This is a genomic window from Candidimonas sp. SYP-B2681, assembly GCF_003971065.1.
Taxonomy (GTDB): Bacteria; Pseudomonadota; Gammaproteobacteria; order Burkholderiales; family Burkholderiaceae_B; genus Pollutimonas.
The window spans coordinates 402,008-483,633 of the sequence record NZ_RYDV01000003.1 but is presented as its reverse complement, the minus strand read 5'-3'; the positions used below and the strand labels follow the sequence as shown (position 1 = coordinate 483,633).

At 55.8% G+C, this 81,626-nt stretch carries 72 protein-coding genes, 1 tRNA gene and 1 other RNA gene (1 of these 74 cut by a window edge); 46 read left to right on the top strand and 28 right to left on the bottom strand.

The genetic code is table 11. The features are described from left to right. Positions 1-311: 311 nt before the first annotated feature. A complete protein-coding gene (locus tag EKL30_RS09505; RefSeq protein ID WP_126706963.1) occupies positions 312-677 on the top strand; it encodes a hypothetical protein in 366 nt (121 codons plus the stop codon). 71 nt (positions 678-748) lie between these two features. On the opposite strand, the gene EKL30_RS09500 is transcribed toward EKL30_RS09505, so the two are convergent. Then, positions 749-1,021: an SWIB/MDM2 domain-containing protein gene (locus EKL30_RS09500; RefSeq protein ID WP_073110102.1), complete on the bottom strand. Its 273-nt coding sequence runs from the start codon at positions 1,019-1,021 to the stop codon at positions 749-751. A 206-nt stretch (positions 1,022-1,227) separates the two neighbouring features. On the opposite strand from EKL30_RS09500, the gene EKL30_RS09495 reads away from it, so the two are divergent. Together EKL30_RS09495 and pyrC are read left to right on the top strand one after the other, a co-directional pair. Next, entirely contained in the window at positions 1,228-2,427 is a 1,200-nt protein-coding gene (locus EKL30_RS09495) for a M20 aminoacylase family protein (protein ID WP_126706962.1), read from the top strand. A gap of 33 nt (positions 2,428-2,460) precedes the next feature. After that, positions 2,461-3,528: a dihydroorotase gene (gene pyrC, locus EKL30_RS09490; RefSeq protein ID WP_126706961.1), complete on the top strand. Its 1,068-nt coding sequence runs from the start codon at positions 2,461-2,463 to the stop codon at positions 3,526-3,528. A gap of 82 nt (positions 3,529-3,610) precedes the next feature. Here the strand turns inward: pyrC and EKL30_RS09485 are convergent, their stop codons facing one another. Beyond that, positions 3,611-5,416 carry an ATP-binding cassette domain-containing protein gene (locus EKL30_RS09485; protein ID WP_126706960.1) on the bottom strand — a complete coding sequence of 602 codons (1,806 nt, stop codon included), beginning with the start codon at positions 5,414-5,416 and terminating at the stop codon, positions 3,611-3,613. A 64-nt stretch (positions 5,417-5,480) separates the two neighbouring features. On the opposite strand from EKL30_RS09485, the gene rnpB reads away from it, so the two are divergent. The 16 genes from rnpB to lpxC all read left to right on the top strand — a co-directional run bounded on the left by rnpB (position 5,481) and on the right by lpxC (position 24,322). Next, positions 5,481-5,892, top strand: an RNA gene (gene rnpB, locus EKL30_RS09480) — RNase P RNA component class A. 238 nt (positions 5,893-6,130) lie between these two features. Then, positions 6,131-6,559, top strand: a complete 429-nt coding sequence (mraZ, locus tag EKL30_RS09475; RefSeq protein WP_126706997.1) for a division/cell wall cluster transcriptional repressor MraZ — start codon at positions 6,131-6,133, stop codon at positions 6,557-6,559. 8 nt (positions 6,560-6,567) lie between these two features. Then, on the top strand, positions 6,568-7,635 hold the full coding sequence (rsmH, locus tag EKL30_RS09470; RefSeq protein ID WP_126706959.1) for a 16S rRNA (cytosine(1402)-N(4))-methyltransferase RsmH: 1,068 nt from the start codon (positions 6,568-6,570) through the stop codon (positions 7,633-7,635). Next, on the top strand, positions 7,635-7,940 hold the full coding sequence (gene ftsL / locus EKL30_RS09465) for a cell division protein FtsL (RefSeq protein WP_126706958.1): 306 nt from the start codon (positions 7,635-7,637) through the stop codon (positions 7,938-7,940). The genes rsmH and ftsL overlap by 1 nt, the downstream gene beginning before the upstream one ends. After that, complete coding sequence (locus EKL30_RS09460; protein WP_126706957.1) at positions 7,937-9,673, top strand: penicillin-binding protein 2; 1,737 nt, start codon at positions 7,937-7,939, stop codon at positions 9,671-9,673. The genes ftsL and EKL30_RS09460 overlap by 4 nt, the downstream gene beginning before the upstream one ends. Further along, positions 9,670-12,465, top strand: coding sequence for a bifunctional UDP-N-acetylmuramoyl-L-alanyl-D-glutamate--2,6-diaminopimelate ligase MurE/UDP-N-acetylmuramoyl-tripeptide--D-alanyl-D-alanine ligase MurF (gene murF, locus EKL30_RS09455; RefSeq protein ID WP_126706956.1), 2,796 nt, complete (start codon positions 9,670-9,672; stop codon positions 12,463-12,465). Before EKL30_RS09460 ends, murF begins: the two co-directional genes overlap by 4 nt. Beyond that, positions 12,455-13,627, top strand: a complete 1,173-nt coding sequence (mraY, locus tag EKL30_RS09450) for a phospho-N-acetylmuramoyl-pentapeptide-transferase (protein WP_126706955.1) — start codon at positions 12,455-12,457, stop codon at positions 13,625-13,627. The genes murF and mraY overlap by 11 nt, the downstream gene beginning before the upstream one ends. Further along, a complete protein-coding gene (murD, locus tag EKL30_RS09445; protein ID WP_126706954.1) occupies positions 13,624-15,156 on the top strand; it encodes a UDP-N-acetylmuramoyl-L-alanine--D-glutamate ligase in 1,533 nt (510 codons plus the stop codon). Before mraY ends, murD begins: the two co-directional genes overlap by 4 nt. Beyond that, complete coding sequence (ftsW, locus tag EKL30_RS09440) at positions 15,153-16,346, top strand: putative lipid II flippase FtsW (protein WP_126706953.1); 1,194 nt, start codon at positions 15,153-15,155, stop codon at positions 16,344-16,346. The genes murD and ftsW overlap by 4 nt, the downstream gene beginning before the upstream one ends. Then, positions 16,343-17,422, top strand: a complete 1,080-nt coding sequence (murG, locus tag EKL30_RS09435) for an undecaprenyldiphospho-muramoylpentapeptide beta-N-acetylglucosaminyltransferase (RefSeq protein WP_126706952.1) — start codon at positions 16,343-16,345, stop codon at positions 17,420-17,422. Before ftsW ends, murG begins: the two co-directional genes overlap by 4 nt. Next, positions 17,419-18,825, top strand: coding sequence for a UDP-N-acetylmuramate--L-alanine ligase (gene murC / locus EKL30_RS09430; protein WP_126706951.1), 1,407 nt, complete (start codon positions 17,419-17,421; stop codon positions 18,823-18,825). The genes murG and murC overlap by 4 nt, the downstream gene beginning before the upstream one ends. Continuing rightward, positions 18,822-19,769, top strand: a complete 948-nt coding sequence (locus EKL30_RS09425) for a D-alanine--D-alanine ligase (RefSeq protein ID WP_126706950.1) — start codon at positions 18,822-18,824, stop codon at positions 19,767-19,769. The genes murC and EKL30_RS09425 overlap by 4 nt, the downstream gene beginning before the upstream one ends. A gap of 13 nt (positions 19,770-19,782) precedes the next feature. Next, positions 19,783-20,574 carry a cell division protein FtsQ/DivIB gene (locus tag EKL30_RS09420; RefSeq protein WP_126706949.1) on the top strand — a complete coding sequence of 264 codons (792 nt, stop codon included), beginning with the start codon at positions 19,783-19,785 and terminating at the stop codon, positions 20,572-20,574. A 6-nt stretch (positions 20,575-20,580) separates the two neighbouring features. After that, on the top strand, positions 20,581-21,807 hold the full coding sequence (gene ftsA / locus EKL30_RS09415) for a cell division protein FtsA (RefSeq protein ID WP_126706948.1): 1,227 nt from the start codon (positions 20,581-20,583) through the stop codon (positions 21,805-21,807). Between the two features lie 169 nt (positions 21,808-21,976). Continuing rightward, the gene (gene ftsZ / locus EKL30_RS09410) at positions 21,977-23,146 is read left to right on the top strand and encodes a cell division protein FtsZ (protein WP_126706947.1); all 1,170 of its coding nucleotides are present in this window, start codon (positions 21,977-21,979) and stop codon (positions 23,144-23,146) included. A 252-nt stretch (positions 23,147-23,398) separates the two neighbouring features. Continuing rightward, positions 23,399-24,322 (top strand): UDP-3-O-acyl-N-acetylglucosamine deacetylase, encoded by a 924-nt coding sequence (lpxC, locus tag EKL30_RS09405; protein WP_126706946.1) that lies wholly within the window; start codon positions 23,399-23,401, stop codon positions 24,320-24,322. Between the two features lie 29 nt (positions 24,323-24,351). On the opposite strand, the gene EKL30_RS09400 is transcribed toward lpxC, so the two are convergent. After that, entirely contained in the window at positions 24,352-24,834 is a 483-nt protein-coding gene (locus tag EKL30_RS09400; protein WP_126706945.1) for a DciA family protein, read from the bottom strand. Between the two features lie 40 nt (positions 24,835-24,874). On the opposite strand from EKL30_RS09400, the gene EKL30_RS09395 reads away from it, so the two are divergent. Both EKL30_RS09395 and secA read left to right on the top strand, forming a co-directional pair. Then, entirely contained in the window at positions 24,875-25,837 is a 963-nt protein-coding gene (locus EKL30_RS09395) for a M23 family metallopeptidase (protein ID WP_126706944.1), read from the top strand. A 99-nt stretch (positions 25,838-25,936) separates the two neighbouring features. Beyond that, on the top strand, positions 25,937-28,681 hold the full coding sequence (gene secA, locus EKL30_RS09390; RefSeq protein WP_126706943.1) for a preprotein translocase subunit SecA: 2,745 nt from the start codon (positions 25,937-25,939) through the stop codon (positions 28,679-28,681). A gap of 56 nt (positions 28,682-28,737) precedes the next feature. Here the strand turns inward: secA and mgtE are convergent, their stop codons facing one another. From mgtE to EKL30_RS09370, 4 genes are all read right to left on the bottom strand, one after another. Next, positions 28,738-30,219, bottom strand: a complete 1,482-nt coding sequence (gene mgtE, locus EKL30_RS09385) for a magnesium transporter (protein WP_126706942.1) — start codon at positions 30,217-30,219, stop codon at positions 28,738-28,740. Positions 30,220-30,233: 14 nt separating this feature from the next. Then, the gene (locus EKL30_RS09380) at positions 30,234-30,578 is read right to left on the bottom strand and encodes an acyl-CoA thioesterase (protein ID WP_233582986.1); all 345 of its coding nucleotides are present in this window, start codon (positions 30,576-30,578) and stop codon (positions 30,234-30,236) included. A 241-nt stretch (positions 30,579-30,819) separates the two neighbouring features. After that, positions 30,820-32,022 (bottom strand): M20 aminoacylase family protein, encoded by a 1,203-nt coding sequence (locus tag EKL30_RS09375; protein WP_126706940.1) that lies wholly within the window; start codon positions 32,020-32,022, stop codon positions 30,820-30,822. A gap of 190 nt (positions 32,023-32,212) precedes the next feature. Beyond that, a complete protein-coding gene (locus EKL30_RS09370) occupies positions 32,213-33,061 on the bottom strand; it encodes an inositol monophosphatase family protein (protein WP_126706939.1) in 849 nt (282 codons plus the stop codon). Positions 33,062-33,148: 87 nt separating this feature from the next. Here EKL30_RS09370 and mnmC point away from each other — a divergent pair, with 87 nt between their 5' ends. The 5 genes from mnmC (at position 33,149) to EKL30_RS09345 (ending at position 39,312) form a co-directional block, all read left to right on the top strand. Continuing rightward, positions 33,149-35,017 carry an FAD-dependent 5-carboxymethylaminomethyl-2-thiouridine(34) oxidoreductase MnmC gene (gene mnmC, locus EKL30_RS09365; protein ID WP_126706938.1) on the top strand — a complete coding sequence of 623 codons (1,869 nt, stop codon included), beginning with the start codon at positions 33,149-33,151 and terminating at the stop codon, positions 35,015-35,017. A gap of 116 nt (positions 35,018-35,133) precedes the next feature. Further along, the gene (locus tag EKL30_RS09360; protein WP_126706937.1) at positions 35,134-37,353 is read left to right on the top strand and encodes a glycoside hydrolase family 31 protein; all 2,220 of its coding nucleotides are present in this window, start codon (positions 35,134-35,136) and stop codon (positions 37,351-37,353) included. A 219-nt stretch (positions 37,354-37,572) separates the two neighbouring features. Then, positions 37,573-38,280, top strand: coding sequence for an RNA polymerase sigma factor (locus tag EKL30_RS09355; RefSeq protein WP_126706936.1), 708 nt, complete (start codon positions 37,573-37,575; stop codon positions 38,278-38,280). Between the two features lie 34 nt (positions 38,281-38,314). Beyond that, the gene (locus tag EKL30_RS09350; protein WP_126706935.1) at positions 38,315-38,902 is read left to right on the top strand and encodes a ferritin-like domain-containing protein; all 588 of its coding nucleotides are present in this window, start codon (positions 38,315-38,317) and stop codon (positions 38,900-38,902) included. Between the two features lie 83 nt (positions 38,903-38,985). Then, positions 38,986-39,312: a cytochrome c family protein gene (locus EKL30_RS09345; RefSeq protein WP_233582984.1), complete on the top strand. Its 327-nt coding sequence runs from the start codon at positions 38,986-38,988 to the stop codon at positions 39,310-39,312. Positions 39,313-39,336: 24 nt separating this feature from the next. Here EKL30_RS09345 and EKL30_RS09340 read toward each other — a convergent pair whose 3' ends face one another. After that, the gene (locus EKL30_RS09340) at positions 39,337-40,125 is read right to left on the bottom strand and encodes a metallophosphoesterase (RefSeq protein WP_370246247.1); all 789 of its coding nucleotides are present in this window, start codon (positions 40,123-40,125) and stop codon (positions 39,337-39,339) included. 76 nt (positions 40,126-40,201) lie between these two features. Between EKL30_RS09340 and EKL30_RS09335 the strand changes: the two genes are divergently transcribed. The 7 genes from EKL30_RS09335 (at position 40,202) to glnQ (ending at position 45,627) form a co-directional block, all read left to right on the top strand. After that, positions 40,202-40,277 (top strand) — tRNA-Lys (locus tag EKL30_RS09335). Positions 40,278-40,492: 215 nt separating this feature from the next. Further along, positions 40,493-41,503, top strand: coding sequence for a methionine ABC transporter ATP-binding protein (locus EKL30_RS09330; RefSeq protein WP_126706933.1), 1,011 nt, complete (start codon positions 40,493-40,495; stop codon positions 41,501-41,503). Continuing rightward, entirely contained in the window at positions 41,500-42,159 is a 660-nt protein-coding gene (locus tag EKL30_RS09325) for a methionine ABC transporter permease (RefSeq protein ID WP_126706932.1), read from the top strand. Before EKL30_RS09330 ends, EKL30_RS09325 begins: the two co-directional genes overlap by 4 nt. A 71-nt stretch (positions 42,160-42,230) precedes the next feature. Next, positions 42,231-42,971, top strand: coding sequence for a MetQ/NlpA family ABC transporter substrate-binding protein (locus EKL30_RS09320; protein ID WP_370246251.1), 741 nt, complete (start codon positions 42,231-42,233; stop codon positions 42,969-42,971). 227 nt (positions 42,972-43,198) lie between these two features. Further along, positions 43,199-43,957 (top strand): glutamine ABC transporter substrate-binding protein GlnH, encoded by a 759-nt coding sequence (gene glnH / locus EKL30_RS09315; RefSeq protein WP_126706995.1) that lies wholly within the window; start codon positions 43,199-43,201, stop codon positions 43,955-43,957. A gap of 105 nt (positions 43,958-44,062) precedes the next feature. Continuing rightward, a complete protein-coding gene (locus EKL30_RS09310) occupies positions 44,063-44,902 on the top strand; it encodes an ABC transporter permease subunit (protein ID WP_233582962.1) in 840 nt (279 codons plus the stop codon). Beyond that, complete coding sequence (gene glnQ / locus EKL30_RS09305) at positions 44,899-45,627, top strand: glutamine ABC transporter ATP-binding protein GlnQ (protein WP_126706930.1); 729 nt, start codon at positions 44,899-44,901, stop codon at positions 45,625-45,627. The genes EKL30_RS09310 and glnQ overlap by 4 nt, the downstream gene beginning before the upstream one ends. 9 nt (positions 45,628-45,636) lie before the next feature. On the opposite strand, the gene EKL30_RS09300 is transcribed toward glnQ, so the two are convergent. The 3 genes from EKL30_RS09300 to EKL30_RS09290 all read right to left on the bottom strand — a co-directional run bounded on the left by EKL30_RS09300 (position 45,637) and on the right by EKL30_RS09290 (position 48,201). Further along, positions 45,637-46,338 (bottom strand): DUF6776 family protein, encoded by a 702-nt coding sequence (locus EKL30_RS09300; RefSeq protein WP_126706929.1) that lies wholly within the window; start codon positions 46,336-46,338, stop codon positions 45,637-45,639. 142 nt (positions 46,339-46,480) lie between these two features. Beyond that, entirely contained in the window at positions 46,481-47,170 is a 690-nt protein-coding gene (murU, locus tag EKL30_RS09295; RefSeq protein ID WP_126706928.1) for an N-acetylmuramate alpha-1-phosphate uridylyltransferase MurU, read from the bottom strand. Further along, positions 47,170-48,201 carry an aminoglycoside phosphotransferase family protein gene (locus tag EKL30_RS09290; RefSeq protein ID WP_126706927.1) on the bottom strand — a complete coding sequence of 344 codons (1,032 nt, stop codon included), beginning with the start codon at positions 48,199-48,201 and terminating at the stop codon, positions 47,170-47,172. Before EKL30_RS09290 ends, murU begins: the two co-directional genes overlap by 1 nt. Before the next feature lie 157 nt (positions 48,202-48,358). Between EKL30_RS09290 and EKL30_RS09285 the strand changes: the two genes are divergently transcribed. From EKL30_RS09285 to rsmA, 3 genes are read left to right on the top strand one after another with little or no spacing between them, the layout of a single operon-like run. Next, positions 48,359-50,755 carry an LPS-assembly protein LptD gene (locus tag EKL30_RS09285; RefSeq protein WP_126706926.1) on the top strand — a complete coding sequence of 799 codons (2,397 nt, stop codon included), beginning with the start codon at positions 48,359-48,361 and terminating at the stop codon, positions 50,753-50,755. Next, entirely contained in the window at positions 50,752-52,263 is a 1,512-nt protein-coding gene (locus EKL30_RS09280) for a peptidylprolyl isomerase (protein ID WP_199748526.1), read from the top strand. Before EKL30_RS09285 ends, EKL30_RS09280 begins: the two co-directional genes overlap by 4 nt. A gap of 6 nt (positions 52,264-52,269) precedes the next feature. Continuing rightward, on the top strand, positions 52,270-53,055 hold the full coding sequence (gene rsmA / locus EKL30_RS09275) for a 16S rRNA (adenine(1518)-N(6)/adenine(1519)-N(6))-dimethyltransferase RsmA (RefSeq protein WP_126706924.1): 786 nt from the start codon (positions 52,270-52,272) through the stop codon (positions 53,053-53,055). A gap of 112 nt (positions 53,056-53,167) precedes the next feature. Here the strand turns inward: rsmA and EKL30_RS09270 are convergent, their stop codons facing one another. After that, on the bottom strand, positions 53,168-54,397 hold the full coding sequence (locus tag EKL30_RS09270) for a nucleoside recognition domain-containing protein (protein ID WP_126706923.1): 1,230 nt from the start codon (positions 54,395-54,397) through the stop codon (positions 53,168-53,170). Between the two features lie 249 nt (positions 54,398-54,646). Here EKL30_RS09270 and EKL30_RS09265 point away from each other — a divergent pair, with 249 nt between their 5' ends. Then, positions 54,647-55,045 carry a VOC family protein gene (locus EKL30_RS09265; RefSeq protein WP_126706922.1) on the top strand — a complete coding sequence of 133 codons (399 nt, stop codon included), beginning with the start codon at positions 54,647-54,649 and terminating at the stop codon, positions 55,043-55,045. 32 nt (positions 55,046-55,077) lie between these two features. Here the strand turns inward: EKL30_RS09265 and EKL30_RS09260 are convergent, their stop codons facing one another. From EKL30_RS09260 to EKL30_RS09245, 4 genes are all read right to left on the bottom strand, one after another. Further along, positions 55,078-57,225, bottom strand: coding sequence for a 3'-5' exonuclease (locus EKL30_RS09260; RefSeq protein ID WP_126706921.1), 2,148 nt, complete (start codon positions 57,223-57,225; stop codon positions 55,078-55,080). A gap of 85 nt (positions 57,226-57,310) precedes the next feature. Beyond that, entirely contained in the window at positions 57,311-57,700 is a 390-nt protein-coding gene (locus EKL30_RS09255; protein WP_126706920.1) for a DUF2784 domain-containing protein, read from the bottom strand. A gap of 31 nt (positions 57,701-57,731) precedes the next feature. Then, a complete protein-coding gene (locus tag EKL30_RS09250) occupies positions 57,732-59,354 on the bottom strand; it encodes an ATP-dependent DNA ligase (RefSeq protein ID WP_126706919.1) in 1,623 nt (540 codons plus the stop codon). A 7-nt stretch (positions 59,355-59,361) separates the two neighbouring features. Next, complete coding sequence (locus tag EKL30_RS09245) at positions 59,362-60,351, bottom strand: ligase-associated DNA damage response exonuclease (RefSeq protein WP_126706918.1); 990 nt, start codon at positions 60,349-60,351, stop codon at positions 59,362-59,364. Positions 60,352-60,462: 111 nt separating this feature from the next. On the opposite strand from EKL30_RS09245, the gene EKL30_RS09240 reads away from it, so the two are divergent. Together EKL30_RS09240 and EKL30_RS09235 are read left to right on the top strand one after the other, a co-directional pair. After that, positions 60,463-60,912, top strand: coding sequence for a DUF1810 domain-containing protein (locus EKL30_RS09240; protein ID WP_126706917.1), 450 nt, complete (start codon positions 60,463-60,465; stop codon positions 60,910-60,912). Beyond that, entirely contained in the window at positions 60,909-61,409 is a 501-nt protein-coding gene (locus EKL30_RS09235) for a HugZ family protein (RefSeq protein ID WP_126706916.1), read from the top strand. Before EKL30_RS09240 ends, EKL30_RS09235 begins: the two co-directional genes overlap by 4 nt. Here EKL30_RS09235 and EKL30_RS09230 read toward each other — a convergent pair. After that, positions 61,406-61,834, bottom strand: a complete 429-nt coding sequence (locus EKL30_RS09230; protein ID WP_233582960.1) for a hypothetical protein — start codon at positions 61,832-61,834, stop codon at positions 61,406-61,408. The two genes, EKL30_RS09235 and EKL30_RS09230, sit on opposite strands and share 4 nt — an antisense overlap. Positions 61,835-62,004: 170 nt before the next feature. Here EKL30_RS09230 and EKL30_RS09225 point away from each other — a divergent pair, with 170 nt between their 5' ends. Next, positions 62,005-64,227, top strand: a complete 2,223-nt coding sequence (locus tag EKL30_RS09225; RefSeq protein WP_126706915.1) for an acyl-CoA dehydrogenase — start codon at positions 62,005-62,007, stop codon at positions 64,225-64,227. On the opposite strand, the gene gloA is transcribed toward EKL30_RS09225, so the two are convergent. The 6 genes from gloA to glyQ are packed head-to-tail and all read right to left on the bottom strand — an operon-like array spanning position 64,224 to position 69,846. After that, the gene (gene gloA / locus EKL30_RS09220) at positions 64,224-64,619 is read right to left on the bottom strand and encodes a lactoylglutathione lyase (protein WP_126706914.1); all 396 of its coding nucleotides are present in this window, start codon (positions 64,617-64,619) and stop codon (positions 64,224-64,226) included. The two genes, EKL30_RS09225 and gloA, sit on opposite strands and share 4 nt — an antisense overlap. A 43-nt stretch (positions 64,620-64,662) precedes the next feature. Further along, positions 64,663-65,532 carry a M48 family metallopeptidase gene (locus EKL30_RS09215; protein WP_126706913.1) on the bottom strand — a complete coding sequence of 290 codons (870 nt, stop codon included), beginning with the start codon at positions 65,530-65,532 and terminating at the stop codon, positions 64,663-64,665. Beyond that, a complete protein-coding gene (locus tag EKL30_RS09210; protein WP_126706912.1) occupies positions 65,519-66,247 on the bottom strand; it encodes a 1-acyl-sn-glycerol-3-phosphate acyltransferase in 729 nt (242 codons plus the stop codon). Before EKL30_RS09210 ends, EKL30_RS09215 begins: the two co-directional genes overlap by 14 nt. Before the next feature lie 4 nt (positions 66,248-66,251). Beyond that, positions 66,252-66,791, bottom strand: a complete 540-nt coding sequence (gene gmhB, locus EKL30_RS09205) for a D-glycero-beta-D-manno-heptose 1,7-bisphosphate 7-phosphatase (protein WP_126706911.1) — start codon at positions 66,789-66,791, stop codon at positions 66,252-66,254. Next, positions 66,788-68,938 carry a glycine--tRNA ligase subunit beta gene (gene glyS / locus EKL30_RS09200; protein WP_126706910.1) on the bottom strand — a complete coding sequence of 717 codons (2,151 nt, stop codon included), beginning with the start codon at positions 68,936-68,938 and terminating at the stop codon, positions 66,788-66,790. The genes gmhB and glyS overlap by 4 nt, the downstream gene beginning before the upstream one ends. Beyond that, positions 68,938-69,846 carry a glycine--tRNA ligase subunit alpha gene (glyQ, locus tag EKL30_RS09195; RefSeq protein ID WP_126706909.1) on the bottom strand — a complete coding sequence of 303 codons (909 nt, stop codon included), beginning with the start codon at positions 69,844-69,846 and terminating at the stop codon, positions 68,938-68,940. The genes glyS and glyQ overlap by 1 nt, the downstream gene beginning before the upstream one ends. Before the next feature lie 172 nt (positions 69,847-70,018). Between glyQ and EKL30_RS09190 the strand changes: the two genes are divergently transcribed. The 3 genes from EKL30_RS09190 (at position 70,019) to EKL30_RS09180 (ending at position 73,994) form a co-directional block, all read left to right on the top strand. Further along, entirely contained in the window at positions 70,019-70,786 is a 768-nt protein-coding gene (locus EKL30_RS09190; protein WP_126706908.1) for a crotonase/enoyl-CoA hydratase family protein, read from the top strand. Between the two features lie 69 nt (positions 70,787-70,855). Continuing rightward, on the top strand, positions 70,856-72,379 hold the full coding sequence (locus EKL30_RS09185) for a fumarate hydratase (RefSeq protein WP_126706907.1): 1,524 nt from the start codon (positions 70,856-70,858) through the stop codon (positions 72,377-72,379). A gap of 643 nt (positions 72,380-73,022) precedes the next feature. Next, on the top strand, positions 73,023-73,994 hold the full coding sequence (locus EKL30_RS09180) for a tripartite tricarboxylate transporter substrate binding protein (protein ID WP_158618409.1): 972 nt from the start codon (positions 73,023-73,025) through the stop codon (positions 73,992-73,994). 99 nt (positions 73,995-74,093) lie between these two features. Here the strand turns inward: EKL30_RS09180 and EKL30_RS09175 are convergent, their stop codons facing one another. Both EKL30_RS09175 and araD read right to left on the bottom strand, forming a co-directional pair. Further along, a complete protein-coding gene (locus tag EKL30_RS09175; protein ID WP_126706992.1) occupies positions 74,094-74,804 on the bottom strand; it encodes a ribonuclease activity regulator RraA in 711 nt (236 codons plus the stop codon). Between the two features lie 18 nt (positions 74,805-74,822). After that, a complete protein-coding gene (araD, locus tag EKL30_RS09170; RefSeq protein ID WP_126706905.1) occupies positions 74,823-76,556 on the bottom strand; it encodes an L-arabinonate dehydratase in 1,734 nt (577 codons plus the stop codon). A gap of 222 nt (positions 76,557-76,778) precedes the next feature. Here araD and EKL30_RS09165 point away from each other — a divergent pair, with 222 nt between their 5' ends. Genes EKL30_RS09165 through EKL30_RS09155 form a run of 3 tightly spaced genes read left to right on the top strand, consistent with a single transcriptional unit; the run spans position 76,779 to position 79,647 of the window. Beyond that, positions 76,779-77,609: a MaoC family dehydratase N-terminal domain-containing protein gene (locus EKL30_RS09165; protein WP_126706991.1), complete on the top strand. Its 831-nt coding sequence runs from the start codon at positions 76,779-76,781 to the stop codon at positions 77,607-77,609. Further along, positions 77,606-78,829, top strand: coding sequence for a CaiB/BaiF CoA-transferase family protein (locus tag EKL30_RS09160; RefSeq protein ID WP_126706904.1), 1,224 nt, complete (start codon positions 77,606-77,608; stop codon positions 78,827-78,829). The genes EKL30_RS09165 and EKL30_RS09160 overlap by 4 nt, the downstream gene beginning before the upstream one ends. Beyond that, entirely contained in the window at positions 78,829-79,647 is an 819-nt protein-coding gene (locus EKL30_RS09155; RefSeq protein ID WP_126706903.1) for a CoA ester lyase, read from the top strand. The genes EKL30_RS09160 and EKL30_RS09155 overlap by 1 nt, the downstream gene beginning before the upstream one ends. A 36-nt stretch (positions 79,648-79,683) precedes the next feature. Here the strand turns inward: EKL30_RS09155 and folK are convergent, their stop codons facing one another. The 3 genes in view from folK to EKL30_RS09140 are tightly spaced (at most 59 nt apart) and all read right to left on the bottom strand, a layout consistent with a single transcriptional unit that may run on beyond the window. Further along, the gene (gene folK, locus EKL30_RS09150) at positions 79,684-80,160 is read right to left on the bottom strand and encodes a 2-amino-4-hydroxy-6-hydroxymethyldihydropteridine diphosphokinase (protein WP_126706902.1); all 477 of its coding nucleotides are present in this window, start codon (positions 80,158-80,160) and stop codon (positions 79,684-79,686) included. Between the two features lie 59 nt (positions 80,161-80,219). Further along, positions 80,220-81,575 (bottom strand): polynucleotide adenylyltransferase PcnB, encoded by a 1,356-nt coding sequence (gene pcnB, locus EKL30_RS09145; protein WP_126706901.1) that lies wholly within the window; start codon positions 81,573-81,575, stop codon positions 80,220-80,222. 9 nt (positions 81,576-81,584) lie between these two features. Next, positions 81,585-81,626 carry the end of an HAD family phosphatase gene (locus tag EKL30_RS09140; protein ID WP_126706900.1) on the bottom strand. The gene runs 660 nt beyond the window's last position, so 42 of the gene's 702 nt are visible here — the last part of the coding sequence; its start codon lies beyond the right edge, outside the window — the gene reads right to left on this strand; its stop codon occupies positions 81,585-81,587.

The following is an 81,626-nucleotide window of genomic DNA, read 5'->3' as shown; positions in this document are numbered from 1 at the left end:
TTGCGCCGATGATAGTGGACGTACGTCTGTGAAAGTAGGTCATCGTCAGGCTCTTATTGTAAGAAAACCCCTCACTGGGCAACCAGTGGGGGGTTTTTGTTTGGGCGAACGCGACGCGCCCGGATGCCGGCCTACGCGCAGGGGCATCAAGACCCGTGCTGCGCCGTAGCTCTATACCCTCTCAGCCTCGCTGTCTGACCGTATCCGTCCGGCTTGCCAGGCATTGCGCGCCAATAAATCAAGTCGGGTAAAATAGCGCTGCGGTAACAATACCGTCCGCTTTCCCTTACATTGTTTTTCCGGAGGTTTGTATGACCCAGGCGTATCCACCAGAAGATGGCAACGGCTTATCAATGCGCACCCTCACCCACGTGATCTATGGGCTGTTCTCATTGGGTTTGCTAAGTGCCGGCTTCTTCGGGATTGCAACCATTGCTGCGATCGTCCTGGCATATCTGAAGCGCGCTGATGCGACGGGCACTGTTTACGCCAGGCATTTCGATTGGGTGATCAAGACCTTCTGGTGGGGCTTGCTGTGGTTCCTGCTCAGCGGTCTGGCGACCTTTATATTCATAGGCTGGATCACCGGGGTGATCGCTTTAATATGGGTTGTGTATCGCGTTATAAAGGGCTGGCTTGCCCTTGCTTCAAGTCAGCCGCCGTTCGCCGAATATTAGGTCTTGATTTGCCCAAAAAAAAACGCTGTCTGGTTATCGCCAGTCAGCGTTTTTTTATGTGTTCGAGCACCTTATTTGAGGTGTCCGCTTACGAGCTTGGTAAGTTCGAACATTGACACCTGTTCTTTACCGAACAGGGGGCGCAATTTGTCGTCGGCATTAATGTTGCGACGGTTAGCTGGATCTTGCAGATCATGCTTTTTGATGTAGTCCCAGATTTTCTTGGTGACTTCAGTGCGGGGGACTGCCTCGGGTCCGATAATGGCAGCTAAGGTAGCACTAGGTGTAAGTGGCTTCATGAACGCCGCATTGGGTTTACGGGCGGGTTTCTCGGTTGTTGCCATAGAATAGGGCTCCTAACTGATAGTTGAAAAAACGTTTCCTCAGCAGCATAACGTGAGAGTCGCCTAAAGACCAAGTAATTTATGTGTCAGTTGCTCTCTGAGGCGCGCTTTTATTGGGCTCTGTCGGTTGCTGTTGCGGTATGGTAATGTTTTGAATTGCATTGGGTTATTTACCATGCGCTTGTATTGCCAGGAGTATTGACTCGATGTACGCAAAAAGTGTGTTCGAATCCATTAGCCTATTTCACGATGAACTGACGGCAATTCGTCGAGATCTTCATGCTCATCCGGAACTGGGTTTTCAGGAAATCCGTACTTCGACGCTGGTCGCCAATGCGCTTACCGCTCTAGGATACACCGTTCACCGCGGAATCGGCAGGACAGGTGTGGTTGGAGTCCTTGACGGCAAGCGCAACGACACGGGGCGCAGCATAGGCTTGCGTGCCGACATGGACGCCCTGCCTATACTGGAACACGGTAACCCGCCTTACGTTTCCACTAACCCTGGGGTGATGCATGCCTGTGGCCACGATGGTCACACAGCTGTACTACTGGGTGCGGCCCGGTATCTGGCCGAGACACGCAACTTCAATGGCAGGGCCGTGCTGATTTTCCAGCCTGCCGAAGAAGGGCTGGGCGGCGCCAAGGCCATGCTGGACGACGGTCTATTCGAACGCTTTCCGTGCGATGCGATTTACGCACTACATAACTGGCCCGGTTTACCCGCTGGCGTCATCGGGGTGAATCCGGGCCCCATGATGGCAGCGGCCGACCATTTCGAAATCCATATCGAAGGGCGTGGCGGTCATGGTGCTCATGCGTACCAGACTAACGACCCTGTCGTTATCGCCGCGCAGCTCATCATGGCGCTGCAAACGATAGTCTCGCGTAACGTGCCCGCTCCGGACTCCGCCGTTGTCACGGTCGCTGCTGTGAACGCCGGAAATCTGCAGGCAATGAACGTGATTCCGAAAGATGCCCATATGGTTGGCACTGTCCGTACCTTCAGTCCTGTAGTTCAAGAACAGATTATTCAACGTATGCAAGAAGTCGTTGATGGCATTGCCGCTGCCTTTATGGCAAAAATCCACATGAAATATCATCGCCTCTTCCCGGCCACGGTCAACACCGCCGAGCATGCCGCATTCGTGGCCGACGTAGCAACCGAGCTGTTCGGCCCCGACCGGGTCGTGCCCAACTTGATCCCCTCTATGGGTTCGGAGGATTTTTCGTTTATGTTGCAGCGCCGTCCTGGAGCGTATTTCCGCCTGGGGCAGGGAGGGGCGGAAAACGGTTGTGTTTTGCACAACGCAGAGTTCGATTTCAACGATGCGGTGATTCCGGCAGGTAGTGCCATGTTTTGTCGCCTGGTCGAGCGCAGCATGCCGTTGGTATCCGGGTCATAATAAGGGTTTCGTCCGATCCTAATTTATAAAAGCATGCAAAGCCCAACCGATACGCTCACGATCACAAGGCCAGACGACTGGCACCTTCATCTGCGCGATGGCGCTGTACTCGATTCGGTCGTCGCCGACACCGCCCGGCAATTCGCCCGCGCCATCATCATGCCCAACTTGAAGGCGCCCGTTATTACCACTGAATTGGCCATGGCGTATCGGCAGCGCATCTTTCAGGCCCTTGACCAAGCTGGCATTGCGCAGGGCGCCTTCATCCCGCTAATGACCCTTTATCTCACCGATAACACCAGCGCTGCCGAAGTCGTCAAAGCCAGCCAGTCGGGCGCCGTACACGGCATCAAGCTATATCCCGCAGGAGCGACGACCAATTCCGACGCGGGCGTTACCGACCTGTTAGGGCGGTGCTCAGCTGCCCTAGAGGCTATGCAAAAATCCGGAATGCCTTTGCTTGTGCACGGCGAGGTCACTGATCCGGCGATAGACCTCTTCGACCGCGAGGCAGTGTTTATCGACCGCGTGATGATTCCCTTGCGGCGAGCCTTCCCTGAACTAAAAGTCGTGTTCGAACATCTCACGACCAGCGACGGCGTCGATTATGTGCGTGAGGCAGAAGGCCCCGTCGCGGCAACGATTACTGCCCATCATTTGCTGTATAACCGCAATGCCTTATTCCAGGGCGGGATCCGTCCTCATTGGTATTGTTTGCCGGTGCTGAAGCGCGAAAAGCATCGCCTTGCATTGATCGAGGCAGCCACTAGTGGCGTAGGGCGTTTCTTTTTGGGAACCGACAGCGCGCCGCATCCAAAGGGACTGAAAGAAAACGCCTGTGGTTGTGCCGGATGCTACACCGCCCTGCATGCCATGGAGCTCTACGCCACGGCGTTTGATACGGTTGGGCGCCTGGATAAGCTCGAGGCGTTTGCCAGCCTTAACGGCCCGGCTTTTTACGGACTCGCCGTCAATCAGGGCACGCTCACTTTGCGCCGCGGAAACTACCAAATTCCAGCGGAACTGCCGATGGCGGAGAGCAGTGTGGTTCCGCTCGCCGCGGGAGAAACGCTGGGCTGGACCATCGCAGCCCAATCCTGAAAGCAGAAGGGGCTCGTTACCTGCCGCTGGCATGGTAACGAGCCCCTTCTGCAGCAACCATGAACCATGGCCACCGCGAACGTCAGGCGCCGCCGTTGTTCTTTTCTTCCAGCACTTCCCAACGAGCAAATAAGGTATTTAATTGTTGTTCAATACCGTGCAACTGCTCGTTGATGACATCAACCTCTTCAGGCGATTCGCGATACAGGCTGCCGTCGGCAAGCCGGGAAGTAAGTTCAGTTTGCTTTGCCTCAAGCTGCGCAATGGTGTCGGGGATTTCCTCAAGTTCGCGTGCTTCCCATGAGGTCACGCGCGCTGCCTTGACGGGCTTGGCGCGTTCAGCGGCGGCCACCTCTTTTTTTCGCGCCTTTTCGATGGCAGGATCCGGTGGTTGGGGACGCTGCTCTAGCCACTCATCGTAGCCGCCGACATATTCTTGCCAGTGTCCATTTTCTTCGGCCGCGTAGGTCTGCGTCACCACGTTATCAAGAAAGGCCCTGTCGTGACTGACCAAGAGCACTGTGCCCGGGTAATCTTGAAGCAGGTCTTCGAGCAATTCCAGGGTTTCTATGTCGAGGTCGTTGGTAGGCTCGTCGAGAACCAGAATATTGGTGGGGCGGGCAAACATCCGTGCGAGAACCAAGCGTGCGCGCTCACCGCCTGACAGGCTTTGTACCGGTGAATGAGCGCGAGCGGGAGGAAAAAGGAAATCTTCCAGATAGCTCATGACATGCTTACGCTGATCGCCGATCTCAATCCATTCGCTTCCTGGGTTGATGGTGTCCGCCAGGGTCGCATTTTCGTCGAGCTGTGCACGCATCTGATCGAAATAGCCGACCGTCAGGTTGGTTCCAAGACGCACCGTACCGCTTGTGGGTGCGAGCTCGCCCAGAATGATCTTCAGCAAGGTGGTTTTTCCAGCGCCGTTGGGACCAATGAGGCCGATGCGATCTTTGCGCATTATCGTGGTCGAGAAATCGCTTATCAGGACACGGTCGCCGTAGCTGTGGCTCACGTTCTCGAGTTCGACAACGAGCTTGCCGGATCGCTGCCCTTCGGCGACGGCCAGGCTGACGTTACCGACGCGCTCGCGTCGTGATACCCGTTCGCGTCTAAGTTGTTCAAGCCTGCGTACCCGGCCTTCGTTACGGGTTCGTCGTGCTTCGACCCCCTTGCGTATCCAGGCTTCTTCCTGAGCCAATACCTTGTCGAACTTGGCGTTCTGCTGTTTCTCGGCCTCTAGCCATTCGGCCTTGCGTTGCTGCCAGGTCGAAAAGTTGCCCGGAAAACTGAAAAGCTTGCCACGATCCAGTTCCACGATGCGAGTCGCCACGGCGTCGAGAAACCGCCGGTCATGGCTGATGAGGATGCAGCTGCACCGAGCGTTGATCAGCAGATTTTCAAGCCAGGCAATGCCGACAAAATCCAGATGGTTGGTCGGTTCATCGAGTAAGAGTAAATCGGGTTCGTCGGCCAGCGCCCGAGCTAGCGCGACCCGCTTACGAGTGCCTCCCGAAAGTCCGGCGATAAGCGCGTCTGCGGAAAGCCCTAGCTGCTCGATGAGAGCATTGACTCGCGACGGCCGCTGCCAGTCTTCGCTTTCGGTGATGTCGCCGCAAAGCGTATCGAATACGGTAAGCGACTCATCAAGGTCGGGCTCTTGCTCGACGGTTGAGATTTTAAGTCCACCCAGCCGCATAATTTCACCGTCATCTGGCGTAGTGCGGCCATCGAGCAGCTTGAGAAGAGAGGATTTTCCGGCTCCGTTTCGGCCTATCAGGCCAATACGCTCGCCGGGCTGGACTGCAAAGTCAGCATGATCCAGCAGGGGGTGGTGTCCGTAGGCAAGCTGGACGCCGCTTAGGGTAATGAGAGTGTTGGCAGCCATAAAAACAAAAAAACCAGTAATCGAGGGTAAAGATGCTATTGTCGCAGGTTACACTGCAGTTTGTGAGGCAGGTTGGGCAATCGCGGTGCTTATGGCATCGAGGAAGGTCCGGACTCCATAGAGCAGGGTAGCGGCTAACGGCCGCCCAGCTAGCAGTGTGCGAAAGCCCGCTGTCTGGGCTGAGGAATAGGACCACAGAGACGAGTCTGCGGCGCGGGCACATTATGTGTGCACTGACACGGCCATCTCCGTGTTGCGTATTGGGGCAACCCGATACGGCGCAGCAGGGTGAAACGCGGCAACCTCTACCCGGAGCAACATCAAATAGGCATACGTCTGGCCTAGTGCCACAAGGGCGGCTCGCTCGAGTATGCGGGTAGATGGCTAGAGCGCGGCAGCAATGCCGGGCCCAGAGGAATGATTGCCCACCAGGTTCGCCTGGTGTACAGAATCCGGCCTATAGACCTGCCTCACTCTTTTATGTCAGCAAATGCAATCTCTCTGCAATAGTTTCTGCGTGTCTCATGATAAAGGACTTGCAGTTACATCTCCAATTTCTTGATTCCAATACATATTTTTCCCGCGTCAACGTCATTGTTGGTCCTAAGTGCTTGTTGTAATTGAAAAAATTGCAACCCGGCACTTGACCAGTTCCATTCCATACCGTAGAGTGGGGAAAAGTAGGTTTTTGTGCAAAAAAGTGGGGTAAAAACTTTGTTCCAGGGTAGCAGCGCACTGACGTTAGACGCCAAAGGTCGGATAGCCATTCCGACTAGGCATCGTGACGCGCTTGTTACCCAAGTAGAAGGCCGTCTTACCCTCACGCGTCACCCTGATGGCTGTTTGCTGGTGTACCCCCGCACGGTGTGGGAAGAAAAACGCGAGCAAATAGCTAACTTCCCCATGTCGGCTCGTCCCTTGCAGCGCTTGCTTCTTGGTAACGCGCAGGATGTCGATATGGACGGTTCGGGGCGGATTCTGGTCGCGCCAGAATTGCGCAGTGCCGCTGGTCTGACCCGCGAAGTCATGCTTTTGGGAATGGGTAGCCATTTCGAACTGTGGGATTCCGCTGCTTGGGCGCGTCGCGAGGCCGAAGATCTTGCCAAGGGTATGCCCGCGGTCCTGGAACAATTTTCTTTTTGAATCCGCCTATGGAGTTTTTGCACCGATCCGTGCTGTTGGAGCCCACGGTTAACGCCCTCGTTGACCCTGATTTTGGCGCCAAAAGAAAACGTGAGCCCGCCAAGGATATGCCGCAGGCAGTGGCCGAAGGGATCTTCGTAGATGGCACCTTTGGTCGTGGTGGTCACAGTCGCTTTCTGTTGTCCCGTTTATCTCCGAAGGCCAGGCTGGTGGTGTTCGACAAGGACCCCGAAGCTATCGACGTAGCACATGCCTTGCAGCGTGAAGACGATCGGGTCCTCGTCGTTCATGGCGGTTTTGGTTCGATGCCCGAACAGCTTGAACGCCTCGGAATCGATAAGGTTAATGGAGTCATGCTTGATCTGGGGTTTTCATCCCCTCAGATCGATGATGCCAGCAGGGGCTTTTCCTTTATGCGGGAAGGTCCTCTGGACATGCGGATGGATACAAGCAGCGGGATTACCGCTGCTCAATGGCTGGCGCAAGTCAGCGTGGAAGAGTTAAAGGAGGTCATAGCAAAATATGGCGAAGAACGGTTTGCTTTCCCGATTGCAAAGGCGATTATTGCTCGCCGCGAATCCAGGCCGCTGCGCACAACGCTCGACCTCGCCGAGCTCGTCGCCAGTGTCGTCCGTACGCGCGAAAAGGGTCAACACCCGGCCACTCGTACCTTTCAAGCTATACGGATTTACCTCAATCAAGAACTCGAGGAGCTCGCGCTCGCCCTCGCGGCAGTTCTGAAGGTACTAGCGCCCGGAGGACGTTTGGCTGTGATCAGTTTCCATTCTCTTGAAGACCGTATGGTCAAGCAGTGCATCGCAGCAGCCGCGCGGCCGGCTGAGGCACACGCTCGCCTGCCCATTTTCGAGAAAGATATGCCACAGCCCATCCTGCGTTCGCTTGGCCGCGTATTGCCTACCCCTGAACAGGCCACTGAAAATGTGCGGGCCCGATCGGCAGTGCTGCGTGTCGCTGAGCGTACGGCAACACCTTTGCCTCCCGATCAGGGCGCCTCTTTCGTGACGGCCATGAGTTTGGTCGCCGGGCGTACGGCGACCAAACGGGGCCGAAAATAATGGGTCGGCTCTGTGCCCTTTTTGCGGTTCTTCTAATGGTTTCGGCCATTTCTCTTGTGACGGCCCGGTTCCAGTCACGCCAATTGTTTGTGCTAACGGACAGTCTTCACGATAAGGCGCGTGAACTGGATACCGACTGGCGCCGCTTACAGCTAGAGCGCGCCGAACTGGCGCGTAATGCGCGCATCGACGGCGTGGCACGTGAAGAATTGAAAATGGTCACGACTTCTCCTGATCGGACTATTTACATCAAGGGCATTGCCTCCAAGCCGGCCCCGGTCAGCCGTGCCGAGGGCCGTCCATGAAACGCGTCCGCTTCTATGACAGCCCAGTACTGAATGTCCAGATGCCTTTGTGGAGATCGCGTCTGGTATTGATTCTTTTAATGGCCGGCTTCGCTGCTTTGGCGATCAAGGCCTTGTATCTGCAAGGCCTGTCTACCGAGTTCCTTCAACAACAGGGCGAACGCCGCTACGAACGTACTTTGGTGCTGCCTGCCACGCGTGGCAAGATATTCGACAGTAGCGGTTCTGTGGTGCTCGCATCGAGCGTGCCGGTTCGCGCTATTTGGGCAATTCCTGAAGATACGCGTGCCGCCACCGAAGCACAATTGGCCAGTCTGGCCAAACTACTCGATGTCTCGGTAAAAGATATCAAGAGCCGCCTGGTCGACAACGAAAAAAGTTTTGTCTACATCAAGCGGCAAGTGTCCGTCGAAATTGCCGACCAGATTCGCGCACTTAAGATTCCAGGCTTCCATCAACAGATGGAAATGCGGCGCTTCTACCCAGAAGGCAATATCGCCGCACACGTCGTCGGATTTACCAATATCGAGGATCACGGCATCGACGGTGTAGAGCTCGCTTTCAATTCCGAGCTTTCCGGCAAGCCCGGGTCACGCCGTGTCATTAAAGACCGTTTGGGCCGAGTGGTGGAAGACGTACAGGCGATCGTGCCGCCGGTCAATGGTCAGGACCTGAGTCTGTCCATTGACTCCGGCATGCAATTCGACACTTATACCGCCCTCAAGAAAGCGATGGACGAGAATAAGGCGAAAGCTGCAGCCGGCATTGTTCTGGATGTACAAACTGGCGAGATTCTGGCGCTGGTTAATTTACCGACTTACAATCCAAATGACCGCGATGATCGCAAAGGGCCTGTGTTGCGCAACCGTGCGCTTACCGACACATTCGAGCCCGGCTCGATCATGAAACCCTTCACGGTGGCGCTTGCATTAGACATTGATCGCGTTTCGACCTCTACGCTTTTTGAAACAGGTAACGGACAGTATCGTTATCAGGGATCCACGATCTCGGACGTAAGCCGGAATGGCACGCTGAATGTGGCCGGAATTCTGCGTCGCTCCAGCAATATTGGCATGACGATGATTTCCGAACGACTCACTTCGCAGGAAATGTGGACCAAATTTACAGAGCTTGGATTTGGCCGCGCGCCGCAGGCGAATTTCCCCGGTGTGGCATCGGGACGTCTGCGGCCTTGGGAACGCTGGCGTCCGATTGAAAGGGCGACCATGGCTTACGGATATGGTTTGTCAGTTTCGCTGCTGCAGATGGCGCACGCCTACACCGCATTGGCGCGGAACGGCGACATGGTGTCCCTGACGTTACTCAAGCGCACGGGCAAGCCCACCAGTGTGCAGGTCTATACGCCTAAGGTCGCCACGCAGGTCCGCGCCATGCTCGAAGCTGCGGCAGGCCCCGACGGAGCGAAGTTGGCGCAGGTGCAAGGGTATCGGGTGGCAGGAAAAAGCGGCACTGCCCGCAAGATTGTTGATGGTAAATATAGTATGTCGCAATATCGAAGTTCATTTGTAGGTTTTGCCCCCGTCTCTAACCCGCGGATTGTCGTGGCCGTTATGCTGGATGAGCCGCAAGCAGGAGCCTATTACGGTGGGCGTGTTGCTGCACCGATTTTTGCGAATGTGGTGGCGAGCAGCTTGCGCCGATTGGGCGTGCAGCCAGATGCTCCGATCGAGTCCCTGGTAGCGACGGGCCCTAAAGGGAGCGTGTTGCCATGATTGCTCAAGAAATCATTTCATGGCTGAACCAGCACGTGATCCGTACGGCGCATTTATGCTTGGATTCGCGCCAGCTTCATGCTGGCGATGTATTTTTTGCCTGTCCCGGCCTGGCAAGCGATGGACGTTTGTTCATTCAGCACGCCCTGGATCAAGGTGCGGCAGCGGTGGTCTATCAATCAGGCGACGACATAACAGTCTTGCCGGATACGCCGACACCCGTTCTGGCAGTCCCCGATCTGAACGAACTATTGGGCCTCATTGCGCATCTCTGGTACGGCGAACCGTCTCTGGCATTGTCGGTCGTGGCGGTTACAGGCACTAACGGCAAGACGACTTGTGTGCAATGGATTGCATCTGCGCTGAATTCCGAAGGCATACCCTGCGGTACTGTCGGTACTCTGGGTGTCTGTCTGCCCGATGGCACGAATCTTGGTGGCGCATTGACCACCCCCGATGTTCTAACGATGCACCGCAGCCTGGCCGCTATGCGGGATGCGGGCGCGGCGGTGGTCGCCGTGGAAGCCTCTTCAATTGGCATTGAGCAAGGTCGACTTCTCCATGTGCACATCGAGGTCGCTGCGTTTACCAATCTGACGCACGATCATCTCGATTATCACGGTACCCTGCACAACTACAAGCTTGCCAAGTTTGCCTTATTTGAAACCCCGGGTTTAGGCGCGGCAGTCATCAACCTGGATGATCCTGCGGGCGTTGAACTCGCACAAAAGACCTCCCTGCTGCATCCGGTCACGTATTCGCTTGGCCGGGACGCAGCAGCATCGCTTCAAGCCCACGAAATACAAACCGGTTCTTATGGGCTCGTATTCAAGCTTTGCTCTGGCGATGGCACAGCGCAGTTGTTGACCCGCTTGGTCGGTGAGCACAATATCTCCAATCTTCTGCTGGTCAGTGGTGTTTTACAGCAGCTAGGCTGGGAGTTGCCACAAATAGCTCGTGTCCTGGCTACGTTGCGCTCTGTTGAAGGCCGGCTGCAAATCGTCGACGCGCCAAGCGGTTCTGATTCGACCCACACCGCTCCGCTGGTTGTCGTGGATTACGCGCATACGCCGGACGCGCTCGAGCGTGCACTCGTTGCGCTGCGAGACGTCGCGAAGGCACGCAACGGCCGCCTGGTTTGTGTATTCGGTTGCGGCGGTGGCCGCGACAACGGCAAACGCCCTTTGATGGGTGGAATTGCTTCTACATTAGCAGACACCATCATTGTGACGAATGACAATCCGCGAATGGAAGACCCGCAAGCGATTGTCGACCAGATTTGGGCAGGTATGCCCCACACACCGCATATCGAGCTCGACAGAGCGCTTGCGATCATGGAAGCAATCTGGAACGCAGACATCAACGACGTGGTGTTGCTGGCTGGCAAGGGACATGAGACCTACCAGGAATCGCAAGGGCTGCGCGTTGCGTTCGACGATCGGGAATGGGCACGCTTTGCCCTGACGTGGCGCGGCGGACTCACGCTTTCCACCGATTCCAGGAACATTCGTGCAGGTCAGTTGTTCGTTGCCCTGAAGGGTGACTCCTTCGATGGTCACGAATATCTGGCCCAAGTCCAGGAAGCGGGTGCGAGCGCTGCGGTGGTATCGCATTACAACGCCTCGGTCACGTTACCGCAATTTGTGCTCGGCGACACACGGCAAGCACTGATTCGCATCAGTACGGCGTGGCGGCGCCTGTTTCTTTTGCCCGTCATTGGCGTCACAGGCAGCAATGGCAAGACGACGACCAAAGAAATGATTGCATCAATCTTTCGTGCCTGGATCGGCGATGAAGCAAGTCTGGCAACACAAGGCAATCTCAATAATGACATTGGGGTACCGTTGAGTGTTTTGCGTATGAGTAATCAGCATCGGGCCGCCGTCCTTGAGTTGGGTATGAATCACCCGGGCGAGATCGCGCTTTTGGCGAACATAGCACAGCCGACCGTGGCTCTGGTTAACAACGCGCAGCGAGAGCACCAGGAATTCATGCACACCGTTGAAGCGGTCGCCGCGGAGAACGGCGCAGTCATTACCGCGTTACCAGCCGATGGTGTAGCGGTGTTTCCCGGCGATGATACTTATACCGATCTATGGCGCAGCTTGGCCGGTAAGCGGAAAGTGATCGACTTTGGATTTGAACCACGTTTTGCTGTTTATGCCGACGAGATACAGGCGGAAGCTACCCGCACGGTGTGCCAACTGCACACACCGAAGGGAAATGCGGGCCTGGTGCTGTCTGCACCGGGCTTGCATAATTTGCGCAACGCCTTAGCGGCCGCAGCGTGCGCCAGCGCTGCGGGAACACCGGTCGCCGACATCGTCCTGGGCCTGGAAGCCTTCAGTCCCGTGTCGGGCCGAATGCAGCCACATCAGCTGACCGACGGTTTCCAGCTCATAGACGACACCTACAACGCCAATCCTGATTCTGTACGAGCCGCGATCGACGTCCTCGCGCAACTGGAAGGAAAGAAAATCCTGGTGTTGGGAGATATGGCCGAAGTCGGAGCCAATAGCGATGCAATGCATGCCGAAGTCGGCGCGTACGCGCACGAACGCGCAATCGATGTGCTTCTGACATTCGGCCCCGCTTGTAAATTTGCGGCCAGGGCATTCGGGCCTCAGGCCCAGGCCTTCGATTCGATCGAGGCGCTAAGCAGTCATCTTAAATCGCTCGTCCCTGCCAATATTCTGGTTAAGGGATCGCGCAGTACACATATGGAACGAGTAGTGCACGCATTCGAAACCCAATCAATGAATAAAGAAGAAGGGACCCGCCATGCTACTTGAACTGGCGCGATGGCTGTCGGAATCCCACATACGCGCCTTTAGCGTCTTCGAGTACATCACGTTTCGGGCCGTGCTTGCGTGTGGCACGGCATTGCTGATTGGACTGTTTGCCGGTCCGTGCGTGATACGCAAACTTACCGAACTGAAGATTGGCCAGGCTGTGCGCCAATACGGACCAGAGTCCCATCTTTTGAAAAACGGCACCCCGACGATGGGCGGTGTGCTGATCCTAATAGGTGTGGGGGTCAGTACCTTGCTGTGGGCCGACTGGACCAACCGATTCGTTTGGGTGGTTCTGCTCGTGACTTTCGGTTTCGGGTGGATAGGCTGGGCCGATGATTATAAAAAAGTTGTCAATCGAGATCCGGAAGGTATGTCGTCGCGCCGCAAATTCTTTTGGCAGGCGCTTATTGGCATCGTAGCGGCAATATATCTGAGCTTTGCTGTTTCTGCTCCGGCCAACGCCGAGCTTTGGCCTTTGTTTCGCGACTGGGTGCTCAGTGGCTTCAGCATGCCGTTGCCCACACGAGCCGACTTGATCGTGCCGTTTTTTAAGACGGTCAGCTATCCATTGGGCGTGTTCGGCTTTGTGGCGTTGACGTGGTTCGTGATTGTGGGGTCGAGCAACGCGGTCAATCTTACCGATGGACTCGATGGCCTCGCGATCATGCCTACCGTCATGGTCGGAAGTGCATTGGGGATTTTCGCGTATGTGGTCGGGCGAGTGGATTACTCGAAATATCTGCTATTTCCCTATATACCCGGCGCGTCCGAACTGATGGTGATTTGTGCCGCGATCGCGGGAGCCGGACTCGCCTTTCTATGGTTCAACGCCTACCCCGCCCAAGTATTCATGGGCGATGTCGGGGCTTTGGCGCTGGGGGGCGCACTGGGAACCATTGCGGTCATCGTGCGTCAGGAAATCGTCCTTTTCATCATGGGCGGCGTCTTCGTCGTCGAGACCCTATCTGTGATGTTGCAGGTAGCCTGGTTCAAATACACCAAAAGACGTTATGGCGAGGGACGGCGGATATTTCGCATGGCGCCCTTGCATCATCATTTTGAAGTCGGTGGCTGGAAAGAAACACAGGTGGTTGTGAGGTTCTGGATTATCAGCATGATGCTCGTGCTAATCGGCCTGGCAAGTTTGAAACTACGATGAATGCAATGAATTTTCCTTCGCTGCGCGTGGATGGCCTGACCCTTATTTTGGGGCTGGGCGAAACAGGCGTGGCCGCGGCGTTATGGTGTGCTGGACACGGCGCGTCGTTACGTGTGATCGACACGCGCTTACAGCCGGGTGGCCTTTCAGATTTGAAAGCAGCCCTTGATGCGTCGCGCGTCGACTTCCGTCTTGGACCAGATGCGTTTGACGCGGACTCCCTGAAGGATGTTCACACCATTGTTCTAAGCCCTGGGCTGTCCCCGTCGCATGAGCCGGTAAGGCAGTTCCTGGAACTCGCCGCTGAACAAAATATCGACGTGTTGGGCGAAATCGAACTATTCGCGCGGGCATTGGCCGACATGGCGAAACAGGGGTATTCGCCCAAGGTGTTGGCGGTAACCGGCACCAATGGCAAGACCACCGTCACGGCCATGGCGCGTCAGCTTGTGGAAGCGTGCGGCTTATCTGCCAGGGCTGCAGGAAACATCGGTCCAGCGGCACTGACCGCATTGCGCGATGCCTTGACCAGCGACGAACTGCCTGACGTCTGGGTGCTGGAGTTATCCAGCTTTCAACTCGAATCTCTTTCCACACTGATAGTGGATGCCGCTGTTGTACTGAACGTTACGCAAGATCACCTCGACTGGCACGGATCGATGCATGCGTATTTGGCTGCCAAAGCCAAGCTCTTGCAGATGGCGAAGATCGCCATCGTCAACCGTGATGATCCACTCGTGCTCGATATGGTGCCCGACGTGAAGTCCCTGATGGTTCGCAGCTTTGGACGGGATGTTCCGGAACTGGAAGGCGATCTTGGGTTGGAAAACAGTAATGCTGTTGTATGGCTCGCAGCTGCCGACAGCGCCGTCGATTTCGATCAGCCGATAGCCGGCTCGCGGCGCAGAAAACCGGTGTCAGAACCCGTACGAAGCAGTGGCCGTAGCACCCGGTTGATGCCGGTCGAAGCATTGCGTGTGCGAGGACTGCACAACGCTCTGAACGCATTGGCCGCTTTGGCGCTGGTACGCAGTCTCGGCCTGGGCTGGGCGAACATGCTACACGCGCTAAGGGATTATCACGGCGAACCGCATCGTACCGAATTCGTGCGAACGATAGCCGGGGTGGATTTTGTCAATGACAGCAAGGGAACGAACGTCGGCGCGACGGTAGCGGCGCTTGAAGGCATGGGCCATCCTGTGGTGCTGATTGCTGGCGGCCTGGGCAAGGGTCAGGATTTCACTTCCCTGGCGCAAGCGGCACGTACGTATACACGAGCAGTACTGCTCATAGGCGAAGACGCGGCGTTGATCGCGCAGGCCATGACGGCGGCCGGCATTACGGCCGAACTCGTTTCATCGCTCGCTCATGCCGTCACGCGCAGTATCGAGCTGGCCCAAGCGGGCGATACCGTTCTGTTGTCGCCGGCCTGCGCCAGCATGGACATGTTCAAGAACTACGGTCACCGCGGCCGTTGTTTCGTTGATGAGGTGAACGAACTGGCGCTGATTCGAGGGGAGGTCGTATGAGTCTGTTCGCCGATCTCACTTCTGGCGTCAACGCAGTAAGGCCAGGCCGTACGACCATGCCTAACTTTGATCTGTCCATGATTCTTGCCGCGACCACCCTGGTGCTCTTCGGCCTGCTCATGGTTTATTCAGCATCGATAGCGCTTGCCGATGGTCCGCGCTACGAAAGCTATGGCCGTTTCTATTTTGTAATCAGGCATGGCCTGTTCATTGTTGTGGGCTTGGTATGTGCCTTATTCGCCTTGAGCATACCCATGAGGGTTTGGCAAAAGTCGGCCGTGCCCTTGTTCCTGCTGTGTCTGTTATTGCTGGTGATTGTTCTGATTCCCGGTATAGGGCGAGAAGTCAATGGTGCTCGCCGTTGGCTGCCCTTGGGGCCGATCAATTTTCAGCCGTCCGAGCTCATGAAGGTGGCAGTATTGCTATACGCCGCGGACTACACCGTCCGTAAGCAGGAGCACATGCAAAATTTCGTGCGCGGCTTTCTTCCCATGGCTTGCGCTTTGGCTGTGGTCGGCATTGTGCTGTTGCTGGAACCCGATCTGGGCGGCTTCATGGTCATCGTGGCGATCGCCGTGGGGATTCTCTTCATCGGCGGCATTAACGGCAAGCTGTTTTCTGCGTTGCTGGGCATAATGGTCGGGAGTTTCCTGCTGCTCATCTGGCTCTCGCCGTGGCGGCGAGAACGGCTGTTTGTTTATCTGGATCCCTGGAATCCCGATAACGCCTATGGTAGCGCCTATCAGTTGTCCCATTCCCTGATTGCTTTGGGCCGGGGCGAATGGTTCGGTGTTGGGCTCGGCGCCAGCGTTGAAAAACTTCATTACCTGCCTGAAGCGCATACCGACTTCATCGTCGCCGTAATCGGCGAAGAGCTAGGCTTTGTGGGCGTCAGCTCTCTTATTGCATTGTTTGTCTTTATCGTCTGGCGCGGCTTTGAGATCGGGCGTCAGGCCATCGCCATGGACCGTATTTTCAACGGTCTGGTCGCACAGGGCGTGGCGCTCTGGTTCGGCGTTCAAACCTTCATCAATATTGGCGTGTGTCTCGGTTTATTACCGACCAAGGGACTGACTTTGCCGATGGTGAGCTATGGCGGATCGGGAATCGTCATGAACCTGGTCGCGATCGCTTTGCTGCTGCGGGTCGATTTCGAGAATCGCAACCTCATGCGGGGTAAACGGACATGAGCACGACCCACACCTTACTGATCATGGCGGGCGGGACCGGAGGGCACATCATGCCGGGTCTAGCGGTCGCTCACGAAATGAAAGCACGCGGCTGGCGAGTACTGTGGCTGGGACATCCCGAACGCATGGAGGGCAGGCTCGTGCCCCCTCAGGGTTTTGAGCTCCTGCCTCTTCGCTTCTCGGGACTACGAGGCAAAGGCGTGGTCACGCTGCTGAAGTTGCCGTTCACACTGGCTCGGGCTTGCTGGCAGGCGGCGAAGACCCTGAAGCGAGTGCAGCCCGACGTCGTGCTGGGGATGGGCGGTTATGTGGCAGTCCCGGGTGGTCTCATGGCGGCCTTGCGGCGTACCCCTCTGGTTGTACACGAACAGAATGCGGTCGCAGGCACTGCGAATCGCTGGCTCGCCCGACTGGCCAGCAAAGTGCTCGTTGGCTTCCCGGGCGCGCTGCCCGGAGCGGTCATGGTGGGTAATCCAGTGCGGCAGGCGTTGATGCAGATCGTCCGTTCCGAGCAGCGCTATGCTGGCCGCAGTGGTCCTTTGCGTTTGTTGGTAGTGGGCGGCAGTCTGGGTGCGGCTGTGCTGAATTCAACGATTCCCGAGGCCTTGGCTAAGCTTGCATCTGCGGAGCGGCCCATTGTCACCCACCAGGCCGGTGAACAGCATCTGACGAGCCTGCGCAATAATTATCAGCGCCTTGGCGTTCAGGCTCAATGCCACGCTTTCATTGACGATATGGCCTCTGCTCTGGCGGATGCCGACCTTGTCATTTGTCGGGCTGGTGCCATGACAGTCGCCGAAGTAGCCGCCGTCGGCGTGGCGGCCTTGTTCATCCCTTTGCCTCATGCCATAGACGACCACCAAACCGCGAATGCGCGCTATCTGAGCGAATGTCATGGCGGTTGGTTACAGAAACAATCAGAGCTGACGGCGGACTGGCTTGCCCAGTGGCTGCGCGGGATTACGCGCCAGGAATTGGCCGAAGTCGGCCGTCATGCGCACGAACACGCTTGTCTGAATGCGACTCAGCAGATTGCAGATGCGTGTGAACAAACAGTAGCCGGGAGACAGGCTTGAAGCATCGAATTCAAAGCATTCATTTTGTAGGCATAGGCGGATCCGGCATGAGCGGGATTGCCGAGGTGATGCTGACGCTGGGTTATTCGATCAGCGGCTCCGACCTGCAGGAATCGGCCGTAACCAGGCGCCTCGTGGGCCTGGGCGCACGTATCACCATTGGGCACCTTGCAGAAAACATCAAGGGGGCGGGGGCTATTGTTACGTCCACCGCAGTATCTTCCGATAATCCGGAAGTGCTCGCTGCAAGGGCTGCACGTATCCCGGTCGTTCCGCGTGCCCTGATGTTGGCCGAACTAATGCGCTTGAAGCGCGGCATCGCCGTCGCTGGAACGCATGGCAAGACGACCACTACCAGTTTGGTTGCCAGTGTTCTGGCCGCGGGCGACCTGGATCCTACGTTCGTGATTGGCGGGCGGTTAAATTCCGCTGGCGCCAACGCACGCCTGGGACAGGGCGAATTCATCGTGGTCGAGGCCGACGAGTCGGATGCTTCTTTCTTGAACCTTTTGCCGGTAATGGCGATCATTACCAATATTGACGTCGACCACATGGACACCTATGGTCATGACGTCGCACGGCTGAAAAGCGCATTTATCGAATTCACGCAGCGCCTGCCCTTTTACGGCACCGCCGTGTTATGCAGCGATGATGCCAATGTGCGTGAAATCATTCCTTTTGTCTCGCGGCCGGTAACCACTTACGGTATCGATACCGAGGCACAGGTAAGGGCGGTGAATGTCCGGGCAGATGGCACCGTAATGCGCTTCGATGTCGAAAGGCAGGGCGCTATCGAGATGTTGCCCCCGATGGCCATAACGCTGAATCTGCCTGGGCGTCATAACGTGCTCAACGCTCTGGGTGCCATTGCGATAGCGACGGAACTGGGTGTTCCCGACGCGGCGATAGCCGAGGCGCTAGGCAACTTTAATGGCGTGGGACGCCGGTTTACTCAGGCCGGTGACTTTAATGTGCTGGCTCAGAACGGCGGCGGAACATTCACGCTGATCGACGATTACGGCCACCACCCGGTGGAAATGGCGGCCACGCTCGCTGCGGCCCGCGGCGCATGGCCAGAGCGCCGCATCGTGTTGGCGTTTCAGCCTCACCGCTACACGCGTACACGGGATTGTTTCGAAGATTTTGTGCGAGTGCTGGGCTCTGCCGACGCTGTACTGCTGACCGACGTTTATGCGGCAGGCGAACAGCCCCTGGTGGCGGCCGACGGCAGGGCACTGGCCCGGGCGCTACGTGTGGCCGGTCGCGTCGAACCAGTCTTCATTCAGGATGTGGGCGAGCTGCCGCAAGCCGTTCTTGATTTTGCCCGGGATGGGGATGTCGTCGTCGTAATGGGCGCCGGATCAATAAGTCGAGTACCAGCCCAAATAGGAGAGTTGGCATGAAAGGTAAGTTTGGGCGGGTAGGCGTCCTGTACGGTGGTCATTCCGCTGAGCGGGAAGTTTCGCTCATGTCGGGGCGAGGCGTGCATGAGGCGCTATGCAATTCGGGTATCGACGCCCATCTATTCGACACGGGCCGCTACACACTGGTCGACCTGATCAATGCGGGCTTTGATCAGGTCTTCATTGCCTTGCATGGTCGCTACGGAGAGGACGGCACGCTGCAAGGCGCTCTAGAGCTGCTTAACATTCCCTATACCGGCAGCGGTCCGCTGGGCTCCAGCTTATCGATGGATAAGATCATGACCAAAAAGGTCTGGCTGCAACAGCAATTGCCGACTCCTGAATACGCAGTGCTTACCGCTGATTCCGATCTGGAGCGCGTTGCACAAGAGCTGGGCCTGCCCATGATCATCAAGCCTCCACATGAAGGTTCTACCCTGGGCGTTACACGGGTCGACGAGCTTGCCACCCTGCGCCAGGCTTACGAACTGGCCGCCCGCTACGATGAAGAAGTGCTCGCGGAACAATTCATTGAAGGCCGCGAATTGACGGTGGCGATTCTGGGCAAGGGCAAATCCGCCCGAGCCTTGCCGATCATCGAGATTGTGGCTCCTGGCGGAAATTACGATTACGAGCACAAATATGTATCAAACGATACGCAATACGTTTGTCCAGCACAGCTCGATTCGGTCCTGACTGACACCATCCTTCATATTGCAGAGCAGGCTTATGTGGCGCTGTCTTGCGAGGGCTGGGGACGGGCCGATTTCATGCTGGACAGCGCCGGCAAGCCTTGGCTTCTGGAAATGAATACATCGCCAGGCATGACCAGCCACTCGCTCGTCCCCATGAGCGCAAAAGCCGCCGGAATGAGCTATGCCGAGCTCTGCGTTGCGATATTGTCCACTGCGAGCTGCAAAGTGCAGCGGCCCTTAGTCAACTGAACAGGAGCATATTGTGTTTTCCGACGCCCGCCTTACTAACCTGATTGCGAACACGCTGGCATTGCTTGCGGTGGTGGCAATGATCGCGGGCGCGATCGTCTGGCTGGCTCAACGTCCGTATTTTTCGATCGCGAAAATTCAGATAGCGCCGATGCAGACCGATACACTGAATTACGTCTCTCCTACCAGTGTTCGCGCCACAATTGCTGGGAAAATAACGGGCAACTTTTTCTCAGTCAGCCTCGATGACACCCGTGAACTGATAGAAACGGTGCCATGGGTGCGTCACGCGCGTATTCGCCGAGTCTGGCCGGATTCGTTATCGATACAGATCGAAGAGCAGCAGCCACTTGCGCTGTGGAATGAAGATCAAATGATTAATACCTGGGGCGAAGCTTTCGCTGCGAACCAGGGAGAGCTCGATGACGAAGCCAACCTGCCGCAATTGAATGGGCCTGAAAGCTCCGAGCGGCTGGTTGTTCAGCGCTACGCCGAAATCGCCAGGTGGTTTGCACCGTTGAATTTGCGCGTTCAAGAGGTAACGCTCAGTCCTCGCTATGCCTGGGACGTTATGTTATCCGACGGAATTCACCTGAGCCTGGGCCGTGATCCCGCAGCCGACGTGGCTGACCCCCATGGGCGATCGGGCGCGTTGCCATTTGCCGCTCGCATCGAACGCTTTGTCCAGGCGTGGCCAACGCTGACGCAACGACTCGACGGCCGAGCAATCAGTAATGCCGATTTACGCTATTCCAACGGTTTCGCCATAACGTTGGCTCCTGTTTCCAATACATCCACCAAATAGAAGATTATGACTCGTGACATCAAGGACCTGATCGTTGCACTCGATATCGGCACCAGTAAAGTGGTCGCCGTGGTAGCTGAAATACTGCCAGAAGGACGCTTCGAAGTGCTGGGCCTGGGCCAACACGAATCCCAGGGGATGCGCAAAGGCGTGGTGGTCAATATCGAGTCCACCGTAAATTCAATCCAGCGTGCGCTGGAAGAAGCCGAGTTGATGGCAGACTGCAAGATTCGCGAGGTATATACCGGAATTGCTGGAAGCCACATTACCAGCTTCAATTCCAGCGGAATGGTGGCGGTCAAGGATAAGGAAGTCACTGCAACCGACGTTGCCCGCGTAATCGAGACTGCCAAGGCCGTGAATATCCCGACCGACCAGCAGGTCCTCCACGTGCTGACGCAGGAGTTCATTGTGGATTCCCAGGAGGACATTCGGGAGCCCATAGGCATGAGCGGTTTGCGCCTGGAAGTACGCGTTCATATCGTGACGGGTGCGGTCAGTGCAGCACAGAACATCGTTAAATGCGTGCGCCGTTGCGGACTTGAAGTGCAGGATCTTATTTTGCAGCCTCTCGCTTCCAGCCTGGCCTGCCTGACTTCCGATGAGAAAGAGCTGGGCGTGGTGTTGGTGGACGTCGGCGGCGGCACGACAGACATCGCCATTTACACGGGGGGCGCTATTCGGCATACGGCCGTGGTGCCCATCGCCGGCGATCAGATCACAAGCGATATTGCCGCCATGTTGCGTACGCCAACACCGGACGCCGAAGAAATCAAATTGCGCTTCGGCATTGCCAAGCAAGTATTGGCCAATGCCGACGAGCACATCGAAGTGCCCGGTTTGGGCGATCGGCCGAATCGGCAGGTGAAACGCCAGGCGCTTGGTGCGGTCATCGAGCCACGTATTGAAGAGTTATTTACATTCGTGCAGCAGATCGTGCGCGAATCGGGCTATGAGGATTTGCTGGCATCCGGCGTGGTATTGACCGGTGGCACATCGCTAATGCCGGGCATCGTCGAACTGGCAGAAGACGTTTTTCTAAAACCGGTGCGTGTGGGGGTACCCGCTTACGAAGGTAGTTTGGCTGACGTGATGCATAATCCGCGTTTTTCCACCGTGATGGGTCTGTTGGCGGAGGCCCGTTTGCAACGTGCGAGGGGTCGTAAGGTGGCTCAGCAGAAAGGTAGTTTCAAGGCCTTGCTGGCGCGTATGAAAGAGTGGTTCATGAATTAGGGCTGAGTCCCTAAATGGGGCAGGTGACATTTGCCTGCTCCGGGAAGCGTTTCAAATCAGTTGCGAGTTTTTCTGGCATTTCCTTTGAAACCATTCCGAATAATAAAGCAGTATCGGGGAAAAAAATTTTTGTATTTATCGCTTTTCTGGATATGTGAGGGAGTCAATCATGATGAATTTCGAAATGCTCGATACGAGCGTAAATGGGACTGTAATTAAAGTCGTAGGAGTCGGCGGTGCCGGTGGCAACGCGGTCGCGCACATGATCCGTTCGGGCGTGAGCGGAGTGGACTTTATCTGCGCCAACACTGATGCCCAGGCGCTGGCCACCAGCGAGGCTCCAGTTCAAATTCGCCTTGGCCGTACCGGCTTGGGCGCTGGTGCCAAGCCTGAGCAAGGGCGTGCCGCCGCCGAAACTGCACGCGAGGAAATTCGCGCTGCGCTGACTGGCGCACACATGGTATTCATAACCGCCGGTATGGGCGGCGGAACAGGTACTGGCGCCGGACCAGTTGTCGCCGAAGTGGCTAAAGAGCTTGGCATTCTGACCGTGGGTGTCGTCACCAAACCATTTTCGTTCGAAGGCAACAAGCGCCTGAAGATGGCTGAAGACGGTATCGCCGAACTCTCCAAGCACGTGCATTCGCTGATTGTCGTGCTTAACGAGAATTTGTACGAGCTGATGGATGAAGACGCAACCCAGGAAGATTGCTTCAAGTCCGCCGACGACGTCCTGCATAACGCTTGCGCTGGCATCGCCGAGATCATCAATGTCGAAGGAAACGTCAACGTCGACTTCGAAGACGTCAAAACCATCATGGGTGAACAAGGCCAGGCAATGATGGGGACATCCATCGCGGCCGGCGCGGATCGTGCGCGCGTCGCTGCGGAACGGGCGATTGCCTGCCCGCTGTTGGAAGGCGTGGATTTGCATGGGGCACGCGGTATGCTGGTCAACATTACAGCAAGCCGTACGCTGAAAATGCGCGAGACTCGCGAAATCATGGACACCATTCGCAGCTACGCTGCTGAGGATGCAACCATTGTTTTCGGGACTGCTTACGATGAATCGATGGGTGAAAACCTGCGAGTCACAGTTGTGGCAACCGGTCTAGGGCGCAGTGTTGCAGCGCGCCCGCAATTGGTGCAGAACAACGCAGAAATTTACCGTACGGGTACCGATAACGTGGCCATCGGTGGCCATGATTTCGGTCACTCCGAGGTTCCATCGGTCATTCGCAATCCTCGCAGCCAAGCGTCGGCGCAGGTGCGGGCACTTGAGACAGCTGGTATGGATCACTTCGATATTCCGGCGTTCCTGCGCAAGCAGGCGGACTGATCGCAGGAGGCACAGATCCAGAAGCCGTAACTCCAGCTCTCACATGTCTACGGGCATTTATGTGCCCGGTAGGACCCGACAGGCGCACTTTCTCTCCTCCCCGAGAGGGTGCGCCGTCGTGTTTGCCCTGAAGTTTCTTCACGCACTGCAGTCGTTTGAAACACATATGTCTTAGTGGTTAACCCGCGATGCGGTTACAATAAGGTGTCTTACTTATGCAACAAAATCACAAGAAAACGGTTACCTAATAATATGTTACGTCAGCGCACCATACAGAAATCCATCAGTACCAAAGGGGTCGGTCTGCACTCCGGACGACGCGTCGAGATCACGTTGCGTCCCGCTGCCCCCGATACCGGTATTGTCTTTCACCGCGTTGACCTTCCTCAGGTAGTGGATTTACCTGCCTTGGCCGATCAGGTCGGCAATACCCGCATGGCTTCAGTGCTGCAACAGGGCGATGTCCGCGTGTCCACGGTCGAACACTTGATGTCTGCGCTTTCCGGCCTGGGTATCGATAATCTGCATGTCGACCTCACGGGCGAAGAAGTGCCCATTATGGACGGCAGCGCAGGAACCTTTATTTACTTATTGCGCTCGGCTGGCCTGCAAGAACAACCGGCCGCCAAAAAATTCCTCCGGGTGTTGAAACCTGTCGAGGTCCGCGAAGGCGAAGGCGAAAATCTGAAGTGGGCGCGTCTGGAACCCTACAACGGCTACGCGCTATCGTTTGCGATCGATTTCCGTCATCCGGCCATCGACTCCACGGCCAACTTTGCCGAAGTCGATTTCGAGAAAGATTCTTACGTCAAGACCATCGCACGCGCGCGTACCTTTGGTTTTGTGAGTGAAGTAGAGGCATTGCGGGCGGCAGGTTTGGCCCGCGGTGGTAGTCTCGACAATGCCATCGTCATGGACGAATACCGCGTCCTTAATACCGATGGCCTGCGCTACGACGACGAGTTCGTCAAACATAAGATTCTCGACGCCATTGGCGACCTTTATCTTATAGGCAAGCCCCTGGTTGCACGCTACGTGGCATGCAAGTCCGGACACGGGCTCAATAACCAACTGGCGCGCGCTTTACTGGCACGCCAGGACAGCTGGGAGCTCATCAGCTACGAGTCCCCCGAAGCGGCTCCCAAGTCCTTCGTTCAGGAATGGAAGTTCGCCTGAACCTGCGCTTCTTTTGGCGCAACGATTGGCTAGGTTTTCCGATGGTGGGCGAGTAGTCGCTTTATGGCGTCTGCCAGCGGTCCAGGGGGCAGGTTATCCTGCAGCTCATTGAAAGCATCCAGGGCATTGTCGTCCATGGGCTCAACCTGACGGGGCGCTGCCTTTGTCCGGCTTTGTAACAGGGCGGCTTGAACTCTGACGTTGATTTCGTTAAGGTTCCATCCGCCATCGTTGAGCAATTGCAGGATACGTGGTGCCAGCTGCCGCAGCTTCGATGCGTACGCGGCACTGGGAACTGCTAGTGTCATTTGCTGTCTGTCTATACGGGCGACTCTGCATACCAAGGCCAGAGACGGGGGCAATACTTTTTTTGTTGCATGTTCGACGGCCAGTAGATTGCGCGCCGTTGTCAGCACCTGCGAGCCATGCTGGTCGCTTCCCAACCAGCTTACGGCCAGCGTGGCAGGCAGCTCTTTGTTAAGAGGCCGTGGAGGTTTAATGCGTCGGGACATGCGCAACATTGATAGAACGTTTACTGTGAGAAATTAATTTATGGGGAATCGAAAGTTTGATTCTAGCGGCAAGGGCCTTCGAACGATCGTTGTGACGTTGCTAGCCGGTGCCGCGATGGCAGCCTCGGCGGTGGCAGGAGCCTGGGTTCAGTCGCAGCTTAGCAAGCGCCCGGTCTTGAACGTCGATCAGGAGCGCGCTATTAGCGAACTGGCTTCGCGTGACTCGGCATACATTCGTGAAAATGTGAATTTGCTGGCCTCTAAAGTGGGTGATCTGCAGGCCAAACTGATAACAATGGACGGCTTGAGCAAACGCGTGGCCGAAGCCGCAGGGGTGTCGTACACCGATCCCGAGATTCACGCCAGCTTGGAAGATTCTGCCATTCCGGTAATGGACTATATCACCGACGAGTCCGGAGCACCTTGGACTGCGCAGGGGCTGGGTCGACAGCTGGATGCGTTGCAACAGCAACTGACCGAACAAAAAGACTGGTTCGCCATGCTCGACTTGGTATTGACCAGGCGTGCGGGTGTCGAGGCGCGGCTGCCCACCTACACGCCTGTCGACTACCCGTATCTGAGTTCGTCTTTCGGATGGCGCCGTAACCCTGTGACGGGGCGCCATGCCATGCACGAGGGGCTGGATTTTGCCGCACCCAAGGGGACACCCATTCATGCCGCCTCCGGGGGCGTCGTGACGGAAGCAGGCTACCGTCCGGATTATGGCAAGCTGGTTGAAATCAATCATGGTAACGGGCTTTTGACTCGATATGCTCATGCCTCAGCCATCAATGTCAAGCGCGGTGATCTGGTCGAGAAAGGTCATTTAATTGCCCGTGTCGGTTCCACCGGAAGATCAACCGGTGCGCACTTGCACTTCGAGGTGCGCATGGCGGGCCACCCCTTGGATCCGACCTTGTTTCTCGCCAAGCCGCAGGCCAGCGATGCCCTGATTGTCGATGCGTCCGAAGCCGTTGAAGCCATACTGCCGCAGGTGCGTTAAACTGTATCGTTTTCCTGCGGTTTCATCCGCCAACCCAAAAAAGACAAGCATGTGGGCTGTTGCATTTATCGGCAGCAAGCGCGCATCAACGACACAAGAATGGTCTCTCTGCTAAAAAAGCTAATTGGTAGTCGTAACGACCGGATACTTAAACAGTATCGCAAGCAAGTGGCGCAAATCAATGCGCTTGAGCCCACGGTAGCCGCATTGTCTGACAACGATCTCAAGGCGAAAACCGTTGAGTTTCGCCAGCGTATCGAGCAGGGCGCCTCGTTAGACGACCTCTTGCCCGAGGCCTTCGCTGTCGTTCGCGAGGCTAGTCAACGCGTCTTCAGCATGCGCCACTTCGACGTTCAGCTGCTTGGCGCCATTGCATTGCATAACGGCAAGATTGCCGAAATGCGCACGGGGGAAGGCAAAACCCTGATGGCGACGCTTTCTGTATACCTGAATGCACTCGCCGGAAAAGGCGTCCATGTGGTTACGGTAAACGACTATCTGGCGCGGCGCGATGCGCAATGGATGGGCCGGTTATATAACTTTCTGGGCATGTCGGTCGGGGTAGTGGTCCCCCAGCAGGAAAACGATGAAAAGCGCGCCGCTTATGCCGCCGATATTACCTACGGCACAAACAATGAATACGGCTTCGATTATCTGCGTGACAACATGGAGTTTCGCGCTGAAGATCGTCGTCAGCGGATGCTTTCCTATGCCATCGTCGACGAGGTCGATTCCATTCTTATTGACGAGGCCCGTACCCCGTTAATCATTTCCGGCCAGGCTGAAGACAATACCGAGCTGTATGTGCGTATGAACGCCGTACCGCCGCTCTTGACTCGCATGGCCTCAGAACCCAAAACCAACGAGCCGGAACCCGAAGGCGATTTCTGGGTCGATGAAAAGGGACAGCAGGTTCATCTTTCCGAAGCGGGTCACGTCAAGGCGGAAGAGACGCTGGTCAGGATAGGCGTATTGCCCGAAGGTGAATCACTTTACGACCCGCGCAATATCTCGCTTATGCACCACCTCATGGTGGCCTTGCGCTCCCATAACCTGTTTTTCCGCGATCAGCAATATGTTGTTCAAAACGATGAAATTGTTATTGTTGACGAATTCACCGGCCGCCTGATGGCCGGCCGCCGCTGGTCCGATGGCTTGCACCAGGCAGTCGAGGCCAAGGAAGGCGTCAAGATTCAGAACGAAAATCAGACTCTTGCATCGATTACCTTCCAGAACTACTTCCGCATGTACGGCAAGTTGGCTGGCATGACGGGAACGGCCGACACCGAGGCCTACGAGTTCCAGGAAATTTATTCGCTCGAAACGGTCATTATTCCCACCAACCGGCCTATGGCTCGGATCGATCAAAACGATCAGGTGTTCAAGACCGATCCCGAGAAGTACAACGCGATTCTCGCCGATATCAAAGATTGTCATGAGCGCGGCCAACCCGTGCTGGTTGGTACGACCAGCATCGAAAACTCCGAGCTACTATCGGGCATGTTGGTAAAAGCAAAGCTGCCGCACGAAGTCCTTAATGCCAAGCAGCACGCCCGCGAAGCCGAAATCGTGGCCGAAGCCGGTAAACCTGGCCATATCACCATCGCCACCAACATGGCCGGCCGCGGTACCGACATTGTTCTGGGCGGCAGCGTCGAAAAACAAGTTGATTTGATCCGTGCTGACGCGTCGCTGTCGGCGCCGGACAAGGAACAACGTATCCAAACGATCAAGTCCGAATGGGCGCCGGCCAATATGGCGGTTAAGGCAGCGGGCGGTTTGCGCATTATCGGCACCGAGCGCCACGAGTCCCGGCGTATCGATAATCAGTTGCGCGGCCGTGCCGGCCGTCAGGGTGATCCAGGCTCGTCGCGCTTTTACTTGTCCCTTGAAGACTCGCTGATGCGCATCTTTGCTGGCGATCGGGTGCGCTCCATCATGGAGCGTCTGCGGTTGCCCGAGGGTGAGCCCATTGAAGCACGCATGGTGTCGCGCTCGATTGAATCTGCCCAACGCAAGGTAGAAGGCCGCAACTTCGACATACGTAAGCAGTTGCTCGAATATGACGACGTGGCCAACGATCAACGCAAAGTGCTTTATGCACAGCGCAACGAAGTCCTTGAGTCGGCCGATGTTTCCGACACCATCGCCAATTTGCGTACCGCAGCCATTGCCGAGCAGTTCCGCACATATATCCCTGAAGGCTCCATGGAAGAGCAGTGGGATGTGGGTGGGCTTCAATCTGCACTTGACACCGAATGGCAGCTTTCTATGCCATTGGTCGAGATGCTGGAAAAACAGCCTGACCTGACCGATGAGGATTTGCTGGAAAGGGTAGTGGCTGAAGCGGATCGCGTTTACCAGGCCAAGGTCGATCTTGTTGGCAAAGAAGGATGGGCTCCGTTCGAACGTTCAATGTTGCTGCAGTCTATCGACACCCATTGGCGCGGTCATTTGTCCTCGCTTGATCACTTGCGCCAAGGTATTCATTTGCGCGGTTATGCGCAGAAGGATCCCAAGCAAGAATACAAGCGTGAAGCGTTCGAGCTGTTTTCCGACATGCTCGACCGTATTCGCAACGAGGTGATCAGGGTCCTTATGACCGTGAAGATCCAGTCGCCCGAGCAAGTCGAGGTTAACGAGCCGGAACCAGCTCGGCTCGATAATGTGACCTACCACCATTCCGATTACGACGCTGCGCTTAGCGGCGAGGATCCAGGTATAGATCACAGGCCGGCCGCTCTGGCTGCCACGGGCGCCGCCATGCCGAAAGTCGGACGCAATGACGCTTGTCCTTGCGGTAGTGGCAAGAAGTACAAGCATTGTCATGGAAAGCTGGCCTGATTACGCTTTGCCGGCATAAAAAAAGCATCCCTCGGGATGCTTTTTTTTCACCATGCCTACATCAGGAATAGGGTTGCAAGGCCCAGGAAGATCAAAAATCCTAAGGAATCCGTGGCAAATGTCAGCAGTACCGACGAGCCTATGGCTGGGTCCTTGCCAAAGCGGTCGCGCAGTATCGGTATCAGGACACCCAGCCCAGCGCCGATCAGCATGTTCAGTATCATGGCGGTCATCATGACTGCCGCGATGGCCAGCGAACCGGAAATAGCCCATGCAAACGTCGCCGCCACCAGGCTTCCGCAGGCGCCGACAAGGAATGTGACCGATAGTTCGCGCTTAACCAGGCGCCAGGCGTTCGAGCTGGTGACGCGGCCCACTGCCAGTGCACGGATGATCATCGTCATGGTCTGGTTGCCGGAATTGCCGCCGATACCGGCCACAATCGACATTAAGAATGCCAGGATCACAATTTGGCTTACTGTGTCTTCGAACCGCGATGCCACCAGCGAAGCGATGGATGCGGTGCATAAATTGACAAATAGCCAGGGCGCACGGTTGCGCAGGGCGTCGAGTACCGGAGCAAATATGTCTTCTTCCTGCAAACCGGCTCGTGACAGAGCCTGCTCCTGAGAGTCTTCCTGAATTACGTCCACCACCTCGGCGATGGTTACGCGACCAATCAAGCGGCCTTGGTCATCGATCACAGCCGCTGACACCAGGTCATAGCGTTCGAACGCGCCAGCCGCATCGGCGTCGGAGTCCAGCGGATTCAAGGTAAGGTATTCGGTAGTCATTACCTCGGAGACCAGCATGTCGGGCTCTCGTACCAGCAAGGTAGAGAGCGACAGCGAGCCCTGCAGCTTGTCCTGGCGGTCTACAACAAAGATTTGATCCGTATGGTCGGGAAGCTCATGCAGCCGCCGCAAATAGCGCAACACGACTTCCAGCGACACGTCCTCGCGCACGCGGACCATCTCGAAGTCCATGATGGCGCCCACGGTGTCTTCCGGGTAACCCATCGCTTCGACCAGTTGGGCCCGTTCCTCGTCGGTCAAGCCTTTTTGCACTTCGGCGATGACATCTGCCGGTAGATCAGCGGCCAGGTCGGCTATCTCGTCAGCGTCCATGGTGCCGGTGGCCGCGATCAGGTCCTGATGGTCCATGGACTCGATCAGGGATTCACGCGCCCAGTCGTCGACTTCGAGCAACACGTCTGCATCGTGCTCGGCACTGACTAGTTGCCAGACGGCCTGCCGTTCGTGGACCGGTAACGATTCGAGGATGAAAGCGATATCCGATGGATGCAAATCATTAATAATCGATTTGATCTCGTTCTCGTGCTGCCGGTGCAGCAACCCCTCGAGTAGATTTGACCGGTCGTCGTCTTCGTATTGGCGGTGTGCCAGCGCCTCTACCACTTCTTGCCGCTTCAAAATCGACTGTAGCTCTTGCAGTGCTGACTGCGCGTCTTCGGGATCAAGCCGGCGGGGAATAGTGATCGGCACGCTGTCTTCAGGCTTGACTGAGGGATCCGACATAGGCAAACCTTGAGTTAAACGGGTGGAAGAGGACGGCGCTTGCGTTGATGGTCGGTGGCAACGTAAGTAAGAGTCGCTTCGGTGACTTTAACGACTTCGATTTCCAGCCGTTGGCGTTCGGCATAGACTTCGACCGATACGGTAATCGACGTGGTACCGACTTTGGTAATTTCGGCGTAGAAGCTAAGCAGATCACCCACGAATACCGGCTGTTTGAATGTGAACGAGTTAACAGCGATGGTTGCCACGCGGCCAGCTGCACGCCGTGTCGCGGGAATGGAGCCGGCAATATCGACTTGGGACATGATCCAGCCGCCAAAGACATCGCCATGTATATTGGCATCCGAGGGCTGGGGCATGACACGTAAAACGGCGTGGCTTTCTGGAGGAGGTAATACGGTACGGTTGTTATTGGTACTCAAGGCAGCGGCTCCAGATTTGAACCGGCCTGTCTGAACAAAGGCGTTGCACAGGCCGGATATGCGAATGACATGCGCCGTAGAGGCCGTTGGGCTCTTGTGGACGGAGCAGCATGCATTTTAACGGCAAGTAAGCCCGTGGCCATGAAACATTTATTAATAAGGCCTAAGGCAACAACGTTCAGCTCGGCGCCTTTGCGAGCCATTGTATCGCCAGTTCGGCCCAGTACGTGGCGCCTAATGGAATAAGGTCGTCGTTGAAATCGTAATTGCCGTTGTGAAGGGTGCAGGGCCCAAGGCCGTGGCCCGCGGTACGGTGGTCCCCTTGGCCGTTTCCGATCCAGACATAGCAGCCGGGAACTTCTTTCAACATAAAGGCGAAGTCTTCGGCGCCCATGGAAGGGGGCACCGATTGATCGACCTTTTCCGCGCCGACTATCTGAGTCAACACGCGCGCGCACAATTCCGCTTCGCGCGCATGATTAACCGTGGGTGGATATTTTCGATGGAAGGTGAATTCGGAAGTGCAGTTGAGTGCCCGGCTGGTGTGCTCGGTGATCTCGGCCATGCGGTTTTCGATCAGGTCGAGGTTTTTGTCGGTGAAGGTGCGTACCGTGCCGCGTAATATCGCATCGTTGGGTATGACGTTGTCGGCAGAGCCCGTGTGGATCTGCGTGACGCTCAGTACGGCGGGGTCCTGGGGATCTCTGTCGCGCGAAATGATGGTTTGAAAACTTTGCGCCAGTTGTACCGCCGCCATGACCGGGTCGGTTCCCAGGTGCGGCATGGCGCCATGTGCGCCTTTGCCCTCTAACCTGATTTCAAAAGTATTGCTGGATGCCATGACGGGACCCGTGGTGACGCCGAAGGTGCCGAAGTCCATGCCTGGCCAGTTATGCATACCAAAAATCGCTTGCATCGGGAATGTCGTGAAAAGCCCGTCGTCTATCATGGCCTTTGCACCGCTGAAGCCTTCTTCGGCGGGCTGGAATATGACATAAACGGTGCCATCGAAGTCGCGATGTTCTGCTAGATACCTTGCCGCCGCCAGTAGCATGGCGGTGTGTCCGTCGTGTCCGCAGGCATGCATTTTACCGGGGTGCTTGCTGGCATGTTCGAACGCATTAAGTTCCTGCATGGGTAGTGCATCCATATCGGCCCGCAACCCAAGGGCCCGCCCATTCTGGGTTTTGCCATGTATTGTGCCGACCACACCGGTAACGCCCATTCCTCGATGGGTAGGTATGCCCCACGATTCCAAAAGCCGCGCGACGATGTCAGCCGTTCTGACCTCTTCGTAGGCCAGTTCAGGATGTGCATGAATGTCGCGGCGAATGGCGGTTATTTCGGACTTCCATCCGACGATAGATTCAGCTAATTTCATGATCTTGAGGGTCCGTTTGAAGTTATCGGCAGAAACTTTACGCTTGTCACAGCGTATCATTAAACCTTCGAAATAAGGGAAGGCTGCGCTACCCCATTTAGCTTATAGATAGAAGCGCCCCATATGTATTGTGGGGCGTTTGATGTGGGGCCAGGCACTTTTGCGACGCTAATACGCCGTTCGCCGGATTTCAGATCTTTGTGCGATGCGGTTCAATCATGGCGTCGAGTGCGGGCGCTATGTGCCGGTTTCCCGCGTATACGTAACCTTTGATGGGCCATGGATCCCGATGATAGATATCTTCGCAGACGCCGCCCGCCTCGCGCACGATTACGGCCCCTGCCGCGACATCCCAAGGCGCCAGCCCCATCTCCCAATAGCCGTCGTAGCGGCCACAAGCGACCCAGGCAAGGTCCAGCGCGGCGGCGCCAAGCCGGCGTACGCCCCGAGTGTGATTGATGGCGTAGTCCAACGTTGGCATGTACTGTTCGGAAAAGGAGAAGTCGCGAAAAGGAAAGCCTGTAGCGACCACGGATTCGCTTAGCGTTTCTGTCTGCGAGCAATTGATGCGCCGCTCGTTAAGCCAGGCGCCGACCTCGTGCATGGCAGTAAACAGTTCTTCGCGGTTAGGGTCGTACACCACGCCAATGACAGGAGTGTCGTGCTCGAGCGGAGTGTCGCCGCTGACCAGGGCGCCTGCATGGGCCACCAGCGCGATAGATACGGCATATTGGGGGATGCCATGTAGAAAGTTGGTGGTGCCGTCCAGCGGATCGATGTACCAGGTGGCCAAACCGGAAGTCTGCCCACCGCTTTCTTCGGCCACTATCCCAAAGTCGGGCGTACGCTGGCGCAGAATGTCAATGACAGCCTCTTCTGCCTCGCGGTCGGCCTGGGACACCAGGTCGTTGCGCATTTTCTTGTCGATGACCAGCTCGGCCCGATTGCAGGCGTAAGATTGTAAAATTGCAGCTCCTGCATGTGCTGCTGTAACGGCGGCATCCAGGCAGTCGCTAAGTGGAAGTCGAAAAGATTGCATACTATAGTTTCCCTCAACAAGAACATCGTCGGCTTGGTCAGTTACCATTGTACGTGACGATAATTTATTTCTTCCCGGGCGTCTCCTATGTCGAACAACTATGAGCCGCTAATTGCGGCGACTGTTGCTTTCAACGCGCACGGCACTCCCATGAGCCCCGATTTCCAGGATGTCTATCATCCCGAGTGGGGCGCACTCGAGCAGGCGCGCAAAGTCTTCCTGCCGGGCAATCAGCTGCCCCAGAGGTGGCATGGCAAGGAAACCTTCACCGTATGCGAAACCGGCTTCGGTTTAGGGCATAATTTTCTGGCCCTATGGCAGGCGTGGCGCAGCGACCCTCAGCGCTGTACAAATTTGCATGTATTGTCGTTTGAATCGCATCCGTTCACGCGCGAGGACCTTGCACATATTCTTCTCGATCGCCTTACCGAGCCAGAGCGATCGCTGGCGCTTCAGCTTATTGCCGCCTGGCCTCCCTTGCTGCCGGGCCTGCACCGGATGGAGTTCGAAGAAGGCCGCCTGACCCTGACATTGGCCTTTGGTTCGGTCGTTAAGCTCGCGCGGCAGGTCTCCGCGAATGTCGATGCCTATTTTCTGGACGGATTCGCCCCTCGCGTGAATCCCGAGATGTGGTCGCGCTCGCTATTTGGCCAGCTGGTGCGGATGGCTAATTCCGGTGCGACGGCCGCCACTTGGTGCTGTACCGGCGAGGTCCGACGCGGCCTCAGGGATGCGGGCTTCTTAGTGTCCAAGGTGCCTGGGTTTGGGGGAAAGCGAGAAATCACGGTGGCGTCGCTGCGTCCCGGCATGGGCCGTAACGGCGGCCATCGTCTGCGACGGGAATCCGTTATTGTTATCGGAGGCGGTTTGGCTGGGGCGGGCGTCGCTCACGCTTTGGCTTGGCGCGGACACGAAGTTACTGTAATCGATCCGGTGTTCGCGCAAGGATTGGGAGCGAGTCATCAAGGCCATGTGGCGGCGGCCATGACGCCCGTTATCAGCGCCGACGACGACATACGTGCCCGACTTAGCCGGGCAGGAGTCAGGCGCGCACTGCATCGCTGGCAAGGGATGGCCGGGCCGGCGCGACCTTTGCACTGCGGGACCATCGAGTTGGTCTCGGATATGCAAGAAGCCGGGCGCCGCCGCGAGTCGTTGGCAAGCCTTGGGTTTCCGTCTGATTGGGTAAGTTGGCTTAATGCCGCCGAGGCATCGGAACGTGCCGGCCTGCCTTTGGGAAGTGGTGGCTTGTGGTTTGCAGACGGTCAATTAGTGCAGCCGCAGCCATTGCTGGAAACGTTGCTCGATCATCCGCGTATTAACTGCGTCTGTGCCCAAGTCGATCGACTGAAAGGCGTGGGGCCGGGGATGTGGAGTGCAATGGACGTCTCCGGTATCGAGCTGGCGCTCGCCCCGCACGTAGTTATCGCCAATGCAGCGCAGGCGGGCCCGTTGTTGGCCACCATTCCGGTGAGCTCAATGCTGGAAAAGGTAGAGTCAATGTATGTACTTGCAGGGCAAGTCAGTCATTACTCTGCCAGTCATATGCCTTGTTCAAAAGTGATATTGGCGGGCGACGGATATTACTTGCCCGAAGTTCACGGACAAATTGTGGCGGGCAGCACTTATGTTAAAGATGCGACTTTTACCGAGGTAACGTTGAGCGGCCATCACGATGTAAATAAAAAGCTGTCTGCCCTGCTAAATGTGGTACCTTCGCGACTTGATTCGATCCCGGGTCTGGACGACGGCTGGGCGGGCTGGCGAGCGGCGGTAAGGGATCGGCTCCCGGTAATCGGGCCTATTGACGATATGCCCGGCCTGTGGCTTGCTTGTGCTTATGGCTCTCGGGGGCTAAGCTGGTCGTCCCTGGCAGGCGATGTAATCGGCGCCATGCTGAACGACGAACCTTTACCACTGGAGCGAGAGTTGTTACGTAAAATTGCCCCACGATGATGGTTATTTCCGGTTTTGAAAAGCGCATAAACCCACTCGATTTTATTTTATAGCCCAAATCCGTCAAAATAGTGTCTTTTAAATGCTTTTTGGGCGTACGCCCTAAGGATTGCGCTGTGCCGCCCAAGTCTGACCTTGCTCACGTGACGCAACTTACTACTGTGAATTTTATTACCGCCAAATCGACAAGAGCCGATTTCGCTTTCGAAGACTCCGGAATGCAGCTTCAAGTCGAAGCTCATGCGCCGGGCGTCTACCGACTGCGCTGTGCTCCTGCAGAATTGCTTGCGGGCGAGAAACCAAGCGCGCGCTCCCGCGCACATGCCGAAATGCTATTAACGCGCCAGGAGCCAGTGGGCGAGCTGGCCGTCAGTTCGATCTCCGAGCCGGCGCAATTAGGCTGGCTGCTAGAACAAGGCGATATCGTTCTGGAAGTGATTCGGTCGCCTTTGCAAATTTCACTTTATCGTGGCGACGAGTGTGTCTTGCGCACGCAGTCCGAATCCGCGTTGGTTTGCGAGCAGGCCGACGATGGCACGATGTGGCGCCTTAATCTAGAGCTCGATGGCGACGATGCATTGCACGGACTAGGAGAGTCCGCTGGCGAACAAGACCGCCGCGGCACGTTGCTGGTGTCGGATACACCCGCCCAACGTGCCCTGCCTTTGGTCTGGAGCCCCAAGGGATGGGGGCTTTATATTAATTCGCTACAGCGCGTCGAGCACGATTTAGGGCATGAAAATCCCGATCTTTATCAGGCGCTTGTTTATGATTCCATTTTCGACGTGTTTGTTTTTGCTGGCGAACCGTCCGAAATTCTTAATCAATACACTGCGCTGACTGGCCGGGCCGGCCAGCCTGGGCTCTGGCCGATGGGGGTTTGGCTCGATCAGGCGCCGGGCGAATCAACTGAAGCTACATTGCGTGTAGTACAGGAGTTTCGCGACAACCAGTGGGGCCTTGATGTCGTTCGCCTTGCAGCGCCCGCGGTTTACGGTTTTCAGTCCGACAAGCCAGCGTTCGAATGGGCGGCCAGCAGGGTGCCTGACCCACGTGAACTGTTCGCCCAGTTTCACGCCCTGAACGTTCAGTTGGCGGCGCCGACCTTTCCTGGCGTGCTGGAAGGCACCCATATGTTTGCCGAATGGGAAGATCGCGGCTGGCTTTTAATAAACGATGAAGATGGTAGCGCGCATGTTTTTCCAGGCAATGATGTTACTGCCGGACAGCGCTTCGGCCTGCTCGATCTGACCAATAAAGATGTTTACAAGTTATGGTCAGATCGTCAGCGTCAGATCATGGACGAGGGGATCGGGTCCCCGTCTTGTGATGCCCAAATCGATATACCCGACGGCATAACCGCGCGTGGCGGCGAATTCGGCCCGGTGCTGCGCACAATATATCCCTTACTCGCACGCCGAGCATTGTTCGATGCAGCAGCGGGACACAAGACTCCCCAGGAAGGGGTTGTTTGCAGCTCCGATCTCTTTCCCGCCGTCCAGCGCTTTGCTTGGCAAACCGGCCCACAAAGCAGCAACGATTGGTCCGGGCTTGAACGAACGCTGCGCACGGCCTTGTCGTTGGCAGATAGTGGGGTGCCAGTGCAAACGCATAGCATAGGCGCTGCGGGGCAGCCTGCTGACAACATGACGCCGGAGCTATATATCCGTTGGCTGGCCATGGCTGTATTTTCGGGTAATTTCAGCTTCCAGGGTGTACCGGCTCTGCTCCCGAGCGCTTTCGATGCCGCTACTCGCGAGCTCGTTCATCATTGGCTTCAGTGGCGTTATCGGCTGGTGCCGTATGTACTTGGAATTATCGAAGATGCGGTGCGTACCGGCTTGCCAGTGCAGCGTTCCATGGCCCTTGCGTTTCCCGCCGATCCGGTTGCTCAGGTATGGGACACCCAGTATTTGCTTGGCCCCGCGTTATTGGTTGCGCCGGCGGTCAAGCCTGGCAACCAGATCCAGGTATATCTGCCTCAAGGCGATGCCTGGTGGGATCTGAACACCGGATGGCGCTATGAAGGCGGCACGACCTGGACTGTAGAGGCGGGTCTTGACACGCTGCCTGTATTCGGCCGTGAAGGTCATATGTTGTGTCTAGGGCCAGCGGCCCAACACACTGGCGAATTCAACTCGGCAAGGATTCTCGATGAAGTCTGGATGTTCGGCATGCCCGAGCACAGCCCCGTCGTCATGCGTAACAAGATTCGGGTCATGCAGATGCAAGGTTCCAGCTATATCAAAGGCCTGGAAGGGCTGCGCATTCTGCCTGCCGAGGGCCTGGAAGTAAAACGTCGTGGTGCGGAAGTGCGTATTTCACGAGCTCGTTAATCACGATACGTTGTTAGCAGTACGCAAGAGGCAATTTTCAATTGCCTCTTTTCTTTTATGGTGGCATCTATTCATTTAATGGATGGGGAAAAGCACGAAGCTAAGCACGCGGCGGGTGATTTTTCTGGCTCCTAAGCTTAATGGCGGGCAAGCATGTCGGGAACGCCGGAGACATGCGCGGTATCTAATCGGGTAGTTGACTCACTTTCAGGTTCAATCATGCCTCTCGCCCTGGTAAAGAATGCCGAAGAAAAATGCACCGATGCTCAACTGGCGCTTCGGGTGGCAAACGACGATCGCACAGCCTTGCAGGCGCTGATGCGGCGCCACAATCAACGCCTTTATCGTGTTGCCCGCAGCATTCTGCGTAACGACGCCGATGCCGAGGAGGTTGTGCAGGAAACATTCTATAAAGCCTATCGCGCCATTTCCCGCTTCCGAGGTGATTCCGCCTTGTCGACTTGGCTGGTACGCATTGCGGTGAACGAATCGAACCGGCGTCTGCGCAAGATAAACCGACTGTCTACCTGGCTTGAATTCAGCAACGAAGCGGGGCGCGATGATGCTGCGATCAATATGATTACCGACGAGTTTTCCTCGAGTCAACCAGAACCGGCCCTGTCGCAGGTTCAAATCCGTAATTTGCTCGAAACCCGAATCGACAGGCTACCTGACTTGTTCCGCGCCGTGTTTGTGCTCCGTGCGGTCGAGGAGCTCTCGGTGGAGGAAACGTCGGTGTGTCTTGGCATTCCGCCGGCTACCGTACGGTCTCGATACTTTAGGGCACGCAAGCTATTGCGTGAATCGCTGCAAAGCGAAGTCGGTGCCAGCATCGACACGGCTTTCGCCTTTGCTGGCGACCGATGCGATCGCATTGTGGCCGCTGTCCTGGCTCGCCTGGAAAAGACGACGATACACAGAAAATGATTTTTCTAAGTGCTGTCCTACAAGGAGAAGTACCATGACGTTTCTCAGCTTTATTTATGATCCCGACACACGCGTGGCTCGCCGCGCGTTTTTGGGACAATCGGGCTTGCTCTTGTCCGGTACCGCAGTGGCGATGATGGCGGGACGCGATGCGTTGGCCAAGGGCCAAGGCAAAGGCAATGACTCGAGGGCCTCAGATGTACGAATCCTTAATACAGCGCTAGGGGCTGAGCTTGAAGCGATTGCTGCTTACCAGGTGGGCGCGGAAACGGGGCTGTTGCAAAAGCCGGTGCTGGATTTGGCGGTAACGTTTCAGGGCCACCATAAAGAGCACGCTGACCTTCTCTCGAAGACAATACAAAAACTGGGTGGCAAATCGGTATCGGCGAAGGAAAAATATACGTTTCCCGTCGAGAAACTGAAGTCGCAGGCCGACGTCCTGCGTTTTGCCGCAATGCTGGAAAAGGGCGCAGTCAGTGCTTATCTAGGCGCGGTGCCGGTTTTCGCCAACCGTGATCTCGCGAAAGCGGCGGCCAGCATATTGGGTGACGAAGCGATGCACTGGGCCGTATTGCGAAATGCACTGGGCGAACCTCCAGTGCCTTCTGCGTTTATGTCATGAGGCGCGCACAGTGGCTGCTTCTTATGGCGGCAAGCCTCTGTGCGTGGAGCACAAGCGATTTGGGGCGGGCATGGTCTCAGACCATGGTGGCGGACCCGACGCGCGGTGAGGCTGTTTACTCGCGTTGCTTGGCTTGCCACGCCCTCGCCTATGATAGGACGGGACCACGGCATTGTGGACTATTCGGACGCCAGGCCGGCACTGTGCCAGGGTTCGTCTATTCGGAAGGAATGAAAAGCTCAAAGATTATCTGGGACGAAAAGACGCTGAATGCGTTTTTGCAGAATCCCATGCAGACGATACCTGGCACCGCCATGGGGTATGCGGGCATCCCTGACGCACAAGAGCGCGCCGACCTGATCGCTTACCTGAAAAAGGAAAATGCTTCGCCTGATTGCGCCAAACCATGAGGAGGACAAGTACAAGGCGCTAGCTCAGGTAGCGGGCACTTCTATGATCAGCTCTGGATTAAAAGCGCTATTCTCGTTGATGCCATCTTTAGCGTATCCGCGGGGGTTGCAGACAACCCGTGTTTCGTTCACCAGATAATCGAAGCTGTCGTGTGTATGACCATGAATCCAGACAGCGGCCCGATCCGCTGCCATCAGGTCTTCGCTATCCGATACGAAGCAATTATTGATTAGCGAGCCTTCAAATCGCGGATGTATGCTCTTGCGCGATGGCGCATGGTGGGTAATCACCACCGTCGGGCCGTTGAACCGTTGGTCGAGCTTTTCGCGCAGCCAGGCACGATTGGCATGGAAAAGGATTTCCATGTCGTGCGGCGAAAAGGGATGGCCGGGTGATGTATCGGATCGGATACGCGAGAAGTCGCGGATAAAGGCCAGCGCTTCGGTAATGGCCTGTTCGCGCTTGGCTCCCTGGCCATACAGATTGAAATCAGTCCAAAGCGTGGATCCCAGAAATCGTATGCCATGCAGCACCACCTCGGTGTTGGAAAGAATGCGAACGCCAGTGCCTGCGGCGTTGTCCCGCAGATCTTGAAGTGTACTTTCTATACTTCCGCCATAGAACTCGTGATTTCCAGCGACGTACAACACCGGTTTGTTGAAACCCTGCGCCCATTGCAGGGCTTCTTTCGGGCGGGCGATGTCACCGGCCAGAATGACGATGTCAGCATCGGTTTCTGGCAGAGGCATGCCAGCTTTGCTTAAATGCAGGTCAGAAAGAACATTAAGACGTATTGAGTTCGACTTCGGCATGAGGAGCTTTTCTTAGGTTTTTAGTGGGCCAATTTGACAGCCATTTCAAATGGCCTCATAATCTCGTTCTTCGGTCGGGTCGTTAGCTCAGTCGGTAGAGCACCGGACTTTTAATCCGATGGTCGCGCGTTCGAGTCGCGCACGACCCACCACCGATCTTTTTATTAAGAAACCAGCCCATGCGGCTGGTTTTTTATTGTTTACGCCATACGCTAACATATCGCATGCCGATATGAGCCGAGCGCGTGACATTCACGGGCATCCTAGCTTTCTTTTGGCGTCGGCGGACGAAGCTGCCAGTCTTCGTTATGCTAAATTGTGACACCGTCAGCAATTTAACAGCGTTTTCTTTTTAGAAGCCAACGTTTTGATTGTCCTGAAAAATATCCATAAAACCTATGTAACGCCTGGGCGCGTTTCGCACGCATTGGCCGGTGTGGACTTGCATGTGCGGCAGGGCGAGGTATTCGGGATAATCGGACGCTCCGGCGCGGGCAAAAGCACGTTGATACGTATGCTGAACTTGCTGGAAACGCCTACGCAAGGCTCTGTTTGGGTCCACGATAAAAACATCACTGACTATAATGAAGCTCAGTTGCGATTGTTCCGTCGCGGTGTAGGTATGGTGTTTCAGCATTTCAATTTGCTGAGTTCGCGCACTGTTCTGGATAATGTCTGTTTTCCATTGCGCCTGGCTGGGCTATCTCGCGGTGCGCAACACGAGAGGGCACGCGAAGTCCTTGCACTGGTTAGCCTTACCGATCACGCCGCGAAATACCCGCGCCAGCTATCCGGGGGCCAGCAGCAGCGCGTCGGGATCGCCAGGGCGCTGGCCAACCGCCCCGAGTTATTACTATGCGACGAGGCGACCTCTGCACTAGACCCTGAAACGACACAGTCCATCTTGCGCTTACTGCTGGACATCAATCAACGACTGGGGTTGACCATCGTCCTGATCACGCATGGCATGGACGTGATCCGTAGCGTGTGTGATCGTGTGGCCGTCATAGACGCTGGCGTCATCGTAGAATCTGGCAATGTGCTCGATGTGTTCTTGCATCCTCAACATCCGGTTACCCAATCATTGTTGTCAGAAAGTGGCGTCGATGCGGAAGGATGGCGTGATATGGCTCAGGGGATAAAAGGGCGCCTGATACGTTTGAGTTTCCGCGGGGAGTCAACGGTCCAGCCAATGTTAAGTAGGGTAAGTCGCGATCTCAATCTGGATCTGAGCATTTTGCAAGGTTCGGTCAGCCGAATCAAAGATACACCTTATGGACAGCTGGTGATTGCGGTCCAGGGTGAACCCATTACTCAAGAGGCCCTAACAAGCGTATTTACAGATGCCGGCATTGAATGCGAGGTCTTGCGACCATGATGTATGCCAATATCGATTGGGCATTGATCGCTGAAGCCACTATCGACACCTTGCTGATGACGGGTTTTTCTTTAGTGTTTACCATCGTCATTGGTTTGCCGCTGGGCGTCGTGCTCTTCTTGACCAGTCCTCATCAAATGCTGGCAAATAGCCCGGCCTATCAACTTTTGTCCTTCATTGTGAATGTCCTGCGCTCCGTGCCGTTTCTGATCTTGTTGATCGTTATGATTCCGTTGACGCGAGTATTGGCGGGCACGTCCCTTGGCGTGCAAGGCGCCATCCCGCCATTGGTGGCCAGTGCCGCACCTTTTTTCGCCCGCCTCGTCGAGAACGTATTGCGTGAGCTAGACCCTGGCGTATCGGAAGCGTGCCGCGCCATGGGGGCTAATTCGCGTCAGACCGTATTGATGGCCTTGCTTCCCGAGGCGACCACAGGAATAGTTGCCGCGACGATCGTTACTGCTATCGCGCTGGTGGGGTATTCGGCAATGTCGGGGGTCATCGGGGGCGGGGGCCTTGGTGATCTGGCCCTGCGTTTTGGATATCAGCGCTACCAGACTGATGTCATGGTTGTGACCGTTGTCGCTCTGGTTGTGATGGTTCAACTTTTGCAGGTATTTGGCGATAGGCTGGTTGCCAGACTGAATCGCAAATAACGTTCTGTGGAGGATCGAATATGTTCTTGAATAAAATCGCACCCGTTCTGGCTGCGTCCATTGCTGCATTGATGACCAGCACCGCGATTCATGCCGAAAAATTGAGCATTGCGGCAACACCGGTGCCCCATGCCGAGTTGCTGGAGTTCGTTAAGCCAGTGCTGGCCAAAGAGGGCGTCGAGCTCGAGATAAAGGTATTTACCGATTATGTGCAACCCAATCAACAAGTCGCCGACGGACATATCGATGCAAACTTTTTTCAGCATAAGCCCTATCTTGATTCTTTTAACAAAGAACATAAAACCAAGCTGGTTTCCGTAGGCTTGGTACACGTGGAGCCCTTCGGAGCCTATTCGCAAAAGCTGAAAAACATCAATGACCTGAAAGAAGGGGCCTTGGTGGCATTACCCAATGATCCCTCCAATGGCGCGCGCGCATTGCTACTGCTGCAGAAAAATGGCTTGATCAAGTTAAAGGATCCCACGAACATTCTCGCCACCTCTCGCGATATTGTCGAGAATCCCAAGAAGCTGAAATTTCGCGAACTCGAGGCAGCTACCTTGCCGCGAATCCTGCCCGATGTGGACTTAGCGCTCATCAATACCAATTACGCGCTTGAGGCCGGACTGAATCCCGTCAAGGATGCCCTATTCATCGAAGGCGCCGATTCGCCTTATGCGAATTTGATAGCTACGACCGAGGCCAAAAAAGACTCGCCTGCCATCATCAAGTTGGTACAGGCATTACAGAGCACGCAAACCAGGCAATTCATTCTGGACAAGTACAAAGGCGCTATCGTCACTGCCTTCTAAGTATCAGGACGGCAGGTCGATGCAGTGCTCGCCGTTTACTTGCGGTTTTATAGACCGGGTTTACCCTGAATTTTCGGTCTTATGGAAATTTTGCGCCGGTTTTCGGCCAACGCCATAGGATCTGTCGGTACTATAAGATTTTTTGAGCCGTTTATTCCGGGCATGTGCACCGAGTACCGTTGTTCGCACTTTTGCCTACCGCTTACTCAAAGGAGTCGTTTATGTTCATGAATAAGTTCAAGATAGCCATTGCCGGGCTGACGCTGGCACTGGTCCTGCCAGCCGCCCACGCTGCCGCCCAAAACAAAGAGCTGCTGATTGCCACGGATACGGCTTTCGTGCCTTTTGAATTCAAACAGGACGGCAAATACACCGGTTTCGATATCGAGCTATGGGACGCTATTGCCAAAGAAGCCGGTCTTAAGTACAGCCTGCGTCCTATGGATTTCAACGGCATCATTCCAGGCCTGCAAACGCGCAACATTGACGCCGCCCTGGCAGGCATAACGATTCGTGACGACCGTAAAAAGGTAATTGACTTCTCCGACCCTTACTACGAAAGCGGTCTGGCTATTCTGGTGGGCAAAGACAACACGGCAATCAAGACAGCCAAAGATCTTGAAGGCAAAACCGTTGCGGTCAAAATCGGTACTGCCACCGTCGATTATTTGAAAGGTAATGTCCCCGATGCCAAGCTTAAGCTCTTCCCGAATATCGATAACGCCTTTCTGGAGCTCGCTACAGGCCGAGTCGATGCTGTCGTGCACGACACTCCCAATCTTCAGTATTTTGCTAAAACTGGTGGCGAAGGCCGCGTAAAGGTGGTCGGCTCCCTGAAAAGCGGCGACTTTTACGGGATTGGGTTCCCGAAAGGCAGCGAACTGGTTCCTGTTGTGAATAAGGCGCTAAAGACGATACAGGCTAACGGCAAATATGATGCTCTATATCAAAAATGGTTTGGCCAGAAAGCGGCACAAGTCCAGTAATTTGTAGTGGCACATTACGGCGATCCAGTGCTGGCCACTCGGTCGCCGTTTTTTATTCAGACGACGCGGACGTAACGTTTCGCGTCAATTTTCAAGGCACTCAACGTGACATTTGAATGGTCTGCCATTTGGGATGCATTGCCCAGCCTTCTCGAAGGCACAAAAATGACGATTTACATCACCGCGCTGGGATTGATCGGCGGAACCCTATTGGGATTCCTGTCCGGGGTGGTTACGACTTACGTTAAAGTGCTGGTCACCTGGAAGACCACGGCGATCGCCATAGCGACTATCGTAGCGGTGTACTTACTCATCAAGTTGGCGTCCTGGATCGGCGTGACCTTTTTGGCAGGCGTGCCCGACTGGGTCTGGTTGTTGCTGCAGGCAGCCATTGTGCTGGCCTTGCTGTGGCGGTTCGCAGCCTATATACCCGTTGCGCTGTCTTTCCTGGCCCAAGTCTATATATTATTAATTCGCGGCACACCGATTGTCGTCCAGGTGATGTTCATTTATTTTGCTTTGCCGCTCATTTTCGGCTGGCGGATCGACGCCTTGTATGCAGCTATTTTCACGCTGATCATCAATTCCGGCGCCTATATAGCTGAGATTGTGCGCGGCGCGCTTCAGTCGGTGCCCAAGGGCCTGAAGGAAGCCGGCCAGGCCATGGGACTGCCATTTTATAAAATTCTGCTGTTCATCATCGGCCCGGTTGCGTTGCGGCGCATGATTCCGGCCATGGGCAATCAATGCATTATTAGCTTGAAAGACTCTTCATTATTTATCGTTATTGGCGTGGCCGAGCTTACCCGCCAGGGTCAGGAAATCATTGCCAGCAATTTTCGTTCAGTTGAAATCTGGGGTGCGGTCGCTGTAATTTATTTACTACTTACCGGCTTGATTGCGCTGACCTTGAAGTTTGTAGAACACAGGACGCAAATTGTATGAGCATCGTCGAATTCAAGAACGTCGTTAAGCGCTTCGGCCCCACCACGGTGCTGAATGGGATCGATCTTACGATCGAAAAGGGCGAGGTCGTTGTGGTGGTTGGTCCGTCTGGCTCGGGCAAGTCGACCTTCCTGCGTTGTATTAATGTGCTCGAAACCATTCAGGAGGGCGATATTGTTGTGAATGGCCTTAGTGTGCGGGGCAGCGGCGCCGAAGTGCGCGAATTGCGTCGCGAGGCTGGAATGGTATTTCAGCAGTTCAATCTGTTTCCGCAATTGACAGCGCTGGAAAATGTCATGTTCGGACCCGTGCATACTCGTGGATGCCCACGCAAGCAGGCCAGGGACGAAGCTGTCACGTTGCTCGCCAAAGTTGGTCTTGGTGAAAAGCTTAACCATTTTCCGGGTGAGCTGTCAGGCGGCCAGCAACAGCGTGTTGCCATCGCAAGGGCTCTTGCGATTCAGCCGCAACTAATGTTATTTGACGAGCCCACTTCGGCGCTCGATCCCGAGCTGCGCCACGAAGTACTGAAAGTAATGCAGGATGTCGCCGAAGGCGGAATGACCATGGTGGTCGTCACCCATGAAATGGAATTCGCCCGTAAAGTGGGAAGCCGCCTCATTTTCATTGACGATGGGAAAATCGCCGAAGATGGCCCCCCCAACGAGCTGCTAAGCAATCCTCCGAGCCAGCGCCTGAAAGATTTTCTGCAGCACGTTTCCTGACCGGACTCGCTAGCGCGCTACGCGCAAAGTACGTGTGGCGCTGAGCTTCTTCGAACCCTGGGGGGTAATCTTTATCGTGACCTGACGGGCCGTGAAGCCTTCTGGTAGGGGAGCGCTTCCGTGTACATGTGTGTACTGTTGCAGTTCGATATTGAAGGGCGGAAGGTCGATACTGCCTGATTTTCCGTTACTGTACCGGCCCGCCACAACAAGATCGACTTCACCTGTGAACGTCTCAGCCTTACCTTTGTCTTGCATGACCAAAATTTGATAGGCCAGCTGTCCGGCGTCGTTATCAAACGACGCCGCGCGTATGCCTGGCGAAGTGCCGCGCGGATCGGGCGGCATGGCGTCGGCAAACAGCTGAATATCGGCCGTAAGCTTGGCAAGCTGCTCTTTGGCTTCTTTCAGTTCAGTAGCTTGTGACTCCAGTTTGCTGCGCGTTTCTTTGACATCATGAGTTTGCTGATTGAACTGCGATTGCAAACGCTGCTTATCCATGTTGGTGCTGTTCAAGTCGTAATGCAATTGTTCCGACTGTTCGACCGTCAGTCGAGTGGGACCATAGCTTTTTTGCAAAAATAACAAGCCCCCCGCACCGAGTACGATCCCCGTAAACATCAGGACCAGCCATCGAGGTATGCGTCGTGCGCGGCGTGTATTACCGTAGGCTGTAGGTTTGAAGACGCGGCGTTGAGACGATCCGAACATGGGTGAATATTTCCTGTATTGCTAGACTAGGTGAATCGCTGCGGATTCATTGCCGAAAAACCCTAAAGCATAGACGGTAACGTCGGTCGATAGTGGCCAGAGTGCGTTTGGTTTCGCCTTGTGAATATTTGACACAGGCCCGCTACGCCGACAAGGCACGATTAAGATCTGCAAGCCGCTGCGGTGTGCCGACGTCGACCCAGCGCCCCGTGTAATGGGTGCCCCGGACCTTTTGCCTATTGATGGCTCGGCGTAACAGCGGCGCCAGCGGTGCAGCTTGGTTATCAGCGATACCTTCAAAAAGCTTCGGCGAATAAATGCCTATGCCTGAAAATGTCAGGGTAGCGGGCGAGGTGTCTAGCGCTTTGTCGGCCACTAAACCGCAACCGTTTAGCTGGAAATCGCCTTGGCTGTGCTGTGGAGGATTGTCTACCAGTAAGAGCCATGCCATCGATTCCGCCAAGTTGGCCGCTATCGACATCGCCTGGGCGGGATTCCAATCACACCAAATGTCCGCATTGATCACTAAAAACGGTTCGCCGCGGAAGAAGGGCAAGGCCTTTGCAATGCCGCCTGCGGTTTCCAGCGGGCGCACTTCCCGAGAATATGTGATGTGCGCACCATATTGGCTGCCATTCCCGAGCATCTGCTCGATTTGTTCGCCCAGCCATGCATGGTTGATGATCAATTCGGTAATGCCGGCCTTGACAAGGCGTTCGATGTGCCAGACGATCAAGGGCCTGCCGCCGGCTTCGAGCAGAGGTTTAGGGATGCTGTCGGTGAGCGGGCGCATGCGCTCCCCTCGTCCTGCTGCGAGAATCATTGCTTGCATCAAAAGGTGTATCCGGTCGTTACCTGTCGGTTTTCGATTTTATCCAACAAACGTAGAAGGGGCCGGAAAACGTTGTAGCGGCCCGCTACCTGTCGCACATACGCATTGACGCGCGGAATGTGGTCAAGGTAAAGATGCTTGTCGTCGCGATAAGAAAGTCGGCTAAAGACCCCAAGGATACGAAGGTTACGCTGCAAACTCATCCATTCGTAACTGCGATGAAAATCGGAGAAGTCCGAAGGAACTGCCAGCTTGGCGGCGCGTGCGGCTTCCCAGTATCGAATAGCCCAGTCGAGCTGCTGAGGTTCTTCCCAGGTGGTACGAGCGTCCATGACCAGCGAGGCAATGTCATAACTTATAGGGCCCACCAGCGCATCTTGGTAATCGATAACGCCTGGCTCGAGACCTGCATCGGATACCATCAGATTCGGCGAGTGGAAATCCCTATGCACGAAAACATGGGTCTGCTTTATGTTGTCGGCAGTCAGGGAGGTAAACGTGTCATGGAGTACTGCCTGCTCGGTATCGTTAAGCGTGACCTGACAGTGTTTTTCAACATACCATTCCGCAAACACCGAAAGCTCCTGCATCAGCCGGCCGGTGTCGTAGGTTGGTAAGCTGGTGACCGGGGCTTTCTGCATGCGTACTAACGTGGCAATCGTATCGCGATACAGCTTCTGCAGGCGTGCATCGTCAATTCCGCTTTGTATCGCTTGGTAATACGTTTGCTCGCCAAGATCTGACAGCAGAAGGAAGCCCTGTTGCAGGTTCTGAGCCAGAATGCTGGGAACGGTAACGCCCGCGTGGGAAAGCAAGCCTGTAACGTGAACGAAAGGGTGACAGTCTTCGCGTTCGGGGGGCGCATCCATGACGACAACCGTGCCCGATGGAGTCTGCAAGCGATAATAGCGGCGGAAGCTGGCATCGCTTGAGGCGGGTTTCAGCGTCTCGATGTTCAGGTCATGGTTATTGGCGATGCTCTGCAGCCAGTTTTTCAGTATGGGTAAACGGGATTCAGCGCTGGAGTTCAAAGTTCTTCCATGGTGATATGTGGGTTGCGTGGAAATGGGCAGACGACTTGTATTTACCACGGGGACGTCAGCTTCTCTATAATACCGGGTCGCCAATCGTTACGGGTCGGCAGTTGTGCCAAAATATTGTCATTTTTTTTTCGGGGACGAAATACTCGTGCGTTTGGTTTGGTGGACAATTCTTCTAGCTTTCGGCAGTGCAACGGCAGTGCAGGCTCAACAGCCTCGCGTCGAAGCGGGCGTAAGCTCTACCTTACCTCAGTTGCAAGTGGCACCCGATCTACAACTGCACAAGAATGTAAAAGATAACGAGATGTCGTCGTTTCTGGTCGGTGACAAGATGGAATCCGACGAAGATGGCCTTGTAAAGCTGACAGGCAAGGCAGAGGTTCGCCGCATCGATTCAGTCGTAAAGGGCGATTATATCGATTACCAGCGCTCTACTGGCCAAGTTCGAGTTCGCGGCAATGGGCTCATTATGCGCGATGCCAGCATCGTCAAGGGGCCTGAATTAAACTACAACATCAATAGCGAAACCGGCGAGGTCAACGACGCCAACTTTTGGCTCGGCTCGACGGGTGGAGCCGGAACGGCCGTCAGGGCCGATATTCTCAGCCGCGACCACATGCGGTTGGCCGATGTAAGCTATACGGGCTGCCCTTGTCCCGATCCTTCGTGGTATATCAAATCGTCGCGGGTCGATCTGCACTTTGACGACAACGAGGGCATCGCACGTAATGGCGTGCTGTATTTCAAGGGCATGCCCATTCTGTATTCGCCATTCCTGACTTTTCCGATACGCAAGGAACGCAAGTCAGGCTTTTTGGTTCCTACCTACGGGACTTCCAGCTCCGGCGGCTTCGAAGTGTCTTTGCCGTATTACCTGAATCTTGGGCCCAACTACGATGCCACACTAGTACCGCGCTACATGGCCAAACGGGGCACCCAACTGGGCGCTGAGTTCCGTTACCTGGGCAATAGCTACAGCGGTCAGGTGTTTGGAACGTATTTGGCCGATGATAAGGTCGCCAATATGAAGCGCTGGTATTACTCGTGGCAGCATGCCCAAAGACTAGGCGGGGGACTAAGCGCTTCTTTCGATATCCGGCGCGTGTCAGACGACGACTATTTCCGTGATTTTTCATCGCTAGGCCTTAATGAAGCCACGAATACTTATCTGCCTAGCACGGCCGGTTTGAACTGGAGCGGGTATCGCTATTTCAACGCTTCGTTGTATGCCTACACCTACCAGACTCTACAGGATCGGACCTCGTCATACTTGCTGCCGCAGTACGATAAGCTGCCTGAGCTCTACGTACGCGGCGCGCGCTATAATTGGGGCGGCTTTGATGTTGAGTCCGATAACTATGCCACTCGCTTCAACATGCCCAATTTTAAGTATGGGACGCACCCTTATCCTTTTCCAGCGAATCTGGAGCCCTATCAGTCTTACGACGGTACCCGGTTCAGTTCGTATACGTCGGTGGCCTATCCGATTGTTCGGGCGGGCTGGTATGTAACGCCGAAGGTGGGCGTGCACATGAGCCAGTACAACACAGAATGGAACGGTTTTTCATCGCCCTCCGTGCAAGGTGGGATACAGGGCCCTCAGTCTCAGTCACGTGTCCTTCCCATCATGTCGCTTGATTCCGGCATGACCTTCGAGCGTGAAGCCAGCCTCTTTGGCAATGATGCGATCCAAACCTTTGAACCGCGCCTCTATTATTTGAATGTACCTTACCGCGATCAGTCCCAGATACCGATTTACGATACGAGCCTTGCGTCCTTTAATTTTTCGCAGGCATTTTCCGAGAACATCTTCAGTGGCGGCTGGGATCGTATTGCCGAGGCCAACCAAGTGACGGTGGGCTTGACGACACGATGGCTGGACGCCGACAGCGGATCCGAGCGGCTTTCTCTGTCAGCCGCGCAGCGCATCTATTTCTCGGATCAGCGCGTGAAGCTGGGTTTCAATGATCAGACGCGCACCGACACAAAATCCGATTATCTGATCGGTGCAAATGCCGCGCTTACCGATACCTTGAACGTACGGTTCGATGGGCAGTTTAATCCTCACTCGAAAGACCGCAACCGAATGACCGCCGGTTTTCGCTGGGAGCCCAAGCGCCTGACCACGCTGTCGGCGTCATATCGCTATGAACGCGACCCGCGTGCCTATGCCGATCCGAATTATGTTATCAATCCGTTGGACGACAAGACACGCGAGCAGGTCAGTGTTTCCGCACAATGGCCGCTTACCAATAAAATTTATGCTCTCGGTCGATACGACTATTCCATACAGGAAAAGCGCAATACACAGTCAATTCTTGGCCTGGAATACAAGGGCGAGTGTTGTTGGGTTGGCCGGGTCGTCATGCAGCGTTATGCGGTTTCCAGCCAAGACGTTAATACGGCCTTGTTCTTCCAGCTGGAGCTTTCCGGTTTGGGTTCGCTTGGCACTGATCCAATGAGATTATTAAGCGACCGGATTGCTGGTTATCGATCCATCACCCCACCAATACCTGAAAAAACCACCTTCGAGAGGTATGAATAATGCGTAGTGTGCATGCTAAGCGCCGGCTAGCGTCCATTTTGATTCTAATATTGGGCGTAACATCGTCGGGCGTGGCGTTAGCTGCAAAATCGGCTGCCAAGACGGCCGAGCCCGTCGGCGCGCAACAGTCTCAACAGTTTGTCGATGGGATAGCTGCAGTGGTGAACCAGAAGGTCATTACTTTGCAACAAGTCAATACCGAGGCACGCGAAGCCCAGGCCCAGTTACAACGTCAGAATATTCCAGTACCCGATTACGCGATTCTGCAAAAACAGGTCCTGCAGCGCATGATTACTGAAGAGCTTGAGCGGCAGGAAGCCGAACGCTTGGGCATCCGTGTTTCCAACGCGCAAGCCGAACAGGCCGTGCAGACAATTGCCGAGCGCAACAAGATGTCCGTTGCACGTCTCCGTCAGGAAGTCGAAAAATCCGGCGTGCCTTGGGACACTTATATGAAGGGTCTGCGCCAGGAGGTACGCCTGGACCTTCTTCGCCAACGCGCGATTGACAGAACCATCAACATTTCCGACGCTGAAGTTGATGCCTTCCTGAAGAACCAGGGCAACCAGGCAGCGCCGCTGCAGCAGATGCAACAGCAGCCACAGCCGCAACAATCCGCGCCGGCGCAACAAAGTGGTCCGCAAATACTGGGGCTTGCGCAAATTCTGGTCGTCGTACCGGAGGGCTCTCCACCATCGCGAGTCCAGGAGTTACGCAATAAGGCAGAAGGCTTGCTGAAACGTGTACGCGGGGGCGCCGATTTCGCCGGTGTGGCGGCATCGTCATCCGATGGTCCTAAAGCCCTCAATGGCGGCGAGCTCGGCGTTCGGCCGGTCAGCGGCTGGCCCGATTTATTCCTGCAAGCCACCCAGAATCTTAAACCTGGCGAAGTCAGCGACATTGTTCAGAGCGGCAATGGCTTTCACATCCTAAAGGTGCTTACGCGGGGTCCCACACAGTCGCCGGCACAAGCGTCCGGGGCGACTCCACCCGCCAGCGCGTCCACAGCTGCCAATTCGCCCTTGCAGCAGCAAGGGCCCATGATGGTGACCCAGACTCATGCGCGTCATATCCTGATCAAGAGCACTAAAGTAATGTCTGATGAAAAGGCGCAGACCCGCCTCAATCAGTTGCGCCAGCGCCTTGTCAATGGTGAAAGTTTCGAGGATTTGGCTAAGCGTTATTCAGAAGATGTTTCCGCTCCGCAAGGCGGCGATCTCGGATGGCTGACGCCGGGCGAAACAGTTCCCCCTTTCGAGGAAGCCATGAATGCACTGCAGCCGAACCAAATCAGTCAGCCAGTAAAATCCCAGTTCGGTTGGCATCTGATCCAGGTGCTTGATCGTCGTACCAAGAATATGGAAAACGAGTTCAAGCGCATGCAGGCGCGCCAGATTCTATTCCAGCGTCGTGTAGAGCCGGCCTTTGAAGATTGGCTTAGCCAGTTGCATGGTCAGGCTTATATCGATAATCGCCTGGATCCACAATCGAACCGGAAACGTCGTTAACCCTCTATGGTCCATCAAGCACGTAAACGATTTGGCCAACATTTTTTGGTTGACGAAGGAATTATCGAATCCATTGTGCGCGGGATTGCCCCTCAGAGCGGCGATACGGTGATCGAAATTGGTCCGGGCCTCTCGGCTCTGACCAAACCGCTTTCGAAATTGTTGGACCACCTTACGGTCGTGGAAATCGATCGGGATCTGGCCGGGCGATTGCGGCGCCAGTATCCCGAAGAGCACCTTACGGTGGTCGAAGGCGATGCGTTACAGGTGGATTTCGGCGTCTTGGGGAGCAAGCTGCGGATAGTCGGTAATCTTCCTTACAACATTTCCAGTCCGCTGCTGTTCCACCTGATTGAATACGCCGACAGCGTTATAGATCAGCATTTCATGCTGCAACGCGAAGTCATAGATCGTATGGTCGCTGCGCCTGGTTCGGGAGACTACGGACGGCTGTCAGTCATGCTTCAGTCACGTTATCGGATGAACAAATTATTCGACGTGCCCCCAGAAGCATTTGATCCCCCGCCCAGGGTAGTGTCGGCAGTCGTCCGCATGGTGCCTTTGCCCGAGTCGCGTCTGAAGCCGAGAAGTCAGAACGCTTTCGAAAAGTTGGTCGGACGAGCATTCACGCAGCGGCGCAAAATGTTGCGCCGCTCGCTGAACGATTGGGCCGGTTTGATCGATTGGGAAGGCTTGAACATTGCGCCAACGTCGCGAGCCGAAGAACTTTCGGTCGAGCAATTCATAGGCTTGTCCGACAGTTTATTGGCGGCAGGCGTTCTGAAATCCTGACCACGCTGCTGATTTGGTTTCTAGAACAACCGTGAGCGTAAAGGCGAAGCGCAGACTTTACTGGCGTAAGGCAAGCAGAATCGATAGCGTCCACGTTTTATCAGAAATGGAATTAACCAAAAAACCAGTAGCACACGGCAATAGAGGCGAGGACTCCGGCCAAATCTGCGATCAGCGCGCAGCCCACGGCGTGGCGCGCGCGCTGTATTCCTACTGCGCCGAAGTACACCGCCAATACATAGAATGTGGTTTCGGTACTTCCTTGCACCGTAGCGGCCAACAGGGCGGGAAAACTGTCCACCCCGAAATGCTGCATCGTTTCGATCAGCATGCCGCGTGCAGCGCTGCCGGAAAAGGGCTTGACGATCGCAGTGGGTAGTGCGTCAACGAAGCGAGAGTCCATGCCGAAGGCATGAACGGCCCACCGGATGCTGTCCAGCAAGGCATCGAGGGCGCCGGAAGCGCGCAATACGCCTACCGCGCACAGCATGGCTACCAGGTAGGGAAGCAGATTTTTCGAGATGTCGAAGCCTTCTTTGGCGCCTTCGATAAAGCATTCATATACTTTCACTTTCTTGCGGGCCCCAGCCAGCAGGAAAGTCATGATGATCCCGAAGAGGGTAAGGTTGCCCATCAGCGACGATGTGGCGCTGATGGCGGTGCTGCTCAGGCTCGCGAGCAGTGCCATCAGGCTGCCCACCCCGAGCGCCAAGGCGCCGCCCCACGCCAGCACTACTGGATCGTACAACTTGATTTTCTGCATGAACGCCACCGCAAGCAAGCCCGCCAGGGACGACGCTGTCGTCGCAAGCAAAATCGGCAGGAACACCATGGTCGGGTCGGGGGCACCTTGTTGAGCACGATACATGAAGATGGTAATGGGCAGCAGCGTGAGTGAAGATGCATTCAATACCAGGAATAGGATCTGCGCATTGGTAGCTGATTTTGGGTCGGGGTTCAGGGTTTGCAATTCGCGCATGGCGCGAAGCCCTATGGGAGTCGCGGCATTGTCCAAACCCAGCCCATTCGCCGCAAAATTCAGAGTGATCAGTCCCAGCGCAGGGTGACCGGCTGGAACGCCTGGCATCAGCCGCCGGAAAAGCGGCGTAAGCAATCTTCCCAGCTGTTCTATAAGCCCTGCGGCCTCTGCTATCCGAAGAAAACCCAGCCACAGAGTCAAGGTGCCGAACAGCAGGATCATTAGTTGTACGGAGAGTTCAGCCATACTGAACAGGCTGAGGACCATACGTGAAAAAACCTCAGTGTCATGCAGTGCGACCCACTGGTACAGCCCGGATAATGAAGCGATGACGAAGAAAGCTAACCAGAGGGTATTGAGCATAAAGCGTGGTGGTGGGCATTAAGTGGCAGATCATGATTGTCGCAGAGTCTGGCCGTTCCCGGCGTAGGTGCTGCGACACCGAGCGGTGAGGATCTATTGCAACCGTTGGTAAACTCTTGACTCAATGCGGGTTTTTCACTTATATATTCCCTTTGGGAGTGGGTTTCCAAAACGGGCAGATCCGCTTCCTGCATAGTTTGCTGTACAACGCTTTACTTCATATATGCGGCTGATCAGGAGGACCTCATCATGAGCGTGCAACTGAACCACACTATCGTCTGGTGTCGCGATAAGCACAAGTCGGCAACCTTTTTCGCCGACGTACTGGGCCTGCCCAGCCCCACCCGATTTGGACCCATGCTTGTTGTTCAATTGAACAATGGGGTGTCGCTGGATTTTTATGAGAGCGATGACCAGATTTCTTCGCAGCACTATGCATTTCTGATCGATGAAGAGACCTTCGACCGGGTTTTTGCCTCTATTCAGGAGCGCAGGTTGCGGCATTGGGCAGACCCCGGAAAAAGGCGACTTGGCGCCATTAACCGGAATGACGGAGGGCGTGGGGTGTACTTCGAGGATCCCGATGGCCACTTGCTGGAGGTACTGACCCGGCCGTACGGCAGCGGCGAGCCCAGCGGCCTGCCATAACGCACAATAAGGAGGCTGCCGATGTGGCCTCCTTATTGTGCAATGAACCACGGCCGAAAGGGTTCAAAGTCCGATCCTGCCTTTACATACCAGACTTTACGGGTTGCATCCCACTGTGCGCCCAGCGCTTTGACTTGATCTTTATCCGCGTAGGGCACCTTTAAATCAAGACGGCTTTGAACGGGGCGAACCTCACCCTGGTTTTTGCGAACGGCTGCGTTCGCCCGCGAGCGCGATGATGCCAGTTCCATTCTTGAAATAAAGGGACTGCGCTTTTGTTCTTCCGTTGGCGAAATCAGGGTAAGCCGCGACTTGGCGCGGGTTGCGCCAACATAGAACAAGTTTTCTTCTTCCTTCATATCCAGCATAGGGCTGGGGAATTCTCCATTTTCGAGAAATGGCAAGATGACGTGATCGAACTCTTTCCCTTTTGCGTTCGCTACGCACTCGAGCATAACGAAGCCCTTGCTTCTGCGGGTCGCCACATACGCATCTGCCGCACCTGTCCATTCAGAGAAGTCTCGCAGGTTCATGCCGGACTGCCGGGCTACCGAAATAAAACCATTGACCGATTTGGCGACGACGGCGGCGTCGTAAGGGTGAACATAGATGCGTTTGGCAACAGATTCCAGATCCATTTGAATGCAGATTTCGCCAAGTACGATGTCTGCCGGCGTATCGGTCGCCAAGCCTTCCATATAGGCTACCGAATTGGAAATGCGCGTTTTGGCTTGTTCGGATTCACTACGTTGGATCTGGCCGCTGAAGAACGAACTGAGGATGGCCGGGTCTTTGGCGATAACGTTCTTCGCGTCGTCCATCTCTTTTGGGCTAAAGTCGACTTCGCCGAAGATGGCCAGCGATTCCACGATAGCCTTGCGCACGGGTTCCGATTTGACGGTAGCCAGGTTTTTCAAGGCGATGGCGATCATGCCGCGCAAGAACAGGATTTCTTCTCGTTGAAGATAGCCCTGCATACCATGTGTCCGGTAGGCGATGTTGGCATGCATCAACGCATTTTCTATGGCAACGGATTGATGGCGGTCACGCAGCAGAATGGCACAGCGCTCTAGCGGATGGCCGTCGATTTTCCACCACCGGTTCACCGCCTCGACCACACGGCCGGCGGCATCGCCCGGGCTGCCGTAATCGTAGTGAAGCTGCAGGATATCGGTGTCTACCGGCAGGTTCGAATCAACCGGCTTCTGCTTGAATGATTCCATCGCATAAGCCAACTGCGGGCCATGGCGGTAGGTCATGGTCAAGGGATAACGCACTGTTGCGGGATGCCGGTCAATGAAACGATGCGTCAGATAACTCTCGTCGGCCCCCAGGCTCGAATGGATGACTTGATCCTTGTCTCCGGCGCCGACAAAATACAGGTTCTCTATATCGAGCAAGGCTTGCAGTATGCGGAAGGATGCTTCATTCAGGTCATGTAGTTCGTCGCCAACCACAAGCCGGTAATGGGGAAGTGCATTTTTCGTATCTGCAGCTTCATGAAAACGGCGGGCAAGATCGTAGGTGGCATCAAAAGGGCCCCTGAAGCGGGCGTCATCGAAAGTTCCCAGGCGTAGTCGTTCGTATTCAAGTGTCCATAGATAGTCTGTCAGCGGAATACTAAGGCGTTCGACGGTTTCTTCCAGACTCATGCCATCATCGTCGTCTTCAAGTGCCATTGTTGCCTTCAGATTCAGCTGGCATTCCAGGAATTGGCTGATGGCGATATTGTGGGTACGTATATCCAGGAAATCGGTTTCGCCCGCGTAGGCTTGGCTCACGCGCTCTATTGCAGCAAGCGCATGCTCCTTGAGATCCTTCGCTGAATGCAACTGAGGGGCGTTGTCGCCATCAATCGATTTAAGAATTTCGGTCGCAAACTCTTCAAACGTTTGCACCTGGATCTTTGTAGCCGTGAAAGTAGGGATGCCTATTTCTATCAGGCGAGCTTTCATGACGTCTTTCGCTTCAGGTGTAAATACTAGGGCCAGGATCTTTTCGGGCGGCATGCTGCGCGCAATCGCTTCACCAATTCTCAGGGCCAATGTCGTCGTTTTTGCGGCCCCTGCATTGGCCTCGATCAAGGTGACCCTATGCTGCGACAGTTGAATGTCTTTCTGTTCCTGAGTCGGAATGAGGCCCTGAGGTATAAACCTCGAGGGATTGGCTTTTTTCGGCATTAATTGATCTCCAGGGTATAAATCTTACCCTGTGGCCAGGTTCTCCGTGCCGCGGTCTACAACCGTAGAGAGCCTTGCGGTAGATCTATCGAAATTCCCTGGTTTGCGATTTACTCGTTTCACCACGGCGGCACCAGATCGCATAAACAATCAAGTTGCCCACGATAAGCAACAGGGACATCAGTATTTGGATTTCACGGGTAAGGCCTTGGGGATATATGGCCACGAGCAAGTATTGCTCAAGAAAGCTGTTTTGATAGTTTTCTCCGCCTGCCAGGCTGCGGAATCTGTTTTCAAGCGGCGTCAATGGGCATATCCAGCCCATACCAACAACGACTGCTCCCCACATAAGCGCGGGCACGTGCAGCCATGCAAGCCATCGTTTCCATAATGCCAGAAGGCCGCCGAAAATAACGAAGAGCACGAATGCGGCATGTAGTAGCAGAACCAGATCGGCGAAAATTCTATAAATCATTTTTCGATATTTGCTGAAGTAAAACGTGGCTTCATGGTGCGAGAGGCCGGCCGGCCAAAGCCTTTAGTGATTCGAGCCGATCCGCCTCGGCGGCCGGTTTGTCATGCCGCCACCTCAGTATGCGCGGGAAACGTAGAGCGACCCCGGATTTGTGCCTATTTGATAAATTGACGGCTTCAAAGGCGAGTTCGAACACGTGTTGCCATTCGACGGCGCGAACCGGTCCGAAGCGTTCCACTGTGTGGGCCCGAATCCAGCGATCCAGTTCCAGTATTTCCTGGTCGTTCAAACCGGAATACGCTTTTGCAACGGGCGTAAGCGAGTCGCCGTCCCACAGGCCAAAGGTATAGTCGGTATATAGGGTGCTGCGTCGACCGTGGCCGGGTTGAGCGTATAACAGCACGGCATCGATTGTCAGCGGGTCGATTTTCCATTTCCACCAGTCACCACGCCTACGGCCCGCTTGGTACGGCGCCGTTAGGCGCTTGAGCATCAGGCCTTCCACTCCTTGCTCACGCACGCCGGCTCGAAGCCGGGCTGCTTCGTCCCAATCGGCCACGGTCACGCAGGGCGATAGCCGTATTGGCGAGTCAGGCGGGCCCGCTGCCAGCAACTCTTCCAGCAGGCGGCGACGCTCAATTTGAGGGCGGAGCCGCAGGTCCTCACCATTGAGTTCCAGCACATCGTAGGCCATCGCTCTTGCCGGAGCGGCTTCGAGTATCTTTGGGCCGGGCTTGAGCCTTTGAATGCGGGTCTGTAGGGCGGCGAACGGCAGGGGATTTTCTTCGCCATGACTCCATGCAAGCAGCTCCGCATCGAGCACGCAGTCTTGTGGCAGTCGGGCGGCGGCGGCTTCGATTTCTGGAAATCTTCCGTCAAGGCGTTCTTCGCCACGCGACCAAAGCACAATGCTCGTTCGCCGTTTCAATATCTGGAGTCGGATTCCGTCCCATTTCCATTCGATTAACCATCCAGAGGTGTTGCCCAGCGTGGCTGGATGGCCCTCAAGCGGCGAAGCCAGAAAGAAAGGATAAGGTTGCTGGCTGTCTGTAACGAGGCTTTCGGAAGAAAGTAAGTTGCGTAGGAAGGTGGGGGAAGGTAGCCATTCACCCATCATGCGCTGGGCGATACGTGCAATGTCGACCCCTGAAAGCTCAGCAAGGGCCTGCTGAACAAGTCGTTTGGATACTCCTACGCGCAATGATCCCGTCAGCATCTTGTTGAACAGTAGTCGCTGCTCCAGCGGTAGGCCCGTCCAGGCCTGGACAATGGTTTCACGCCGGACGGAAGGTGCTGCGTTTGCCACAGGAAGGAGGCGATTTTCTATCCAGTCGGCAAGCGGGATATCCGCCATGGGTGCGGCGGGATCGGGCATCAACAGCGCCAATGTTTCGGCCAGGTCTCCGACGTGATAATAGCTTTCCTGCACCAACCAGTCCGTCATGCCGGTCGTAGCGGCAATCCATTCGCGAAGCTCAGACGTTGTGGCGATTTTTCGTTTTGCAGAGGTGATTTTCCCCCCGGACAGCAGGTATAGGGCCCAGGCGGCGTCACGAGGCGGTGCGTCGCGAAAGTACCCAATCAACGCGGCCCGCTTGTCCAGTGTCGCGGTGCTGCGATCCAGTTCCTGGTACAAAAGCGCGAAGCGTTTCATATCGTTATCAGTCGTCCTCGGCGAATTGGGTGGTGAGTGCCTCAGCGAAAATGCCGTCATCGTTCAATGCGCGCACGAGCACATCGGTGTCGCCGTGCGTCACGATGACGCGGCGGGCACCCGTGTCGCGTATGGTGCGCATCAGGTCCGGCCAGTCAGCATGGTCAGAGATAACGAATCCGCGGTCCATGTTGCGCCGCCGCCGGTTGCCCCGAACTCGCATCCACCCCGAGGCAAATCCATGTCGCGGATTACGAAAGCGTCGCAGCCACGCACTGCCTGCGGCCGAGGGCGGCGCCAATGCAAGCTCACCCTCGTAGCCGGTTTTTGAGGACATTTCATTGATCAACTGAGTCTCGATCATGGCAATACCGGCGCGGCGGTAGATGTCGACACCCGCCGCGATGGCCCCGTGCAGCAGCACTGGCTTATCCGTGTGTGCCATTAGTTCGGCGAGCACCCGTTGCGCTTTGCCGAGCGCATAGCAATATAGTATGGCCGTCTCGCCGCGCGCCGCGCATTGATCGCGCCATTGGACGATTTCCCGCGCCACTTCGCTCGTATCTGGCCAACGATATACCGGCAACCCAAACGTGGACTCGGTAATGAACGTATCGCAAGGTACGACTTCGAAAGGATCGCAGGTTGGGTCGGCCTGACGCTTATAGTCGCCCGAAATCACCCATGTGGCGTTATGGACTTCAATGCGAACCTGCGCTGACCCAAGGACATGGCCCGCGGGGTGAAGCGATATTTTTGCATCGCCCAGCGTGAACGGTTCTCCGTAGGAATGAGGGTGGAATATCTGTTCCTGTAACCGCCACTGGAGGATGGGCAGACCTGGGCTTGAGGTATGGTACTGGCCCATACCGACGCGAGCGTGGTCGCCGTGCCCATGCGTGATAACGGCACATGCTACTGGGCGCCAAGGATCGATATAGAAATCGCCGGCGGCGCAATACAAACCTTCAGGACGCAATTGGACGATGTCTTCCACGGCGAGGCCTTGTTGGCTGGATTTCGATAGTGTAAGGATAATCGCCACAACGGAGCTAGAATCAGCGAATGAACGTCAAGATCCAACATTATTCTGGCAAGGAGACTCCCAATGGAAGACCCCTACGATCTGGAACGCTTTATCCACGCCCAGGCTCCCGTTTACCAGCAAATTTGCGCGGAGCTCCAGCAAGGCCAGAAGCGCAGCCACTGGATGTGGTTCGTTTTTCCTCAAATTGCGGGCCTCGGCCATAGTGCGATGGCGCAGAAATACGCGCTCAGGTCGCTGGAGGAAGCCGTTGCCTATTTGCAGCATCCCATATTGGGCGCGAGACTCGTTGAATGTACCGAGCTTGTGCAGGCGGTCAATGGACGTAGCATCGAGCAGATTTTCGGATTGCCTGATAATCTCAAGTTTCACTCTTCAATGACCCTGTTTTCCAAGGCATCGCCAAACACGCAAATTTTCTCTAGTGTGATCCAGAAGTATTTTCACGGGCAGATCGACGCTGCTACGCTAAAAATCCTGGTGAATCAAGCAATTCCCGATCACCGTTCATGACTCGTGAAGCCCGTCTGAGCCGCGAACTGCGGATCTTGTTATGTTCCTGCCGTATAGCGGCGCTGGGAACGGTAAGCGACAGCAGCGCACCGTTTGTCTCTATGGTGCCGTTCGCTGTGCAACCCACGGCCGGTTATCTTGTGATTCATGTAAGTGGCCTCGCGGCTCATACTCGCCATATGCAAAAACGGTCCCAGGTGTCGCTTCTGATAATGCAGCCTGAAGCGCCTGGTGTGGCGGTTCACGACCTGCCGCGAGTCACCCTGAACGGGGCAGCTATCTTGCTGGACCCTGGCAGCGATGACTGGCGAATGTGCCGGGCTGCCTACCTCGATCGATTTCCCGAGGCCGAGCCCATGACTGGCTTCGGGGATTTCCGGTTCGCCGCCATAAAAGTGAACAACGGCCGCCAGATCGCTGGATTCGGCGCTGCACGCGACGTCGATGCGCAGGAAATCCAGCGGGTTATGAGCCTTATGGACTGCGGCCCGTCTTAACCCGCGCCAAGCAGGTCGTGGGCATTCAAAATGGCATAGACAATGTCGGGATGACTGTCGAGGCATCGGCGTACAGCGGCCGGAATGGATTGCCGAGTTTTACGGCACAACCCTGGGCCGCTGACAAGCTGGATGCCGAAGCCGCGTACGGTTCGGACCCCGCGAGCGCTTGGGATAATTTCAAGAATGATGCCTAGCTGTGATTCCAGGCGCTCTTCAATTCGTTTCAACTCAGCATAGCTTGATATGCTTTCGATGCGCGCAATAAGCTTTTTCTCTTCTTGCTTGGTCAGCAACAGTATGCGGGCATCGCTGGCCGGATTGTTCAGCAGTTCTTCCCGATGGCAGGTGCAGGCACCGGGCGGACAGGCCTCGCGGATCGGTACGGAGTTCGGTGGCAACATAAAGGGCACACTACTGATCATTGGTCGTTTCGCAAAAGCAATGTTACCGCGATCTATCCCGCGCGTGTCATTCGCTTGGCATCGTTCAAAAACAACACATACTGACCACGTGGACCGCTTTGCTGCGATGCTATTGAGCACTTTCAGGAGATAATGATGCTCACCCTTAGCCCGTACTGAAAGAGATCGAAATGAACTGGAGAGCCTGGCGCCGTCAGTGGATGACTGAGCCTTTATATCGTATGGCGCGTGAAGCAATGCCGCGCCTTTCGCCCACTGAACAGCAGGCCATTGAGGCGGGCGACGTATGGTGGGACGCTCAGCTTTTTTCTGGCGCGCCCGACTGGCGTACTCTGGTGAATGTTAAGCCAGTAGCTCTTACTCCCGATGAACGCCTTTTCATGGACGGGCCTGTTGCACAAGTGTGCCGGATGCTCAACGACTGGGATATCACCTGGCAGCACGGCGACTTGTCCGCCGAAGTCTGGAACTTTCTTAAGGTGCATGGCTTCTTCGGCATGATCATCCCCAAAGAATACGGTGGCCTTGGCTTCTCGCCTTATGCCCATTCGGAGGTCGTCCGCCAGATTTCAGTACGGTCGCTTGCGGCCGCCGTGACCGTCATGGTTCCGAACTCGCTCGGTCCTGGCGAACTTCTCATGCAGTTCGGCACAGACGAGCAGCGCCAGTATTGGCTGCCGCGTCTCGCGCGTGGCCAGGAAATACCCTGTTTTGCCCTCACCAGTCCGGAGGCCGGCTCTGACGCGGCGGCCATGACCGATACAGGCGTCATATGCCGTCGCGACGTTAACGGCATTAGTACGTTGGGCATACTTCTTAATTGGCGCAAGCGCTACATAACGCTCAGCCCTGTTGCGACAGTGCTTGGCCTTGCATTCAAGCTGTTCGATCCCGAGGGCCTTATCGGCGGCAAGCAGGAACTCGGTATTTCGGTGGCGCTGGTTCCCACCAATCTGCCCGGAGTCACCGCAGGCCGTCGACACCTGCCCGCCTTGCAGGCTTTCCAGAATGGCCCGATCGAAGGCAACGATGTATTCGTGCCGCTTGATGCCCTGATAGGAGGCCTGGAAAAAGCGGGGCAGGGATGGCCCATGCTAATGAGCGCATTGGCTGCCGGTCGCGGCATCTCATTACCCTCGTTGTCAGCGGCTGCCTGTGTATTCAGCGCCCATACCTCGGGTGCGTATGCGCGGATTCGCACGCAGTTTGGGCTCCCCATCGGCAAATTCGAAGGCGTACAGGAAAAACTGGGCCGCCTGGCCGGAAACGCCTATCTGGTTGAAGCCGCGCGCCGTTTCACGTGCGCTGGTTTGCAGCTGGGATACAAGCCATCCGTCGTATCGGCCATCATGAAACTGCATGCCACCGAACGTATGCGTCAATCAATAAACGACGCCATGGATATCCATGCCGGCAAGGCCGTCATCGACGGCCCCAATAATTATCTGGGAAATCTGTATCGTGCCCTGCCTGTGGCCATCACAGTCGAAGGCGCCAACATTCTGACCCGCAGCCTTATCGTATTCGGTCAGGGCGCTATCCGGGCCCATCCTTTCCTCATGAAGGAAGTGGTCGCCTTGGGCAATAGCGATCAAACGGCAGGTGAAGACGCGTTTGACGCCGTCATTTGGAAGCACTTGGCACACAGCGTCAAGAACGCCTTAAGGGCTACGGGTATGGCGTGGACAGCCGGCCGTTTTGCGATGGCTCCAAAAGGCGTAGGTGCTGTGGCGCCGTATTACCGCAGTCTGAATCGTTACGCTGCCGCATTCGCTCTGGTTTCAGAAGTAGCACTGCTAACCCTCGGTGGATCGCTAAAACGCAAAGAGATGCTTTCCGGCCGCTTGGGCGATGTCCTGGCCGAACTGTACTTGCTGACCGCGGTGTTGCGGCGTTGGCAAGACGAAGGTCAGCATGAGTCCGACTTGCCCTTGGTCAGATATTGCGCTGAGCAAAGCTTTGCCACGATCGAGCAGCGTCTGGATGATGTATTGCTTAACCTTCCGCTGCGCGTGGCGGGTTGGGTGCTAAGGGCATTAGTCCTGCCGCCTGGTTTGCGGGCCACGCCCCCCTCGGACAATGCCACCGCCCTTTGCGCCAATATATTGCTGGAGCCATCCGATACGCGCGACCGGCTCGTGGGCGCCGTATGGGAAGGCCATGATAGTGCCAGCGTTGAACGGCTTGAACGCGCGTTCGAATTGCTTACCGGGGTTCAGCCTTTACTGGATCGCATCAAGCATGCCGGTTTGAAAGATTGGCGCGTGGCCCATGCTAACGGTGCGATAACTGATGCGCAGGCAAACTCATTAAAGGCAGCCGAAGACGCTGTCGCCGCTGTCATCGAGGTCGATGACTTCGCGCCAGGCGACTTTGACCGCCAGTCGGCTTAGTCGGCTCGTTCTTTGCGCTGTATTAATTCAATCTTATAACCGTCAGGGTCTTCGACAAAGGCAATGACCGTCTGGCCATGTTTCATGGGGCCGGCTTCGCGTGTAACGTTGCCGCCTTTTTCTTTGATGCGGGCACAGGCGTCGTAGGCATCTTCGACTTCAAGGGCGATATGACCATAGCCATTGCCCAGGTCGTATTCCTTGGTGTCCCAGTTATGCGTCAGTTCAATCACGGCGCCTTCACTTTCATCTTGGTAACCTACAAAGGCCAATGTGAATTTGCCATCGGGGTAGTCCTTGCGTCGCAGCAGTTTCATGCCCAATACATCGGTGTAAAACATGAGTGATCTGTCCAGGTCGCCGACTCGCAGCATGGTATGTAGCAAGCGCATCAAAATCTCCTTATTGGGTGGTTCGAGGTTAAGGGGGCGGATTTCAGATCAGCGGCAAAGAACCGGGGTCGTATTGCCGCAGGGCGTTGCGTGATCGCTCGAAGCCGGGCAATATCAGTCCGACTTCACGCCAGAAATCCTTGCTGTGATTCATTTGACGCAAATGCGCAATCTCATGGGCAATTACATAGTCAATGATGTCATGCTCAAAGTGTATCAGTCGCCAGTTCAACATGATATTGCCATCACTGCTGCACGATCCCCATCGCGTTGCGGCCGACGAAAGCCGCCAACGGCGTATTGTTAATTGGCTCGCATCCAGGAAATGCTGCAGTCGTTGGCCAAACCATGCCGTCGCTTGTTGCTGCAGCCATGAGTGCACGCTATCGCGCACCCTGTTGCGATCAGCATCGGCAGGAAGTGCCAGGCTAAGAACGCTGCCATGTTCCGGAGAAAATTGGGTGCCATGAAACGCGGCCGTTTGTTGAGCGGCGTCCAGGTGCAGAACAATGCGCTTTCCCAGGTAAGGGATGGATCCGCCATTCTGCCATAGCGTATCGGCAGTCGCTAAATGTTGCTGGCGGGCTTGCCTGATGCGCAGCTTGCCCAGTATCCAGTGCGCTTTGTCGATGACGGCAGCGTCGATCTGGCTCAGCGTAACCCAATTGGGGGCTGTAACTTGCAGGCCATCATCATTGATGGTCAACCCTATGCTCTTGCGCCGCGACCGCTGTAATACGTAGCCTATGGTCTGCTGCGGAGCTTGTACTTCGCGCCAGCGAGCATTAGCGGGCAGTGCCGCAGGGCAGGACGTCGCAACGCCGTGGTCGACTTTAGGCGGTGGCGCCGGCGGCAGGGTCGCTGTCGACGGCGCGGGACCGGAAAACAAATCGAGCTGTTTAGTCACGCCCATATCGTTCGGGGTTCAATACTCGCATTTCGGACTCGATCCATTCTTGGACCTGCTTGTTCACCGTGTCGGCATCCAGACCTTCTGTCTGAATCAGGGGGCCGATCGATACGGTAACGAGCCCAGGCTTTTTTAGGAAAGCGTTACGCGGCCAGCATTCGCCGGCGTTATGGGCAACGGGAATAATCGGGGTCTGCGTGCGGGTAGCCAGCAAGGCACCACCTAATTTATACCGACCCGTTTTCCCTGGCAACATGCGGGTGCCTTCCGGGAACAAAATTGGCCAACGCCCTTCGTTGATACGTTCCTGGCCAATTTTCACGACTTGTTCGAACGCATCGCGGCCTTTGGCGCGGTCGATCGGGATCATGCGCAGCAATGCCAATCCCCAGCCAAAAAATGGAATGCGATGGAGTTCCCGTTTGTACACAAAGCACATGTCGCGCGGCATGTAGCCGATGATGAACATGGTTTCCCATGCGGATTGATGCTTGGACAGCATCACTGCCGGACCGTCCGGAAGATTTTCAGCCCCTTTGATCTGCCACCGTATGCCAAGTATGACCTTGGCGCCCCAGATGGCCAGCCGAGGCCAGCCGATGGTTACCTTGTAGCGCCAGTGTAAGGGAAGGGGCGCGCATAACAGGCTCGCAAACGCGAACGGAATAACAGTAATGAGCAAGAAAGTCTGGTAAAGCGTAGCGCGAATCGCGGCCATATTTTTATTCCTCGGAAAGCCAGGAGTCGACCACCGCTGCAAGGTTTTCCCGTATTTGGGTTCCTGCCGGCAGGTCGCCTTTATCCCATGTTTTTTTACCATTGCCGGTAAGTACCAGCCATGGCGCACAGCCGGCGGCTACGGCCGCCTGCAGGTCGCGAAGTGAATCGCCAACGGATGGGACATTTTTCAGGCTGACATCATAGCGGCGTGCTATATCGAGGTACATTCCGTGAAGGGGCTTGCGGCAAGCGCAACCGTCGTCCGGCCCGTGAGGGCAGATGAAAATGGCATCTACACTACCGCCGACATGGGCGAGTTCGCGGCGCAATTTCGCATGGATTAAATTTAACGTGCCCATGCTGAACAGACCGCGAGCGATGCCGGACTGATTGCTCGCGATAACCACGCGCCAGTTGGCCCTGGACAGTCTCGCTATGGCTTCCAGGCTACCTGGCAACGCGATCCATTCATCCGGGCTCTTGATATACTCGTCGCTATCCTCATTGATAACGCCGTCGCGATCGATTATGGCAAGTTTCACTGAGCTAACCTGGAAATATCGGCGACCTGATTCATGACTTGATGCAGTTCGGCCAGCAAGGCCAAGCGGTTGGCACGTATGGCCGGATCTTCTGCCATTACCATGATATCGTCGAAAAATGCGTCGACAGCCTCTTTGGCTTGCGCCATGGTGGCCAGGCTGGCAGTAAAGTCGCCCTGCGCCAGTTGGGCCTGAGCCTGGGGCTTGAGTGTATTGATAACCGTAGCCAGAGCCTGCTCGGCGGCTTCGCTGAGCTTGGCAGGGTCCACATTTCCCAGCGTAGTGTCAGCCTTTTTAAGCAGATTGGCAATACGCTTGTTGGCCGCGGCCAGGCTTTCCGCTTCGGGACGTTGTGCAAAACTGGCACACGCCTGAATGCGGGCATGGACCTGATGAAGCGCCGGCTCAAGAGCCAACACCGCATCGACCACATTTCGGTCGAAATCGTTATTCAACAGGTTACGGTAGCGCTCGTAAATGAATGCTTGAACCTCGGCAGCGCTTGCTTCGTTTACCGCTCCGGTAACGAAGCTTGTGATGGCGAATGAAAGCAGATCGGGCAAACGAAGACTGTCGCCATCGCTAATGGACAAGTATCCGCCGGCCTCCAGTTGCTCGAACGCGCTGATCAGGCCGAGGGCTGCGCGGCGCAAGCCGTAGGGATCGCGCTCGCCAGTCGGCACCAAGCCTATGCCCCATATGCCGATCAGGGTTTCGACGCGTTCCGCAATGAACAGTATTGTGGACGTCAGGGTGGCGCTACTGACCGGTGTATCGAGGCGTATCCGGTATTGGTCTTTAATCGCCAGCACAACGTCATCGGGTTCGCCGTCGGCCTGCGCATAATAGGCCCCCATAATTCCTTGCAATTCGGGGAATTCGCCTACCATGTTGGAAGCCAGATCGGCCTTGGCCAGCATTGCTGCGCGATCGGCGTGCTGAACATTGGCGCCCAGTTCCGCGGCAAGGTAGCGTGCTATTTTGCGAACGCGCTCGGCCCGTTCAAGCTGTGAACCCAATTTGTTGTGATAGACGCTGGTGGCGAGCCCGGCCACGCGATCGGCCAATTTGATTTTGCGATCGGTTTGGAAAAAAAACTGGGCATCGGCCAATCGGGGGCGCACGACCCGCTGGTTGCCTTCTACGATATTGACGGGATCGGCCACCTGCATGTTGCTGACAATCAGGAAGCGATGAGTCAGTTTGCCGTTTTCGGGCTCGAATAGCGGGAAATATTTCTGGTTCAGCCGCATGGTCAAAATCAGGCACTCGGGTGGCACCTGCAAGAACTCTTCTTCGAATTCGCCCACATACACGGTGGGGTGCTCGACCAGTGCGGTAACTTCTTCAAGCAGCGCATCGACCTCGGGGCCAATGCCTATGGTGGCGCCCAACGCGTGAGCTTGGCTTTGCAACTGTTCGCTGATCAGGGTGCGGCGGGCTGTAAACGAAGCGATGACCTTACCTTCGGCATGCAGTTGTTGCTGGTAGGTGTCGGGCGATTCGATGGTAATTGCGTGCCCAGCCATAAAACGGTGCCCCTGGGTGATTCGACCAGCATCCAGCCCTAAAGCTTGAACCTTGACGATCTGTGGGCCCCATAGTGCGATAAGCTGGTGCGCCGGGCGTACGAACTTTACGCTGCTTATCCCATCGTCCAGCTGATAGCGCATGACCTTGGGGATAGGCAGATGGTTGATTGCGTAGTCGAGCGCTTCTTGAAGGGCATCTACCAAAGCCGACCCTGCTGCCACTCCCCTGGCAAACAGGTAATCCTGTTTGCCGTCGGATTCTGTAATCAGGTCGGCGGCGGTCAAATGGTCCAGGCCCTTGCTGGCCATTTTCTTGGCCAGTGCGGGGCTGATTTCCCCCGTATCGCTCAGGCCTATTTTGGCCGGCATGAGCTTTTCGGTATACGTTTGTTCTGGGGCTTGGGCTAACACAGCACTGAAAACGACTGCCAGGCGTCGAGGCGTGGAGAAGTCGGTGGTTGTGCAACCGGCCGCCAGCAAATGATGTTGTTCCAGTGTCTTACGTATACCGTCCGCAAAGGCCAGTCCCAGTTTCTGCAAGACTTTGGGGGGTAGTTCTTCAGTCAATAACTCAATCAGTAAAGGCTGGGTAGATCCAGTGGAGGCGATCGTCATTATTTGGCCTCCGTGCCATTGCAGTTCACAAGCATGGGAAATCCGAGGTTCTCGCGTGAATCAAAATAGGCCTGCGCAACGGCGCGAGACAAGTTGCGGATGCGACCAATGTAGGTAGCCCTTTCGGTAACGCTGATGGCGCCGCGGGCATCAAGCATATTGAAGGTGTGGGCTGCCTTAAGGGTTGCTTCATAAGCAGGCAGTGCCAAGGGCACGTCGATAAGGCGCTTGGCTTCGGCTTCATAATCGTTGAAGTGGGCCAGCAACATAGGTATCGAGGCGTACTCGAAGTTATACGTGGATTGTTCTACTTCGTTTTGATGAAAGACATCACGATAGAAGACTTTTTGGCCCTGGCGCCCTTCGGTCCAGACCAGGTCGTATACGCTTTCGACGCCTTGCAGATACATTGCCAACCGTTCAAGGCCATAGGTTATCTCGCCGGTCGTCGGGCTGCAGTCCAGCCCCCCCACTTGCTGAAAGTAGGTGAATTGCGTGACTTCCATGCCGTTTAGCCAGACTTCCCACCCCAATCCCCACGCCCCCAAAGTAGGGTTTTCCCAGTCGTCTTCGACAAAGCGAATGTCATGTTCTTGCGGATTGATGCCCAGGGCGACAAGCGAGCCGATGTACAGGTCCAGGATGTCGGTCGGCGCTGGTTTCAGCACCACCTGATATTGGTAATAATGCTGCAAACGATTCGGGTTTTCGCCGTAGCGCCCGTCTTTGGGACGCCGCGATGGCTGCACATAGGCTGCGCGCCATGGCTCTGGTCCGATCGAGCGTAAGAATGTCGCGGTGTGCGAAGTGCCCGCGCCGACTTCCATGTCGTAGGGTTGCAGCAGGGCACAGCCCTGCTTATCCCAATATTGCTGGAGCGTTAAAATTATTTGCTGAAATGTGAGCATGAGCGAAGGCCAGTGAAGCGAAAAGCCGCAAAATTTTTCAATTTTAACTGGTTCCGCGCTGGAGAAGGAGGACGCAGGTTCGGGGCCTCTTGCATTTGGTCGTATGATATTGAGTTATCGACCATCTTTAACAGGCGCAATCGGCGCCGCAGCTTTTTTTGGGGATTGCTCTATGTCTGACTTGGTAAAAGTGGAAATAATTGATCGCATCCAGATCATCACGGTCAATAGGCCCGAGGCACGCAATGCCATCAACTATGAAACCGCACATGAACTGGCCAAGGCTTTCGATCAGCTTGATGCCAACGACGACGTCGTCATCGGAATTCTTACTGGTGCCGGCAATACCTTTTCTTCCGGTATGGATCTGAAAGCATTCGCCCTCAATGGCCAGCGTCCCCTGGTCGCAGGGCGCGGTTTTGCAGGCCTTTGCGAAAAGCCCCCTCGCAAACCGCTGATTGCCGCCGTAGAAGGCTATGCGCTGGCTGGCGGATGCGAAATGGCCCTGGCATGTGACATGATCGTGTCCGCCAACAACGCCAATTTTGGTTTGCCCGAAGTCAAGCGCGGCATCGTGCCTGGATCAGGCGGTATGGTCCGCTTGCCCAGCCGTATCCCGTACCATATCGCCATGGAAGCAGTGCTGACCGGCGAGATGCTGCCCGCCGAGCGCGCCCATCGCTATGGCTTGGTAAACCGGTTGGTCGAGCCGGGCCAGGCATTAGAAGGCGCGCTGGCACTGGCCCGTTTAGTTGCTCAAAACGGCCCGCTGGCTGTACAGACCGCCAAAAGTATCGTTACCAACTCGCGCGACTGGCGCCAAGCCGATATGTTCGATTTGCAGCGGCCGCGCATTGCCCATATCTTCACCTCGGCTGATGCGAAAGAGGGGGCAACTGCCTTCGCCGAAAAGCGCATGCCCGTATGGACCGGCAAATAAAGCTTTGAACACTTGGCCCGCAACCTTGGTAGGTCTGTGTGGCCTGCCTTTTTACGTTGAACAGACACCATGACAATCACCATCACAGAAAACGACCTGATTCAGTCCATCGCGGACGCCGTGCAGTTTATTAGCTACTACCATCCTGCCGACTACATTCAGCATCTTGCCCGTGCCTACGAACTCGAGGAAAGCCCGGCCGCCAAGGATGCGATTGCGCAAATCCTGACCAACTCACGCATGTGCGCCGAAGGCCACCGCCCCATTTGCCAGGACACCGGCGTGGTCAATGTGTTTCTGAAGATAGGGATGAATGTTCGCTTCGCCACGCAGCGCAGCATGCAGGATCTATGCGACGAAGGAGTGCGTCAGGGCTATCTGAATCCCGACAATCCCTTGCGCGCTTCGATTCTTACCGACCCTTTGTTCACTCGTAAGAATACGCGCGACAACACGCCCTGTATTGTCAGCGTCGAGCTGGTTCCGGGCGATAAGGTTGATGTGCAGGTAGCTGCCAAAGGCGGTGGTTCCGAGAACAAATCCAAATTCGCCATGCTCAATCCCAGCGATTCCCTAATCGACTGGGTCTTGAAAACCGTACCTCAAATGGGTGCCGGCTGGTGCCCGCCGGGCATGTTGGGAATAGGCGTCGGCGGTACGGCGGAAAAAGCCATGTTGATGGCCAAGCAGTCGTTGATGGAAGACATCGATATGTACGAACTATTGCAGCGCGGCCCGCAGAACAAGCTGGAAGAACTACGTATCGAGCTTTACCAGAAAGTGAATGCGCTGGGCATCGGTGCACAAGGCCTGGGCGGCCTGACGACTGTGCTGGACGTTAAAATCCATACGTTCCCGACACACGCCGCATCCAAGCCTGTGGCCATGATCCCCAACTGCGCGGCAACCCGTCACGTGCATTTCGAACTCGATGGCTCAGGGCCAGCCCAATTGACCCCGCCGGCACTTTCAGATTGGCCCGACGTGCATTGGGCCCCGGACTACAACAAATCTTTGCAGGTCGACCTCAACACCCTGACCAAAGAACAAGTCGCCAGTTGGAAGCCCGGCCAGACTTTATTATTGTCCGGCAAAATGCTGACCGGGCGCGACGCCGCGCATAAACGTATTCAGGATATGTTGCAAAACGGCGAGAAACTGCCTGTCGATTTCACCAATCGTGTCATCTATTACGTAGGACCTGTCGATCCTGTCGGCGACGAAGTGGTCGGTCCCGCGGGTCCTACCACGGCGACTCGCATGGATCAGTTCACCGACATGATGCTTGAACAGACCGGCCTGATTTCCATGATAGGCAAGGCCGAGCGCGGTCCTGTGGCCATCGAGTCCATACGTCGTCATGGCTCGGCTTACCTTATGGCTGTGGGCGGTTCGGCTTACCTCGTTTCCAAGGCGATTCGCGGCGCCAAAGTCGTAGGCTTCGAAGACCTTGGGATGGAAGCCATTTACGAATTTGACGTCAAAGACATGCCCGTAACCGTCGCCGTAGATTCGACCGGAACCTCGGTCCATGAAACCGGCCCCAAAGAGTGGAAAGCGCGCATCGCTGAAATCCCGCTGATGCCGGTCTAATCGCTTTCGCTTGACCCTTAAGAACCGCTGCTTGGTCAGCGGTTTTTTTTCGCCCAGGGCCCGACGACTTAAATTCACGGCGCTGCATCGATGACCGGTATTGACCGCAACTTCAACTCGCCTCCCACCTTGAAAGCTAAAGCACCCTCTATACCAGCACCGGTCCAATTCCATTCATCTGTACGGTGCAGTGGGTCAGGGCCGGCCGGGTGAAAGTTTGAGCAAGCCGGGCAAGCGGGCTGGGTCGGGGACAAAAGGGGCCGTCTGTCTGAGTCCGAAGCACAGGCCATGAGGCCTGGCGAGGGCGAGTTCGGCACCGCCCCGAGTCAGGCCGCTTGCCCGGGTAGCCCGGCGAAGCACGGGCCGCAGCGATCTTTCACCCGGCCGGCCCTGACCCGCTGCAACGACCTAAGAAACCATAATCAGTCGCCCAGTTCTGTCATTGCCGACACAGAGTTCCGATACATTTGGCCGACCACCACCTTAGGGCAACTTGAGGGTTTTCGCCTATGTCAGCCAAGCCCGCCACCGCATACTATTATTGTTGAAATAGTAATATATCAGTGGGATGCGCGTGGACGTTTCCCACCGCAACATAAATTTGCGCAGGCCCCGGGGAACGGAGTCTGCCTTAGGGGAGACAATGAAAATCTTATTCAAGCTGACTGCCGTCGCGGCTTTAGGCTTGGCGTTCGCCAATGCCCACGCCGAGCCCAATAAATATCCGTCTCGCCAGGTAACCATTGTCGTGCCATTTTCCCCCGGAGGAGGCACCGATACAACGACTCGATTACTGGCACAAAAGCTAAGCGACTTATGGGGTCAATCGGTAGTGGTTGAGAACAAAAGCGGTGCCGCAGGCACAATTGGCGCCGCGCAAGTTGCACGGGCCAAGCCCGATGGCTACACGCTGATGATGGGTAATATCGGAACCCAATCCATCAATCCATCACTGTACACGCTGCCTTATGACCCGAAGACCGCTTTCGCGCCCATTACGCAAGTCGTTGAACTGCCTTTGATTCTGGTGGTGAACTCAAAATCAGGCATTGGTTCCGTCAAAGACCTGATCGATGTCGCAAAGAAGCGGCCTGGCGAATTGTTTTTTAGTTCATCAGGGGCCGGTAGTTCCATGCAACTTGCTGCCGAGGCGTTTCAACAGGCTGCCGATGTAAAGATGACGCATGTCCCGTTTGCGGGAGAAGGGCCTGCCGTGACAAATCTGATAGGCGGTCAGGTCAATGTGACGTTTGGTACCGTTATGGGTAGCGGCCCCTTTGTCAAGCAAGGGGCCCTTAAAGGGCTAGGAGTAACCAGTGCTAAGCGTTACCCGACGTTTGCCGACCTTCCGACGATTTCTGAGAGCGGCCTGGAAGGATACAACTCCGTGTCGTGGGTTGGGCTGGTGGCGCCTGCTGGCACACCTAAAGCAATCGTCGACAAAGTATCGCAAGACGTTAAGGCAGTGCTTGCCGATACGAAATTCAGTGAGCAGTTGATCAGCCAAGGTGGCTTGCCGATAGGATCCAGCCCCGAGGAATTCACGAAGAAAATCAACGACGATTTTCTCGTATATAACAAGATCATCAAAGCCAACAATATTGCGATCAAGTAGCCTTTATGGCGACGGGTCGAAGCAAATGCAGCGGGGCCGCCATTGTGGCGGCCCCGCTGCATACTGCCATCAGTGCTAACTGACGAAAACCAGAGTTGGCTACCGGCCCTTTGCTTGTCGCCAGGCGGCAAAATCGGCGCGCGATTTTTCGTCGGTTGCCGGATATAGGCCGATGATGGACCGGCCGCTTAGCACCGCTTCCGTAACAAAGTCTTCGTAAACTGTCATTTCCACCGCTTCCGCTGCGACTACATCGGCCAAGTGGGCCGGGATCACGACGACACCTTCGCCATCGCCCACGATCACGTCGCCGGGAAACACAGCTACGTCGCCGCAACCGATAGGCACGTTGATATCCAGCGCCTGGTGCAGGGTCAAGTTGGTGGGGGCGGACGGGCGATTATGGTAAGCAGGGAAGGGCAAGCGCGCTATCTCGGGTGAATCACGGAAGCCCCCGTCTGTGACGACGCCGGCAGCGCCCCGTTTCATCAGGCGTGACACCAGAATAGATCCTGCCGAGGCGGCGCGCGCATCTTTACGACTGTCTATCATCAGGACAGCCCCTTCGGGACATTGATCTACCGCGACCCGCTGTGGGTGCTGACGGTCCTGGAAGACCGTAATGGGATTCAAGTCTTCTCGTGCGGGGATATAGCGCAGCGTGTACGCCACACCAACCATATTGGGAAGGTCAGCATTCAGCGGGCGCACATCCTGGATGAACTGATTGCGCAGACCGCGCTTGAACAGCGCCGTACATAGGGTAGCGGTGCTGATGGTGGCAAGCTGCTGCCGAGTAACGGAATTCAGGGACACGTAATGGCTCCTTTAATAGATGCTGGGTTCGCTGTTCGGGGCTCCGAACTCGGTTTCAAGAAAGTCAAGATCGCAACCTGAGTCAGCTTGCAAGATATGTTGGGAGAACATCCAGCCATAACCGCGCTCGAATCGCTTAGGTGGCGGCGTCCAGGCGGCGCGGCGCTGTGCGAGTTCTTCGTCGCTGATTTCCAAGTGAATACGCCGGGCAGGTACGTCGACGGTGATTAGATCGCCGGTCTTGACCAAGGCCAGATTGCCGCCAACGTAGCTTTCGGGTGCGACATGCAATATGCAGGCGCCATAACTGGTGCCGCTCATTCGCGCATCGGACACGCGAAGCATGTCTCGTACCCCTTGCTTCAAAAGCTTGGTGGGTATGGGCAACATGCCCCATTCCGGCATGCCAGGACCGCCCTGCGGGCCAGCGTTGCGCAGAACCAGGATATGTTCGGCTGTGACATCAAGGTTTTCGTCTTCGACGGCCTCTTTCATGCTGGGATAGTCGTCAAACACCAAGGCAGGGCCTGTGTGTTGCAGCAGCTGAGGTGCGCAGGCGCTGGGTTTGATCACGCAACCCGAGGGTGCCAGGTTGCCTCGTAACACGGCAAGGGCACCTTCGGGGTAAAGAGGATTCGTCAACGGGCGGATGACGTCGTCATTGTGCACTTCGGCGCCAGCGATATTCTCGCCCAGGCTGCGGCCGTTGACCGTTAATTGGTCAAGTTGCAGGTGGTCGCCCAGGCGATTCATGAGAGCCGGTAGTCCGCCGGCGTAAAAGAAGTCTTCCATCAGATAGGTGTCGCCGCTGGGTCGTACGTTGGCGATGACGGGAATGTTTCGGCTGGCCGCATCGAAGTCGTCGAGATTGACCGCGCAGCCAGCGCGGCGCGACATGGCCACGAGATGAATGACAGCGTTTGTTGAGCAGCCCATGGCCATCGCCACCACGATGGCGTTCAGAAAGCTGGCACGAGTCAGTATGCGCTGCGGTGTCAGGTCTTCCCATACCATGTCGACCACGCGGCGCCCGCACTCTGCCGACATGCGTATGTGATTCGAATCTGCCGCCGGGATGGAGGCAGCCCCCGGCAGCGTCATGCCGATCGATTCTGCAATGGACATCATGGTGCTGGCTGTGCCCATCGTCATGCAAGTCCCGGCACTGCGCGCGATTCCGCCCTCTACGCCCACCCATTCGACTTTGCTTATTTTTCCGGCCCTGCGTTCATCCCAGTATTTCCAGGCATCGGAACCGGACCCTAAAACCTTTCCTTTCCAATTCCCGCGCAACATGGGGCCGGCAGGCAGAAAAATGCAAGGCAGGCCAGCGCTAATGGCGCCCATCAGCAGGCCGGGAGTGGTCTTGTCGCATCCGCCCATGAGCACGGCGCCGTCGACGGGATGGCTACGCAAGAGTTCTTCGGCTTCCATTGCCAGCATGTTTCGATAAAGCATGGTGGTAGGCTTGACGAAGTTTTCCGATAGCGAAATCGCTGGCAATTCGATCGGAAAGCCACCGCTTTGCAGTATGCCGCGCTTTACGTCTTCGACCCGCTGCTTGAAGTGGGAATGACAGGGGTTGATATCGGACCACGTATTAAGGATCGCAATAACGGGGCGGCCGGCCCAATCTTCGGGCGCATAGCCCATTTGCATAAGACGGGAGCGATGACCGAAGGAGCGCAGATCATCGGGAGCAAACCAACGGGCGCTGCGAAGCGATTCGTAAGGGCGTTGTGACATGGTTTTTGGCCTGTATGTGAAGGTAGGCGGCGTTGTTGAGCAATTAAAACACTAATATATTAGTTTGTAAACCGCCTCGATATTTGGCATCTGCGCCATACCGTAATCAGTTTTTGCCTGAGGTTTAAGGTCTGTGAAGTGAGCCTTATCCAAAATGGAATTCACAAGCGGAATATAAACATGCAAGCTATGACTTTAAGTGATGTAAAAGAAGAGACACCCATGACCACCATGAATCCATCCAGCTGGGTAGGCCGTACCGAAGAATGTACCGACTCGGTCGACCTTGGCCATATCGAGAAAGTAGCACTTAGTTTGAATTCTGCGGCGCCGGCCCTGGGCAGTGAACTGCCCTTGTTGTGGCACTGGACCTTGTTTATCAAGGGAGTTCCTTACGATCAGATTGGCGATGACGGCCATCCGCAACGTGGCGGCTTCCTGCCAACTGCCGATAATCGAAATCGCATGTGGGCCGGCGGCCGGCTTGAGTTTGTGCAGCCCCTCCGGGTCGGAACTCCAGGGAAACGGGTCTCGACCATCGCTGCAGTCAACGAAAAAGACGGCCGTACCGGGAAGCTGTTATTTGTGACGGTAAAGCATGAGTATTCTCAGGAGGGAGCGCTCTGCATCTCCGAGGAACAAGATATTGTGTATCGCGAGCCTAGCCCGCCCAAGCTGGAAGGCAGCATCGCTGCGCTCAAGGGGGAATGGTCCGAGACGACTGTGCCCAGCACTGTCATGCTCTTCCGTTATTCGGCTGTGACATTCAATGGTCACCGGATCCATTACGATGAGCCCTATGTCACTAAAGCTGAGGGGTATCCCGGGCTGGTGGTTCACGGACCCATGATCGCCACCCTGATGTGCCGAGCCTTCGTTAACGCCAATCCGGGTAAAAAGGTAACCTCATTCTCGTACCGGGGCTTAAGGCCTCTGATTGCGCCGCGACCATTCCAGACCTCTGGCGTGCTGCTAGGCGCCGACAGCGCACAATTATGGGCCGAGCAAGACGGCACGCTTGCACACCAGGCAGAACTGAGGTTTACACCATGAGCCCTACAACGCAGTTAACTGATATCCCCGACTCCACCGGCTCGCGCCCATTAGATGGCATTACGGTGGTCAGTCTTGAACACGCGATCGCCGCCCCGTTTTGCACGCGTCAGTTGGCCGATATGGGCGCCCGCGTCATCAAGGTAGAGCGACCGGGTGTTGGTGACTTCGCTCGCAATTATGACGAGCGTGTCAAGGGCCTGGCCTCGCACTTCGTATGGACCAATCGTTCCAAAGAAAGCCTCACACTGGACCTGAAGCGGCCTGAGGCAAGTCAGATTCTGGCTGAGTTGCTTGGCGAGGCTGATGTGCTGGTGCAGAATCTTGCTCCCGGTGCGGCAGCCCGGCTTGGCTTGTCCTTTGACGTGCTGCACGAGAAACACCCGCGTCTGATCGTTTGCGATATCTCAGGCTACGGTGAAGGCGGGTCCTATCAAGACAAGAAAGCGTACGACCTATTGATTCAAAGCGAGAGCGGTTTCTTGTCAGTCACTGGTACGCCCGATACGCCCGCCAAGGCGGGCTGTTCAATCTCGGATATTGCAGCCGGCATGTATGCCTACAGTAGTATTTTGTCGGCCTTGCTGCTGCGTAACCGCAGTGGAAAGGGCAGCCGTATCGATGTTTCCATGCTGGAGAGCATGGTGGAATGGATGGGTTTCCCCATGTACTACGCGTTCGACGGAGCCCCGCCGCCACCGCGGGCTGGTGCTTCGCATGCGACCATCTACCCATATGGCCCTTTCCTTGTGGGCGATGGCACCGAGGTTATGCTCGGTCTACAAAACGAGCGCGAGTGGGCCGCCTTCTGCAGCATTGTTCTAAAACAACCCGAATTGGCCAACGACGGCCGGTTCAGCAGTAATTCGCAGCGCGTGGCAAATAAAGATACGCTGCGTGTGCTGATCGTGACCACGTTCGCATCAATGTCTCGCGCACAGGTCATCGAAAGGCTGGAGGCGGCACATATTGCCAATGCCGGTGTCAACACCATGCAAGATGTCTGGAATCACCCGCAGCTTGCCGAGCGTAATCGTTGGCGCGAAGTTGACAGCGCTGTCGGCCTCTTGCCCGCGCTGATGCCGCCCGCGACAAGCTCGGCATTTCAGCCACGCATGGACAAGATCCCGGCATTGGGCGAGAATTCCGCCTCCATACTTGCCGGTCTGGGTTACTCGAAAGAGCAGATCGGCGATCTCGCACAACAAGGAATCATCTAATGCAGCAACAGATTCGATCCGCCTTATTCGTACCGGCGACTCGGCCCGAGCGCTTTTCCAAGGCGCTTGGCGCAGGCGCCGATGCCGTGATCATCGATCTTGAAGATGCCGTTGAACACGGTCTTAAAGACGAGGCACGAGAACATCTGCGAGACTTTGCCAGTGCGAATCCGCAAGCCTCGTTTTGGGTTCGCATCAATGGCGCGACGACCTCCTGGTTCAACGCAGATCTAGCCATTTGCGCCGCTCACCAAAACATCACTGCGGTTTTGCTGCCCAAGGCAGAGTCCGCGCTTCAGATCCAGCAGGTCGCGCAGTCAGGCAAGACAGTATTGCCCATTGTTGAAAGCGCCAGAGGCGTTCTGGCACTCGAGCAGATGGCGGCACAGCAAGCCGTGGATCGTCTTTCGTTTGGAAGTCTCGACCTGATGCTCGAGTTGGGCACGGCTCCTGACACCGTCGGGGCAGCGCTATTGTTAAACCACATTCGTTGCCAGATTTTGCTGCATAGCTCAGCCAACGGGCTGGCCGCGCCATTGGATGGGGTCTACCCAAATTTCTCGGATCACGACGGGTTGTCGCAGTTGGCTGCGCAGGTTCGCGATATGGGTTTCGGAGGAATGCTTTGCATTCATCCTGCCCAGGTAGCCGCCATCCATGCTGCCTTCGCACCCACGGCCGCCGATACCGAGTGGGCAAAACGCATTATCGAGGTGGCCGACGCTACGGGCTCATCTGCCTTTCAGGTAGACGGCAAAATGGTAGACGCGCCGGTAATCGAGCGTGCTCATCAGATTCTTCGTCGCGTGGCGGGGTAATGGCGGGTTTGGCGGAAGCTGTTCCGCCAAGGCAACCTATGCAGGCAGTTTTGACAATGCCTGGTCGGCGCAGCCAGCAAGCAGGTCTTTTATAGGGCCTTGGGCCAGTACGAGCTCGGGCGCCAGATCGCTTAGGGGCAGTAACACAAAGGCGCGCTCATGCATGCGCGGATGTGGGACGATGAGGTCCGGCTCGTAAATTTGCTGGCCATCAAACCACAGCAGATCCAAATCAAGGGTCCGCGGAGCGTTGTGATAGGGGCGCACGCGCCCATGCTGCTGCTCGATTTGTTGCAATATACGTAGGAGCTGCGGCGCGGCGAGTGTGGTGCGCAGGGCCGCAACGGCATTGATGTAATCGGGGCCGCTCGACTCGATTGGCGCACTGCGGTATAGAGGCGAGAGTTCGATTTGGCTAATACCCGAGACGTGTGCAAGATCGGTTGCCGCTCGCAGCAAGGTTGCCCGTGCGTCGCCAAGATTTGCCCCTAATCCAATGTAAGCCAAAGCCATTATTCTTGCCCTGATATGGCCTGGCCTTGCAACAGGCCAGTGCCGTGACGTAGATTCTATTATTGTGGCGGCGTGTTCGTCTGCTGGCTAGGGCGGCGCCGCGGATTACGGCGTCGGCGGGCGGCGGGCGCCTTGCCCCGGCTCTCGGTTTGATAAGTTTCTATCATCTCGGCGCGGGTCGAATCATCGGCATTGGCCAGATCCATCCACCACTGTGCCTGAACACTATCGACCTCGTGTGCTTCAGCACGCAGTTGCAGGAAATCGACCGCGGCACGAAAGCGGGGCTGTTCAAGCATGCGCCATATGGTCTTGGGATTTGCCCGTTCAAAGCGCGCCTGCATGAACCAGATTTCGCGCATGTCGGCCTGATATCGCCGCTGTATGGCCAGCTTGCGAGTTTGCTCTTCGACGACAGAGTCGGCCGCCTGCATGAGCGCCTGCGCAGGATGCTCGCCGCCCGCACAGTACTGCTGCCAGCGCTTATTGACCAGTGTCCATAGCAAAGCGGCAAACAGGAAGCTGGGGCTGATTGTTTTGCCTGCGCGTACTCGGGCGTCAGTGCGGGCCAGGGCGAGGTCAACAAAGTTCTCGCCGCCTTCTTCTTTGAAAATCAGGTCGATCAGCGGTAGAACGCCTTCGTGCAGGCCTACGGACTGCAGCTGTCGCAGGCAATCCATGGCATGGCCGCAGGTCAGCAGCTTGAGAATTTCGTCGAACAGGCGCGAAGAAGGCACGTTCTCGATAAGAGGCGCCATGCGCGTGATGGGCTCGTATGAGGCAGGGTCTATCGTGGCATTAAGCTTGGCCGCGAAGCGCAGCGCGCGCAACATGCGGACGGGGTCTTCACGATAACGCGTCTCGGGGTCGCCGATCATGCGCACCACCCGTTTCTTCAGATCGGGGACACCTCGGTGGTAGTCGATGACCACTTCGGTAATAGGATCGTAATACAGTGCATTGAGCGTGAAGTCACGCCGGGCGGCGTCTTCTTCGTGCGAGCCGAACAAGTTGTCGCGCAGTATACGGCCATGCTCGTCGGTGTCTTGTTCGACTGAGGCGGGTGCCCGGAAAGTGGACGTCTCGATGATTTCCTGGCCGAATACCACATGCACCAGCTGGAAACGTTTGCCGATGATGCGGGCGCGCCGGAACAACGGGCGAATCTGGTTAGGCGTGGCGTTGGTTGCAACGTCGAAATCCTTCGGTTCCAGGCCCACGATCAGGTCACGCACTGCGCCGCCCACGATATAGGCCACATAACCATGTTCGTGCAAGACTTCACAAACCTTGATGGCGTGCCGCGATACATTGCGTCGGTCAATGCCGTGCTTCTCTTGAGCCAGGCGCTCCGGTCCGCGACGCGGTGTTGAAAACAGGCGTTCGACGAAATTTTTTATTGTTTGTTTAAGCATGAATGTATTTTAAGACTTTGCATCTTGCATGTCCTTGAACAGGTCAAGGAT

What these genes read in the sequence shown, in the direction of transcription:
- EKL30_RS09505 (WP_126706963.1), top strand. Translation starts at nt 312, where the DNA reads ATGACCCAGGCGTATCCACCAGAAGATGGCAACGGCTTATCAATGCGC.
- EKL30_RS09500 (WP_073110102.1), bottom strand. Translation starts at nt 1,021, where the DNA reads ATGGCAACAACCGAGAAACCCGCCCGTAAACCCAATGCGGCGTTCATG.
- EKL30_RS09495 (WP_126706962.1), top strand. Translation starts at nt 1,228, where the DNA reads ATGTACGCAAAAAGTGTGTTCGAATCCATTAGCCTATTTCACGATGAA.
- pyrC (WP_126706961.1), top strand. Translation starts at nt 2,461, where the DNA reads ATGCAAAGCCCAACCGATACGCTCACGATCACAAGGCCAGACGACTGG.
- EKL30_RS09485 (WP_126706960.1), bottom strand. Translation starts at nt 5,416, where the DNA reads ATGGCTGCCAACACTCTCATTACCCTAAGCGGCGTCCAGCTTGCCTAC.
- rsmH (WP_126706959.1), top strand. Translation starts at nt 6,568, where the DNA reads ATGGAGTTTTTGCACCGATCCGTGCTGTTGGAGCCCACGGTTAACGCC.
- ftsL (WP_126706958.1), top strand. Translation starts at nt 7,635, where the DNA reads ATGGGTCGGCTCTGTGCCCTTTTTGCGGTTCTTCTAATGGTTTCGGCC.
- EKL30_RS09460 (WP_126706957.1), top strand. Translation starts at nt 7,937, where the DNA reads ATGAAACGCGTCCGCTTCTATGACAGCCCAGTACTGAATGTCCAGATG.
- murF (WP_126706956.1), top strand. Translation starts at nt 9,670, where the DNA reads ATGATTGCTCAAGAAATCATTTCATGGCTGAACCAGCACGTGATCCGT.
- mraY (WP_126706955.1), top strand. Translation starts at nt 12,455, where the DNA reads ATGCTACTTGAACTGGCGCGATGGCTGTCGGAATCCCACATACGCGCC.
- murD (WP_126706954.1), top strand. Translation starts at nt 13,624, where the DNA reads ATGAATGCAATGAATTTTCCTTCGCTGCGCGTGGATGGCCTGACCCTT.
- ftsW (WP_126706953.1), top strand. Translation starts at nt 15,153, where the DNA reads ATGAGTCTGTTCGCCGATCTCACTTCTGGCGTCAACGCAGTAAGGCCA.
- murG (WP_126706952.1), top strand. Translation starts at nt 16,343, where the DNA reads ATGAGCACGACCCACACCTTACTGATCATGGCGGGCGGGACCGGAGGG.
- EKL30_RS09425 (WP_126706950.1), top strand. Translation starts at nt 18,822, where the DNA reads ATGAAAGGTAAGTTTGGGCGGGTAGGCGTCCTGTACGGTGGTCATTCC.
- ftsA (WP_126706948.1), top strand. Translation starts at nt 20,581, where the DNA reads ATGACTCGTGACATCAAGGACCTGATCGTTGCACTCGATATCGGCACC.
- ftsZ (WP_126706947.1), top strand. Translation starts at nt 21,977, where the DNA reads ATGATGAATTTCGAAATGCTCGATACGAGCGTAAATGGGACTGTAATT.
- lpxC (WP_126706946.1), top strand. Translation starts at nt 23,399, where the DNA reads ATGTTACGTCAGCGCACCATACAGAAATCCATCAGTACCAAAGGGGTC.
- EKL30_RS09400 (WP_126706945.1), bottom strand. Translation starts at nt 24,834, where the DNA reads ATGTCCCGACGCATTAAACCTCCACGGCCTCTTAACAAAGAGCTGCCT.
- EKL30_RS09395 (WP_126706944.1), top strand. Translation starts at nt 24,875, where the DNA reads ATGGGGAATCGAAAGTTTGATTCTAGCGGCAAGGGCCTTCGAACGATC.
- secA (WP_126706943.1), top strand. Translation starts at nt 25,937, where the DNA reads ATGGTCTCTCTGCTAAAAAAGCTAATTGGTAGTCGTAACGACCGGATA.
- mgtE (WP_126706942.1), bottom strand. Translation starts at nt 30,219, where the DNA reads ATGTCGGATCCCTCAGTCAAGCCTGAAGACAGCGTGCCGATCACTATT.
- EKL30_RS09380 (WP_233582986.1), bottom strand. Translation starts at nt 30,578, where the DNA reads ATGCCCCAGCCCTCGGATGCCAATATACATGGCGATGTCTTTGGCGGC.
- EKL30_RS09375 (WP_126706940.1), bottom strand. Translation starts at nt 32,022, where the DNA reads ATGAAATTAGCTGAATCTATCGTCGGATGGAAGTCCGAAATAACCGCC.
- EKL30_RS09370 (WP_126706939.1), bottom strand. Translation starts at nt 33,061, where the DNA reads ATGCAATCTTTTCGACTTCCACTTAGCGACTGCCTGGATGCCGCCGTT.
- mnmC (WP_126706938.1), top strand. Translation starts at nt 33,149, where the DNA reads ATGTCGAACAACTATGAGCCGCTAATTGCGGCGACTGTTGCTTTCAAC.
- EKL30_RS09355 (WP_126706936.1), top strand. Translation starts at nt 37,573, where the DNA reads ATGCCTCTCGCCCTGGTAAAGAATGCCGAAGAAAAATGCACCGATGCT.
- EKL30_RS09350 (WP_126706935.1), top strand. Translation starts at nt 38,315, where the DNA reads ATGACGTTTCTCAGCTTTATTTATGATCCCGACACACGCGTGGCTCGC.
- EKL30_RS09345 (WP_233582984.1), top strand. Translation starts at nt 38,986, where the DNA reads ATGGTGGCGGACCCGACGCGCGGTGAGGCTGTTTACTCGCGTTGCTTG.
- EKL30_RS09340 (WP_370246247.1), bottom strand. Translation starts at nt 40,125, where the DNA reads ATGCCGAAGTCGAACTCAATACGTCTTAATGTTCTTTCTGACCTGCAT.
- EKL30_RS09325 (WP_126706932.1), top strand. Translation starts at nt 41,500, where the DNA reads ATGATGTATGCCAATATCGATTGGGCATTGATCGCTGAAGCCACTATC.
- EKL30_RS09320 (WP_370246251.1), top strand. Translation starts at nt 42,231, where the DNA reads ATGACCAGCACCGCGATTCATGCCGAAAAATTGAGCATTGCGGCAACA.
- glnH (WP_126706995.1), top strand. Translation starts at nt 43,199, where the DNA reads ATGAATAAGTTCAAGATAGCCATTGCCGGGCTGACGCTGGCACTGGTC.
- glnQ (WP_126706930.1), top strand. Translation starts at nt 44,899, where the DNA reads ATGAGCATCGTCGAATTCAAGAACGTCGTTAAGCGCTTCGGCCCCACC.
- EKL30_RS09300 (WP_126706929.1), bottom strand. Translation starts at nt 46,338, where the DNA reads ATGTTCGGATCGTCTCAACGCCGCGTCTTCAAACCTACAGCCTACGGT.
- murU (WP_126706928.1), bottom strand. Translation starts at nt 47,170, where the DNA reads ATGCAAGCAATGATTCTCGCAGCAGGACGAGGGGAGCGCATGCGCCCG.
- rsmA (WP_126706924.1), top strand. Translation starts at nt 52,270, where the DNA reads ATGGTCCATCAAGCACGTAAACGATTTGGCCAACATTTTTTGGTTGAC.
- EKL30_RS09270 (WP_126706923.1), bottom strand. Translation starts at nt 54,397, where the DNA reads ATGCTCAATACCCTCTGGTTAGCTTTCTTCGTCATCGCTTCATTATCC.
- EKL30_RS09265 (WP_126706922.1), top strand. Translation starts at nt 54,647, where the DNA reads ATGAGCGTGCAACTGAACCACACTATCGTCTGGTGTCGCGATAAGCAC.
- EKL30_RS09260 (WP_126706921.1), bottom strand. Translation starts at nt 57,225, where the DNA reads ATGCCGAAAAAAGCCAATCCCTCGAGGTTTATACCTCAGGGCCTCATT.
- EKL30_RS09255 (WP_126706920.1), bottom strand. Translation starts at nt 57,700, where the DNA reads ATGATTTATAGAATTTTCGCCGATCTGGTTCTGCTACTACATGCCGCA.
- EKL30_RS09250 (WP_126706919.1), bottom strand. Translation starts at nt 59,354, where the DNA reads ATGAAACGCTTCGCGCTTTTGTACCAGGAACTGGATCGCAGCACCGCG.
- EKL30_RS09240 (WP_126706917.1), top strand. Translation starts at nt 60,463, where the DNA reads ATGGAAGACCCCTACGATCTGGAACGCTTTATCCACGCCCAGGCTCCC.
- EKL30_RS09235 (WP_126706916.1), top strand. Translation starts at nt 60,909, where the DNA reads ATGACTCGTGAAGCCCGTCTGAGCCGCGAACTGCGGATCTTGTTATGT.
- EKL30_RS09230 (WP_233582960.1), bottom strand. Translation starts at nt 61,834, where the DNA reads ATGATCAGTAGTGTGCCCTTTATGTTGCCACCGAACTCCGTACCGATC.
- EKL30_RS09225 (WP_126706915.1), top strand. Translation starts at nt 62,005, where the DNA reads ATGAACTGGAGAGCCTGGCGCCGTCAGTGGATGACTGAGCCTTTATAT.
- gloA (WP_126706914.1), bottom strand. Translation starts at nt 64,619, where the DNA reads ATGCGCTTGCTACATACCATGCTGCGAGTCGGCGACCTGGACAGATCA.
- EKL30_RS09215 (WP_126706913.1), bottom strand. Translation starts at nt 65,532, where the DNA reads ATGGGCGTGACTAAACAGCTCGATTTGTTTTCCGGTCCCGCGCCGTCG.
- EKL30_RS09210 (WP_126706912.1), bottom strand. Translation starts at nt 66,247, where the DNA reads ATGGCCGCGATTCGCGCTACGCTTTACCAGACTTTCTTGCTCATTACT.
- glyS (WP_126706910.1), bottom strand. Translation starts at nt 68,938, where the DNA reads ATGACGATCGCCTCCACTGGATCTACCCAGCCTTTACTGATTGAGTTA.
- glyQ (WP_126706909.1), bottom strand. Translation starts at nt 69,846, where the DNA reads ATGCTCACATTTCAGCAAATAATTTTAACGCTCCAGCAATATTGGGAT.
- EKL30_RS09190 (WP_126706908.1), top strand. Translation starts at nt 70,019, where the DNA reads ATGTCTGACTTGGTAAAAGTGGAAATAATTGATCGCATCCAGATCATC.
- EKL30_RS09185 (WP_126706907.1), top strand. Translation starts at nt 70,856, where the DNA reads ATGACAATCACCATCACAGAAAACGACCTGATTCAGTCCATCGCGGAC.
- EKL30_RS09180 (WP_158618409.1), top strand. Translation starts at nt 73,023, where the DNA reads ATGAAAATCTTATTCAAGCTGACTGCCGTCGCGGCTTTAGGCTTGGCG.
- araD (WP_126706905.1), bottom strand. Translation starts at nt 76,556, where the DNA reads ATGTCACAACGCCCTTACGAATCGCTTCGCAGCGCCCGTTGGTTTGCT.
- EKL30_RS09165 (WP_126706991.1), top strand. Translation starts at nt 76,779, where the DNA reads ATGACCACCATGAATCCATCCAGCTGGGTAGGCCGTACCGAAGAATGT.
- EKL30_RS09160 (WP_126706904.1), top strand. Translation starts at nt 77,606, where the DNA reads ATGAGCCCTACAACGCAGTTAACTGATATCCCCGACTCCACCGGCTCG.
- EKL30_RS09155 (WP_126706903.1), top strand. Translation starts at nt 78,829, where the DNA reads ATGCAGCAACAGATTCGATCCGCCTTATTCGTACCGGCGACTCGGCCC.
- folK (WP_126706902.1), bottom strand. Translation starts at nt 80,160, where the DNA reads ATGGCTTTGGCTTACATTGGATTAGGGGCAAATCTTGGCGACGCACGG.
- pcnB (WP_126706901.1), bottom strand. Translation starts at nt 81,575, where the DNA reads ATGCTTAAACAAACAATAAAAAATTTCGTCGAACGCCTGTTTTCAACA.